General features: G+C 47.5%; 116 protein-coding genes and 3 pseudogenes (2 of these 119 cut by a window edge). 79 read left to right on the top strand and 40 right to left on the bottom strand.

What is annotated here, in order from left to right; translation table 11 throughout:
- The 3 genes from tsf to K6J72_RS05600 all read right to left on the bottom strand — a co-directional run.
- Positions 1-418, bottom strand: the 5' portion of a protein-coding gene (tsf, locus tag K6J72_RS05610; RefSeq protein WP_221279141.1) for a translation elongation factor Ts. The gene continues 644 nt to the left of window position 1, outside the view; only the first 418 of its 1,062 coding nucleotides appear in the window; the start codon lies at positions 416-418; the stop codon falls past the left edge of the window.
- Positions 411-1,193: a 30S ribosomal protein S2 gene (rpsB, locus tag K6J72_RS05605; RefSeq protein WP_221279140.1), complete on the bottom strand. Its 783-nt coding sequence runs from the start codon at positions 1,191-1,193 to the stop codon at positions 411-413. The genes tsf and rpsB overlap by 8 nt, the downstream gene beginning before the upstream one ends.
- Before the next feature lie 173 nt (positions 1,194-1,366).
- Positions 1,367-2,224 (bottom strand): HugZ family heme oxygenase, encoded by an 858-nt coding sequence (locus K6J72_RS05600; protein WP_221279139.1) that lies wholly within the window; start codon positions 2,222-2,224, stop codon positions 1,367-1,369.
- A gap of 272 nt (positions 2,225-2,496) precedes the next feature.
- On the opposite strand from K6J72_RS05600, the gene K6J72_RS05595 reads away from it, so the two are divergent.
- From K6J72_RS05595 to K6J72_RS05585, 3 genes and pseudogenes are all read left to right on the top strand, one after another.
- Positions 2,497-3,375: a tetratricopeptide repeat protein gene (locus K6J72_RS05595; protein ID WP_260320536.1), complete on the top strand. Its 879-nt coding sequence runs from the start codon at positions 2,497-2,499 to the stop codon at positions 3,373-3,375.
- 198 nt (positions 3,376-3,573) lie between these two features.
- Positions 3,574-4,461: a DNA-methyltransferase gene (locus K6J72_RS05590; protein ID WP_221279138.1), complete on the top strand. Its 888-nt coding sequence runs from the start codon at positions 3,574-3,576 to the stop codon at positions 4,459-4,461.
- Positions 4,458-4,690 (top strand): annotated as a pseudogene (locus K6J72_RS05585) (BglII/BstYI family type II restriction endonuclease); the annotation flags it as partial. The gene K6J72_RS05590 and the pseudogene K6J72_RS05585, both read left to right, overlap by 4 nt.
- 3 nt (positions 4,691-4,693) lie before the next feature.
- Here the strand turns inward: K6J72_RS05585 and K6J72_RS05580 are convergent.
- Positions 4,694-5,302, bottom strand: a complete 609-nt coding sequence (locus tag K6J72_RS05580; RefSeq protein ID WP_260320535.1) for an outer membrane protein — start codon at positions 5,300-5,302, stop codon at positions 4,694-4,696.
- A 51-nt stretch (positions 5,303-5,353) separates the two neighbouring features.
- The gene (locus tag K6J72_RS05575; protein ID WP_221279137.1) at positions 5,354-5,755 is read right to left on the bottom strand and encodes a hypothetical protein; all 402 of its coding nucleotides are present in this window, start codon (positions 5,753-5,755) and stop codon (positions 5,354-5,356) included.
- Positions 5,756-5,815: 60 nt separating this feature from the next.
- On the opposite strand from K6J72_RS05575, the gene recG reads away from it, so the two are divergent.
- The 8 genes from recG (at position 5,816) to K6J72_RS05535 (ending at position 12,533) form a co-directional block, all read left to right on the top strand.
- Positions 5,816-7,711 carry an ATP-dependent DNA helicase RecG gene (recG, locus tag K6J72_RS05570; RefSeq protein WP_221279136.1) on the top strand — a complete coding sequence of 632 codons (1,896 nt, stop codon included), beginning with the start codon at positions 5,816-5,818 and terminating at the stop codon, positions 7,709-7,711.
- A 138-nt stretch (positions 7,712-7,849) separates the two neighbouring features.
- A complete protein-coding gene (gene ccoN / locus K6J72_RS05565) occupies positions 7,850-9,316 on the top strand; it encodes a cytochrome-c oxidase, cbb3-type subunit I (RefSeq protein WP_221281149.1) in 1,467 nt (488 codons plus the stop codon).
- 9 nt (positions 9,317-9,325) lie between these two features.
- Positions 9,326-10,033 (top strand): cytochrome-c oxidase, cbb3-type subunit II, encoded by a 708-nt coding sequence (gene ccoO / locus K6J72_RS05560; RefSeq protein WP_221279135.1) that lies wholly within the window; start codon positions 9,326-9,328, stop codon positions 10,031-10,033.
- Positions 10,034-10,237, top strand: a complete 204-nt coding sequence (locus K6J72_RS05555) for a cytochrome c oxidase, cbb3-type, CcoQ subunit (protein WP_221279134.1) — start codon at positions 10,034-10,036, stop codon at positions 10,235-10,237. It abuts the gene before it with no gap.
- A 2-nt stretch (positions 10,238-10,239) separates the two neighbouring features.
- Positions 10,240-11,106, top strand: a complete 867-nt coding sequence (gene ccoP, locus K6J72_RS05550; RefSeq protein ID WP_221279133.1) for a cytochrome-c oxidase, cbb3-type subunit III — start codon at positions 10,240-10,242, stop codon at positions 11,104-11,106.
- Complete coding sequence (locus tag K6J72_RS05545; RefSeq protein WP_260320534.1) at positions 11,106-11,303, top strand: DUF4006 family protein; 198 nt, start codon at positions 11,106-11,108, stop codon at positions 11,301-11,303. Before ccoP ends, K6J72_RS05545 begins: the two co-directional genes overlap by 1 nt.
- Before the next feature lie 158 nt (positions 11,304-11,461).
- On the top strand, positions 11,462-11,998 hold the full coding sequence (locus tag K6J72_RS05540; RefSeq protein ID WP_260320533.1) for a hypothetical protein: 537 nt from the start codon (positions 11,462-11,464) through the stop codon (positions 11,996-11,998).
- Positions 11,988-12,533 (top strand): hypothetical protein, encoded by a 546-nt coding sequence (locus tag K6J72_RS05535; RefSeq protein ID WP_221279130.1) that lies wholly within the window; start codon positions 11,988-11,990, stop codon positions 12,531-12,533. Before K6J72_RS05540 ends, K6J72_RS05535 begins: the two co-directional genes overlap by 11 nt.
- A gap of 60 nt (positions 12,534-12,593) precedes the next feature.
- On the opposite strand, the gene K6J72_RS05530 is transcribed toward K6J72_RS05535, so the two are convergent.
- Positions 12,594-13,421 carry an outer membrane protein gene (locus tag K6J72_RS05530; protein ID WP_221279129.1) on the bottom strand — a complete coding sequence of 276 codons (828 nt, stop codon included), beginning with the start codon at positions 13,419-13,421 and terminating at the stop codon, positions 12,594-12,596.
- Between the two features lie 187 nt (positions 13,422-13,608).
- On the opposite strand from K6J72_RS05530, the gene K6J72_RS05525 reads away from it, so the two are divergent.
- The 12 genes from K6J72_RS05525 to K6J72_RS05470 all read left to right on the top strand — a co-directional run bounded on the left by K6J72_RS05525 (position 13,609) and on the right by K6J72_RS05470 (position 30,573).
- Positions 13,609-15,327 (top strand): BspA family leucine-rich repeat surface protein, encoded by a 1,719-nt coding sequence (locus K6J72_RS05525; protein ID WP_260320532.1) that lies wholly within the window; start codon positions 13,609-13,611, stop codon positions 15,325-15,327.
- A gap of 153 nt (positions 15,328-15,480) precedes the next feature.
- Complete coding sequence (locus K6J72_RS05520) at positions 15,481-16,026, top strand: DUF1104 domain-containing protein (RefSeq protein WP_221279128.1); 546 nt, start codon at positions 15,481-15,483, stop codon at positions 16,024-16,026.
- Positions 16,027-16,082: 56 nt separating this feature from the next.
- Entirely contained in the window at positions 16,083-16,526 is a 444-nt protein-coding gene (locus K6J72_RS05515) for a DUF1104 domain-containing protein (RefSeq protein ID WP_221279127.1), read from the top strand.
- A 92-nt stretch (positions 16,527-16,618) separates the two neighbouring features.
- Positions 16,619-17,062 (top strand): DUF1104 domain-containing protein, encoded by a 444-nt coding sequence (locus tag K6J72_RS05510; protein ID WP_260320531.1) that lies wholly within the window; start codon positions 16,619-16,621, stop codon positions 17,060-17,062.
- 165 nt (positions 17,063-17,227) lie between these two features.
- Positions 17,228-18,688, top strand: coding sequence for a catalase (locus K6J72_RS05505; protein WP_279346966.1), 1,461 nt, complete (start codon positions 17,228-17,230; stop codon positions 18,686-18,688).
- Positions 18,689-18,715: 27 nt separating this feature from the next.
- Positions 18,716-18,967 carry a hypothetical protein gene (locus tag K6J72_RS05500; RefSeq protein WP_221279125.1) on the top strand — a complete coding sequence of 84 codons (252 nt, stop codon included), beginning with the start codon at positions 18,716-18,718 and terminating at the stop codon, positions 18,965-18,967.
- A gap of 78 nt (positions 18,968-19,045) precedes the next feature.
- Entirely contained in the window at positions 19,046-20,845 is a 1,800-nt protein-coding gene (typA, locus tag K6J72_RS05495; RefSeq protein ID WP_221279124.1) for a translational GTPase TypA, read from the top strand.
- A gap of 17 nt (positions 20,846-20,862) precedes the next feature.
- Complete coding sequence (locus K6J72_RS05490; RefSeq protein WP_221279123.1) at positions 20,863-23,223, top strand: ribonucleoside-diphosphate reductase subunit alpha; 2,361 nt, start codon at positions 20,863-20,865, stop codon at positions 23,221-23,223.
- A 261-nt stretch (positions 23,224-23,484) separates the two neighbouring features.
- Positions 23,485-24,879 carry an ATP-binding protein gene (locus K6J72_RS05485; protein WP_221279122.1) on the top strand — a complete coding sequence of 465 codons (1,395 nt, stop codon included), beginning with the start codon at positions 23,485-23,487 and terminating at the stop codon, positions 24,877-24,879.
- A 10-nt stretch (positions 24,880-24,889) separates the two neighbouring features.
- Positions 24,890-27,622 carry a Z1 domain-containing protein gene (locus K6J72_RS05480; protein WP_221279121.1) on the top strand — a complete coding sequence of 911 codons (2,733 nt, stop codon included), beginning with the start codon at positions 24,890-24,892 and terminating at the stop codon, positions 27,620-27,622.
- Positions 27,615-28,526, top strand: a complete 912-nt coding sequence (locus K6J72_RS05475) for a PD-(D/E)XK motif protein (RefSeq protein WP_221279120.1) — start codon at positions 27,615-27,617, stop codon at positions 28,524-28,526. The genes K6J72_RS05480 and K6J72_RS05475 overlap by 8 nt, the downstream gene beginning before the upstream one ends.
- On the top strand, positions 28,519-30,573 hold the full coding sequence (locus K6J72_RS05470; protein WP_221279119.1) for an AIPR family protein: 2,055 nt from the start codon (positions 28,519-28,521) through the stop codon (positions 30,571-30,573). The genes K6J72_RS05475 and K6J72_RS05470 overlap by 8 nt, the downstream gene beginning before the upstream one ends.
- Before the next feature lie 7 nt (positions 30,574-30,580).
- On the opposite strand, the gene K6J72_RS05465 is transcribed toward K6J72_RS05470, so the two are convergent.
- Genes K6J72_RS05465 through K6J72_RS05455 form a run of 3 tightly spaced genes read right to left on the bottom strand, consistent with a single transcriptional unit; the run spans position 30,581 to position 32,313 of the window.
- Complete coding sequence (locus tag K6J72_RS05465) at positions 30,581-31,264, bottom strand: outer membrane protein (RefSeq protein WP_221279118.1); 684 nt, start codon at positions 31,262-31,264, stop codon at positions 30,581-30,583.
- A 15-nt stretch (positions 31,265-31,279) separates the two neighbouring features.
- On the bottom strand, positions 31,280-31,462 hold the full coding sequence (locus K6J72_RS05460) for a hypothetical protein (RefSeq protein WP_221279117.1): 183 nt from the start codon (positions 31,460-31,462) through the stop codon (positions 31,280-31,282).
- Entirely contained in the window at positions 31,438-32,313 is an 876-nt protein-coding gene (locus K6J72_RS05455) for a class 1 fructose-bisphosphatase (protein WP_221279116.1), read from the bottom strand. Before K6J72_RS05455 ends, K6J72_RS05460 begins: the two co-directional genes overlap by 25 nt.
- A 37-nt stretch (positions 32,314-32,350) precedes the next feature.
- Between K6J72_RS05455 and K6J72_RS05450 the strand changes: the two genes are divergently transcribed.
- The 4 genes from K6J72_RS05450 to K6J72_RS05435 are packed head-to-tail and all read left to right on the top strand — an operon-like array spanning position 32,351 to position 35,928.
- Positions 32,351-33,133 carry a LamB/YcsF family protein gene (locus K6J72_RS05450; RefSeq protein ID WP_221281143.1) on the top strand — a complete coding sequence of 261 codons (783 nt, stop codon included), beginning with the start codon at positions 32,351-32,353 and terminating at the stop codon, positions 33,131-33,133.
- A gap of 25 nt (positions 33,134-33,158) precedes the next feature.
- Positions 33,159-34,292 carry an NRAMP family divalent metal transporter gene (locus K6J72_RS05445; protein WP_221279115.1) on the top strand — a complete coding sequence of 378 codons (1,134 nt, stop codon included), beginning with the start codon at positions 33,159-33,161 and terminating at the stop codon, positions 34,290-34,292.
- Positions 34,293-34,997 carry a 5-oxoprolinase subunit PxpB gene (pxpB, locus tag K6J72_RS05440; protein WP_221279114.1) on the top strand — a complete coding sequence of 235 codons (705 nt, stop codon included), beginning with the start codon at positions 34,293-34,295 and terminating at the stop codon, positions 34,995-34,997.
- Positions 34,990-35,928: a 5-oxoprolinase subunit C family protein gene (locus tag K6J72_RS05435; protein ID WP_221279113.1), complete on the top strand. Its 939-nt coding sequence runs from the start codon at positions 34,990-34,992 to the stop codon at positions 35,926-35,928. The genes pxpB and K6J72_RS05435 overlap by 8 nt, the downstream gene beginning before the upstream one ends.
- On the opposite strand, the gene gpmI is transcribed toward K6J72_RS05435, so the two are convergent.
- Positions 35,920-37,389: a 2,3-bisphosphoglycerate-independent phosphoglycerate mutase gene (gene gpmI / locus K6J72_RS05430; protein WP_221279112.1), complete on the bottom strand. Its 1,470-nt coding sequence runs from the start codon at positions 37,387-37,389 to the stop codon at positions 35,920-35,922. The two genes, K6J72_RS05435 and gpmI, sit on opposite strands and share 9 nt — an antisense overlap.
- On the bottom strand, positions 37,390-38,310 hold the full coding sequence (locus K6J72_RS05425; RefSeq protein WP_221279111.1) for a hypothetical protein: 921 nt from the start codon (positions 38,308-38,310) through the stop codon (positions 37,390-37,392). It abuts the gene before it with no gap.
- 99 nt (positions 38,311-38,409) lie between these two features.
- Between K6J72_RS05425 and glyS the strand changes: the two genes are divergently transcribed.
- The 16 genes and pseudogenes from glyS (at position 38,410) to miaA (ending at position 54,467) form a co-directional block, all read left to right on the top strand.
- A complete protein-coding gene (gene glyS / locus K6J72_RS05420) occupies positions 38,410-40,479 on the top strand; it encodes a glycine--tRNA ligase subunit beta (RefSeq protein ID WP_221279110.1) in 2,070 nt (689 codons plus the stop codon).
- Between the two features lie 3 nt (positions 40,480-40,482).
- Entirely contained in the window at positions 40,483-41,742 is a 1,260-nt protein-coding gene (locus K6J72_RS05415; protein WP_221279109.1) for a TolC family protein, read from the top strand.
- Positions 41,739-42,809, top strand: coding sequence for an efflux RND transporter periplasmic adaptor subunit (locus K6J72_RS05410; protein ID WP_221279108.1), 1,071 nt, complete (start codon positions 41,739-41,741; stop codon positions 42,807-42,809). Before K6J72_RS05415 ends, K6J72_RS05410 begins: the two co-directional genes overlap by 4 nt.
- Entirely contained in the window at positions 42,809-45,871 is a 3,063-nt protein-coding gene (locus K6J72_RS05405; RefSeq protein WP_221281141.1) for an efflux RND transporter permease subunit, read from the top strand. Before K6J72_RS05410 ends, K6J72_RS05405 begins: the two co-directional genes overlap by 1 nt.
- Positions 45,871-46,161, top strand: a complete 291-nt coding sequence (locus tag K6J72_RS05400) for a DUF3240 domain-containing protein (RefSeq protein ID WP_221279107.1) — start codon at positions 45,871-45,873, stop codon at positions 46,159-46,161. Before K6J72_RS05405 ends, K6J72_RS05400 begins: the two co-directional genes overlap by 1 nt.
- A 36-nt stretch (positions 46,162-46,197) precedes the next feature.
- A pseudogene (locus tag K6J72_RS05395) lies at positions 46,198-47,129 on the top strand (NAD(P)H-dependent glycerol-3-phosphate dehydrogenase).
- 10 nt (positions 47,130-47,139) lie between these two features.
- On the top strand, positions 47,140-48,021 hold the full coding sequence (gene glyQ / locus K6J72_RS05390) for a glycine--tRNA ligase subunit alpha (protein ID WP_221279105.1): 882 nt from the start codon (positions 47,140-47,142) through the stop codon (positions 48,019-48,021).
- The gene (locus tag K6J72_RS05385) at positions 48,014-48,769 is read left to right on the top strand and encodes a Nif3-like dinuclear metal center hexameric protein (RefSeq protein WP_221279104.1); all 756 of its coding nucleotides are present in this window, start codon (positions 48,014-48,016) and stop codon (positions 48,767-48,769) included. The genes glyQ and K6J72_RS05385 overlap by 8 nt, the downstream gene beginning before the upstream one ends.
- Before the next feature lies 1 nt (position 48,770).
- On the top strand, positions 48,771-49,487 hold the full coding sequence (locus K6J72_RS05380; RefSeq protein WP_221279103.1) for a zinc ribbon domain-containing protein: 717 nt from the start codon (positions 48,771-48,773) through the stop codon (positions 49,485-49,487).
- Positions 49,488-49,490: 3 nt separating this feature from the next.
- Complete coding sequence (waaA, locus tag K6J72_RS05375) at positions 49,491-50,675, top strand: lipid IV(A) 3-deoxy-D-manno-octulosonic acid transferase (protein ID WP_221279102.1); 1,185 nt, start codon at positions 49,491-49,493, stop codon at positions 50,673-50,675.
- Positions 50,659-51,417 carry an RluA family pseudouridine synthase gene (locus K6J72_RS05370; RefSeq protein WP_221279101.1) on the top strand — a complete coding sequence of 253 codons (759 nt, stop codon included), beginning with the start codon at positions 50,659-50,661 and terminating at the stop codon, positions 51,415-51,417. The genes waaA and K6J72_RS05370 overlap by 17 nt, the downstream gene beginning before the upstream one ends.
- Positions 51,392-52,237 carry a prolipoprotein diacylglyceryl transferase gene (gene lgt, locus K6J72_RS05365; RefSeq protein WP_221279100.1) on the top strand — a complete coding sequence of 282 codons (846 nt, stop codon included), beginning with the start codon at positions 51,392-51,394 and terminating at the stop codon, positions 52,235-52,237. The genes K6J72_RS05370 and lgt overlap by 26 nt, the downstream gene beginning before the upstream one ends.
- Before the next feature lie 23 nt (positions 52,238-52,260).
- Entirely contained in the window at positions 52,261-52,707 is a 447-nt protein-coding gene (nikR, locus tag K6J72_RS05360; protein ID WP_221279099.1) for a nickel-responsive transcriptional regulator NikR, read from the top strand.
- Positions 52,691-53,263 carry a nicotinate (nicotinamide) nucleotide adenylyltransferase gene (gene nadD, locus K6J72_RS05355; protein ID WP_260320529.1) on the top strand — a complete coding sequence of 191 codons (573 nt, stop codon included), beginning with the start codon at positions 52,691-52,693 and terminating at the stop codon, positions 53,261-53,263. The genes nikR and nadD overlap by 17 nt, the downstream gene beginning before the upstream one ends.
- 8 nt (positions 53,264-53,271) lie before the next feature.
- Positions 53,272-53,595, top strand: coding sequence for a ribosome silencing factor (gene rsfS, locus K6J72_RS05350; protein WP_221279098.1), 324 nt, complete (start codon positions 53,272-53,274; stop codon positions 53,593-53,595).
- A complete protein-coding gene (miaA, locus tag K6J72_RS05345; RefSeq protein WP_221279097.1) occupies positions 53,592-54,467 on the top strand; it encodes a tRNA (adenosine(37)-N6)-dimethylallyltransferase MiaA in 876 nt (291 codons plus the stop codon). The genes rsfS and miaA overlap by 4 nt, the downstream gene beginning before the upstream one ends.
- Here miaA and K6J72_RS05340 read toward each other — a convergent pair.
- On the bottom strand, positions 54,454-55,203 hold the full coding sequence (locus K6J72_RS05340; RefSeq protein WP_221279096.1) for a carbonic anhydrase family protein: 750 nt from the start codon (positions 55,201-55,203) through the stop codon (positions 54,454-54,456). The genes miaA and K6J72_RS05340 overlap by 14 nt on opposite strands.
- A 670-nt stretch (positions 55,204-55,873) precedes the next feature.
- Here K6J72_RS05340 and K6J72_RS05335 point away from each other — a divergent pair.
- On the top strand, positions 55,874-56,875 hold the full coding sequence (locus tag K6J72_RS05335) for an alginate lyase family protein (protein ID WP_221279095.1): 1,002 nt from the start codon (positions 55,874-55,876) through the stop codon (positions 56,873-56,875).
- Positions 56,876-57,003: 128 nt separating this feature from the next.
- Here K6J72_RS05335 and fumC read toward each other — a convergent pair whose 3' ends face one another.
- Positions 57,004-58,395: a class II fumarate hydratase gene (gene fumC, locus K6J72_RS05330; RefSeq protein ID WP_221279094.1), complete on the bottom strand. Its 1,392-nt coding sequence runs from the start codon at positions 58,393-58,395 to the stop codon at positions 57,004-57,006.
- A 99-nt stretch (positions 58,396-58,494) separates the two neighbouring features.
- Between fumC and K6J72_RS05325 the strand changes: the two genes are divergently transcribed.
- From K6J72_RS05325 to K6J72_RS05310, 4 genes are read left to right on the top strand one after another with little or no spacing between them, the layout of a single operon-like run.
- On the top strand, positions 58,495-58,869 hold the full coding sequence (locus K6J72_RS05325; RefSeq protein ID WP_221279093.1) for a FixH family protein: 375 nt from the start codon (positions 58,495-58,497) through the stop codon (positions 58,867-58,869).
- On the top strand, positions 58,870-60,063 hold the full coding sequence (gene crdB, locus K6J72_RS05320; protein WP_221279092.1) for a copper resistance outer membrane protein CrdB: 1,194 nt from the start codon (positions 58,870-58,872) through the stop codon (positions 60,061-60,063).
- On the top strand, positions 60,060-61,004 hold the full coding sequence (locus K6J72_RS05315; protein ID WP_221279091.1) for an HlyD family efflux transporter periplasmic adaptor subunit: 945 nt from the start codon (positions 60,060-60,062) through the stop codon (positions 61,002-61,004). The genes crdB and K6J72_RS05315 overlap by 4 nt, the downstream gene beginning before the upstream one ends.
- Complete coding sequence (locus K6J72_RS05310) at positions 61,004-64,090, top strand: efflux RND transporter permease subunit (protein ID WP_221279090.1); 3,087 nt, start codon at positions 61,004-61,006, stop codon at positions 64,088-64,090. The genes K6J72_RS05315 and K6J72_RS05310 overlap by 1 nt, the downstream gene beginning before the upstream one ends.
- Here the strand turns inward: K6J72_RS05310 and tmk are convergent.
- From tmk to K6J72_RS08425, 13 genes are read right to left on the bottom strand one after another with little or no spacing between them, the layout of a single operon-like run.
- On the bottom strand, positions 64,068-64,643 hold the full coding sequence (gene tmk, locus K6J72_RS05305) for a dTMP kinase (protein WP_221279089.1): 576 nt from the start codon (positions 64,641-64,643) through the stop codon (positions 64,068-64,070). The genes K6J72_RS05310 and tmk overlap by 23 nt on opposite strands.
- Entirely contained in the window at positions 64,644-65,117 is a 474-nt protein-coding gene (coaD, locus tag K6J72_RS05300; protein WP_221279088.1) for a pantetheine-phosphate adenylyltransferase, read from the bottom strand.
- Positions 65,117-65,677, bottom strand: coding sequence for a UbiX family flavin prenyltransferase (locus K6J72_RS05295; protein ID WP_221279087.1), 561 nt, complete (start codon positions 65,675-65,677; stop codon positions 65,117-65,119). Before K6J72_RS05295 ends, coaD begins: the two co-directional genes overlap by 1 nt.
- On the bottom strand, positions 65,674-66,348 hold the full coding sequence (flgA, locus tag K6J72_RS05290) for a flagellar basal body P-ring formation chaperone FlgA (protein WP_221279086.1): 675 nt from the start codon (positions 66,346-66,348) through the stop codon (positions 65,674-65,676). Before flgA ends, K6J72_RS05295 begins: the two co-directional genes overlap by 4 nt.
- Entirely contained in the window at positions 66,345-68,387 is a 2,043-nt protein-coding gene (locus tag K6J72_RS05285) for an ATP-dependent helicase (RefSeq protein ID WP_221279085.1), read from the bottom strand. Before K6J72_RS05285 ends, flgA begins: the two co-directional genes overlap by 4 nt.
- A complete protein-coding gene (locus K6J72_RS05280) occupies positions 68,384-70,924 on the bottom strand; it encodes a tetratricopeptide repeat protein (RefSeq protein WP_221279084.1) in 2,541 nt (846 codons plus the stop codon). Before K6J72_RS05280 ends, K6J72_RS05285 begins: the two co-directional genes overlap by 4 nt.
- A 9-nt stretch (positions 70,925-70,933) precedes the next feature.
- Positions 70,934-72,190 (bottom strand): serine--tRNA ligase, encoded by a 1,257-nt coding sequence (serS, locus tag K6J72_RS05275; RefSeq protein WP_221279083.1) that lies wholly within the window; start codon positions 72,188-72,190, stop codon positions 70,934-70,936.
- A gap of 9 nt (positions 72,191-72,199) precedes the next feature.
- Positions 72,200-72,973 (bottom strand): carbon-nitrogen hydrolase family protein, encoded by a 774-nt coding sequence (locus K6J72_RS05270; RefSeq protein WP_221279082.1) that lies wholly within the window; start codon positions 72,971-72,973, stop codon positions 72,200-72,202.
- Positions 72,973-73,734 carry a bifunctional demethylmenaquinone methyltransferase/2-methoxy-6-polyprenyl-1,4-benzoquinol methylase UbiE gene (gene ubiE, locus K6J72_RS05265; protein WP_221279081.1) on the bottom strand — a complete coding sequence of 254 codons (762 nt, stop codon included), beginning with the start codon at positions 73,732-73,734 and terminating at the stop codon, positions 72,973-72,975. Before ubiE ends, K6J72_RS05270 begins: the two co-directional genes overlap by 1 nt.
- Entirely contained in the window at positions 73,734-74,174 is a 441-nt protein-coding gene (hemJ, locus tag K6J72_RS05260) for a protoporphyrinogen oxidase HemJ (RefSeq protein ID WP_221279080.1), read from the bottom strand. Before hemJ ends, ubiE begins: the two co-directional genes overlap by 1 nt.
- A gap of 1 nt (position 74,175) precedes the next feature.
- A complete protein-coding gene (locus K6J72_RS05255) occupies positions 74,176-74,721 on the bottom strand; it encodes a YigZ family protein (protein WP_221279079.1) in 546 nt (181 codons plus the stop codon).
- Entirely contained in the window at positions 74,721-75,137 is a 417-nt protein-coding gene (locus tag K6J72_RS08430; RefSeq protein WP_260320527.1) for an META domain-containing protein, read from the bottom strand. Before K6J72_RS08430 ends, K6J72_RS05255 begins: the two co-directional genes overlap by 1 nt.
- 16 nt (positions 75,138-75,153) lie before the next feature.
- A complete protein-coding gene (locus K6J72_RS08425) occupies positions 75,154-75,396 on the bottom strand; it encodes a hypothetical protein (protein WP_260320526.1) in 243 nt (80 codons plus the stop codon).
- A 115-nt stretch (positions 75,397-75,511) separates the two neighbouring features.
- Between K6J72_RS08425 and mraY the strand changes: the two genes are divergently transcribed.
- The 3 genes from mraY to K6J72_RS05235 all read left to right on the top strand — a co-directional run bounded on the left by mraY (position 75,512) and on the right by K6J72_RS05235 (position 79,777).
- On the top strand, positions 75,512-76,573 hold the full coding sequence (mraY, locus tag K6J72_RS05245) for a phospho-N-acetylmuramoyl-pentapeptide-transferase (protein ID WP_221279078.1): 1,062 nt from the start codon (positions 75,512-75,514) through the stop codon (positions 76,571-76,573).
- A gap of 67 nt (positions 76,574-76,640) precedes the next feature.
- A complete protein-coding gene (gene murD / locus K6J72_RS05240; protein ID WP_221279077.1) occupies positions 76,641-77,891 on the top strand; it encodes a UDP-N-acetylmuramoyl-L-alanine--D-glutamate ligase in 1,251 nt (416 codons plus the stop codon).
- A 2-nt stretch (positions 77,892-77,893) separates the two neighbouring features.
- Positions 77,894-79,777 carry a mechanosensitive ion channel family protein gene (locus K6J72_RS05235; protein ID WP_221279076.1) on the top strand — a complete coding sequence of 628 codons (1,884 nt, stop codon included), beginning with the start codon at positions 77,894-77,896 and terminating at the stop codon, positions 79,775-79,777.
- Between the two features lie 830 nt (positions 79,778-80,607).
- Here the strand turns inward: K6J72_RS05235 and rplS are convergent.
- From rplS to rpsP, 5 genes are all read right to left on the bottom strand, one after another.
- A complete protein-coding gene (gene rplS / locus K6J72_RS05230; RefSeq protein ID WP_221279075.1) occupies positions 80,608-80,982 on the bottom strand; it encodes a 50S ribosomal protein L19 in 375 nt (124 codons plus the stop codon).
- On the bottom strand, positions 80,979-81,713 hold the full coding sequence (gene trmD / locus K6J72_RS05225; RefSeq protein WP_221279074.1) for a tRNA (guanosine(37)-N1)-methyltransferase TrmD: 735 nt from the start codon (positions 81,711-81,713) through the stop codon (positions 80,979-80,981). Before trmD ends, rplS begins: the two co-directional genes overlap by 4 nt.
- Positions 81,713-82,231 carry a ribosome maturation factor RimM gene (rimM, locus tag K6J72_RS05220; RefSeq protein ID WP_221279073.1) on the bottom strand — a complete coding sequence of 173 codons (519 nt, stop codon included), beginning with the start codon at positions 82,229-82,231 and terminating at the stop codon, positions 81,713-81,715. Before rimM ends, trmD begins: the two co-directional genes overlap by 1 nt.
- Positions 82,221-82,475 (bottom strand): KH domain-containing protein, encoded by a 255-nt coding sequence (locus tag K6J72_RS05215; protein ID WP_221281139.1) that lies wholly within the window; start codon positions 82,473-82,475, stop codon positions 82,221-82,223. The genes rimM and K6J72_RS05215 overlap by 11 nt, the downstream gene beginning before the upstream one ends.
- Before the next feature lie 190 nt (positions 82,476-82,665).
- Complete coding sequence (rpsP, locus tag K6J72_RS05210; RefSeq protein WP_221279072.1) at positions 82,666-82,899, bottom strand: 30S ribosomal protein S16; 234 nt, start codon at positions 82,897-82,899, stop codon at positions 82,666-82,668.
- Between the two features lie 133 nt (positions 82,900-83,032).
- Here rpsP and K6J72_RS08420 point away from each other — a divergent pair, with 133 nt between their 5' ends.
- The 11 genes from K6J72_RS08420 (at position 83,033) to K6J72_RS05165 (ending at position 89,622) form a co-directional block, all read left to right on the top strand.
- Positions 83,033-83,545, top strand: coding sequence for an alcohol dehydrogenase catalytic domain-containing protein (locus K6J72_RS08420; protein ID WP_260320525.1), 513 nt, complete (start codon positions 83,033-83,035; stop codon positions 83,543-83,545).
- Between the two features lie 29 nt (positions 83,546-83,574).
- Positions 83,575-83,877, top strand: a complete 303-nt coding sequence (locus tag K6J72_RS08415; RefSeq protein WP_260320524.1) for a zinc-binding dehydrogenase — start codon at positions 83,575-83,577, stop codon at positions 83,875-83,877.
- On the top strand, positions 83,837-84,091 hold the full coding sequence (locus K6J72_RS08410) for an MDR/zinc-dependent alcohol dehydrogenase-like family protein (protein ID WP_260320523.1): 255 nt from the start codon (positions 83,837-83,839) through the stop codon (positions 84,089-84,091). Before K6J72_RS08415 ends, K6J72_RS08410 begins: the two co-directional genes overlap by 41 nt.
- A gap of 137 nt (positions 84,092-84,228) precedes the next feature.
- Positions 84,229-84,858 (top strand): alpha/beta hydrolase, encoded by a 630-nt coding sequence (locus K6J72_RS05200; RefSeq protein WP_221279071.1) that lies wholly within the window; start codon positions 84,229-84,231, stop codon positions 84,856-84,858.
- A complete protein-coding gene (locus K6J72_RS05195) occupies positions 84,845-85,273 on the top strand; it encodes a hypothetical protein (protein ID WP_221279070.1) in 429 nt (142 codons plus the stop codon). The genes K6J72_RS05200 and K6J72_RS05195 overlap by 14 nt, the downstream gene beginning before the upstream one ends.
- A 9-nt stretch (positions 85,274-85,282) precedes the next feature.
- Complete coding sequence (locus tag K6J72_RS05190; protein ID WP_221279069.1) at positions 85,283-85,792, top strand: NAD(P)H-dependent oxidoreductase; 510 nt, start codon at positions 85,283-85,285, stop codon at positions 85,790-85,792.
- Complete coding sequence (locus tag K6J72_RS05185; protein ID WP_260320522.1) at positions 85,789-86,343, top strand: DapH/DapD/GlmU-related protein; 555 nt, start codon at positions 85,789-85,791, stop codon at positions 86,341-86,343. The genes K6J72_RS05190 and K6J72_RS05185 overlap by 4 nt, the downstream gene beginning before the upstream one ends.
- A gap of 84 nt (positions 86,344-86,427) precedes the next feature.
- Complete coding sequence (locus K6J72_RS05180) at positions 86,428-87,567, top strand: cupin domain-containing carboxymuconolactone decarboxylase family protein (RefSeq protein WP_221279068.1); 1,140 nt, start codon at positions 86,428-86,430, stop codon at positions 87,565-87,567.
- A 49-nt stretch (positions 87,568-87,616) separates the two neighbouring features.
- Positions 87,617-88,033 (top strand): MerR family transcriptional regulator, encoded by a 417-nt coding sequence (locus tag K6J72_RS05175; protein WP_221279067.1) that lies wholly within the window; start codon positions 87,617-87,619, stop codon positions 88,031-88,033.
- A gap of 61 nt (positions 88,034-88,094) precedes the next feature.
- Positions 88,095-89,078, top strand: coding sequence for an aldo/keto reductase (locus K6J72_RS05170; protein ID WP_221279066.1), 984 nt, complete (start codon positions 88,095-88,097; stop codon positions 89,076-89,078).
- A 340-nt stretch (positions 89,079-89,418) separates the two neighbouring features.
- The gene (locus K6J72_RS05165; RefSeq protein WP_347709304.1) at positions 89,419-89,622 is read left to right on the top strand and encodes a hypothetical protein; all 204 of its coding nucleotides are present in this window, start codon (positions 89,419-89,421) and stop codon (positions 89,620-89,622) included.
- On the opposite strand, the gene K6J72_RS05160 is transcribed toward K6J72_RS05165, so the two are convergent.
- Both K6J72_RS05160 and K6J72_RS05155 read right to left on the bottom strand, forming a co-directional pair.
- Positions 89,581-89,910, bottom strand: coding sequence for a hypothetical protein (locus tag K6J72_RS05160; protein WP_221279065.1), 330 nt, complete (start codon positions 89,908-89,910; stop codon positions 89,581-89,583). The two genes, K6J72_RS05165 and K6J72_RS05160, sit on opposite strands and share 42 nt — an antisense overlap.
- A gap of 5 nt (positions 89,911-89,915) precedes the next feature.
- Positions 89,916-90,230 carry a hypothetical protein gene (locus K6J72_RS05155; RefSeq protein ID WP_221279064.1) on the bottom strand — a complete coding sequence of 105 codons (315 nt, stop codon included), beginning with the start codon at positions 90,228-90,230 and terminating at the stop codon, positions 89,916-89,918.
- A gap of 92 nt (positions 90,231-90,322) precedes the next feature.
- Here K6J72_RS05155 and K6J72_RS05150 point away from each other — a divergent pair, with 92 nt between their 5' ends.
- From K6J72_RS05150 to K6J72_RS05130, 5 genes are all read left to right on the top strand, one after another.
- Positions 90,323-90,544, top strand: coding sequence for a type II toxin-antitoxin system HicB family antitoxin (locus tag K6J72_RS05150; RefSeq protein WP_221279063.1), 222 nt, complete (start codon positions 90,323-90,325; stop codon positions 90,542-90,544).
- Complete coding sequence (locus tag K6J72_RS05145; protein ID WP_221279062.1) at positions 90,537-90,731, top strand: type II toxin-antitoxin system HicA family toxin; 195 nt, start codon at positions 90,537-90,539, stop codon at positions 90,729-90,731. Before K6J72_RS05150 ends, K6J72_RS05145 begins: the two co-directional genes overlap by 8 nt.
- Positions 90,728-91,360, top strand: a complete 633-nt coding sequence (locus K6J72_RS05140) for an IS607 family transposase (protein WP_221279061.1) — start codon at positions 90,728-90,730, stop codon at positions 91,358-91,360. Before K6J72_RS05145 ends, K6J72_RS05140 begins: the two co-directional genes overlap by 4 nt.
- A complete protein-coding gene (locus tag K6J72_RS05135; RefSeq protein ID WP_260320521.1) occupies positions 91,347-91,505 on the top strand; it encodes a hypothetical protein in 159 nt (52 codons plus the stop codon). Before K6J72_RS05140 ends, K6J72_RS05135 begins: the two co-directional genes overlap by 14 nt.
- A 247-nt stretch (positions 91,506-91,752) precedes the next feature.
- The gene (locus K6J72_RS05130; protein ID WP_221279060.1) at positions 91,753-91,908 is read left to right on the top strand and encodes a hypothetical protein; all 156 of its coding nucleotides are present in this window, start codon (positions 91,753-91,755) and stop codon (positions 91,906-91,908) included.
- A 1,491-nt stretch (positions 91,909-93,399) separates the two neighbouring features.
- On the opposite strand, the gene thiE is transcribed toward K6J72_RS05130, so the two are convergent.
- The 4 genes from thiE to htpG are packed head-to-tail and all read right to left on the bottom strand — an operon-like array spanning position 93,400 to position 98,033.
- Entirely contained in the window at positions 93,400-94,011 is a 612-nt protein-coding gene (thiE, locus tag K6J72_RS05125) for a thiamine phosphate synthase (protein ID WP_221279059.1), read from the bottom strand.
- Positions 94,002-95,540, bottom strand: a complete 1,539-nt coding sequence (guaA, locus tag K6J72_RS05120) for a glutamine-hydrolyzing GMP synthase (protein ID WP_221279058.1) — start codon at positions 95,538-95,540, stop codon at positions 94,002-94,004. Before guaA ends, thiE begins: the two co-directional genes overlap by 10 nt.
- A complete protein-coding gene (locus K6J72_RS05115) occupies positions 95,533-96,168 on the bottom strand; it encodes a hypothetical protein (protein WP_221279057.1) in 636 nt (211 codons plus the stop codon). Before K6J72_RS05115 ends, guaA begins: the two co-directional genes overlap by 8 nt.
- A complete protein-coding gene (gene htpG / locus K6J72_RS05110) occupies positions 96,168-98,033 on the bottom strand; it encodes a molecular chaperone HtpG (protein WP_221279056.1) in 1,866 nt (621 codons plus the stop codon). Before htpG ends, K6J72_RS05115 begins: the two co-directional genes overlap by 1 nt.
- 39 nt (positions 98,034-98,072) lie before the next feature.
- Here htpG and K6J72_RS05105 point away from each other — a divergent pair, with 39 nt between their 5' ends.
- Positions 98,073-98,678 (top strand): formyltransferase family protein, encoded by a 606-nt coding sequence (locus tag K6J72_RS05105; RefSeq protein WP_260320520.1) that lies wholly within the window; start codon positions 98,073-98,075, stop codon positions 98,676-98,678.
- Entirely contained in the window at positions 98,671-99,825 is a 1,155-nt protein-coding gene (locus tag K6J72_RS05100; RefSeq protein ID WP_221279055.1) for a cation:proton antiporter, read from the top strand. The genes K6J72_RS05105 and K6J72_RS05100 overlap by 8 nt, the downstream gene beginning before the upstream one ends.
- Here K6J72_RS05100 and K6J72_RS05095 read toward each other — a convergent pair.
- Positions 99,822-100,601 (bottom strand): outer membrane protein, encoded by a 780-nt coding sequence (locus tag K6J72_RS05095; RefSeq protein WP_221279054.1) that lies wholly within the window; start codon positions 100,599-100,601, stop codon positions 99,822-99,824. The genes K6J72_RS05100 and K6J72_RS05095 overlap by 4 nt on opposite strands.
- 152 nt (positions 100,602-100,753) lie before the next feature.
- On the opposite strand from K6J72_RS05095, the pseudogene uvrA reads away from it, so the two are divergent.
- Positions 100,754-103,556, top strand: a pseudogene (gene uvrA, locus K6J72_RS05090) (excinuclease ABC subunit UvrA).
- Between the two features lie 198 nt (positions 103,557-103,754).
- On the top strand, positions 103,755-103,877 hold the full coding sequence (locus tag K6J72_RS08405; protein ID WP_260320519.1) for a hypothetical protein: 123 nt from the start codon (positions 103,755-103,757) through the stop codon (positions 103,875-103,877).
- Between the two features lie 356 nt (positions 103,878-104,233).
- On the opposite strand, the gene K6J72_RS05085 is transcribed toward K6J72_RS08405, so the two are convergent.
- Together K6J72_RS05085 and K6J72_RS05080 are read right to left on the bottom strand one after the other, a co-directional pair.
- The gene (locus K6J72_RS05085; protein WP_221279053.1) at positions 104,234-105,616 is read right to left on the bottom strand and encodes a phosphomannomutase/phosphoglucomutase; all 1,383 of its coding nucleotides are present in this window, start codon (positions 105,614-105,616) and stop codon (positions 104,234-104,236) included.
- A 10-nt stretch (positions 105,617-105,626) separates the two neighbouring features.
- Positions 105,627-106,793 carry a class I SAM-dependent methyltransferase gene (locus K6J72_RS05080; RefSeq protein WP_221281137.1) on the bottom strand — a complete coding sequence of 389 codons (1,167 nt, stop codon included), beginning with the start codon at positions 106,791-106,793 and terminating at the stop codon, positions 105,627-105,629.
- Between the two features lie 189 nt (positions 106,794-106,982).
- Here K6J72_RS05080 and K6J72_RS05075 point away from each other — a divergent pair, with 189 nt between their 5' ends.
- The 8 genes in view from K6J72_RS05075 to hemC are tightly spaced (at most 9 nt apart) and all read left to right on the top strand, a layout consistent with a single transcriptional unit that may run on beyond the window.
- A complete protein-coding gene (locus K6J72_RS05075; RefSeq protein ID WP_221279052.1) occupies positions 106,983-107,423 on the top strand; it encodes a Dps family protein in 441 nt (146 codons plus the stop codon).
- Positions 107,423-107,701 (top strand): DUF2018 family protein, encoded by a 279-nt coding sequence (locus K6J72_RS05070; protein WP_221279051.1) that lies wholly within the window; start codon positions 107,423-107,425, stop codon positions 107,699-107,701. Before K6J72_RS05075 ends, K6J72_RS05070 begins: the two co-directional genes overlap by 1 nt.
- The gene (locus K6J72_RS05065; RefSeq protein WP_260320518.1) at positions 107,694-108,092 is read left to right on the top strand and encodes a hypothetical protein; all 399 of its coding nucleotides are present in this window, start codon (positions 107,694-107,696) and stop codon (positions 108,090-108,092) included. Before K6J72_RS05070 ends, K6J72_RS05065 begins: the two co-directional genes overlap by 8 nt.
- A complete protein-coding gene (locus K6J72_RS05060; RefSeq protein WP_221279050.1) occupies positions 108,092-108,985 on the top strand; it encodes a polyprenyl synthetase family protein in 894 nt (297 codons plus the stop codon). Before K6J72_RS05065 ends, K6J72_RS05060 begins: the two co-directional genes overlap by 1 nt.
- Positions 108,986-108,994: 9 nt before the next feature.
- Complete coding sequence (gene hemA / locus K6J72_RS05055) at positions 108,995-110,299, top strand: glutamyl-tRNA reductase (protein WP_221279049.1); 1,305 nt, start codon at positions 108,995-108,997, stop codon at positions 110,297-110,299.
- On the top strand, positions 110,299-112,023 hold the full coding sequence (proS, locus tag K6J72_RS05050; RefSeq protein ID WP_221279048.1) for a proline--tRNA ligase: 1,725 nt from the start codon (positions 110,299-110,301) through the stop codon (positions 112,021-112,023). The genes hemA and proS overlap by 1 nt, the downstream gene beginning before the upstream one ends.
- A complete protein-coding gene (locus K6J72_RS05045; protein ID WP_221279047.1) occupies positions 112,023-112,400 on the top strand; it encodes an FxsA family protein in 378 nt (125 codons plus the stop codon). Before proS ends, K6J72_RS05045 begins: the two co-directional genes overlap by 1 nt.
- A protein-coding gene (gene hemC / locus K6J72_RS05040; RefSeq protein ID WP_221279046.1) for a hydroxymethylbilane synthase crosses the window boundary here: on the top strand, positions 112,397-113,263 show its 5' portion. 45 nt of this gene lie beyond the right edge of the window; the window shows 867 of its 912 coding nt (coding positions 1-867); it begins with the start codon at positions 112,397-112,399; its stop codon lies off the right edge, out of view. Before K6J72_RS05045 ends, hemC begins: the two co-directional genes overlap by 4 nt.

Genomic DNA, 113,263 nt, shown 5'->3' with positions numbered 1-113,263 from the left:
GGCGCACCACGATGTTTTCCCCAATCTTAGCGACTGCAGCGTGCAGATAAGACTCGTAAGCTTGCCCCTCAATTTGGAGCTGGTACAACTCTCTAGCGTCTTTGGGTTGTTTGTCTTTGGCAAGCTCTAGGGATTTTGCCACAAGGGCTTTAAAGTGGTCGTTTTTAGCCACAAAGTCGGTTTCGCTATTGATCTCTAGCATGGTGGCGTTGTTGCCCTCTATGGCTAAAGCCACCACGCCCTCGCTGGCTACACGATCGGCCTTTTTGATCGCCTTACTCAAGCCCTTTTCACGCAAGTAGGCGACTGCCTTGTCTAAATCCGCTCCACACTCCACAAGGGCTTTTTTGCAATCCATCATGGGCGCATCTGTCATTTCTCTTAGTTGTTTGACTTGTGCAGCACTGACATTACTCATTTTCTACCCCCTCTTCTTGAACGATTTCCTCTAGGATCTCCTCTTTTTCGGCTTCACTAGCCGCCTCCACTTCTTCGAGTGCTTCCTCACTGCGCCCCACAAGCTCACGCCCCTCTGTGATCGCCTCTGCCATTTCTTTACAGAATAGACCAATGGAGCGGATCGCATCGTCATTACCCGGGATCGGGTAATCCACCAAATCGGGGTCGCAATTCGTGTCTAGGGGGGCGATGATGGGGATGCCAAGGCGGCGCGCCTCAGCCACCGCGATTTTTTCCTTCACCACATCCACGATGAACATCATGTCGGGCATTTTTTTCATGTGGCGCACGCCACCTAAATACTTCTCAAGCTTTTCTTTTTTGCGTAAAATCATGAGCTTTTCTTTTTTGGTAAGCAGGTCGATCTGCCCGCTGCTCTCCATTTCCTCCATGATTTCTAGCTTGCGTACGGATTTTCTAATGGTGCTAAAATTTGTCAGCATGCCCCCCAGCCAGCGGTAATTGACATAGGGGACATTGACTTGCATGGCATACTCTTTGAGTGCATCGCTGGCTTGCTTTTTTGTGCCTACAAACATGATCGTTTTGCCCTCTGCGCTCGCATCGCGGACAATGTTATATGTGTAGCGGAAATAGCGCAAGGTTTTTTGCAAATCAATGATGTGGATGTTTTTACGCACACCAAAGATAAAGCGGGCTGTTTTGGGGTTCCAGCGCCTAGTTTGGTGCCCAAAATGCACCCCACACTCTAATAAATCCTTCATTGTGATCATACTTAACTCCTTAAAGTTTGCCACCACGCTCCCTAAAAACACTCTAAGGCGGGGCGTGTGTGATTTTGCATAAAGCAAGTGTCTATTCTAGCGTGAAAAGAATAAAGACAAAATTAAGCCACGCACCCGATGGAGGTGCGCTTCAAGGGCTTGTTTAGCGACAAACGGGGGCTTTAGGCGTGGGGGTGTCCGCCGTGTCCGTGGGGATGCTCGCTATGCACGCTTGCGCCATGCGGATTTGCCCCGTGAGGGTGTCCTTTGGTGTGGGGATTGCCCTTCGCCCCGACATAAGAGATGTGCCCGTGTGCATCAATGTCATAAGCCTGCCCGAAACCTTTGACAAAGCGCCCTTTGACAAACTCTAATTTAATCAAATGGAAGTCCTGCATGTGGCGGATGGTTTCTAAGCCCCGTCCTTTGCCGTGTTTGGCCAAGAAGTTGTCATACACGCGGTCAAACTCCTCGCCCCTTTCAATGAAGTGCAATTTTGTCCTATAACGCAAACGGCGGCGTAAAATGGGCGATTTTGCGCTTGCTTCGTCCTCTAAGAACATGATTTCTACATTGTCTGGGTGTGCCTTAAGGCTTTTGAAATGCTCGGCGACCTCGCTCACATAAATGTAAAAATGTTTATGCCCCTCGTGCTCATCAAAGAGAAGTGCGCTGTAAGAGCAAATGACTTCATTTTCGGAGCTAAGGCTGGCGATGCACACGCTGCTAAAGCTGTCTCTAAATTTTTCTAAATCCTCTTGTACGCCCTTGATGTCTGTGGTTTGTGGGATGGACTTGCAAAGCTCGATGATCGCGTCCTTGATGTCCTTCATCTCAGCCACTTTAGCGGGGTAGTCGATCTTTTGGATTTGCTCTTGTGCCCCCTCTTTGATTTTGTAGGCGATCTCGATAAACTCTGTTGTGGCGTTTTTTAAATGCACATCCACTGCATCCTTGATTTGTCCGAATTTGGCAAGCAAGGCTTCCATGTCTTTCACATGGTTTTCGTTCATGTGTTTTAGGATAAACTGCAAATCCATATAAAACTCCTTGTTTTTATTAAAAGGCGCACCATTATAACACTCTAAAGTTAATGAAATCTTATTTTTAGTTAATAATGAGAATATAAGGGGTGTTTTTAGGTTTTTTGGTAACTTTTTACGCCACACACAAGCGCAAGTACAAAAATGTTACAATGCGTTTTTTTAGTCATGTTTTAATGGCGTTTTTAGGGCTTTGTCTTGAGGGCTTGGCGTTTGCTGTGCTGTGGCTGTGCCCTATCGCATCACATCAACAAAATAAAGGGGTGTCTATGTTGGTCGCATTTTATAAGGGTGTGGGGGGGGCTGTACTTGCCCTCACAATGGCGGTCGGGGTTTGCCATGCCAAGAGCCAAGCGGACGAGTACTATGAACTGGCAAAATCCCACCACAAGCACAACGACTATAACCAATCCCTCATTTACTGGAAAAAGCTCGTTAAAATGGGGGATTCTCGGGGGTATAATGGACTGGGCTACATGTATAATTACGGCTATGGCGTGGCGAAAGACTACGCAAAAGCCCTAGATTATTACAAAAAAGCCGCAGACATGGGGAGTGCTAAGGCGTACAACAATCTAGGGATCATGTACGCCAAGAGCGAGGGGGTCTTAAAAGATTATTCTAAAGCCTTGCAATGTTTCCAAAAGGCCGCCAAGATGGGGGATAATGGGGCTTACAACAATCTAGGCACGATGTATAAAAGGGGCTATGGGGTTAGCAAAGACTACGCCAAAGCCCTAGAATACTTCCAAAGAGCCGCCAAGATGGGGAGTGCTCAGGCTGATTACAATTTAGGCATGATGTATCAAGATGGCGAGGGGGTTGCTAAGGATAGCGTTAAAGCGGTGCAATACCTCCAAAAAGCCGTGAAATTGGGGTATGGTGCGGGTTACCTCGGGCTAGGCATGGCGTATGCTAAGGGGGAGGGCGTTACCAAGGACTATGCAAAAGCTTTGGAATACTTCCAAAAAGCCGCAAACGCGGGCAGTGCTGGGGCTTATTTCAACTTGGGCATCGCCTACACCAACGGCTATGGCGTGGCTAAAGACACAAACAAGGCTTTGGCGTATTACAAAAAAGCTTGTGGCCTAGGCAATGGCAAGGGGTGTAAAGCCCTCAAACAACTCGCCCCCACTAAGGCAGATTGATGATAGGGCTTGTTTAGGCGAGTGACAAATCTTTAAATTTTTGCATGGCCTTTTGTTTGTGATTGACACGCCGTTGTGGTGCCCTAGAATTAACGAACTTTGTTGGAATACGCCCAAGTACTAGCTCGATCAAGTCCACCAAGGTATCCAAGCGTATTGTGTGTAAAATGAAGGGTTAATGGATACAAGGAATTTGGTATGATTCTCAATGGCTCTATTTCGGATATCTTGGCACAAATAGAAGACTCTAGCTTTGATCTCATCATCACTTCACCCCCTTATAATGTGGGCAAGGACTATGAAAAGACCAAGAGTTTAAACGCCTATTTAAGAGAGTTTGAACCTGTGTTAAAAGAGCTAAAAAGGGTACTTAAAGAGAGGGGGAGTGTGGCGTGGCAAGTGGGTAATTTTGTCAAAGATAAAGAAATCTATCCCTTAGACATTTGTTTTTATCCCTTATTTAAAGATTTGGGCTTTAGACTGAGAAACCGCATCATTTGGAAATTTGGGCATGGTTTGCACTCCAAGCTTAGATTTAGTGGCCGCTATGAAAGCATTTTGTGGTTTAGTAAGAGCGATTCTTACACCTTTAATTTAGACAGCGTGCGTGTCCCCGCCAAATATCCGGGCAAGCGCCACTTTAAGGGAGCTAAAAAAGGACAGCTCTCGGGCAACCCAAGGGGCAAGAATCCGGCAGATGTGTGGGAGATTGTGGCTAAAGATTGGGAATGCCAAATTTGGGACATTGTCAATGTCAAAAGCAACCATGTGGAAAAGACCGCCCACCCTTGCCAATTCCCCATAGAATTGGTTGATCGCCTAATTTTAGCTTTAAGCAATCCAGGGGAGCGTGTTTTAGATCCCTTTGGAGGTGTAGGCACAACCCTAATCAGTGCGCTTAAAAATGGTAGGAAAGCCCTCTGTGTAGAAAAAGAAGAGCTGTATTGCCAAATCGCTAGAGAGAGGGTGTTGGATTTTTTTAAAGATACGCTTAAATGGCGTGAAATGGATCAAGAAATTTACACCCCCAAAAACGACAGCGTAGCACGCATACCAGAGGAGTGGCGCGGATTGGGGGTTTATTGAAAATTGCATATTTGCACTCCCATTTAAATGGCTGGGAGTTTTTACAAGTCCATCACCTTAATTTGTGGCAAGAGATACAGAGCGTTATCTTTGGTGTTGATGCCCATGCGTGCCAAACAAAAGTTTCTAAAGAGAAGGGTAGGCAGGGCGATCGCTTATTTTCTCCCGTAGAAATCAACAAGGCTTTTAAGGCTTCTTAAATGCTTCGGGTTGGCTAGAAAATAGGCAAAACCTAAAAATACCAAGTGTGCGACACAAAAAAGCTGTAATTACGCACAAATCGAGAGCCTAGCTCGGTGTCAAAGGGGAATTTAAACCCAAATTCAAAAGACACATCGTGGTAGAGAATCACTGTCTGGAAACGGATGCCCACTTGTCCCAAGAGCCTAAAATAAGTCCCCTTAAATGAAAAACTTGTGAAAGATCGGTAATTTTCCACAAAGAAATTTTGCGAAAATTCAGAAGTCGTCCAAGTGTTGCCAGCCAACATCATTCCATAAAAAAGCCCCCAAACATTGAGTGGGTTTTTGTTGTACTCAATCAGCAAATCTGCCCCAACCCCATAGGTAAACATGTTTGTTTCAACCTTGCCTCTAGGGTCTAAGATCACATATCCATAGTCCAAAAAGCCATAATAGCGGGTGTAAAACCAACGATCTAAGGGGTTGTATTCGTAGCCATAGACAATGCTTGCCCCTTCAATGGTGCGCACATTTTTAACGGGAGTGCCGTTTGCTTGGTAGGTGTAAAATTGCATTTGCCCCACTTGGTATTGGCTAAGCAAGAAAGTACGGCTTTTAGCGGCTTGCAGTGGGGGGCACAAAGCACCGAAAACACCCACCGCAAGGGCGAAGCCACATTTTAAATTGAGAATGGGGGAGTCCTTACACCGTTAGTAATTGTGGTTGAGAGGCGAGGCGAGATTGTCCTCGTGGTTGGTCCAGTTTTGGAGAATGTTGCTGTTTTGGGGGGTGTAGAGTGGACCTGTGCCTTGTGTGGCTTCCTGAACGGCGTTTTCCTCATCCACAATGCGGTCGATTTTATCAGTCGTTTTGGCATCGTCAATCCTGTGATCCAAACCGGATTCTATGCTGTTGTTTTGGTTACCTTTAACGGGAGTCATTTTGTTGAGAGCCTCGGGATCAGCATCTTTGGCTTGATTCACAACTTCAGCGTCCGCGGGTTTGGCTTTTTGGCTAGAAGTTTTGCTTGTGTCCTTGCACGCTTGCAAGCCAAGCGCCCCCATTACAGCTAAAACCGAAAATCCTAAAAAGCGTAAGAGCTTGGAGTTCATCCACTTCCTTTTTGGGCTATAATAACCATGCTTTATTAAATCTAAGTTAAAGATTATGCCATGTTGCAGACAAAAATAGGAGGGATTCACCCTAATTTGGATTTGGGTGTAGGTTTACCTTTAGCCCATTTTTTAGAGATCATTTTAAATCCCCCCAAAGCCTACACCCCCTACAACTTGCTAGATGCTTTAGAGCCGGAGGCCGTGGGCTGTGTAGAAGTGGAGTATATCAGCACACACACGGGTAAAGTCTTAAAAATCCACACTCAAGTTAAGGCAACAAAGCAGGTTTTAGAGATCGTTTGTTTCAACCACACCCCCTACCATCTTAAGATTTTCACCCAAAAAAGCTATTTTGTCTATGGCAAGTTAAGCCTAAGCCCCTACAACAACGCCCTGCAGATGCTAAACCCCAAAATCATAGACAAGCCAAACACCATCGCGCTGCGTTTTGACAAGGATTGTAAAAAACTCCCAGCCTTTCTTAGGCAAGACCAATACAAAACCTACCTTGACTTTTGCCTAGCCACACTCACGCCCCAAAATTTAGAAAAGCTCGTCAGTTTAGGCGTGCCTTTACAAGTGGTGCAACACATCAGCGAAATCTTTCACCCCAGCATAGACTTTGCCCTAGCCCACAACGCCCATAAGGGTTTTTGCCTGCCCCACCTGCAAGCCCTGAAATACATAGAGGCTTTGGCGTATATGTGTGCCCTAAGCTCCAAGACTTTTGACTTCCCCGCCAAGTTTAGCCAGCACGCCAACACACGGGCGTTGGCCGAGTTTGTCAACAACCTGCCCTTTGCGCTCACCAACGACCAACAAAGGGCGATTGAGAGCATTAAGCACGACATGCAAGGCTTAAGAGCCACAAAACGGCTTGTGATGGGTGATGTGGGTTGTGGCAAAACGATGGTGATCTTAGCCAGCGTTGCTCTGTGCGCCCCTTATAAAAGCCTTCTTATGGCACCCACAAGCATTTTGGCTAAACAAATTTACACAGAAGCCCTAAAATACTTACCCCAAAGCATTAAACCCCTATTGCTTTTAGGTGGCGCAAATGGCAAACAAAAAGAGACCTTCAGTGAAGCGGATTTCATTGTCGGCACAACCGCCTTGCTCTACGCTCCCCTAGACACTTCTAAGGTGGCTTTGGTGATCAGCGATGAGCAACACCGTTTTGGCACAAAGCAACGCCATGCCTTACAAACCCTAGCCACACAAGCCGGCGGCAGCAAACCCCATTACTTGCAATTCTCCGCCACGCCCATTCCCCGAACTTTAGCGATGATGGAGGCTAAATTCATCGCCACAAGCTTTTTAAAGGACAAGCCCTACACAAAGGACATCCAAACCCGCATTGTGGATAAACCCCAATTCAACGCCCTTTTAACCCACATTAAAGCTGAAATTGGGGAGGGCAAACAAGTGGCGGTCATTTACCCCCTAGTGGAGGAGAGCGAAAGCATGGACTATCTCTCTTTAAAAGAGGGCACACCCTATTGGCAAAAACGCTTTGAAAATGTCTTTGTGGTGAGCGGTAAGGACAATGACAAAGAGGACATCATGGAGGGCTTTGCCAAAGGGGGGCAGCTTTTGCTCGCCACGACTTTAATTGAAGTGGGAATCAGCCTACCCAAACTCTCCACCATCGTGATTGTGGGGCCCGAACGCTTGGGTCTAGCAACTTTACATCAGCTAAGGGGCAGGGTGGCAAGGCTTGGGGGCAAAGGCTATTGCTATCTTTTCACCCACCAGCCCACAAACCCTAGGCTACACAACTTTAGCCAAACACTTGATGGCTTTGAGATTGCGAATTTAGATTTAAAATACCGCCGTTCAGGGGATTTATTGGAGGGGACACAACAGAGTGGAGATGCCTTTAATTTTTTAGATTTAAGCCAAGATTCGTCCTTAATTGAAGAAGTGAGCGCACTTTTTAGCCCTACAGCTTGAAAACCAAAAAGGATATTAAATTAAACTCTATTCATATAATCTGTGCTATAATTTAGATTTATGTGATATTTTTACGAAGGAGAACACATGGATGTAGGCATCCAACAGGGCTATGCTGGCAGTGCTTCAGTGTCGGCTATGGCCAAAACTTCCGCTGAGTACGACTATTCAATCGCCCGGTTATTCATCATTGCCATGATCACCTTTGGGGTCATTGGGATGTTGATTGGGGTGGTTTTAGCGTTTCAGCTAGCCTTCCCTAAGCTCAACTATATTCTAGGGGAATACAGCATTTTTGGGCGTTTGCGCCCCGTACACACCAATGGCGTGATTTATGGCTTCACTTTGGGCGGGATTTGGGCAAGTTGGTATTATTTTGGACAAAGGGTCTTAAAAATTACCTACCACGACTACCCATTTTTAAAAGTGGTGGGCTATTTGCATTTTTGGATTTGGATTTTAACCTTAATCTTAGGTGTGGTGAGCTTGCTGGGCGGGATCACACAGAGCAAAGAATACGCCGAACTTGCATGGCCTTTAGACATTTTAGTCGTGGTAGTGTGGGTGCTTTGGGGCATTAGCATGTTTGGGAGCATGGGGGTTAGACGCGAAAACACGATCTATGTTTCGCTTTGGTACTACATTGCAACCTATGTGGGCATCGCTGTGCTCTATATCTTCAACAACCTTTCCATCCCCACTTATTTAGTCGCCCACACAGGTAGCCTTTGGCATTCTATTTCTATGTATGCCGGCAGTAACGATGCTTTGGTGCAGTGGTGGTGGGGGCATAATGCGGTGGCGTTTGTGTTCACTAGCGGGGTGATTGGTACGATTTATTACTTCTTGCCTAAAGAAAGCGGACAGCCTATCTTCTCTTACAAGCTCACCTTGTTTTCCTTTTGGAGCTTGATGTTTGTTTATATTTGGGCGGGTGGACACCACTTGATCTACTCTACGGTGCCCGATTGGGTACAAACCCTATCTTCCGTGTTTTCCGTGATTTTAATCATCCCTTCATGGGGTACAGCCATCAACATGCTCTTAACCCTAAGAGGGCAATGGCACCAGCTCAAAGAGTCGCCTTTGATTAAATTCTTAGTCTTGGCGAGCACTTTCTACATGCTCTCTACTTTAGAGGGCTCCATTCAAGCGATCCGCTCGGTCAATGCCCTAGCGCACTTCACCGATTGGATCATCGGGCATGTGCATGACGGCGTGCTCGGTTGGGTGGGCTTTACGCTCATTGCAGCGGTTTATCACATGGTGCCCCGTGTGTTTAAACGCGAAATTTATTCAGCTAAACTCATGGATGTGCAGTTCTGGCTGATGACTCTAGGCATCGTGCTTTACTTCTCCTCTATGTGGATTGCAGGGATCACACAAGGCATGATGTGGCGCGATGTAGATCAATACGGCAACTTGGTGTATCAATTTGTAGACACCGTGCGGGTGTTGATCCCCTATTATGTGATCCGTGGCTTTGGTGGTACTTTGTATCTCGTGGGCTTTTTCATCTTCCTTTACAATGTGTTGATGACCATCCAAAAAGGCAGAGTTTTAGAAAAAGAGCCCGCCTACGCTACACCCATGGGCATGCAATAAGGAGCACATATGTTTAGTTTTTTAGAAAAAAACCCTTTCTTTTTCACGCTCGCCTTTGTGGTCGCCTTTGCAGTGGCAGGCGTTGTGGAAATTTTGCCCAACTTCTTTAAGTCCGCCCGTCCCATTGAGGGGTTAAAGCCCTACAGCATTTTAGAAACCGCCGGGCGGCAGGTGTATATCAGCGAGGGGTGCTACAACTGCCACTCTCAGCTCATCCGCCCCTTTCAGGCGGAAGTACAACGCTATGGGGCTTATAGCCTAAGCGGAGAGTATGCCTACGATCGCCCCTTTTTGTGGGGGTCTCGGCGCATTGGTCCCGACTTGCACCGCGTGGGCGATGTACGCACCACAGCGTGGCATGAAAAACACATGCTAGAGCCCACCAGCGTGGTGCCCGGCAGCATCATGCCCGCCTACAAACACCTCTTTACAAAGGATGCGGACTTTGACACTGCTTTTGCCGAAGCCTACACCCAAAAAGAGGTCTTTAAAGTCCCCTATGACAAACCCGGTGGCGTGCAACTAGGCGATATACAAGAGGCCAAGAAGCTGTTCTTAGAGGAAGCTAAGGGCATTGTAGATCACATGCAAGACCCCGACATCAAAGCCGCCCTAAAAGAGGGCCGTGTGAAAGAAATTGTGGCTTTGATCGCCTATTTAAACAGCTTGGGGCAAGGGCGCATTGAAACTCCAAAAGTTAGTGCAAAGGGGCAATAAATGGACATCGACACCTTAAGAGGCTTTGCCTACGCTTTTTTCACGGTCTTGTTCACGCTCTTTTTATATTTTTACATCATATCTATGTATGTCAAAGACAAAAAGGGGATCACGGATTACGAACGCTACAGCCAGTTGGCCCTGCAAGATGAGCTAACAGATGCGCCCATTGAACCCCGGCACTTATCCCATAAGAAAGGCTAGACATGGATATTTTAAAGGATCACATTAATTTGTTCGCATTGGTGGCCGCCCTTGTGATTTTGGTCGCCACGCTTAGCATGAGCTCCTCTCTATTCAAAGCGATGCGTGAAAGCAAGGCAGATGGCGAACTTTATGGGGGCAAGGACCACAGCTATGATGGCATCGGGGAGTTTCTCAACAACATCCCCATGGGTTGGGTGATCAGCTTTTTGGTTTTTATTGTGTGGGGGCTTTGGTACATCTTTGTAGGTTACCCTATGTCTGGTTACTCACAAATCGGAGAGTATAACAAAGAACTCGCCGCTTATAACAAAAACTTTGAAGCCCGTTGGCAAAATCTCAAAGAAAAAGACCTAGAGCAAATGGGGCAGGGCATTTTCTTGGTACAATGCTCGCAATGCCACGGTTTAGAAGCCACGGGGCTTAACAACACCGCTAGAAACCTTGCCAAATGGGGCAAGGAAGCGGGCATTGAAGAGGTGGTGAATCAAGGCTCTGTGGGCTTGAATTACCAAGCCGGCGAGATGCCCCCTATGGGTTTGAGTGCTGAGGACGCTAAAGCGGTGGCTAGCTATGTGATGGCAGACATCTCGGCCTTGCGCCATACCAAATACCCCGACTTAGTCAAAAAGGGAGAGGCGATTTTCCAAAGCAGCTGTGTGGGTTGCCACGGAGCGGATGGCAAGGGGCAGGGGGGTATGGCAGCGGATTTAACCCACTATGGTACTCCAACCCTTTTACAAGAAGTGCTTGATAAAGGCAAAAAGGGGCATATCGGAGAGATGCCTAGCTTTGCTTACCGCCACTTCAGCCACACGCAAATCAAAGCATTGGCAACTTATATTCAATCCTTACAAGGAGATGAATGATGAACGGGTTATTTGGCTTAAATGGGATTTTAGGCAACCTCATCGTGGTGGTGGTGCTGTTGGTGGCGGTGGCGTTTTTTGGCCTTAAAGCCGTGCACATCCAGCAAGAAGAGTCCACGCATTACTACAAGCTAGACACCAAGAGCTTGCAAATGTTTGGCAACAAACACGAATTTTATCAAGTACACAAGGAGTAACGCATGTTTACAGGGATGGAGAAACTGCTTGGGTTGTTTCTAATCATTTTATTTGTCATCACGGTTGTGCTGTTCTTTGCTCGCCCCTTCCTCTTTGCTGTGTGAAGCTTTTTAAGGTTTGCCTACTCTTTGCTGGTTTTTTGCATGCCCAAAGTTTCGTGTTAGACAACGAGGCAGGGCATTTGGTCACCAAGAGTGCGGATTTGGTGCAAAAGGTGTCTAGCGAATTGTTTGACAAAACCGGGGTTTCCCTTGTACTGTTTTTAAAGGACAGCCCAGACACCCTAGATAAAGCAGGGCGTTTGATTTACCAAAAAGCTAAATTAAGGGAGTTGCACCCCCCTTTCATCGCCCTTTTTGCCCATTTTGGGGCACAGAAAATCGACATTCTGTCTAACCCCAAGGATTTAATCCCCACAGATCAGATTTTTTTTGAGCGCATCGCCCCCTTTTTACCCAAAGAATGGGGCAAGGACATGGCCAAAAACAACGCCCGCTTTTCTTTTGCCCTACTCAATGGCTACACCTATATGGCCGATGCCATCGCGCGCAAGCACCACATTACCCTAGCAAGCAACATCAAAGAAGAGTACTCTAACAGCATAGTGAAGACCACACTCTATATTCTCTTATGCTCACTCTTGGCAATTTTCTTTTATGGTTACTTTTTTGGAGCAAGAAAACATGGAAACTAAAGAAAAAAACTATTGGCCACTAGGCATTTTGTCTATCCTGTTCATCGGTTTGGGTTTGGTCGTGGCCTTGGTGGTCGTGGCGATCAAATACACCCCCCAAAACGACAATTCTTATTTACACCAGCACACCTACACAGACAGCCACATCAATGGCATGCTCTCCACTTACAGTGCCTTTAGGCAGGCCTACAGTCTTGAACTCGTGAATGGCAACCAAAAACTCGAACCGCTTTTTCCTTTTTACATCAACCAAAATACCCCCTTGCTTTGGCTCTCCAACCAGCACAATAACCTAAGCCTACAAGTACAACACAAAGACCCCAAAGCCCCCACTTTAAGCTTTAGTGTGTCGGTGTTAAGGACAAAGCAAAAACCCTTAATTTTAGGCAACATTGCGTGTGAAACCCAAGAGAAAGAACGCATCTGTCAGCTCCCTCCTTTTAATCTCCCCTTTAAAGGGCGTTACCAAGTTATGGTGAAGATCAATTTTAAAGGAAAAGAACTCCCTCTCATCCAACCTGCCTTTGTGCGCTAGAGTAGAGCTAAAAAGCTAGCCACGCCCTAAAGAGCACGACAAACACTTTAGAGCCGTGCACTAAAAAGTGAAGGCGTAGTTGACATACCACGAATAGAGCCGGCGCAAGTAGATCGTGCCGTCATTTTTGGTTTGCAAGAAGGGGTTAGAGCGCAACATGGGGAACTTGATGCCCGCTTCAATGCTGCTGTGCTTTAAGATACGCAACCTACCGCCCACATTGAAGAGGAACTGAAAGCCCGTGGCTTTTTTACTGACATCCATGTATTTCATGGCGACATCGGTGATGTTGGGCGTGGCTAAAATCCAAGAGTTACCGGCAAGTTGTATGCCCCCAATCACACCCAAAGCCATCATTTTATTGCTGATGACATTGACGATCAAATCCGCCCCTCCGCCATAGGTGAGCATGTTGGGTTGCACGGGCTTGTTGCTCCCCACGACTTGCTGCAAAATGCCCATGACATTGATCGAACATTGGGGCATGCCTCCAGCGGGCAAGCCCCCGCCGGGGGCAGCACCAGCATGTCCGGGAACACCCCCGGGAATTGGTACCCCAGCTGGCAAGCCATTGGGCATTTGACAATTGATGGGGTTGCCCCCTGAGGCATCTTTATTGGCAAACTCAATGCCTTGTGTGTGGGCGTAATCAAAGAAACCATAAACTTTAAAGCCGAAGTATTTATTGGCAAACATTTGGTAACCGATTTGCAGGCCAAAGCCTTTTAAATTAGCTGTTGTGGCATCTTTACCATTTTTACTTGTGCTGTATTGTGCCTTGCCTTGTTGGTAACCGCCCTCAAGAAAAATGCCGCTTTCTTCAGCATTGACACCCGAAAAACCGAGCAGAGCGGGCAAGATCACCAAAGAATACTTAGAGGAACGCATGCAAACTCCTTTTGTTTAAGTTTTATATCGGTTATAGACTTTTAAACTATAGCGCAAGCCCCAAAAGCGATCTTAAATCCCTCAAAAAGGCGGAGTTTATATTTTTTTAACATTTTTTGTGTTACCATCATAAGGGTTTTTTTGGTTTCTGCAAGGCATTAATCCTTGTCTATCTGTAGGGGTGCTCGTGTTAAACCGTCTGTCTGTTTTCTTACACTTGATTTCTTTAATGGGGTTTTTGGGGGCACAGGTTTTTACCCCCAAAGACAAAGCCAGTTTACAAAACCTTTTAAAAAACCCCAAAATCTCCCTTAGTCAAATCAACACCCACCATATCAAAGACATGAGCTATCTATTTTGTTTGCAAGGCCCTTTGGTCAAAAAGGGGATTTGCACGCCCTATCGGGAGGACTTTAGTGGGATTGGCAAATGGGATGTGAGCCATGTGGAGAACATGGAGGGCATGTTCATGAACCAAATGCACTTCAACGAGCCCTTGCGCCATTGGAACACCGCGCGGGTGAAAAACTTTAGTTATATGTTTGCCAACGCCGCCCGATTTAACCAACCGATCGATGCTTGGAACACCTCTAGCGGGGTGGATTTTAGCTATATGTTTTACCATGCTAAAGTTTTTAACCAGCCTTTATCCCACTGGAATCGCACCGCCACCAGCACTCCTAGAAACTTTAGTTATATGTTTGCCAACGCCACGCATTTTAAACAAAACATCAGTCAATGGAACTTGGCCAAAGCGAACACACAGGGGATTTTCTTAGGCACGCCCTTAGAGGGCACAACAATACAAACAAACCCCCCACGAACCCTACAAACCCAAAGCACAAGCACAATCCAAGACACACCCCAAAGCAAAAAAACACAAAACGCAACACTAGCCTCCGGCGAAACACGGCTAGTTGCACCCCCAAATATCCTAAAGTACTTACACTACCCACAGACCAAAGCCGAGCTCATCGCCTTAATCAACAACCCTCAAATTTCTCTAGCCAGCATAGACACAAGCCTCATTGAGGACATGAGCTATTTATTTTGCGATAAGGGCAACACCTACACTCGCCTCAAGCAACTCCCCATTAAAAACGGCACACTGTGGGCAAAACAAGACAAAGAGTACAACCAAATCCTAAGCCTGTTTGATAATTGCCAAACCAGCAGTAACCGCACCGACCTAGCCGGCATTGAAACTTGGGATGTGAGCCATGTGAAAAACATGGAGGCGATGTTTATGGGGCGGGTTGTCAATGTCCCCTTGGGCAGTTGGGATACAAGCGGAGCTACAAACATGAAGGGCATGTTTGCCTTTGCGTCCTTCAATCAGCCCCTGGATGATTGGGAGATGCAAAGGGTGCAAGACACCAGCTTTATGTTTTACGCATGTCGGGACTTCAATCAAGACTTAAATAATTGGGATGTGGAATCTGTGCGCAACATGAGCTATATGTTTAGCCTCACTTACGACTTCAACGGCGACATCACTCGCTGGAAGCTTACCAACACCACGAATTTACAGGGCATGTTTAAATACGCCACAGCCTTTAACCGCCCCATTGGGACTTGGGATGTGAGCCATGTAGAAAACATGGCCTATCTTTTTTATGGAGCTTTTAGTTTTAACCAACCCTTAAACACATGGAACACCGACCATGTTACCGACATGCGTAAAATGTTTTTCTATGCCAAGAGTTTTAACTATCCTTTGAATCATTGGGACACCCACCATGTCCGCAACATGTACCAAATGTTTGCCTATGCCAAGAGCTTCAATCAAGATTTGAGTAGTTGGGATCTACACCAGGCCGACACCCGTTGCATGTTTTTCCACGCCACTAAAATGCACTCCCCCTCGCCTAAAGCTTTTTTTAAAGGTGCTGGTAGTTGTGGTTAACTTAAGCTACAATCCCCGCAGAAAATCGCTTTTAAGGCGTATTATTAAGCTAAAATTTAACTAAGAGTAGATAAACTCTAGCTTGTTTTAATTCTAAAAATTCCACAGAGGTAGGTTATGCGTCAGTTTGCAAGAATTTTCGTAATGGGTTTATTGGCTTTAGGTGTTGCACATGCAGCAGAGGACTTTTCTAAGCTCAGCAATAAGCAGCTTGTTCTAAAAGCGGGCACTATGCACGATGCTGAAGATGTGATCCAATACCGCTTGGAAGTGGCTAAACGCGCAAAAGCGATGAAATCCCCCAAAGCTAAGGCAGAGTTCAAACACCAAGTGAAGAAAGCTGAGAAAGCCAACTTCGCCAAAATGAGTGCGGCAGACTTCAACAAATTGCGTGAAGAAGTCGCCGAAGAACTTGATAAAATGAAACAAGAGCACAAACCCCAAGAATTAAAAGCGATGGGCTTGGCCGGTGTTGAAGTTTGTAAGGGTGAAGAGCACAAAATGTGGTGCCACCCCAAACACGCTAAAAAAGGCGAACACCACAAAGGCGAACACCACGCCCATAAAAAAGAACATAAAGGCGAACACGAAGAGCACGAAGAGCACGAAGAGCATGGCGAAAAAGCCAAACACGCTCCCGCTAAAGCCGAGCACACCGAACACCCCTCCAGTGAAAAACCCGCAGCCGCTCACGAATAGTCTTTTTAGGGGCTAGCCCCGCTTAATGTGGGCTAAATTTTATACAAAGGATTTTTATGACGACAGCAAAATTAAGACTTGGCATTGCTGCTTTAGTGGTGTCTGGGCTTTGCAGTGGCTTGTTTGCTGCGCAAGGACCCTTTGAGAGTAAAAGCGATAAAGAACTAATCGACATGGCTGGCAAAGTTGTTCCCGAGCAAGTGCCTGACTACCGCATGGAGCTTTACAAACGCACCAAACACATGAGTCCTGTCCAACGCAAAAAGTTTTTCGAAAAAGTCATGGCTTCGGCGGATAAAAACACTGCCAACATGACCATGGAAGATTTTGGCAAGCGCATGGAGGCAATCCACGCCGCCATCAAGGCTAGGATTGCTAAAATGACAAGGGCGCAGTTTAGAGAAAGTGGCTTATTTTTGGGATTTTGGGGCGGGCACGGATTCCATGATGGCCACGATTGCCCTTGCGAAGACCACAAACCTCCCCGCTCTCACACTTAATCCTGTTTTGAAATTTGTCTAAAAAAAAAGGGGGGGGTTAGTTTTGGAGCCTCAGACACAAACATATAAAATCAGCTAATAAAGGATTAAAGTTGCAAAAACCAAAGATTAAACTAGGAATCGCCTCTTTAGTTATTGCTGGATTGTGCAGTGGATTATTTGCAAGCGGTGGCCCCTTTGAAAGCAAGAGCGACCAAGAACTCATTGACATGGCCGGTAAAGTTGTTCCTAATCAAGTACCCGATTATCAAATGGAGCTTTACAAACGCATGCAGAAAATGAAGCCCGAACAAAAGAAGAAATTCTACGAACAACTCAAAACTTCTGCAGATAAAAACACTGCCAACATGACCATGGAAGATTTTGAAAAACGCAGACAGGCAATCCACGCCGCCATCAAGGCTAGGATTGCTAAGATGACTCGGGCGCAGTTTAAAGCTAGTGGTTTGTCTGCCAAGGGCTGTGGTTGCCATGCTAAATGCAATTGCGATGTTGTGGGACCCTGCACCTGTGGGAAACATAAACACCACCACTAAGTCCCAAAGTTACCTTTAGAGTTACCAAGTGTAACGCTGGAGGGACTTTTTGAGCACCTTTCTTCCCTAAAGTCTATGAGACACCGGTAAACTCACTTTTTTATACTACACTCTCCGCGGAGCTTTGCCCTAGTGGGTCTTAAGCCCTAACTAATGCGTAAAGGGATTTTGATGGAAGACATGGTTTTAACCAACGCCACCGGAACGCCTGTTGGCCATAATCAAGATGTGATCACCGCCGGGCCAAGAGGCCCTGTTTTGCTCCAAAACACATGGTTTTTAGAAAAACTCGCCCATTTTGATCGCGAGCGTATCCCCGAGCGGGTGGTGCACGCTAAGGGCAGTGGGGCTTATGGGACTTTAACGATCACCAGCACCGAGATCACCAAGTACAGCAAAGCCAAACTTTTTAGCCAAGTGGGCAAGCAAACCCCTTGTTTCTTGCGTTTCTCCACCGTGGCGGGGGAAAAGGGCTCTGCCGATGCCGAGCGCGACCCTAGGGGCTTTGCGCTCAAACTCTACACTGAGGAGGGCAACTGGGATATTGTGGGCAATAACACCCCCGTATTTTTCATCCGCGATCCCTTAAAATTCCCAGACTTCATCCACACCCAAAAACGCCACCCCAAAACCAACCTAAAAGATGCGACCATGGTTTGGGATTTTTGGAGTTTAGTGCCTGAGAGCTTGCACCAAATCACTATCCTCATGAGCGATCGGGGCATCCCTAAAACTTACCGCCACATGAACGGCTATGGCAGCCACACCTTTAGCTTGATCAATGAAAAAAACGAACGCTTTTGGGTGAAATTCCACTTCAAAACCATGCAAGGGATCAAAAATCTCACCAGCCAAGAGGCGGCCAAAGTGCGCATGCACGACATGGACTCACACCAACGAGATTTGTTTGAAGCCATTGAGAACAAAGACTTCCCCAAATGGCGTTTCTGCGTCCAAATCATGCCAGAGGACGATGCCAAAAACTACAAATTCCACCCCTTTGATGTAACGAAGGTGTGGAGTCATAAAGATTACCCCTTGATTGAAGTGGGGATTTTGGAGCTGGATAAAAACCCGGAAAACTACTTTGCCGAGGTGGAGCAATCCGCCTTCAACCCCGCCCATGTGATTCCCGGCGTGGGTTATAGCCCCGATCGTTTATTGCAAGGGCGGCTCTTTGCCTATGGCGACACCCACCGCTACCGCCTTGGCGTTAACCACAGCCAACTGCCCGTCAATGCCCCTAGATGTCCCTTTGCGACAACTTCTAGAGATGGCTTTATGACAAACGGGCATTATGGGGCATTTCCTAACTACGAGCCCAGCAACTTGCCCGGCTACAAAGAATCTCCGCATGCCAAAGAGCCTAAGCTCGAGCTGGCTAAACTTGCCGATGAAATGGCGGTTTATGCCTACAACTTCCGCGATTACGACAGCGACTACTACACCCAACCCGGCGATCTTTTTAGACTCATGCCCAAAGACGAGCAAGAACGCACTTGCCAAAATGTTGCCGATGCCATGCAGGGCGTGCCCAATGACATCATCAGCCGCCAGCTAGAGCACTTTAAAAAGGCGGACACACACTACGGGCAACGCATCCAAGAATTGTTGCAAAAACATTAGCTTCTTAAGGGGAGGGGGTAACCAACCATGCACCTAATTTTGCTATCCTTTGATGAGATCATTTTGGGAGAGGCCGTGAAATTTTTTAAAGAGTACAAAACCCGCCTGTTCTTCATTTATTGGGTGCGTTGGATGGTTTCGGCGGTGGTGATGCTGCCCTTCATGCTCTTGTTTGAGTGGATGCACACCCCCCTTTGGCTCAATCTCTTCATCGGACAAACCATCGGGGCGATCATCTTTTTTAAAATCGATAAATTCATTTTTAGCAACAAAGACTAGCCCTTTTGTAGATTTTGCCCTAAGTAAAGTTAGGCTATACTAGCCCACTCAAAAATCTATTACAATCAAGAGGCTTAGATGCAACAGATTAGAAATATCGCTGTCATCGCGCATGTTGACCATGGCAAGACCACCTTAGTCGATGGTTTGCTGACCCAATCGGGGACTTTTGGCGAACATGACAAGGTCGATGAACGCATGATGGACAGCAACGACTTAGAAAGGGAGAGGGGGATCACGATCCTTTCTAAAAACACCGCAATCCACTACAAGGACACAAAGATCAACATCATAGACACCCCCGGACACGCCGACTTTGGGGGCGAAGTGGAGCGGGTTTTAAAAATGGTCGATGGCGTGTTGCTCTTGGTGGATGCCCAAGAAGGTGTGATGCCCCAAACCAAATTCGTGGTGAAAAAGGCGTTAAGCTTTGGCATCTGCCCGATTGTAGTGGTGAATAAAATTGACAAGCCTGCTGCCGAGCCCGATCGTGTGGTGGATGAGGTGTTTGATTTATTCGTAGCAATGGGAGCAAGCGATGCACAATTAGACTTCCCCGTGGTCTATGCCGCCGCTAGAGATGGTTATGCCATCAAAGATTTAAACGATGAAAAGAAAAACTTAGAACCGCTGTTTGAAACGATTGTCTCCCATGTGAGCGCACCCAGCGGGGAGGCAAACAACCCCCTACAAATGCAAATTTTCACCCTAGATTACGACAATTATGTCGGCAAAATCGGCATTGTACGGGTGTTTAACGGACAGGTCAAAAAGGGGGACATGGTTGCCTTGTGTAAGAGCGATGGGAGCAAGGAAACGGGCAGAATCACTAAACTCATCGGCTTTTTGGGTTTAGCCAGAATGGAAATCGAGCAAGCACAGGCGGGCGATATTGTCGCCATTGCTGGCTTTAATGCGATGGATGTGGGCGATAGCGTGGTCGATCCCAACAACCCCCAACCGCTCGACCCCATGCACCTTGAAGAGCCCACCATGAGCGTGGTGTTTGCCATCAACGACTCCCCTCTGGCGGGCACTGAAGGCAAACATGTTACGGCAAACAAACTCAAAGACCGCCTGCTTAAAGAAATGCAAACAAACATCGCCATGAAGTGCGAGGAAATGGGCGAGGGGAAATTTAAGGTGAGCGGACGGGGGGAATTGCAAATCACCATTTTAGCCGAGAATTTGCGCCGTGAGGGCTTTGAGTTTAGCATATCGCGCCCTGAGGTGATCGTTAAGGTGCAAGATGGGGTGAAATTAGAGCCCTTTGAGCATTTGGTGATCGACACCCCTCAAGATTTTAGCGGGGCAATCATTGAGCGACTCGGGCGGCGCAAGGCAGAGATGAAGGCGATGAACCCCATGAATGATGGCTACAGCCGTTTGGAGTTTGAAATCCCGGCTAGGGGGCTCATTGGCTATCGCAGCGAATTTTTAACCGACACGAAAGGCGAGGGCGTGATGAACCATTCATTTTTGGAGTTTCGCCCCTTTAGCGGAGGCGTGGAGTCGCGTAAAAACGGGGCGCTAGTCAGCATGGAAAATGGCGATGCTACGGCGTTTTCTCTCTTTAATATCCAAGAGAGGGGTACGCTTTTTATCAACCCCCAAACGAAAGTCTATATCGGCATGGTGATCGGCGAGCACAGCCGCGACAATGATTTAGAGGTTAATCCCATTAAATCCAAACACCTAACCAACATGCGTGCCAGTGGGAGCGATGACGCGATCAAGCTCACCCCCCCAAGGCTGATGGCGTTAGAGAGGGCTTTAGAGTGGATCGAAGAGGATGAGCTTTTAGAAATCACCCCCTTAAATTTGCGTATCCGCAAAAAAGTTTTAGACCCCACGGCGCGCCGCCGTGTCAAAAAATGACCGATTAAAGGCAATTCATGGAAATGACAGCAATTAAACGCACTGATCGCACCGAATCGATAGACATGGACAAGATACGCCAGAGCATACAACAAGCCACAGAGGGCATAGAGGGCATCAGTGCCAGCGAGCTGGAATTAGAGGCAGAGATTTACTTTAAAGGCAGCCTGAGTACGCAAGACATGGCACAAACCCTAATCCGCATGGCGGTGGATAAAATCGACATTGACGCGCCTAATTGGAGCTTTGTCGCCGCTAGGCTCTTCTTAGAGGACTTATACGAAAATGTGAGCGGGTTTCAAGGCTACTTGCCACTAAAAAAATATTTGGAGCTGGGTGAGAGCAAAGGACGCATTGTCCGGGGTTTTAAAGAAAAGTTTGATTTGGAGCGTTTAGACAAGGCGATCGATCAAAAACGGGATTTGCAATTCAACTATTTAGGTATCAAGACTCTTTACGATCGCTACTTGCTCAAAGATGAGTACAACCGCCCGATCGAATTGCCCCAGCACATGTTCATGGCAATCGCCATGTTCTTGGCACAAAATGAGAGCGATCCCAATGCCAAAGCCCTAGAGTTTTACGGGGTTTTAAGCCGCTTTGAAATGATGTGTGCCACACCCACACTCTCCAATGCACGCACCCCAAACCACCAACTCAGCTCTTGCTATGTGGGCTCGACCCCTGACAACATAGAGGGGATTTTTGACAGCTACAAGGACATGGCTTTACTCTCCAAATATGGCGGGGGGATCGGCTGGGACTTTAGCCAAGTGCGTTGTTTAGGCAGTTACATTGACGGGCATAAAAGTGCCAGTGCAGGGGTGATCCCTTTCTTAAAGATCGTCAATGATGTGGCGATCGCCGTAGATCAACTCGGCACCCGTAAGGGGGCGATCTCTGTGTATTTAGAGATTTGGCACATGGATGTTTTGGAGTTCATTGACTTACGCAAAAACAGCGGCGATGAACGCCGCCGTGCCCACGATCTCTTCCCAGCCCTGTGGATTTGCGATCTATTTATGGAGCGGGTGGAAAAGGACGAAGTTTGGACGCTCTTTGACCCCTATGTGTGCAAAGATTTGACCGAACACTATGGAGAAGAGTTTAAAAAACGTTACCTTGCCTACGAGCAAAACCCCCATATCAGCAAAGAAAAAGTCAGTGCCCGTACGCTGTGGAAAAAGATTTTAACCAACTACTTTGAGAGCGGTTTGCCCTTTTTAGGCTTTAAGGACAACGCCAACCACGCCAACCCCAACGCCCACGCCGGCATGATCCGCTCGTCTAACCTTTGCACCGAGATTTACCAAAACACCCGCTCCAGCCACTACAAAATGCAAGTGGATTTTGTCGATGGCAAGAGGGCGTATTTTGAGGAAGAAGAGCGTATTTGCACCGATGCGGGCATTGAAAAGAGGGCAAACAAACTCACCAGCAACGACTCGATCAACGGGCAAAAAATCTTCATGGCGACCAAAGTCCCCGAAGAGGGCACGCTTGCCGTGTGTAATCTAGCCAGCTTGAATTTAAGCAAAATCCACACCCCAGCAGACATTGAGCGGGTCGTGCCCATTGCCGTGCGTATGCTGGATAATGTGATCGATCTAAACTTCTACCCCACCGCTAAAGCTAAAAAGACAAACCTAAAAAGTCGGGCGATCGGGCTAGGTGTGATGGGCGAGGCGCAAATGCTCGCCCAAGCCCAAATTGTATGGGGGAGCGTGGAGCACGCCATTAAAATAGACGCTTTAATGGAGAAAATCAGTTTTGAAACGATCAAGGCAAGCAGTGATCTAGCTAAAGAGCGGGGCAGCTACGCCCACTTTGCAGGCTCGGCGTGGAGCAAGGGCGTTTTCCCCGTGGATAGAGCCAAAAAAGAAGCCCTAGAGATCGCCCCCCGTCAGCCCACTTGCGATTGGGATGGCCTCAAAGCACAGGTGCAAAAACAGGGTCTTAGAAATGGCTATTTAATGGCGGTTGCGCCCACCAGCTCGATCTCTATTTTAGTCGGCACGACCCAAACCATTGAGCCCATTTACCAAAAGAAATGGTTTGAAGAGAATTTAAGCGGCATGATCCCCGTAGTCGTGCCAAACTTGAGCCTTGAGACTTGGAATTACTACACTTCTGCTTACGACATTGACCCTAAAAACATTGTCCGCCTAGCCGCCGTACGCCAAAAGTGGATCGACCAAGGGCAGAGTTTAAATCTCTTTTTACGCCCCGATAAAGCCAATGGCAAACTCTTGCACGAAATCTACCATCTAGCGTGGAAGCTTGGGCTAAAATCCACCTACTACCTACGCACCCAAAGCCCCCACTTAGAAGAAAAAGGCGTTTTCGACCGCTCCATCGAATGCCACCATTGCCAGTGATTTTTTAAAGGCAAATCCACGGGATTTAATCGATCTATAAGATTTGTTTGATCCGCGGGATTTGCGCTAAGAAATCCCAATAAAACGCTTTGCGTTTCTTGCTTTAGGCTATTTTAGTTTTGAAATCTTATGAAGTTTTACCCTAGTGGTGCTTAATAATATGTAGTAACCTATAAGCCCTCTTTTATTTTTATTTGTTTTCAAGTGAAAGCCAGCTACCATTGGGCGTTTTGATGACAAATATGCTTGGTTAGGGGTTTCATGCAAGAGCCTAAGGCAGAAATTTTAGAACCCAATTTCGTGAATTACATCAAGTCCTTTCGTGAGATCGGCTATTCGTTTGAGGTGGCGGTTGCGGACATTATAGACAATAGCATTTCGGCAGGGGCAGATGTTGTCAAGATTTATGCGATTCAAAACCCCAAACCCTTATTTTGTGTTTTAGACAATGGCTCGGGGATGAGCGAAAACGAGCTTAAAGAAGCTATGCGGATGGGATCAAAAGATCCAAACATGCTAAGAGAACCGACGGCACTTGGTAAATTTGGACTTGGTTTAAAGTCAGCTTCTTTTTCGCAATGCAAAAAGCTCACAGTTCTATCCAAGCAAGATGACAACATTTATGCCAAGCAATGGGATTTGGATTATATGTGTCGGCGCAATGACTGGTATTTACTCACCCCTGATTTAGAGGACTACAAACAACTAGAGATTTTCCACGACTTCAACCAATATGCAACTGCTACTCTTGTCATTTGGGAAGAGATAGACAAAGTCGATCAAATCACTAGCCATTTGCAAACATTAAGAGAACATTTATCCCTTGTATTTCACCAATTCTTAGAGGGGACTTGCCTCCCAAAGAAACTCAAAATATTTATCAACAACACCCCCATAAAACCCTTTAACCCGTTTAACCCCGATCACCCAGCGACCTTTGATAAAGGGCCAGAGATCATTCCCTACAATGGAAAGCGGATCGAGGTTACCCCCTTTATTCTACCCCACCATTCTAAGGTTTCTCAAGTGGAGTGGGAGAAGTATGGGGGCAGAGATGGCTATGTCAAATCCCAAGGGTTTTATTTGTATCGGGCACATAGATTGCTCGTTTATGGGAAATGGTGGGGGCTTTTTAAGGCAAGCGAGGCAACTAAACTTGTGCGCATTAAAATTGAAATCTCGAACGATCAAGACGCGCTTTGGAGGATAGATGTTAAAAAGTCTATGGCAAATCCGCTTGCAGGGATCAAGGAACAACTCAAGCGGATCGCATCAAAAGCTATGGAAGATGGCAAAAAGCCTTTTTCTGTGCGTGGGCGCAAGATTGGGGATAAAAATGTGGTGAGATTTTGGGACCTTATGCGTGCAAATCCTCCAATGCACTTTGCGATCAACAAAGATCATCCTTTTTATAAAAACCTCATAGATGCATTGGACGATTCGCAAAAGAAACTTTTAAATCTCTATCTCAAATCGCTCCAAGCCTATCTCCCCATAGAGGCGATCCAAATCCAAGTACAACAAAACCCCCACGCTTTTTTGCAAGAAGACACTATTTCTGAAACTGAAAGAAAAGAAATGCTAGAATGGGCTGAAAAATTGGGGTTGAGCCCAGAGGAAATCGCCCACATCGAGGGCTTTAAAAAACGAAAATAAAGGAGTTATTATGAAAAGTTTTTACGAAAATGTTTTTGAATTTGCAAGAAGGGGACTTGCTGAAATCTATGAAGAGCATGGTGGAATGCTTGAAAAGACAGACATTCCTAGTGCCGTGCAGAAGGCAAAAGCAATCATTGATTCACCTGTTAAAGAACAAGTATTTGGTTGCAGTGGGGATTTTACAGAAGAGGACTACGACAAGTTGGAAAAAGAACTAGAAAAACATTTTGATGTCAAAATGGATTTAGGCTCAGTCATCCAAGGGAAAGAACAACAAGAACGCGATACAGAGTGGTATCGTAAGAGTTTAAAAGGCAATCCCGATCGATTTTATTGGAATAGATTAAGAAAGTTTTTGGGAGAAAAGAAAGGGTTTCCCCTAGAAGTGATTAGAGCAGTTGGTGAAGATACAGATTCAATTTTAAACCAGCTTGGCAATCCTAAACAAGAGGAGAGGTTTAGCATTTTTGGCATGGTGGTCGGGCATGTGCAATCGGGTAAAACCACAAACTACGGCTCTTTAATCACAAAGGCGGTGGATGCAGGCTATAAGTTCATTGTTGTCATGGCAGGCAATACAAATATATTGAGAAACCAAACACAGGTGCGGATCAATGAGATGTTTGTTGGCAAAAACGATAGGGGGGAAGATGTGGGGGTGGGCTTGATCGCTCCAAGTCGAGAAAAACAACCCATTAGTCTTACAACAGAAAAGGATGATTTTAAACAAAAAGATGCCCAAAAGAATTCCCAAGGACTTAATTTAGACAACACAAACACCTCTTTTCTTTTAGTGATCAAAAAGAATACGACTACAATTTCTAGCGTTATTCAATGGCTCAAAAGCCATTATAAGAATAGCATCGCCAAACATGCCATGTTACTCATTGACGATGAATCGGATTGGGGATCGATCAACACAAAGACCGATGAAGATCCGACCACTATCAATAAAGAAATTAGGGATCTTTTAAAACTCTTTGAAAAAAGTACTTATGTTGCCTACACCGCCACACCTTTTGCCAATATCTTTATTGATCATAGGGTGGAAGGGGATTTATTCCCCAATGATTTTATCTATGCTCTCGATACCCCTAGCAATTATTGCGGAGCGCAAGAAATCTTTATAGACAATCCAGAACAATATCTAGTGGATATCCAAGACCATGACGAGGCGTTTCCCCTAAAACACAATAAAGAACATCAAGTTGAAGCATTGCCAAAAAGTTTATTAGAAGCAATCCATGTTTTCTGTATCAATATTGCCATTAGACATTTGAGTGGATATGAAAATAAGTGCAATAGCATGCTAGTCAATGTGAGTCGTTTTACAGACATGCATAAACGCATAGATGCCCGGATCGCAGATCATATTGATGGGCTTAAGCAGGATATCTTAGCTTATGCTAAGCTCCAAAACCCCGAAAGACAGAGTGTTTTGATCGCCACTATGCAAGAAGTGTTTAGCCAAATCAAAAAACATAATCCTAAGATTAGATACTCTTGGCAAGAAGTTTTAGAAAAGTTGTCTTGCACCATTAGCGAGGGTTCCGCTCTTATTGTTAAAGCCATCCATCAAAAAACTAAACACCCCATCAACTACAAAGAAGATAAGAATATTATTGCTGTGGGGGGTTTAAGCTTAGCGCGTGGATTCACCCTAGAGGGTTTGAGTGTGAGTTATTTTGTCCGCAACTCCACTTGTTACGACACCCTCATGCAAATGGGGCGTTGGTTTGGTTATAGAGAGGGCTATAAAGACTTATGTAAGATTTACATGCCCCAAGAGACTCGGGAGAACTTTGCCTTCATTGTTGAGTGCGTGGATGAACTCATGCAAAAATTTATAGAGATGTCCCAAGATGGATCGACACCCTCAGATTTTGGACTTGCTGTTAGGCAAGATCCAAACAATATCTTGCAAATCACAGCTAGAAACAAGATGAAAAAGGTTAAATCCATCACCCTAGACCTAAACTTAAACGGTGTTTCAAGAGAGCAAGCAGATTTCAGCCACCAACCACAAGAGCATGAAGACAATCTCAAGTGTTTGCTTGATCTCATCCGCTCCATTAGCTCTTTGCGTACTGAACGCCATGGAAAAGATCAGGCAGTTCTTTATAAAGGTGTAGATCGGCAGCGCATTTTAGAATTTGTAAATTGCTTTAAAATGTCCCATAAGTCTGTTTATGGCGAGAGCATGTGGCAACTTATTGAGCCGATCCAAAAATATCTTGAAGAGAAAGATCAAGTTTGGGATGTGATCTTATACGGCGGTAGGGGCACACCCATAGAGAAACTCAAAGAGTTTAATATAAATATCCAAGCGGGAAAACGCAAAGTTATCAAGCAAAATAATCGCCTCCATCTACAAAAATCCGGACGCAGAAAACTGATTTCAAAGGACCCTGAAGAAATTTTATTGGATAAAGAAAAATATGGGGCGATTGTAGAGCAAGCCAAAACTACAAAAACAGGACAGCGGGGCATACACCACCTATCTTTAAGGGCGGAATTAGAAAATCCCGTGTTGATGCTCTCGATCTCTACAATGTATATATTGGAGGGCGATTTAGAAACAAACCCTTTTGGCAATCAAGAAGTCTTGGTTCCTGCCTATGGTGTGTGCTTTCCTTATAGAGGTGTTAAGGATCAATCGCAACTAGTTAAAAAAGTCGCCCTTAACACGGTGGCTCAAGCACTACGAGAAGAAGACATTCGAGGGGATGAGGATGAATAACCCTTGGCAGAACATGGCAAAGAACACTAAAAGACGGGTTGAGAGCGATTGTCCGCACGACCTCTTTTGGATGGTGGATGAGAGTGGACGGTATCTCTTAAGCATTGGTGTGCCTGTCAAAACAAAGTCCAGTAAGAGCGTTGCATTTGAGGGGTTAAGTTTTCAGGTGGTTAATCAAGAACATTCTACACAATTTTATGTGGCTCTTAGCAACCACACGAATTGGCAGCTCTTTAAACTTGTTTGTGAGGACTTGATCGTCCTTTTAGATGACAACGCCATCACTCAAAATATCGCCCCACAGATCACGCAACGGCTCTTAAAGTGGAAAAAATTATTTGCAAGCAAAGAGGACTTTGGATTAGAAAAACAAATGGGTTTATTTGGAGAACTGCACTTCTTAAAAGAAGCGGTAAAATACTTAGGGGTTAAAGAGGCTCTTGATGCTTGGGTATTTGACACACAAGATTTCTTATTCAATCACTTTGCTGTGGAGATCAAAACACACCCCTCTTCAAAACCCCCAAAAGTGACCATCTCTTCTGCAGAACAATTGGAGAACAAGAAAGAAAAATTGTATTTAGCCACCTATGCACTTACACAAAGCACCTATGGAGACAGCGTGGAAGACTTAGCAAAAGACATTGAGGGATGTATAGAGGATAAAACAGATGTTGAATTGTTCTATACGAAACTATTTGAGTGGGGCTATCAACCAAACCCCGATCAAATGCACCGCTTTAAAGTGGAGCAAAAGTCTATCTATGAAGTGGTAGAGACCTTTCCTAAAATCACAAGGGCAAGCATAGACCCAAGGATCATGAATGTCAAATACACCATTGATTTGCTCCAATGCACGGAGTTTTTGGTGGCTGATCTCACATTTAAGGCAAATCATGTTTAGTTTAGAAGAGTTTCATCAAGATTTTATGCAAAGGGTTGCGGTTGAAACCCAAAGCCGTGGGATGAGTAAGCACGAAGCATTTATTGAATCGATTCGCGATGAGCTTGTAAAGGACGGCGAACTCTCTGAATCTTGCGAGCTAGCCGAGTACAACAAAAAAGACATGGAGGTTTGTGGCTATGCGTTTGATGAAGAGAGGGGAGAACTGAGTCTGCTGGTGTCTTGTTTTTTTCAAAGCGACACGCTCCAAACGCTCACAAAAGCCCAAATCGACTCCAAATTTAAAAAACTCAAAACATTTTTCAAAGAAACGGCTAACAAGCTTTATGAATCTATGGAAGAGGGTTTTACGCACCACTCTATGGCATATAATATCTACACCTACCTCTCTAAAAACATGGTTGAAAAAGTGCGCCTCATCCTCATCACCGATGGCAAAGCGACTAAAAACTTGCTTGTGATCCCCAATGAAACCAAGTCTTCTATAGAAATCGAGCATTGCATTAGGGATATGGAGTATTTATACAGGATGTATAAACTGGACGATTCAAGCAATGGCTTTGAAGTTGAGGTGAATTTACCCGTTTTGGTTGTCAAAACCCCCACAGAGGAATATAACGCATATCTCAGTGTGGTGGATGGCACAACCCTTGCAAAAATCTACGGGGATTACGGATCACGGCTTTTGGAGCAGAACATCCGTACATTTTTGCAGTTTAAGGGCAATGTTAATAAGGGGATTAGAAACACCATAGAATACGAGCCTGAAATGTTTTTTGCTTACAATAATGGCATCACGGCAACCGCAAGTGGCGTTGTTGTGGAAAATGGCAAGATTAAAAAGATTTCAAATTTTCAAATCGTCAATGGAGGGCAAACCATAGCCTCCATCTATGCAACCAGCAAGAACAAGAAAAATGATGTTTCTAAAGTTTATGTCCAAATGAAACTCTCTGTGGTTGCCAATGAGTCTAAACAAGATGCGTTTGTTGCTAAGGTCAGTGAATGCGCCAACACGCAAAACAAGGTCAATAAATCCGACTTCTTTTCAAACAGCCCCTTTCATAGAGATTTTAAAGAGTATTCTAAGAACATTTTAGCTCCAGCTCGAGATGGCGTACAAATCAAAACATATTGGTTTTACGAACGCGTACGGGGTGAATATTTAACCGAACAAATGTATTTGACCTCTAAAGAAAAAAATCAATTCTTAAAAAAACGCCCCAAATCTCAGCTCGTGGATAAGTCGCTCTTGGCTAAAAGCGAAGTGGCGTGGCTACAAGCACCCTATGTTGTGTCTAACGGGGCACAAGATAGCTTTAAGAAGTTTGCAAAACACATCACCGAAACACTCGAAAAAGATGAGTTCAGCATCACAGGAAATTACTTTAAAGAAGCGATTGCCCGCATCATCATGTTTAGACAAACAGAAAAAATTGTTTCTCAGGCAAACTGGTATGCGAGTGGGTATAGAACGCCATGTGTGGCTTACACCCTTGCCTACCTCTCGCATTATTTGGAGCAACGATCATCATTTCTAAATTTTATGAAGATTTGGGAAGAGCAGAAGGTGTCCGCTCCCCTTCAAAAAATATTAGCCCATATCGCCCCAAATGTCTATACCCACATCACAAATCCCCCAGTAGGCAACACAAATGCCTTGCAATGGTGTAGAACCAAGCTGTGTTGGGAGCACATTGAAAAAATAGATTTCAATTTAGAGATCGATGAAGGCATTTTAACCAGTGCAGAGGAGCAAAAATATATCAACAAAGAGGCAAAAAAGGATAAAAAGCGCACAACAGACATGGAAAAATGGATATTTGTTACTGGTTTCAAGTATTGGCCTCAAGTTTTGGCATACTACCAAAGAGAGGATTTGGCGGGGCAACTTTCTACGCAACAAATGGATATTTTGTCTAAGATGGCTACAGGGGTTTTAAACCCTCCCTCTGAAAAACAAGCAAAAATCCTTTATGAGCTTTATGAGAATGCCATGAGAGAGGGGCTTGTCATTAAACAACAAGTGGATGTGCCCACATTTTAAGCATCTTTTAAAAATTATAAACATAATTGCCATACAGCACGACACTTCTTTGGAAGGTCAGGCCATAAATGCCCCCGGGGGCTGTGGAGCGGAAGTAGTAATTACGCACTAAAGGGATCTTTAGCCCAAATTCAAAGCCTTGGTGCTTGCTGACATTTGCCCGTACGCCCACATTGACGGGGATTTGAAAATAGCTGAAATTCTCGCTCACCCCGGGGTATTTGGCTAGGCTTTTGACATAAGAAGCCCCCGAGTTGCTCCACGAACTCCCGGCAAAGGCAAATCCCATGAAAAAGCCCACTTGCATTTGGCGTTTGTCTATGAAGTCAAAGAGATAGTCCGCCCCCACGCCATAGACATTGTCGTTCAAGCGGGGGCCATTAAAGCTGGGGTTGTCGTAGCCGTAGTCGTAAAAGGCATAGACACGCACCCCATTGCGCCTCTCCAGCTTGCCAAAGAACATTTTATAGCCGGCATTGAGGCTAAAGCCATACATGTTGCTCATCCCTGGGGTGTAACCGCTTAAGGCAAAAGGTTGTGCCTCATTGGCATACATCCCCCTAGAAATCGTGGTTTTCACTAAGGTGTATTGTAAACCGCCCGACACATACACGCCATTTTTCTCGGCAACAGCCACACTCACCAGCGCACACAAACCCCACACACCAAGCCCAAATCTCTTAAAATACATCAAAAATCCTTTTAGCTAAAAATCAAAATTGCCTTGTTTTCCCTTGTTCATGCTCGCATACACGCTGGCGACATAGGCTTTTCTGTCCACACACTCTAAGGTCAAACTGCAACGCAGGCAAGAGCCCACGCCCTTGCGTTCTTGGCAGGCCTGCACCTTTTGTTTCAATTCATCTAGTTTTTGTTCGTAAGCATCCATTGCTTGAGAGCCTCCATTTCCACTTTTGAGCCTAGAAAACACGGGCTTTTATCGTGTAGGCTGTTTAAAGGGGTGTTTAAAATCTCTTGTGTGCCCTCAAAGCCTAGACCCCCGGCTTTTTCTACAACAAAGGCTAGGGGATAGACCTCAAAGAGTTTACGCAATTTGCCTAAAGGGGCATCTTGTGTGGCAGGGTAGCAAAACAACCCCCCCTCTTTGCTGAGTAAGTGGTGTATGTCGGCCACCATGCTTCCGCTGTAACGCAAGCGGTAACCTTGCTTGAAAAACGACATCAAAAACGCCACATACTCGGAGTTAAAGTGTTGCCAGCTGCCCCCGGGGGCTATGTTCTTGCCCTTGTCTTTAAGCGTTAAATCCTTTTTGCTGTGCCACTCTTGCTTGTCTTCATTAAAGACATAGTGTTTCACCCCTGCCTCATTTGCCACGACTAATTCTAACTTCGCCCCATAGAGAAGATACGCCCCCATTTTAATGTGGCGAGCCATTTGCGGTTCAGCAAAGCCCAAAGGCGGGCGGGCATACACCCCAAAAATGCTCCCCACTAGAAAATTCGCCCCCACCACGCTAGACCCATCCAAGGGGTCAAAGGCGATTAAAAAATCCCCCTTTTCTTTGTAATGCGCCTCCTCCCTCTCTTCGCTCATCACGCCCCCCACGCTGGGCGTTTGCATCAACTCTCCAAAGATCAAATGATCCACCGCCACATCCACGGCTAATTGTAAATCTGCGGTGGGGTTTTTGTGGGCGGTGTAGTGGGTGTCGCCTTGTTTAATGGCATGATAGACTTTAGGGGCTAGGGCTTGCAAGGCTTGCACAATGGGGGCTAGCATTTTCTTGTCCTTTAGAATTTCGTGCTACCATTTTAACATGGATTGTGTGGATTTAAACAGCGACATGGGCGAAGGTTTTGGTGTGTATTCTTTGGGTGATGACACCGCCATCATGGAGTGTGTGAGTAGCGTCAATTTGGCTTGCGGCTGGCATGCAAGCGACCCTTTAATCATGCAAGAGCGGGTGAGTCTGGCCAAAAAATTAAATTTAGGGCTGGGCGCACACCCGGGATACCCCGACTTGCTGGGCTTTGGAAGGCGTGCTTTAAACATCAGCCCCAAAGAAGCCAAAACCTACACCCTTTATCAAGTGGGGGCTCTTTTTGCCTTTGCTAAGGCGGCACAAACCCCCCTAGAGCATGTCAAATTACACGGGAGTTTTTACAACCAAGCCGGCTACGATTTGAAGCTGGCTAGGGCTGTGTTAGAAGGGGTGCAAGAGTTTGACCCAGATTTAATCGTGCTGGCCCCTAGCTTAAGCCCTATGGCAAAGTTAGGACAAGAGCTGGGCTTAAAAATCGCCCACGAAGTGTTTGCCGACAGGCATTATTTAGACGATGGACGACTCGTGCCAAGAAGCCACCCCCAAGCCTTTGTAACCGACTTGCAAGAAGCCTTAATACGGGTGGTGCTCATGGTCAAAGAGCATAAAGTGCAAGCCATCAGCGGCAAAGAGATAGAGATCAAAGCCGACACCATCTGCGTGCATGGCGACAACCCCCAAGCCGTGTGGCTGGCCATGCAAATCAAAGAAGCCTTGCTGCACAATGGGGTGCAAATCAAACCCTTAAGGGCGTTTCTTAAAGGGGGCACACATTAGCCACTTACTCGGGGCGGCGTTTTTAATGGCAACCTCCGCCGTGGGCCCGGGCTTTCTCACCCAAAGCGCACAATTCACACAGGAATTAAGAAGTGCCTTCGCTTGCGCCATTCTCATCGCCACTTTAGCCTCTCTCATCGCTCAGCTCAATGTGTGGCGCGTGCTGGCGGTGGCAAATCAAAGGGGGCAAGAGATCGCCAACACGCTTTTGCCCGGGCTGGGTGCTCTGCTGACTTTTTTAATTTGTCTAGGGGGTTGGTTTTTAACATCGGCAATGTGGGGGCATAGCTTTGGGCTTACAAGTGCTGGGGGACTCGACCTCAACACGGGGGCGGGGCTTGGGGCGTGCTTGGCGATCTTTGTGTTTCTCTTTAAACGGGCTATGGTGTTCATGGATAAATTGACACAAATTTTGGGGGTGTTGATGGTGGTTTTGATGGGCTTTGTGGCTTTGCATGTCAGAGTCCCTCTAGCGCAAGTGGCTAAAGAAGCCTTGTATCCAAGCCATTTCTCTATGGTGGCGGTGCTGACTTTAATCGGGGGCACGGTGGGCGGGTACATCATTTTCTCAGGGGGGCATCGGCTTTTAGATGCCAAAGTTTCAGGACTCAAGCGTTTAAAGGATGTGGATTTGGCAGCGTATTTGGGGATCTTTGTGGCGACTTTGGTCAGGGGGTTGTTGTTCTTGGTGATTTTGGGGGTGGTGGAAGGGGGGGCGGTGCTAAATCCTGCGAACCCCGCCCTTAGCGCCTTTGAATCCTTTGGGGAGTGGGGGCGGCTTGTCTTTGGCGTGGTGTTTGTGGCTGCGAGCTTGACTTCTACCATCGGGGCGGCTTACACGAGCGTGTCTTTTTTAAGAAATTTTAGCGGGGTGCGCCGGCGTGAAAACGCGTGGGTCATCGGTTTTATCGGTGTGTCGGCTCTCATTTTTCTGGGTGTGGGTAAGCCCGCCACGCTCTTGATCGCCGCCGGGGCACTCAATGGACTGATTTTACCCTTAACTTTAGCCCTCATGCTCATCGCCGCCAAAAGCCCTAGAATCGTGGGGGCTTACAAACACCCTCTCATTTTGAGCCTTTCGGGCTGGGTGGTGGTGGGGCTTAGTACTTATTGGGGGTTGCTCTCTTTAAAACCACTTTTAGAACTATCGGGGGTTTAAATGCAGTTTAAACCTTGCGCTGAAAACGCCCTAATGATCACTTTGGGCGACTCTATTGAGCCTAGTTGTAACGCCAAAGTGCGCCTTTTGTGCGAAACCTTAAGGGCACAAAACTTAAAGGGCGTGCTGGAGCTGGTGGTCGCTTACGCCTCTTTGCTGGTGGTCTATGACCCCTTGATCCAAACTTACACCCACTTGGTGGAGTGCATCAAAACCCTAAGCCTAGACACGCCCACAGAACCACAAGAAGTCTATTTGGCGGAAGTGCCGGCGTGCTATGAGCTGGGATTGGATTTAGAGAGTGTCGCTGCACAAACAAGACTAAGCCCGGCGCAAGTGGTGGAGAAACACAGCGGCGTGGATTACTTGGTTTATTGTTTAGGCTTTTTGCCCGGCTTTGTCTATCTGGGCGGATTGGATCCGGCGCTAAGATTACCCCGCCTCGCCACCCCTAGATTAGAAGTCGCCCCCGGCTCCATCGGCATCGCTAACGATCAAACGGGCATTTACCCCATCGCTAGCCCGGCCGGCTGGCATATCCTCGCACAAACCCCCATCAGCCTTTATAACCCCACTAAAGAGCCCCCTGTGTCTATTTTTGCCGGCGACTATATCCGCTACAAGCCCATTAGTCTACAAGAGTTTAAAGACATCCCCCACAGCTTGAAGCGCACCCTTGTACCTAAATGGAGTTTACATGCCTAGCATACGGGTGTTAAAGGCCGGGTTATGCACCACCATCCAAGATTTAGGACGGGTGGGGTATCAAGCCTTTGGAATCCCCGTGAGCGGTGTGATGGACACCTTTAGTGCCTGTGTGGCAAATTTTTTAGTCGGCAACGCCAAAGAACAAGCCCTCTTAGAGATGACCTACACGGGCGACTCGCTAGAGTTTTTAAAGCCCATGCAAATCGCCATCACGGGGGCAAATTTAAGCCCAAAGCTGAGTGGGGTAGCGATTAGTAATTGGGAGTCCTATGGCGTGGAAGCGGGCGACATTTTAGAATTTGGACGGCTTGTTGATGGGGCTCGGGCGTATTTGGCTTTTTCTGGGGGGGTGCAAGTGCCCTTAGTGCAGGGCAGCAGGGCAACTTATGTGCGTGCTAAAATCGGGGGTTTTTTGGGGCGGGCACTGCAAAAGGGCGATGAACTCTTTATCGCCCCAAGCCCTCCACAGAAAAAACGCCTTTTGCCCCAAAAGCACCGCCCCCTTTATGCCAAAGAAACGAGTCTGCCTGCCCTTTTAGGTCCAGAAGTCCATTATTTCAGCCTGCAGAGTGTGCGCCGCTTTTTCCACTCCGCCTACATCATCAGTCCAAGGGCCGATCGCATGGGAATTTGCCTAGAAGGGGCAGTGTTAGAGCGGCGTTTGCAAACCGAGCTGGTGTCTAATCCTTTGGTGCTAGGCAGCGTGCAAGTGCCAAACAACGGGCAACCCATCGTGTTGATGGCAGATAGACAGACTTTGGGGGGCTATCCTAAAATCGCCACACTTCTTAAAGAGAGTGTCATTGCCTTAGCGCAAATGTTGCCCGGGCAAAAAGTGCATTTCATCCCTCTAAAGCTAGAGCAAGCACAAGAGAGATACAAGGGTTTTTATGAAAATCTCGCACACTTGCAAGAGGTTTTAAAATAGGGCCGGGTCCATGCTGCTGGGCACAGCAAGCCCCATGAGTTTTAGCACGCTGGCGGCGACATTATTCAACCCGCCGTTTTTCAGGCGTTTAACCCCATGCCCCATCACAAAACAATAGACCTCATAGGTGGTGTGGTTGGTGAGTACCTGCTCACCCTCTTGCATGTGCTCACAGTTGCCATGGTCGCTGGTGAGCAACAAAGCGTAATCTAACTCTTTGGCAAGTTGCACGATTTGCCCCAGGGCTTTATCCACCGCCTCCACAGCGAGCATGGCTGCCTTGAAATTGCCCGTGTGCCCGACCATGTCCCCATTGGCAAAATTGACAATGATTAAATCCTTGCCCTTTTGCATGTGCGCGCAGACAGCATCCGCCACGCCAAAGGCGCTCATCTCGGGGCACAAGTCGTAGGTCTTGACTTTAGGGCTTTCGATCAAAACCCGCTCTTCGTTTTTAAAGGGTTCTTCCACGCCACCATTGATGAAAAAGCTCACATGGGCGTATTTCTCGGTTTCGGCGATGTGGGTTTGACTCAAGCCCGCCTCAGCCACCACTTGGGCTAGGGTGTGGGTGATGTTGGGTTTTTCAAACAGCACGGGGTAGGCAAACTCGGGGCTGTAATTTGTCATGGTAACGATGTAAAGCTCGGGGGATGGTTTAAAACCCTCAAGGTCCCCACACCTGCCTAAAGCTTGGGCAAGCTGGCGCATGCGATCGCTTCTAAAGTTAATGCAGACCACCCCCTCGCCATCAAACATGCCAGGATAATGGACAAAGCTTGTCGGTTCGATGAACTCATCGCTGATGCCTTGAAAATACATCTCTTTAATGTAGCGCTCTGGGGTGAAGTCTGTTTTGTTTTCAGCATGCACCATGCAATTGTAGGCTTTCAACAACCGCTCGTAGCGTTTGTCCCGATCCATGGCAAAGAAACGCCCCGACACGCTGGCGATCTGGATATTTTCATTGCAAATAGAGTTGATGTGCTCTAAATAGCCTAGGGCACTTTGGGGTAGAGTGTCGCGCCCATCGGTGATGAGGTGCAGCCACACCTTTTTACCCAGCCTCTCTAAGATCAAGGCCATGCTGGTGAAGTGCTGGATGTGTGCGTGCACCCCCCCATCGCTCATCAGCCCGATGACATGCACCACTTTGGCATGCTCGGCGATGCTCTTTAGGGCGGGGTTGTCCTCAATTGCCCCTTCAGCAAACGCTTTAGAAATGCGCACCAAATCTTGATACAGCACCCGCCCTGCCCCCATGCACATGTGCCCCACTTCGGAGTTACCCATTTGTTCTTCGGGTAACCCCACACTCAAACCATGTGTCTTGAGTAAACTGTGGGGGACATGGTTAAAGAGCCAATCGTAGGTGGGTTTTTTGGCCGCCATAAAGGCGTTGCCCTCCGCGTTGGGGTTATGTCCGATCCCGTCCGTGATGATCAAGATGGTCTTTTGCATTTAAAACACCGGTGCTTCTTGCATGAGGATGATTTTATTGGCATCCTTGCTGTTTTGTGGGGTCTTGCCCGTGTGGGTTTTGTTTTTAGATGCATCGTGGTTGGGCGCAGAGTGGTGGGGCTTTGGGGTACTTTTCGTGCTTTTATGGCGGCTTGTGCTGTGGTGGCTAGTGGTTTTGCGGTGCGTGCTGTGGTGGGGCTTTGGGGCAGGCAGGGAGGGTGGAGCAATTTGGGGTTCTAATTCAGGTTGGGCTGAAGCTTGGGCACTCTCCTCGTGTTCATGTGCGTGTTTGACAACGGCTTGTAGGGGCTGTGCTTGGGCTTCATCCACGCTTTTTTCTAGGGCGGGCATCAAGCCTTGCAAAGTTTTGATTTTAGCCACGATGTCTTGGTAATACTCGTTGGCGATTTGGTTTATGTGCTCATTTTTTTGCCAGCGCAAGCCCTTACGGTAGGATTTAATCATGTCCTTTAAATCCCCCTTGTGCGTGCGCTTCCAACTGATCAAGGTGTCTAGGGCGACCTTTGAAGCGAAGTTTTCGTCTTTAATCAACAAGTCGCCATACACGCTTTGCATAAAACGGGTGTCGCGCTCATTGTAGAGCTTCAACACACCGGGGATATAGGCGTGGTAAATGCCTGCACTTGGGTCGTTAAAATCCACGCGGTACATGCCCGCACAAGATTCTTTCCACGCAATGGCGGCCAACTCGTAACCCAAATTTTCTTTGAAGCCGTAGCGGTAGGCATAGACCAAGATGCGCTTTTGATCGGGGTTAAAGTGGCGGGGATCTATGCACTCGGCTAGAGTTGCCTTTTTAATGTGGTTTGCGCTTAAAGGGTTAGATAAACAAAGAAAAGCTAAAAAAGCCGACGAAAAAGACCGCAAAATTCTAAAAACCGCCCGATGCGCACAATGCATAACAAACCCCTTAAGAGTTTTTAATCACTTTTTGTTATAATTGTAGCGAAAGTAACCCTTGAAACACCATAAAACCCGATTAAAGCCACAGGAGCTTACTTGAACCAAGCCTTCCTCGTTGAAATCTTGTTAGAAGAGTTGCCCGCAAAACCCCTTTTGCAAGAGTTCCCGCACATGTCAGAAAAGTGGCAAGCCCTTTTAGGTGCGCAAGGCTTAAGTGCCCCCACAGAGTTTAGCTACACACCCACAAGGCTCGTGTTGCACGCCAAAGACTTCCCCACGCACACATCCATAAGCACACAAGAGCACTTTGGCCCACCCTTGTCTGTGGGCGTTAGCAACAACGCTCTAAATGCCATTGGGCGCAAGTTTTATGAGAAGTTAAATTTAAAAGTACCGAGCGTGTGGCAGAGCGCCACTAAAAACCATAAAGAAGTCCTATACGCCTGCGTACAAACAGAGCCTAAACCCACAGCCCCCCTTTTAGACTCGCTCATCTTTGACTTCTTGCAAAGCTTAAACTTTGGCAAGAGCATGGCATGGGGCAATGTCAAAGCCCGCTTTATCCGCCCCATCCATAATATTTGTGTGCTCTTTGGCGGTGAAAAAATCCCCCTACCCCTGTGCGAGGAAACCTTTTTATGCACCACCAAACAAGCCACAAAATTGCACTTTTCTATGGGCTTTGGCTGGCACGAAACCCCTGACATCGACACCTACTTTAACACCCTAGAAAAGGGCAAAGTCCTTCTAGACCCTAAAGCTAGAGAAGTGAAAATTTTAAAAGAAATCCACACTCTAGAGCAAGAGCATGGGCTAAAGGTGCAGGTGGATGGAGAGCTTTTAGCCGAAGTGGTGGCGATCACAAGCTACCCCACCGCGCTTTATGGCACTTTTGAGTCCAAGTTCTTGCACCTGCCTCCTGAAATCACCACGACCTCCATGCAAGAACACCAACGCTACTTTGCCACTTTCAAAGACGGAAAACTGCACGCCGGCTTTGTCGTGGTGGGCAACACCCCCCTAGACAACCCCACCGACTTTAAGGACATTGTGGCGGGCAATGAAAAGGTACTGAGGGCGCGCCTGAGCGATGCCATGTTTTTTTATGAAAACGATTTAAGGGCCCCCTTTGCCCCCAATCCTAACGCCCTAGCCCAAATCGCTTTCATGCAGGGCTTAGGCACTCTTGCTGACAAGGTCCAAAGAGAGCAGGTCATCGGGCAAGTTTTGGCGCAAAAATACGCCCCACATTTACAAGAGGACTTAGAGCAAGCCATCAGCCTCTCTAAATGCGACCTTTTAAGCGAAGTCGTCTATGAGTTCCCCGAACTGCAAGGGGTGATGGGGGCCTATTACGCCAAAGCCAAGGGCTATGACGAAAGCGTTTGCACCGCCCTTAAAGAGCAATACCTTCCAAATAGCGAAAACGCCCCCCTGCCCTCCACGCTTTTAGGTGCGTTGCTGAGTTTGAGTCATAAATTAGACAGCCTACTCGCCCTCTTTAGCGTGGGGAAAATCCCCACCGGCTCCAAAGACCCCTTTGCTTTGCGCCGTGCGTGCAATGCGTTTTTGCGCATTTGTCTGCATTTTAACTTGCCCTTTGACTTGCAAACAGACTTTGAAAAACTCGTCAAAAATTACCAAAACTTTGATTGCGCCCTTTTAAGAGATTTTGCCCTAGAACGGCTGAGCCACATTTTAGAAGACACGCCAAATTACAGCCCCAACATCTACAAAGCCGTGATCTCAGGCATCGCGCGAAGCAAGGGGGCGTATGAAGTCTGCCAAATCGCCCAAAAAGTGCAGGCATTGGGGGCGTTTTTAGAAGGCACACAGACTAAAGACTTTGTGGCGGTGTTTAAACGAGTCGCCAACATCACGCAAGATCATCAAGATTGTAAATTAGACACCGCCCCAAACCCCAAGCTCTTCACCCATGAAAGCGAACACGCTCTTTACAACGCCTACACGGCTTTACAAGCCACACCCTTTAAAAGCCACCTAGAGCAGTTGCACGCCCTTTTTGCCCTCAAAGAGCCCCTAGAAGTGTTCTTTGATCATGTCTTTGTCAACGATCCAAATGTACAGATACAAAACAACCGCAAAGGCTTACTCATGGCGATTTACCTTGCGTTTTTGGACATGGCAGAAGCCAAAGAATTGTAGGGCATGCGCTTCATTTTATTGTTTTGGGGCTTGTTGCTCACTAGCTTAAGTGGGCGTAGTTTCACTTTAGCCGAGTTTTTTAAACGGGTTGAGCACAATTCTATGGAGCTCATCCAAAAAAAGGCAAACTTCATCAGCCTTTTAGAAGACCAAAAGGCCACAAACTCTTGGGATTTTCCTTACATCTCCAATGAAACTTCCATCGTGCGCAACTACCAGGGCATCGCCGAGCCCCAACCCCGCACGGTTTTAATGATTAAACCCAAGCTTCCTTGGGTGAGCCGTCTTTTAGCCCGCAGCCTTTCCATTAAAAATGTGCAATACCGTAAGAGTTATGAACTGAGTCGCAATTTGGCGTTTATCGGGGCAAAAAGACTTTATCTCAATTACATCTTAAACATTGAAAAACACAATATTTACGCCCGGCGCGAACAAATCTTTTACTCCCAACTCAACGCCGCTAAGGAGAAAGTCGCTGCAGGGAGCATGTCCAAAAAAGACTACATCAACTTTAAAAACTCTTATTTAGAATCCAAACTTGCCAAAATCAATATGGAAACACTCATCATCAACCAAGAACGCACCCTAAACACCATGCTCGCCATTGTCGATCCGATCGGGCAGAACGCGCGCTTTTCGAGCTTTGTGGATAAAGAACACCAAATCAAAATCCCCGAACTGAAGTTTGAATATGTACATTTGGGTGAACAAGCCTTGAATAGGGTTTTAGAACATTCGCTGTATGTAGAAGTGCTGGATTTGACCGCTAGAGATTACCGAGTCAATGCCAATCTAGCTAACCGCAATATCTTCCAAAACTTTGAATTTGGCTTGGGTACAGAGAGCTACAACTCCGCCACAAATTTATCTATGGAGTTTTACATTCCTCTGCCCATAACGCCCAAGAACATCCACCTAAAGCGCAAATACTTAGCCCTAGAAAATGGTACACGCGCCCAAAATGTCGTGATGAAGCGCAACATCCACATCAACGCTCTTGCCTATTTGGACCAACTACAAACCAAAGAGCGCTACATCCAAATCCAAATCGATGCGATCGACAACAAGGCCAAGCTCATGGAGATGGGACGGGTGGCTTACGAAGCGCAAAAGATCGGGCTGTTTGAATACTTGTTTTACCAAAACGCCTACATGGACGCTTTGATTGCTCTAGCTGAAGCACGGATTGAATATGTCAACATCACCGCCCTATTAGAAGAAACGCTCGGGCAAACCTTAACGCACATCGGGAGCGTGTATTGAAAACGCTCATTATTTTTGTGTGTTTGTTCTTAGGGTTGCAAGCCCAAGCCTATGAGGAAATTGCGCTGACCCCTAAACAAATTGAAGGTTTGGGGCTGAAAGTGGTGTCTTTGGACCAAAAATTCGCCACACGGGGTCTGCCCTTTAGCGCCTCCATTGATTTTAACAACTTCAATCTCAAACACACGGTGATCCAAAGCCTGAGTTTTAACGCCACGGTGGTGGCGATTTACAAGAATGAGGGTGAGTTTGTACACAAGGGCGATCTCATCTGCGAGATCAGCTCCATTGATTTAAGCAATCTTTACTTTGAGCTACAAAACAACCAAAATAAATTAAAAGTCGCCCTCGATGTCAGCACCAAAGATCACGAGCTCTACAAACAAGGCGTGATCGCCAAAAGGGAGTACCAAAACAGCTTTTTGATCAGCCAAGAGATGAGCCTTAAAGTGCGTCAACTGGAAACCACTTTTGCGAATTTTGGCATCGACCCTAAAGACCCTTTGGGGTTGTATGGCTTTCGCATCATCGCACGCAATAGCGGAATCCTCTCCATTGCCCCCAAAGTGCTGGGGGAAAAGATTTTGCCCTTCACGACCTATATCCGCATTTCTGAAAACAACGACCTCATCGCCCGCATCAAATTGCCTGTAAGCCTCTCGCGCTACATCAGACGGGGCTCAAAGGTGTTTGACCAAATGGGCAATGCCATCGGGGCGATTCAGAGCATCTCCGTGGTGTTAGACAAAAGCTCCAACACCATTTTAGCCACCGCCCGTATTGAAGCGGGCAATTTCCATGTGGGCGAAATGATCGATGTCTATATTGAAGGCGCAAAACCCAAGCACTCCTTGCTCGTCCCCTCCGATGCCGTGATTAAAAACGACCAAGATTATTTGATCTTTGTACGCACCAAGAAGGGCTTCATGCCCACCCCCGTGAAAGTCATTGAAGAGCGCAACCATGTGTTTGTCATTAGCAGCGAAAATATCAACCCGCATGCCAAAGTCGCCACGGGGGCGTTGGTGAGCTTAAAGGGCATTGTCAATAATTTAGGGGACGAGTGATGCTAGCCTCTCTCATTGAGTTTTCCCTAAGACAGCGCATCATTGTCATCATTTGTGCCTTTTTGCTCTTGCTCTTTGGGTTTTACAGCTTTTTCACCACCCCCATAGACGCCTTCCCCGACATGTCCCCCACGCAGGTAAAAATCGTCTTAAAACTGCCGGGCAGTTCGCCCGAAGAAATGGAGAACAATGTTGTCCGCCCCCTAGAGTTAGAGTTGCTGGGCTTAAAGGGCGAAAAGTCTTTACGGAGCACTTCTAAATACTCGGTGTGCGACATCACCATTGACTTTGCCGATGGCATGGACATTTATTTAGCCCGCAACATTGTGAATGAAAAACTTTCTTTGGTGTTGCCAGACTTGTCTCCTGATTTAGAAGGGGGGATGGAGCCCATTGTTACCCCCTTATCCGACATTTTGATGTTCACCATCGATGGCAATTTGGACGACACGGACAAAAGGCAATTATTAGACTTTCTCATCAAGCCCATGCTGCGCACCATTCCCGGGATCGCCGATGTCAACTCCATCGGGGGTTTTAGCCGCGCCTTCGTGGTGGTGCCCGACTTCAACGACATGGCAAGGCTGGGCATTTCTATCAGCGATTTAGAAAAGACACTGAAAGTAAATTTAAGCAACAGCGGGGCAGGGCGCGTGGATCGCGATGGCGAAACCTATTTAGTCAAAATCCAAACCATCGCCCTGACCCCTGAAGAGATCGGCGACATCACCATCTCCACCAAAAAGGGCTTTTTACACATCAGGGATTTTGCTAAAGTCATCGTGTCTTCACGCACAAGGCTGGGCTTTGTTACGAAAAACGGGATCGATGAAACCACAGAGGGGTTGGTGCTTTCGCTCAAAGGGGCAAACTCAAGCACCATCATTAAGGCCGTGCGTGCCAAACTAGACAATGAAATCAAGCCCTTACTGCCCGCCGGCGTGCACACACACATCTTTTACGACCGCTCGGAATTCACCAAGAAAGCGATCAACACCGTTACAAAAACCTTGATTGAAGCCATCGTGCTCATCATCATCACGCTGTTTTTGTTCTTAGGCAATTTCCGTGCAAGCATTGCGGTGGGTGTGATCTTGCCCTTGAGCCTTAGCGTGGCATTCATCCTCATCAAGCTCAACCACATGACCCTAAATTTAATGAGTTTGGGCGGGCTCATCATCGCTATAGGTATGCTCATCGACTCGGCGGTGGTGGTGGTGGAAAACGGCTTTGAAAAATTAAGCACCCACACAAGCACCACGAAGTTACACGCCATTTACCGCTCGTCTAAAGAGATCGCCGTGTCTGTGGTGAGCGGGGTCATCATCATCATTGTGTTCTTTGTGCCCATCATGTCCTTAGAAGGCATTGAGGGCAAAATGTTCGTACCTTTGGCAACCAGCATCGTCTTTGCGCTCTTAGGGACTTTGATCTTGGCGATCACTGTCGTGCCCGTGATCAGCTCCATGGTGTTAAAAGTACAGACACATAAAGAAACCCCCTTAATGCGGTTGTTCCACCGGCTTTACACCCCCGCCCTGCAATTTGCACTCAAAAATCCCAAAACCACACTCATCGGTGCGCTCATTTTTTTAGGGTCTAGTCTGTCCCTTTTCCCCTTTGTGGGTAAAACTTTTATGCCAAACTTAGATGAGGGCAGCAGTGTTTTAAGTGTGGACACGGTGCCCTCCATCTCACTCGACCAATCTAAGGACTTGATCTTACGCATTGAAAAGACCATCAAAGAGCATGTCAAAGAGGTGAAAATGATCGTGGCGCGCACGGGCTCAGACGAGCTGGGGCTGGATTTAGACGGGCTCAATCACACCGACATGTTCATCTCCTACATCCCCAAAGAACAATGGAGCGTGAAAACCAAGCAAGAGTTGTTGGATAAAATTTTGGCAAGTTTAGCGGATTACAAGGGGATCAACTTCGCCTTCACCCAGCCCATTGAAATGCGTGTGTCGGAAATGTTGACAGGGGTTCGGGGGGATTTGGCGATTAAGGTCTTTGGCAACGACATCGAAAAGCTCAATGACCTTAGTGCCCAAATTGTAGAAGTGATTAAAAGCATCAAGGGCTCGGATGAGGTGTTTACGACCCTAAATAGGGGCGTGAATTATCTGTATGTAACGCCCGATCGGGATGCGATGGCAAATGTCGGCATCACCAGCGATGAGTTTGCCAAGTTCTTAAAATCCGCCCTAGAGGGCATTGTGGTGGAATACATCCCTACAGGCATCTCGCGCACCCCGGTCATTATCCGCCAAAACAAGGACATCGCCGCCAACGCCACCTTGCTCAAAAGCCTGGAGATGACCTCTAATCGGGGCTTTGCCGTGCCCATCACTTCCATTGCCAACATTGCAGAGGTTGATGGCCCCGTGGCGATTGTGAGGGAAAATAGCAAGAGGGTGAGCGTGGTGAGAAGCAATGTCGTGGGGCGGGATTTGGGCGGTTTCGTGCAAGAGGCTAGGGAGAAGATCGCGGCTAAGGTGCAACTGCCCCCCAACTACTACATCACCTACGGCGGGCAGTTTGAAAACCAAGAGCGGGCGAACAAACGCCTAGCCACCGTGATCCCCTTAAGCATTTTGGTGATTTTCTTTATTTTGTTTTTCACATTTAAAAGCGTACCCTTATCGCTGCTCATTTTGTTAAATGTGCCCTTTGCGATCACGGGCGGTCTCATCGCCCTTTTTGCCAGCCACGAGTACATCTCGGTGCCGGCGAGTGTGGGCTTCATCGCGCTCTTTGGGATCGCGGTCTTAAACGGCGTGGTGATGGTGGGGTATTTTAGGGAGCTCTTAAGGCAGGGCAAAAGCGTGGATGAGGTCGTGTTTGTGGGGGCTAAAAGGCGTTTGCGCCCCGTGTTGATGACCGCTTGCATTGCAGGTTTAGGGCTAATCCCCTTACTTCTCTCGCATGGCGTGGGCTCAGAGGTGCAAAAGCCCTTGGCGATTGTGGTGTTGGGTGGACTAGCCACATCCAGCATTTTAACGCTCTTGCTCCTGCCCCCGATGTTTATGCTCTTAGCTAAAAAAATTAAAGTGGTATGATGGTTTTAGTGGAGATTTACGCGGATTTAGCGATTAAGGACATGATCGTGGATCACTTATTTGCCCATGGGCATGAAGATTTTTACTTTGGGGAGTGCTTTGAGTACGCCACTTCCACGCTTTTAAAAAGCGAAAAAGAGCAGGTGAGCGGGCGCAAGGACTACGGGCTGTTTAAACTCTACTTAGAGGAGGAGCGGGCGCAGATTTTAGCCAAGCAAATCCACGACCTAAACAAGGAAGCCACGATCTATTTAATCCCGCTGGGAGCGATCTCTACGCCCCTAGCTTAGAACATGCTAGAATAGAAGTTTTATGAAAGGATGGCTATGCTGGTTGCTATTTTTGGTGGGGGGCTTGGGGGCGGGCGTTGGCCTTTGCTCTGGGGCATAAAAACTCCATTAAGATTGTTTCACGGCAAGATTTAACGCCCCTACTCATGCCCTTAAACAAAGACCTCGTACTCAAGGGGCATGAACCGATCACGCAATGTGCCCTGCAAGAGGCTTTGGGGGCGGATTTATTTGTCATTGCCATCAGTGTACAGCATTTGAGGGCGTGGTTTGAAGAGGCGCACCTACCCGCCCACTCTAAAGTTTTGATCGCGGCTAAGGGGATTGAGATCGGGGGGCATTTTGTGAGTGGGATTGTTAAAGAGTTTTTAGACAGCAACAATGTCTGTTTTTTAGCCGGGCCCAGCTTTGCTAAAGAGATTGTGGCCAGCTTGCCCTGTGCGTTGGCGATTCACTCTCAAAACCCCGAGTTAGCAAGCGTGTATGCGGGCTGTTTACCCGCTTTCATCCGCTCTTATATCCAAGACGACATCAGGGGGGGAGAGATCGCCGGGGCGTATAAAAATGTCATCGCCATCGCCGCTGGGGTGTGCGATGGGCTAGAATTAGGGCAGGGGGCTAAGGCAAGTTTGCTCTCGCGCGGGCTTGTGGAAATGAGCCGTTTTGGGGTGCATTTTGGGGGCAAAATGGAAACCTTTTTGGGCTTGTCTGGGGCAGGGGATTTGTTTTTGACGGCAAACTCTTTGCTCTCGAGAAATTACAGGGTGGGCATCGGGCTTGCGCAGTGCAAACCCCTAGCCACGATCATTGAGGAATTGCAAGAAGTCGCCGAGGGAATCAAAACCACAAAAGCCATCGTGCAAATCGCCACAAGGGAGAACATCCACGCCCCCATTGCCAAAGAATTAGACCTGCTTTTAGAGGGCAAAAACCCCCTAGAGAGCATGACCGCTTTGATCAAACGCTAAGGATAACGCCATGCTGACCTTTTCCAATATCTTATTAAAATTGCAAGAATTTTGGGCAAAGCAAGGTTGTACCTTGTTACAGCCCTATGACATCCCGGCGGGGGCGGGGACCTTCCACCCCGCCACTTTGCTAAGAAGTTTGGACTCCACCCCATGGAGCGTGGCGTATGTCGCTCCCTCACGCCGCCCCACAGACGGGCGGTATGGAGAAAACCCCAACCGCTTAGGCAGTTACTACCAATTTCAGGTTTTAATCAAGCCGAGCCCCTTAAATATCCAAGAATTGTATTTGCAAAGTTTGCAGGCCTTAGGCATTGATTTTGCCAAGCACGACATCCGCTTTGTGGAGGACAATTGGGAGTCGCCCACTTTGGGGGCGTGGGGGCTAGGCTGGGAGGTGTGGCTGGATGGCATGGAGATCACGCAATTCACCTACTTCCAGCAAGTGGGCTCGATCGCGTGCAGCCCCACGCCCATTGAGATCACCTATGGCGTGGAGAGGTTAGCGACTTATATCCAGCAAGTCGATTCGGTGCTCGACATTGTATGGACGCTTAAAGACAACAAGCCCGTGTATTATAAAGAGGTGCATTTGGAGGGCGAGGTTGAGTTTAGCCATTACCATTTCACGCATGCCAATTTGGACTTTTTGCAAACAAGTTTTGAGGCCAACCAAGCCGAAGCCAAGCGGTGCTTAGAGCAGGGTTTGCCCCTCGTGGCTTACGACTTTGTGATGCTCTCTAGCCATTTTTTCAATGTCCTAGATGCCAGAAAAGCCCTATCGGTGGCTAAACGCCAAGAGTGCATTTTAAAAATTAGAGAACTTGCCAAAGCCTGTGCCCTGCTTTACAAAGAGCAAGAGCCCGAGCGGCTCAAACGGCTCAATGCTTAAGCTAAACGAGCTTGTCGCCTTTTTAGAGGGCTTAAGCCCCTTTTCTTTGCAAGAGAGCTGGGATAATTGTGGGCTGAATTTAGGCAGTAACAACGCAGAGTATGAAAACATTGCCGTCGCCCTAGAGATCACTTTAGAGCTGGCTCAAGAGTTGCCCCCTAAAAGCGTGGTGCTCACCCACCACCCCCTATTTTTTAGACCCTTTAAAAACTTCAATCCAAGCCTTTATCCTGCCAACATTGCCGCCTTGCTGCTACAAAAATCTTGCGCCTTAATCGCTTTGCACACGAATTTTGACAAGACCCATTTAAACCCCCACTTTGCTAAAATTTTGGGCTTTAGCCACACCCAAGAAGAGGGCATGGCGTTGGTGGCAGACACCGCGCCTACAAGTTTGGACCACCTAGCCACGCAAGTGCAAGAGCGTTTAAACCTGCCCTATGTGCGTCTAGCAGACGCTAAAACCCCGATTGAGCGTGTGGCTGTGGTGTGTGGGGCGGGCTGTGGATATTTACACGAGCTTAAGCAAGTCCCTAAAAATCTTTGCTTAATCACGGGCGACATCAAGCACCACGATGCCATGCAGGCTTTGAGTGTGGGGGTTTCGCTTGTAGAAGTCCCCCATTATGAGAGTGAAAAGTTTTTTGTGCCCTTGCTGAAAGGCTTGCTAGAGCCCTACATTTTGCAATCTCAAGTAAAGTGTGTTAAACTACTCGATTGTAAAAATCCATTTATGCTTAAGGTTTGACATGAACGCCCACTTAGTGCAGTTGATCCAAATTGCCAAGTTAGATAAAGACATCGAAGCCCTAGAGCCTTTGATTAAGGCAAAGAGAGCCGACTTAAACAAAGCCCTAGCCACAAGACAGAAAAAGCAGGCAGAATACACCCTCCTTGAGGAAGAAAAGGCGAGCTTGCACCTACAAATCCAAAAGAACGAGCAAGCTTTGCACGAAACGAACGCCAAAGTCGATGGCATCCAAAAAAAGATTTCTCAAGTGAAGAGCGAGCGGGAGCTACGCTCTCTAGGCATTGAAGAGGACATCACCAAAGAGCGGGCGAACCAAGCCAACAAAGAGATTGAGCGCCTACAAAATGAAAGCGCGCATAAAAGCAAATTGCAAGAGGAATTGCAAAGTACGCTGGAGAGTTTAACGCAAGAGATCGCCGCTTTAGAGGAAAAGGTGGAGGCAGACACCGCCCAAATCAAGGAAAAACAACAAGCCATTTTTCAAGAAAAACAAGATTTGACCTTGAAAATGGACCATAAGCTCATCGCCTTCTATGAGAAAATCCGCCGCTGGGCGGGCAACACCTGCGTGGTGAGCGTGAAAAAGCAAGCCTGTGGGGGGTGCTTTATCCGCATCAACGACCGCACCTATGCGGAGGTTTTGAGCAGCAGCGACATTTTGACTTGTCCGCATTGTGGGCGGATTTTATACATAGACACCGCACAATCCGCCTAAGGTTTGGCTTTTTTCAAGTTTGTGTATTTAGTGCTTTTGGCCTTAGCGCACCTTTGTGCCACGCCCTTTTTAGCCCTTTTTAGCCTCAAGGCGAAGTACCGCCATTCTTTGAAAGGGCGCTTTTTTGCCAAAAGGCATGCCCTTGAGTTTAAGCCCCGCTTGTGGTTGCACGCTTGCTCTTTAGGCGAAGTGAAATCTTTGGAGTGCTTGCTAAACGCCTTTAAAGACACGCCCACGCTTTTAAGTACAACCACACAGACGGGCTATAACCACGCCAAAAAATTAGCCAAGACCCACCCCAAACTCCAAGTGCGTTTTCTGCTCTTTGAAACCCTTTTGTTCTTGTGGCGTCAAGACTTGAGCGAGTTAAAAGCCCTTGTCGTTACAGAGGCGGAGCTGTGGTTTCATCTCTTTGCGCTGGCTAAGTCTGTGGGGGCAAAGACTTTTTTAATCAACGCCCGCATTTCTCGCCGCTCTTACCCCAAGTATCAACGCCTAAAACCCTTTTACACTGCCCTTTTTAAACAGATTGATTTTATCTATGCCCAAAGTGTGCTCGATAAAGAGAGGTTAGAAAGCTTAGGGGCAAAAACGCTTTGCGTTTTTCCCCACACCAAATTATTCAACCCCCCCCTTTGCACCAAGAACCACCCCAAACTCAAACACTTAAGCATTGTGGGGGCAAGCACCCACCCGAGCGAAGAAGCGTTGATTTTAGAGGCGTTTTTGAGGCTACAAGAGCCGGCACAACTCATCTTAGTCCCCCGCCACCCTGAGCGCTTTAAAGAGGTGCAAAACTACCTAGAAAAACACCCCACACTCCAAGGGGATTTTAGCTGTTTCTCTAAGGGCTTGAAGTGGGATAGTAAAGTGCTTTTGATAGACACGCTGGGGGAGCTGGTTAATTTTTATGCGATCGCCGACATTGTCATTTTAGGGGGGGCGTTTGCCCCCATTGGCGGACACAACCCCCTAGAGCCCGCCTATTTTGGGGTTAAGCTCATTAGTGGGACGCATATTTTTAACCAAGAGGCGTTGTTTGCCTGTGTGCAAAATTTCTATTTGGTGCAAGGAGACGCGCTCGCCCAAACTTTAGCCAAGCACGCCACGCTCAAAACAAGTAAAATCAACACCCAAAACCAAGAATTACAAACTTTAGTGGAGGCAATCCATGTTGCAGGCGTATAAGGTTTTGGCAAAGCAGTGCCAAATTTCGCACAAAGAGGCTAAAAGGCTGATCGATCGGGGGCTGGTGAGCTTAAAGGGGCAAAGGCTCAAGCTGGCTAGAGAGTTGATAGACCCGCACGCCTTTTTAAGTGTGCTGGAGTGCAAGAGTGGGGTTTTAGCTAAAGGGGCTAAGTTTTTAGCCCTAGATAAAGCCCCCAATGTGTCGAGCTTTGAGCTAGAGCGCACCCACAAGCCCTACCAGCTTTGCCACCGCTTGGACCAAAGCACAAGCGGGGTACTCTTGCTAGCTTTAGGCGCGTTTTACCAAGAAGCCCTAGAGGCGTTTAAAGAACGCCAAGTCTATAAAGAGTATCTTGCTTTGGTGCAAGGGGTGCTAGACAAGCCCTTGACTTTAACACAGCCCTTAAGCGTACAAAAAAGCCACACAGAGGATAAAAAGGGTTTTGTCAAAGCGTTTGTGCATAGCAAGGGCAAGAGGGCGATAACGCACATCACCCCCCTTAAGAGCTTTAAGCAGACGACCTTAGCCAAAGTGGTGATTGAAACGGGGGTAACACACCAAATTAGGGCACATTTAAGCCATATCAAGCACCCCATTGTGGGCGACATTTTCTACGGGGCAAAGCCCCATAAGCATTTTTTCTTACACGCTTTTAAATTAGAGTTGCTCGGGCATCAATTCCAAGCCCCCCTACCCCCTTACTTCAAGGATTTTTGTGAGTTACTGGAACACGATTTATAGCCATTTTACCCCCATCGCTTTTACTCTCTTTGGCATTCCCGTGCATTGGTATGGGCTTGCCTATGTGAGTGCCCTTTTAATCGCCTTTTTTCTAGCCAAGAGGGCGTTGAAGACAGACCCTAAACGCTTTCCCATCAGCCAAGCCCATTTTGAGAGTTATTTTTTATACGCTGAGGTGGGGGTGGTTTTGGGCGCAAGGCTGGGCTATATTCTCATTTACGACCCAAACACGCTTTATTATCTCAAAGCCCCGTGGCAAATCTTCAACCCCTTTTACGAGGGGCAGTTTATCGGCATTAGGGGCATGAGCTATCACGGCGGGCTTGTGGGCTTTTTGGTGGCTTCGTGGGTCTTTAGCAAGGTGAAAAAGCAAAATTTCTTGGTGTATTTGGACTTGATCGCCGTGAGTTTGCCTTTAGCCTATGTCTTTGGGCGGATCGGCAACTTCTTAAACCAAGAGCTGTTTGGGCGGGTGGTGCCACAGGGCGATCTTTTCGGGGAGAAAATAGGCATTTTGGTGAATGGGGTGTTACGCTACCCTAGCCAGCTCATAGAGGCGTTTTTGGAAGGTCTTTGCGTGTTTGTCGTGATTTGCGTGGCAAGGCGTTACACCAAGGCGCATGGCATGCTCATGGTGGTGTATGGCTTTTCTTATGCGTGTGCGCGGTTTGTGGCAGAGTATTTTAGAGAGGCGGATGCACAGCTGGGTTACTATGTGGGGCATTTGAGCATGGGGCAGATTTTGAGCTTTTGTATGGTGCTAATTTCCTTGGGGCTGTGGGGATTTATCAAACTTGATAAATCTGCCCAAATGCGCTAAAATGGCACTTTTTAGGGAGTGCAATGGAAAACAAAGAAGATGCCATCATTAGGTTTTCGGTGTCCTTACAACAAAATCTTTTAGATGAGCTAGACAACCGCATCATTAAAAACGGCTATTCGTCCCGCTCTGAACTGGTACGGGACATGATACGAGAGCGTTTAGTGGAGGACAGCTGGAGTCGGGCGGACGCGGAGGATAATTGTGGCTTGATTGTGGCGGTGGTGGTGCTCATTTACGACCACCACCAGAGGGAGCTCAACCAGCGCATGATCGACATACAGCACGAGAGCCACATCAGCATTTTATGTACCACGCATGTCCATCTAAACGCCCACAACTGCCTAGAAACCATCATCTTAAAGGGCAAGCCCGCCGACATCATGCACCTGCACCTAGAAATCGGGGGGCTTAAGGGCGTGAAGTTTTCCAAGCTCACCAAAGCATCGAGTTTTGAGTCTAACACCTAAGCCCACCATTGCGCTTTATGGGGGCAGCTTTGACCCCCCGCACGTCGCCCATTTAGAAGTGATTTACCAAACCCTAGCGAGCTTTGCCCTAGACAAGTTTTTCATCCTAGTCGCCCACCAAAACCCCTTTAAAACCCCCCCTGCTTTCACCCCAGAGCAACGCCTGCTGTGGATGCAAGAACTCTTAAGGGGCATGGACAAGGTCATCGTTAGCGACTACGAGACACAGCAAAAGCGCCCCGTGCCGACCATTGAGAGCGTGCGCCACTTTAACCAAACCTACCACCCCCAAAAACTCTACTTTATCATGGGCACAGACAATGTGGCGGGTTTAAAAGACTGGGAGGGCTATGACGAACTCACACAGCTGGCGCATTTTATTTTGGTACAACGACAGGGCTACCCCCTAGACACGCCTCCGAGTTTCAACCACTCGTTTTTATCTCTTGAGAACATCAAATGCCCCATTTCATCTACACAGATCAGGCCCTGCTCGCAAAACACCAAATCCCCCCACCTGCCCCCTAGTGCAAAGCGGGGTGTTGACAACCTTTAAGGAGAACCATGCCAAGAATTGCTAGAATCGTTGCCCTGCTCGAGGAAAAAAAGGCGGAAAACATCACCACCTTTGACTTAAGAGAGCAAGACTACATCACCGCACATGTGGTGATCGCCACCACCCTAGCCAGCAAACACGCCCTATCTTTGCTCGATCATTTAAAAACCACGCTCAAACCTCTAGGCGAAGAGTTTTACGCCACAGATGAGAGCAATGAAGAGTGGATCATCATAGATTTAGGCGACATCATGATCCACCTTTTCACCCAAAGTTATAGAGACCACTTTGATCTAGACGGGTTTTTAAAAACCTACAACAAACCGCATTGAGTTTAATCGCCATCATCGGTCCTAGTGGGAGCGGGAAAAGCGCATTAGGACTTGAACTTGCGCTAGCCTTGAGTGCTCCCATTGTGTCCTTAGATTCGCTGAGTGTCTATAAAGAGCTAGACATCGCAAGCGCAAAGCCCAGCCCACAAGAGTTAGCGCAAGTACCACACTATGGCGTGGATGTCTTAGACATCCCCCAAAAAAACAACGCCCAGGTTTTTAAAGCTGAGCTTGAGCGGGCTATGTTGGAACACGAAAATGTCTTGATCGTGGGGGGGAGTGGGTTTTATTTAAAATCCGTGATTGAGGGCTTAAGCCCACAGCCCACACTCACAACAGAACAAGAGCTAGAGATTTTAGAAAAAATCAATGCCTTAAAAGACCCCCACGCCTTTTTGGCTAAAATAGACCCCACTTACGCCCACACAGCCACAGACCCCTACCGCACCACACAAGGGCTCAAACTCTATTTTGCCACCAACACTCCCCCAAGCCTTTATTTTCAAAAGCACCCCAAAAAACCCTTTAACCACCCCATCGAAATTTTTGCTCTAACGCTAGACAAGCCCACTTTGCACGCCCAAATTGCCAAGCGCACACAGCACATGCTCAAGCTGGGCATGGTGCAAGAGATTGACACCCTAGCCCAAAAATACGGCACACATTGCCAACCTTTTAAAGCGATAGGCCCTAAAGAGTGCTTGCAACATCTCAATCACGAGATTGACTATAACGAATTAGAAGTCTTGATCACCACCCACACCTGCCAACTTGCCAAACGCCAAACAACCTTCAACAAAACATTTAAAAACGCCCGTTTTTTAAACCCCCTTGAACTTAAAAAGGCGGTTTTAGACCTCAATGCTCTCTGAGCGTGGCGGAACTTTTGACAATCACGCGGTTATAATCCTTTTGCAGGGGGCGTTGGTTAGACTTGTTGTGCATGATTTTTTTAATGTCTTCAAATTGTTGGGGCGAGAGGCTTAGGGTTTCTTCAAGAACAAACCATGTAACGCCCTCTGTGCAGGGTGGGGTGGTGAGCGAGCCGTTGAAGTGGTAGTAGTGGATCGTGTCTGGCAAGAGCTTGTTTAAAACCAAAGGTTTTGGGGATGTCTTGTATTTATAGGCGTTTAAGAGAGGCGTTAAAAAGGGGTTTTTATGTCCAATTGTAAACCCAATCCCCACCACCAATAAACGCCCTTGGGCATCCTTGTGGACCAAGTGCATGCTCAAGGGCTGGCGTTTGCCATGGATGGCAAATTCCATGGGGATATGGAAGTGTAAATTCACCAACTGGTACTCGTGATCCCTATAAGTTACAGAATCGCTAGGGTGGGCAAACTTGGCCACAAAAGTGTAGTGGGAATACTCAATCGAAGTGGGCACCGTACTTTTGTAATCAAAGCTAAAATCTTCTTTGTCGGGGGAGTGGTAGTAATGCTCGATGTTGAAGGGCGATTGGGTTTTACCAGCCTTGCAGACCGCATAATCTCTGTGTAACTTATCCCAGTGTTTAGCTCCTGTGTGGTTTTCATAGCCCCAATTCTCAGCCCCCGAAGCCCCAAGCAGACTTAAAGATAAACCAAAAAGCAACACGCTTTTTTTCATAAAAATCCTTTCAAGCGAACTAGATTCACAGCATAGCGCAGTTTCATCCCCAAAAATTAATAAACTCTAAAACCCTCACTTTAAACCCCTCAAAGGCAGTAAAGTGGTAACACTCTAGACAAAACTTGAGGCTTGAGCACGGTTCAACCCCTATTTTTTGCAACAATGCCCCAATGCGCTGGATTTATTTTTTGTTTAAATAAACAGCTTAGAATCGGCCGTTGTGATCAAGGATCTCCGTGTACGCCTATCCAAATCCAAATTTCTAAGGGGTGTGCAGTGCCTCAAAACCCTTTGGCTAGAGAACACAAAAAGACACACTCCAACCCGATCAAGAGTTTTTAAAAAAGACGCAGTGGGGCAAGGAGAGGGGCAGTTGGAGGGCGTGCTTTGAGCGCACTAAAGAGCTGATAGAACAGGGCATCAAACTCGTTTATGGAGTCATTTTTGCCTTCAATGGGGTTTTTGCGATTGTAGACTTTTAGCGATTGAGGGCGATGGTGTGGTGCTAAACAAAGTCAAAAGTGCCACAAGCACTTATGGGGATAAAAACCAAACCCAAAGCGGTGCGGCATTGTGTCCTGCAAGGTTGGGGTTGCCCCATTAAAAGAGATCGCTTAATATAGAGAAGGGGCGCTGGGGTTAAAGTGGTCATTTTAAAAGGTATGCGATGAAAAAAACCATGCTTTTGGGGCTGTGTGTCTTGAGCACGCTTTCAGCCACACCCTCTATTTTTAAAGGCTTTTACGCCCACGATTTGGAGCATGCAATCCATTTGAAAAGAAAACTAAAAAAGCAAATCCAAACCTGCCCAGAGCTCGACACTTTGCCTCACTACACAGAAACGGGCGAAAGAAAGGCGGATTTTTGCACTAAAGAGTTTAAGCGATCGGCTAACTTGGCCTATGATTTGGCTTTGGGTTTTCATACAAGTGGCAAAACGATATACGCCAAGAGGGCTAGAGAGATTTTGAATCAATGGGCGCAAAACCTTAAGGGTGTGGACTCTAAAGAAGCGACAAACCTCATCAACTTCACCATGCCCTACATGGACATGGCCTATCTTTTTATCCGCACTAAGTTTCCTAGCCCCGCCTTTGAGCACTTTGTGCGCCGCATGCTAGAGTATGCACGCCTCAACAAAGACAATAACATCGGAGCGTGGAGCGTGCTTTTTGTTGTGAGCGGTGCGCTGGTGCTAAACGACCACGCCCTCTTGCTAAAAATGGCACATCAATGGCAGGGCTGGCTTTTAAACGCCATCGATGACAATGGTGTGATGGCTAAAGAGATTGTGCGCAGCAACACGGCCAACTACAATGGCGGTCCGACTAAGGGCATCAAGGGCATTGCCTACACCCATTTTGCCCTCACTCCCATCAGTGTGGCCGGGCAACTGCTCGCCGAAAACGGCTTTGATTTATGGCACACCTCTGCGGCGCAAAAGCTCTTTAAGGCCTATGATAAGGCTGCTCAGTGGGTGCTTGATCCTACAAGTTTTCCCTACTACCAGCCCGGTTTGATGGGAATCCATAAAAACGCTTATTTTCTACTCTTAAACCAATACTTTAAAAGTCCAGAAGGCCAAGAGGCGATTAAACAAGATGACTTTAAGGCGGATCGCTTTAGATTGGAGTTTAATGAGGTTTTAACAGCCACACCATCTCCTTAAAAACGAGACTTGAGCGACTCTTTTAGGTTTTTCAAAGCACGCCGCGCTGTTTTTGAATTGCCAAAACAGAGCTTTTGGTTGTGTTCTTGCCCTTGTCAGCACTTGCAAGGGCTTAAAGGCCAAGTCCTCTACGCCTTTGGGGCAATCATGTGGGCGGGGACGACCCATGCGTCAAAGTCTTTTTCACTCAAAAGCCCGAGTTCTAGGGCAGATTCTTTAAGGCTGATGCCCTTTTTATGGGCGTTTTTGGCGACTTTGGCGGCATTTTCATAGCCGATGTGTGGGTTTAAAGCGGTAACGAGCATTAAAGAGTGGTGCAAATAGTAGTCGATCTTGTCCTTGTTGGGCTCAATGCCGCTGGCGCAATGTTCGTTGAAGCTCAACATCCCATCGGCTAGGAGTTTCACGCTTTGCAAGAAGTTGTAGATGATGACAGGTTTAAAAACATTGAGCTCAAAATTGCCCTGTGAAGCGGCAAAGCCGATCGCCACATCATTGCCCATCACTTGTACGGCAACCATGGTCAAGGCTTCGCATTGGGTGGGGTTGACTTTGCCCGGCATAATAGAACTGCCCGGTTCATTTTCGGGAATGTGTAATTCACCCAAACCACAGCGTGGACCGCTGGCAAGCCATCGAATGTCGTTGGCGATTTTCATTAAGTTTGCCGCCAATCCTTTTAACGCGCCGTGGGCGAAAGTGATGGCATCGTGGCTGGTTAAGGCGTGGAATTTGTTGGGCGCGCTTTTAAACGCTTGCCCTGTAAAGTGGGTGAGCTCTTCGGCGACCTTTTGGGACAACTGCGGGTGGGCGTTAAGGCCTGTGCCTACCGCTGTGCCCCCGATGGCAAGCTCCCTTAAGCCCTCTAAACTCTCTAAAATCTGCACCCTAGAGTGCTCTAGCATGCTCGCATAGCCACTAAACTCTTGGCCCAAAGTTAAAGGGGTGGCGTCTTGTAGATGGGTGCGCCCGATTTTGATGATGTCCTTAAATGCTTCACTTTTGGCATGCAAGGTGGCGTGCAAGGTGTCTAGCGCGGGCAAGAGCGTGCCGGTCAGTTCCAACACCGCCACAATGTGCATGGCCGTGGGGAAGGTGTCGTTCGAGCTTTGGGACATGTTCACATGGTCATTGGGGTGGACTAATTTTTCTTTTCTAAAGTCTGCCCCTAAAATCTCAGTCGCTCTGTTGGCGATGACTTCGTTCATGTTCATGTTGGTTTGTGTCCCGCTGCCGGTTTGCCAAATGGCTAAAGGGAACATGCCCTCTAACTTGCCGGCTAAAATGTCTTCACAAGCCTGCATGATCGCGCCCGCTTTTTTCGTGTCTAGCTTGCCTAAGTCTTGGTTGACCTTGGCTAAAGAGCGTTTGAGTTTGGCAAAGGCATTGATCAGTTCAGGGGGCATTTTCTCCACCCCGATTTTGAAGTTCTCAAAACTCCTTTGGGTTTGCGCGCCCCAGTATTTGTTGTCCTCTACTTTGACCTCGCCCATGGTGTCATGTTCTACTCTATAATGCATGCGCTTCCTTTTAAAAAATTTCCCAAACTTTAACACATTTTTACACAATTTTTACACAATCTTTGCCTAGAATTGGGGCATTTCAATCAAGGAGAAACCATGAAAAAATCCGCTCTCATTTTTCTAGCAGGAGCTTTGGCCTTTAGCCTAAACGCTTATGAACTGAAGTTTAAAGCCAGCGAGACCGACATCTCTTTAAAGTCTTCAAATAAGTTTATCAATGGGAACAACAAGTTCAGCATTGCCCCCACCTTGCACGGCAAGGCGATCAAAGGCGCGCAGGTGAAAGTCAAGTTCTTCATGCCTGAAATGCCGGGCATGCCCGCGATGCACGAAAGCGCAAAGTTGGAGGAAAAAGATGGGGTGTATGAAGGCTCTGTGAACCTACCCATGAACGGGACTTGGCAAATCAAAGTGGAGATCAAGAGCAAAGATGGGCATGTTTACAAAGGCAAAAGCAGCGTGGATATTTAAATGCGTGCGCTTGTGCTTGGTCTGATCTTTGTCACGCTCGCTCTGCAAGCAGGCCCTTTAAACTTGCAGGTGGTGTATACAAAATACTTGGTTAAAAACGCTAAAATCGCAAGTTTACAAGCACAGATAGACAGCCTACAGGCGCAGGCGCAGGCGGTGAGTCGTTGGGATAACCCCATCTTGTATGTGGGCTACAACAACGCCGATGTCAATAACTTTTTCATCTTAGACTCCAGCTTCATGCAAAGCATCAGTGTAGGGCTTAGCCAAAAGTTTGATGTCACCGGCAAAAGACACACGCAAAAGCAAGTGGTGCAGATCGAGCGCCAAAAAAAGATTTTAGAATTAGAACAACTCAAGCAACAAATTGCCATCAATATTTTGACCAACGCCGTCAATGTCTATAAAAACACCCAAAAACTCGCTTTGCTTAAAGACGCTTTAAGCAATTTAGAAAATTTGCTTTATAGAGCCGAGCACTCCAGCAGCCCCGATCAAATCGCCATCGCCAAACTAGAGGTCATCAAAGCGCAATGGGAAATCAAGCAAAACGACTTGCAAGACACCCTAGCCGACAATAAAATCAACATCAGCGAGCTGACCTTTAACCAAAGCGAACTTTTAAGCCTTGCGCCTAGCCCCGTGGCGTTCAAGCCCGAGCATGAAATGAAGGAAATCATGGAGACAAACCGCACGATTAAAATCGCAAGTTTGCAAGACAGCCAAGCTTTAAAAAACATCACCCTAGCCAAGAAAAGCTTTTTAGAAGACATCAATGTAACCGCCAACTACCTCTTCCGTTCTAAAATCTTTGACATGTTCACCATCGGAGTGGCAATCCCTCTGCCTCTCTATGGCAAACAAAGCAACACTTTGCAGCAACGCAAACAAGAGCATTTGGCCGCTCTAAACGCTCTAGAGAATACCAAAAACAGCGTGCAACACAACGCCCGTAAATTGATTAAAAAACTCACACAACTGCAAAAGAACCTCAGCAACATTGACCAAATCCTGCAGGCCAGCGAGCACATTGTGAAAATCTATAAAGACAATCTGCCTTCATCGCAGGGCGATTACAACAGCTATTACAACGCCTTCAACGACACCATCAACACAAAATTACTGCAATTAGAAACCAAAAGCATCTTAGCCACAACCTACCTTGCGCTAGAAAACCTCAAAGGGCTGAAATGAAAAAGTGGATTTTTGGGCTTTTATTGAGTTTAGTGCAGGTGCAGGCGGTGGGGAGTGTGGCGGTACAACTTAAAGAGTTCGCCCCCTTTAGGCAGTATTACGCCACTTTGCAAGCCGATGAGCGCAAGACCTACACCTACAATTTGCGCTTTGATGGCTTTGTGGAAAAACTCTATGTGAATCGCACCTACCAAAGTGTGAAAGCAGGGGATAAACTCTTTAGCATTTACTCCCCTGCGCTGATCTCGGTGCAAAGCGAGTTGCTTTCCTCCCTGCACTTCAACCGCCAAGTCGCCCAAATGCAGGAGAAATTGCGCTTACTAGGCGTGGGATCTGCGCAGATCGCTAAAATCATGCAGACCAAAAAGGTGCAAAATAGCGTGGAAATGCTAAGCCCCTTTAGTGGGGTGGTTTTTGCCAAAAATGTCAATGAGGGGGGGTTTATCAAAAGCGGAGCGGTGGTGTTTCAGATCGTTGACTTGAAGGCGTTGTATGTGCTGGTTAGGGTCAATCAAGAGGATTTGGACTTCGTGCGCCACTTGTCTAAGGCACAGATCAAGATCGAGGGCGTGCCGGGGGTGTTTAGCTTGGAGTTTGCCAACATCAACCCCCTTGTGGGCGCACAAGATAAAATGCTTGAGGCCCGCTTCATTTTGAAAAACCCCAAGCAACTTTTTTTCCCTAATATGTTCGCCAAAGTTACCATTTATCAGCCCGCCCAAAAAATACTCATCTTGCCTAAAGAGGCGGTGTTGATCAAAAACGGGCAAGCGATCGTGTTTAAAAAAGACGACGACTCCTTTGACTTCACCCCCATTAAGGCCAAGCGCTTGAGTGATGGGAGTTACCAAGTCCTAGAGGGACTCAAAGCCGGCGATGAGGTCGCCAAAAACGCGCTCTTTATTTTAGATGCCGATGCGATCAACAATGGAGATGAGTGATGATTAACGCGATCATCTCGCTCTGCCTGAAAAATAAATTGATCGTTTTGATGGGCACTTTCTTGCTTTTTTTGATCTCTTTATGGGCGATCCAAAACACCCGGTTAGACGCTCTGCCTGATCTCTCGCCCACGCAGGTGGTGGTGCAGGTGAGCTACCCCAATCAAAGCCCGCAGGTGGTGCAAGAACAGGCGGTCTATCCCTTAGTGGCAAACTTCATGGGGATTGCCGACATCGACACCGTGCGAGGAATCTCTAGCTATGAAACGGGGCTGGTGTACATCATTTTTAAAGATGGTGTGGATTTGTATTTTGCCCGCGATCGAGTGAGTGAACAGATGGCACGGGTGAAGTTGCCCGCTGGCGTGAAAGTGGAGATGGGCAGCGACTCGACCTCCATTGGCTGGGCTTATCAATACGCTTTGGTGAGCAAAACCAAGAGCCTAGCCGAGTTAAAGACTTTGCAAGATTTTTACTACCGCTATGCGCTTTTGGGTGTGGATGGGGTGAGCGAAGTGGCGAGCGTGGGCGGCTTTGAGAAAAACTATGAAGTTACCCTAGACAACGATGCACTCGTCAAATACGATCTAAGCGTACAAGATGTGGTGAATGCCATTAAAAAATCCAACGAGGACACGGGCGGAGGGATTATCCTAGAAAATGGGTTTGAGAAAATCATCCATGCGCAAGGCTACACCAAGAGCTTAAAAGATTTGGGCGAAATCGTACTCAAAACCCCCAATCTCACCCCCATTAAGCTTAAAGATGTCGCCACGCTGAATTTAACCCCCAAACCCCGCCGCTCAGTGGCAAACTTGAATGGCAAGCAAGAGGTCGTGGGCGGGATTGTGATGGTGCGCTACCACGCCGACACCTACCGCATTTTAGAACGCATTAAAGCCAAGATTGCCCGCTTGCAAGAGGGCAACCCCGATGTGAAAATCGTGCCCGTTTATGACAGAAGCGAGCTGATTGAAAAGGGCGTGGACAATCTCATACACACCTTGATAGAAGAGAGTGTGATTGTGCTAGTGGTGATCGCGCTCTTTCTCCTGCACTTTAGAAGTGCCTTAGTGGTTATCATCACTTTACCCCTTTGCGTGTGCCTAAGCTTCTTGCTGATGCACTTTTTCAACATTGAGGCGAGCATCATGAGTTTAGGGGGGATTGCCATTGCCATCGGGGCGATGGTGGACGCGGCGATTGTGATGGTGGAAAACGCCCACAAACACCTAAGCCACGCCAACATAGAGAACGACCAAGAACGCCAAGAGGCGATCATCGCTGGGGTGAAGCAAGTGGGCCCGGCGATTTTCTTTGCTCTCATGATCATTGTGGTGTCTTTCTTGCCTATTTTTGACTTGAGTGGGCAAGAAAAACGCCTCTTCTCGCCCCTAGCTTACACCAAGACTTTTGCCATGCTTGTGGGGGCTCTGCTTTCCATCAGTGTCGTGCCGATTTTGATGCTCTTTTTCATCAAGGGCAAAATCATCGAGGAATCCAAAAACCCCATCAACGCCTTTTTCATCAAGGTTTATGGGGTGTGTTTGACCTTTGTTTTGCGCTTTAGGTGGGTGTTCTTGGCCCTTAGCGTGGTGGGATTGGGAGGGCTTTACTTCGTGTATAAAAGACTCAACTGGGAGTTTATCCCCGCCATCAATGAGGGCGTGGTGATGTATATGCCCGTAACGACCAACGCTGTGGGCATAGACACGGCTAAGAAGTATTTAGAAGAAACCAACAAGCACATCAAGGCGATCCCTGAAGTCAAACAAGTCTTTGGCAAGGCCGGGCGCGCCAACAGCAGTACAGACAGCGCTGCCTTGTCCATGCTAGAAACCTACATTGAGCTCAAGCCCAAATCTCAGTGGCGGCCGGGCATGACTTATAAAAAACTCAGGGATCAATTAGAAAAAACCTTACAACTCAAGGGCTTGGTGAACTCTTGGACCTACCCCATTAGAGGGCGTATTGACATGCTCTTAACGGGGATTCGCACCCCCCTTGGCATTAAACTTTATGGCAAAGACCCCTATTTGCTCCAAGAGTTGGCGATCAAAATGGAACAGAAATTAAAGACTTTACCCCAAAGTCTGTCCGTCTTTGCTGAAAAGTCCAACAATGGCTATTACTTAAATGTGGATCTACGCCCCGAAAAACTAGCGCAATACAACCTCACCAAAGAGGCGGTTTTAAACATGGTGAGTTTTGGCATGGGGGGGGCGAACATCACAACCTTGATTGATGGTGTGGAGAGTTACCCGATCTCTGTGCGGCTCAAAGACACACAGCGCAACAATATAGAAGCCCTGCAAAACCTCTATATCAAAACCCCCTCTAGCTATGTGCCTTTAAGGGAGTTTGCTAATGTCTATTATGAAAACGCCCCAGCGGTGCTTAAGAGCGAAAAGGGCCTGAATGTGCACTTCATTTACATTGTACCCAAAAATGGGGTCAGCTCTGAAAGTTACCGCGAGGCGGCGATCAAAGCCCTGGAGAGTTTGCGCCTGCCTAGCGGGTATTACTACGAGTTTTCAGGCGAGAGCCAATACCTAGATGAAGCCTTTGCGACCTTAAAATACATTGTGCCGATGAGTATTTTCATCATCTTTCTCTTAATCGTGTTTGCGCTCAAAAGCCCCATAAACTCGCTTTTATGTTTCTTCAGCTTGCCCTTTGCCTTTTTAGGCGGGCTTGTCTTCATGAAACTTTGGGGTTTGAACTTAAGCATCGCTGCCCTTGTGGGCTTTTTGGCTCTTTTAGGTGTGGCGAGCGAAACAGCGATTGTGATGATCATCTACCTAGAGGACGCTTACCAAAACTTCCTCAAAGAAGCCGAGCAGACCAGCGTTAAACTCAAAGAGGCGATCATGCACGGAGCGGTGCAAAGGGTGCGCCCAAAACTGATGACTTTCTTTAGCATCTTGGTTTCTTTAGTGCCCATCATGTATTCGCATGGCGTGGGCTCAGAGATCATGCACTCCATCGCCGCACCCATGCTCGGCGGGATGATCACCAGCGTGATCTTGACCCTCTTTATCATCCCCACGGCGTATTTTGTGATTAAAAACCGGGCGTTGCCCTAAGCCTGTCTAGAATTTCTTGCTGGAGATTTTTGGGGGGTTGACTTGCATCTAGGATGTAAGTGTAAACCCCCAAGAGTTGGCAGGCTTGTTCACAGCGCTCTTGGGTGCGCTCTAAAAACTCTAGCCCCCGAGATTCGATAAAGTCGTGGGTTTTGGCGTGCAACCGCTCTTTCAAGGCTTTAGGCTGTAGTTTTAACAAAAAGACGCAACCGGGCAACATGTCTAACAAGCCATGCGCCCTGTGTAATTCTAGGGCTTGCTCTAGGGGGTAGGGGGCATAGGCGAGCCCCGAGATCAACGAGCGGTCGCTAAAAATGAGCTTGTGGGCGTTGGGCTTTAACACCTCTTCTAAGTGCAAAGCTCTGTCGGCTAAAAACAATAAAAATTGCGTGGCAGGGCTTAAGTGCTCGTGCAAGACCTTTTGGCGCAAGGCTTGTCCTAGACTTGTGCCCCCCGGTTCTTTGGTGAAAAGCGCATTGGGGTAGGCTTCTTTTAATAGGGCAATCTGCGTACTTTTACCGCTGGTATCCACCCCTTCTAAGGCGACAAACATTCAAAACCTTTGGTTGATGAATTCGAGCACAAGGGGGGGGACTAGGTGGGCGATTTGCCCCTTGTGGCTTAAAATGGAGCGCACCACAGACGCGCTGATGAAAGCGTTTTGCAAGGCGGGCATGAAGTAGAGCGTTTCTAGCTCGGGGTGCAAGGATTTATTGGCATAGCCCATTTGGAACTCAAATTCAAAATCGCTCACCGCCCTAAGCCCCCGAATGATCCATTTACAATCATAGGATTTTGCCAAATCGCATAAAAGCCCCTCAAAGGCGAGGCATTTCACATTGTCTAAAGACTTTGTGGCAAGTTGCAACATTTCTAGGCGTTCATTTAGGCTAAACATGGGGTTTTTGGCGTGCGACTTAGCCACTGCCACAATGAGGGGGTTAAACAAACCCGCCCCCTTTTTAATGATGTCTAAATGCCCGTTAGTGATGGGATCAAAAGTCCCGGGATAAATGGCTGTATGCATTAAACCCCCCACCTTGAGTACAAGTCGTTGGCAATCCCTAGAGAGTCAAACCACTTACCCACTAAAAACAATTCCATGCTCTCTAGGTCCTTGGGTTTGGTGTAGTAGGTGAGTAAAGGGGGGGAGATGATCGCCCCGGCTTGTGCTAGTTTTAAAAGGTTTTCAAGGGCGATGGAATGCAGGGGCAACTCTCTTGGGGCGATTAAAAGCTTTTTTTGCTCTTTTAAAGCCACACAAGCCGCGCGTGTGAGTAAATCATCGCAAATGCCATGGGCGATTTTGCTAAAGGTGTTGAGGCTAGCTGGGATCACCGCCATGGCATCTATGTTGAAACTGCCCGAAGAGATGGGCGCGTCTATTTCGTGTGGCTTGTAAAGGGTGTAGGGGCGTTTGAGCTCTTTTAATTTTTTGCTAAAGTTTAGCCCCATTTCGGATAGGGCGACTTTTTTAGCGTGTGCGCTCAACACAACAAATAGCTCCACTTCAAGCGGTAAGTTTTCTACAAAGCGCCACGCCAAATTGACCCCACTCGCCCCACTCACGCCTAAGACTAACTTCACAGCACCTCTCCCTTTAAAAACCCCGTGATTTTCACTTGCACGACTTTTTTACTCTCCACATTCAAGGCTTGGATCACTTGACCTAATCCGCCATTTTCTAAGGCTTGCAGGGAAGTTTCTAAAGAAATGGGGCCCTCTTTGAGCGTGGCGTGGAAAATCTCGTGCTTATAAACCAAAATCTGCGCCCCGACCTTGTCGATGCTTAAAAGCGTGTTGGCGGCTAAGAAACTTCGTGCGCTCGAGTTATTGATGTAGGATGTGTCAATAGGCATGGCGAAAAAACGGGTGAAAGGCACGCTCACTTGGTAGGTGTTGCTGGCATCTAGGTTTTGATCCTTTCTTAGCATGCTCTTGCTCTTATAGACTTGGATCGTGCCTTTGATTTTATAGTGTACCCACACGCTGTTGTTTTCTAGGCTCAAGTGCAACAACCCCTCTTGATTTAAGAATTGCTGGGGGCCTAGCTGCAGGTTTAAATCCTGTGGGGTTTTGGCGTGCTTTAAAATTTGCTCTAAAGTGGCGGGGTTGCCGCTGGCTAGGTTCACCTGCACGGCTTGGACTTTAAGCGGATATTTGGCGTAAAACTCTGTGTAGGCCTGTTTGATCGCTTGCTCTAAAAGACTCTCAGCGATTAGAGGCAAACTAAGCAGGATGAAGAGTAAAAGCCTCAAAGCCCCATCTTTTTAACAGAGTTTGGCAACAGACACACAAGCCCGTGTGTGAAGAAGACTTCCAAATGCTTTTCTTGGATGTGTTTGATCAAGCCAAAGCCATAGTGGGGGTGGTGCACACAATCGCCTACACACAAGGTTTGGACGAGTCCCTTAGCTTCTTGTATAAAACAAGAGGGAGACAGCTTGGTGTGTATTTGCCCGTAATAAAGCCGTTCGCTGGCACTGCAAAGGTAGAGCTCTTCTTTGGCTCTTGTGATGGCGACATAGCCCAAACGCCGCTCTTCCTCTACATTTTCGGCATTGATGTAGGGGAAGAACCCCTCCTCAAAGCCCACGACAAACACCACGCTAAACTCTAGCCCCTTAGAGGCGTGCACGGTCATGCACCTAACCCCCTTAGAATTTTTGGAATCGAGGGGGATGGATTCTAGAGCAATTTGGTCTAAAAAATCTTGTAAACAGGCATGGGCTTTGAATTCTAGGGATTCGCTTATGGAGTCTACCAGCATGGTTGCAAAAGTGCCCAAGCACTCTAACCCCTCTGCGTCTATCTTTGTGTTGTTGTCGATTTGGGCATAATTGGCAAGCAACTCTAGGGCTTGCTCGGGGGTTTTAAACTGCATGGCTTGAATGGATAAACTGTCTAAAAGGGCGAAAAACTCTTGCAAGCTTTGGCGGGCTTTGCTTGGGAGGTCTTTAAGCAGGCCGGCTTGGTGGGCCTGAGCGATGCTGTAGCCATGCCTGGCGGCTATGATTTGGATTTTCTCTACACTGGTCTTGCCAAGCCCCTCAAGCTTGCCAAACAAGCGCAAAAGGGCCTCATCATCATGGCGGTTAGCCAGCGCACGCAAATAAGCCAAGCGGTCCTTGATCTCGGCGCGTTCAAAAAAGCCTATTTGCCCCACAATGGTGTAGGGGATGTTGGCTTGGCGCAAGGTTTTTTCCAGCTCTTTGGCAAGGTCATTAAGGCGGTAAAGGATCGCGATTTCCTCATAGGGGATGTCTTTAGCCCTACACTCAGCGATTTTTTTAAGGATAAAGCCGTGTTCCTCTAGAGTGTTGCAAAAGTGTTTGTCTTCTAGGGTTTTGGCGACCCCATGGTTTTTTTGACTGATGAGTGTTTTTTCGTGGCGGTGTTGGTTGTGGGCGATGAGTCGGTTCGCATAACCAAGGATTTCTGGGGTGGAGCGGTAATTTTGCTCTAATTTGATGATCTTGCTTTTGGGGAAGCGGTCTTGAAACTCTAAAATATTGTTGATGTCCGCTCCCCTAAAGCCGTAAATGCTTTGGTCGTCATCGCCCACCACACAGAGGTTTTCATGGGTGCTGCAAAGCTGTTTTAAAAGTTTGAATTGCAAAGGGTTGGTGTCTTGGTATTCGTCCACAGAAATGTATTGGTAAAATGCGCTCATTTGCCTAGCTAGTGCGGGAGTTTCCTCTAAGATGAGGTGGGGCAAAAAGATGAGATCGTCAAAGTCCACCCAATTTTCCTGTTCTAGGCGCTGTGTATACACTCTAAACGCTCTTTGCACATCAGAGCGGCAATTTTTAAGGTCAATGAGGTGGTTTTTAATCTGACCAAACTGTTTAAACAGGTAGTTGAGAAAGACGGCATCCTCTAGGGGGTTGTTTTTATTCTTGCAAGAGAGCAAGAGGGGTTTGAGCTCTTTTTTAAGCTCTTTAGGTTTTTTTAAACTGAAGTCTGTTCCTCGCCCCAAAAGACCCATGCGCTCTTTAAGAAAGAAATACCCAAAGCCATGGAAAGTGGTTAGACTAGGTCTAGCAAAGGTAGGCCGTTTGCCGAGTAAAGCCATTGCCCTTTGGCGCATTTCTTGCGCGGCTTTGTTGGTGAAGGTCAAAGTCAAGGTTTGCTCGGCGGGCACACCTTGATAGCCGATCAAGTAGGCTAGGCGGGTGGTTAAGGTCTTGGTCTTGCCACTGCCCGCCCCGGCTAAAATCAATAAAGGTCCTTTGGTGTGGCGCACGGCTTCTTGCTGGGCGGGGTTTAAACCGATCAAAAGGTTTGCAAGATTCATCGCAAGTCCTGTTTATTTGTGGGTTCTTTGAGTCTAAAATCAAAGTAGGAAGATTGGAAATTACGGGTTTTGATCGCGCCGAAATTATTGAGACTCGCCTCCAAATTGCCTGTCTGCTGGTAGAGCAACCCCAAACCATAGCGCACATCGTAATTGCCCGGATCCATCGTTTTGCCAATTTCTAAGAGCAGTGCAGCGTTGTCGTAGCGCCCTAAACCAATATAAGCCACACTCGCCAACTCGTAAACCTCCATTTCGTGGTCCCCTATTTTGTCAATGAGGAAGTTATAAATCCCAACAGACTTTTCATATTGTTTTTGGAAAATATGGATCAAGCCAAGCATGCGCAGTAAATCTGTGCTCATCTCTTGGTTGTTTGAAGCACTTAAGCGGGCGTTGAGCTCCTCCTCCTCGTGGTTTAAAAGCCCTGTGATGAAACCCATGTAAATGTACATTTTGCGCGCCAAGAGGGGCCCGTGGATCAGTTCCTCTAAGTTGGTCTTTTTGTTTGTGAGCAAAGCGTAAGCACCCAGCATTTGGCGGATGTCGGCGTGGTATCTTAACATCATCTCGTAAAACACAGCGGTGAGCATGTTGTAGGGGTGCATTTTCTTGAGGGTGGCAAAATTTTCCACGAGTCTCGTTTTGTCTTGGGCGCGGTTGGCATAAGCCACGCCCAAAGCGTAGTAAATGCTTAAGGGTTGTTTGACTTTTTGCATCCAGCTCAAATCATCGTTGCTTGCGCCGTTTAAATAGGCGATGAAGGAGTTCAAAAAAGCGCGTTTAACGGGGTTGTTAAACTGCAAGGTTTGGAAGTCTGAAGTGAGTTGTTTGAGCAAGTGGCTAGGGTCGCGATAGTCTAAGCGTGTGGTGATGACCCCAAAAATACCAGCCAGCACATTGTAGGTGTTGAGGTGGTAGGCTTTTTTGAAGTGGAAGCTGGCTTCGTGGAAGTTCTCTAGTTGGGCGTAGATCAAACCCGTGTCGTAGTGCGCTATAGAGCTGTTAGGATTGGCTTTTAAAGAGAGTTTAAACTCTTTTAAGGCGAGGCGCAAGTGGGCTTGGCTCAAGTGTTTTAGTCCTGCAAGCATGTGTTGGTCGGCAAGGCTGCCCTTTTTGCCCCTTTCTAAAGAATCGAGCGCCCCCATCAAATCCTGACTCCCGCTGCTATCCACAAAGAACACCCCCTCTTGAATCGAGCCTAGCGCATCCTTGATGTCCACCAATTTATAAGGGGCGTAGTAAAAGAGCACCCGGTCTATAGGCAAGCCTATCCCATCTCTAAAATTTGTACTCCAAAAGCCCTTGCGGATGGTGTTGATGTCAAAGAAATGCCCATTTGGTAGTGTCTCAATTGGGTAAGTGTCCGTGAGAATCTTTTCCCTGTGTTTATTCTTATGGATGTCGTGCAACAAGACACTTAAGATGTCGTGTACACCATCAAAATCTCCTATTTTAAGTGCGATGAGCTCTAAAGCCACTAAGGTGTCTTTATCTTCAGGATAGAGCTCGTTGTAACTTTGCAAGTGGTCAATGGCTTGTTTGTAATCGCCTCTGCGCGCGTAGAGCAAGCCTAGGGCTTTGTCGTCCTTGGGGGTGGCGGCCACACTTAAATGCTCAATGGCGTTGTTTTCATCTCCAAAGAGCAAATACATTTTAGCCGCCAAGTGTTGCCTATCCGCGTCAAATAGCTTGGAGTTGGGGTTTGTGAGAGTACTTAAGGTTTCAAAGTAATGCCCTCCATAGTAGAGAGTGAGGGCGTAAACATAGGAGTAAATGGGCTGTTTTTCTAGCTCTTGAATGTTTTCTTCGGCGATTTTCAAATAACGGGTGTAGAGGTCAAAATTGTTAAGATAAAAGGCAGCGACCATGGCATCAATGGCGTTCACGCTCATGTCATTTTTTGCGGCTAGGGCATTGTCAAAGGCCCGCAGCGCACCGGTGTAGTCGTATTTGCGTAGTTTAATCACACCTAAGTTGTGGTTTGCGATGCTGCTAGAGGTGTGGGAGATGTCGCCAAAAATTTGCAGAGCCTCATCGGTTTGCCCTTGGGCGTAGAGAATGTCTGCCTTTTGGATCAGGGCGTTGATTTGTTCTTCATTGCTTAGGGGGATGCTGCTGTTTTTATCCCTTAGAGTGGGCAAGTTTTCCAAAATAGAGCCTTCGCTTTTCTCCATTTGGGCAAGTTTACCGAGTTGTTGCTGGGTACTTTGGCTCATTTTCTCCTGATAGTGTTCCTCATGGGCGATGAAACTTGCGATAAGCGCACCTATGGCGATCAAGACCACAATCCCTGTTCCCCCTAAAACAGAGAAATACAATCTAGGGCGGTTGCGTAAATTGCTTAAAAACTCTTTAGGGTTTGCACTGCCAAATAGGGGGTTGTCCTTGCTGAAGAAGTTTTTCGCCTTGTTGGTAAAAACTAAAGCCCTCTCCCTTAGCGTGGGTTTGTCAGCTTGCTTTTGCTCTGCGGGCTCTGATTGCCCTGTTGGTTGGTTGGTTGCTTTGCTTTCTTGCTCTTGATTCTCATCGACCATGCCAAACCTTTAGAGCTTGCGGGGCAAGTAGGGCAAGAGCACTTCGGGGATTTTAATGCTCCCGTCTTTCTCTTGGTGGTTCTCCATGAGAGCCACGAGCGTGCGCCCCACTGCCAAAGAGGAGCCATTTAAAGTGTGCACGAAGGCGTTCTTTTTGTTCTCTTTGTAGCGGATTTTGGCGCGTCTGGCTTGAAAGTCCCGCGTGTTGCTGACCGAGCTGATCTCTCTATAACAATTTTGCCCGGGCAACCACACCTCAATGTCCACTGTGTTGCTTGCGCTAAAACCGATGTCCCCACCACAAAGTTGCACGAATCTATGGGGCAAGCCCAGGGCACTTAAAATCCCACTAGCGGTTTCTAACATTTTAGCTTGGATGGCATCGCTCTCTTTGGGGTGCGTGATCGCCACCAACTCCACTTTGTCAAACTGGTGTTGGCGGATAATGCCCCTTGTGTCCTTGCCTGCACTGCCCGCCTCTTTGCGAAAACACGGGGTGCAAGCGGTCATCAAAATGGGCAACTCCTCCACGCTCAAAATCTCATCGGCGTATAAATTTGTAAGGCTCACCTCAGAAGTGGGGATCAAAAACAAATCCTCCTCTTGCACCTTAAATAAATCCTCTTGAAACTTGGGTAATTGCCCCGTGCCAAAGAGAGTTTTGCTGTTCACTAAAATAGGGGGGCTCACAATCTCAAAGCCCGCCTTGTAGTTATAGTCCAGCATAAAATTCAGGAGCGCACGGCTTAAAAGTGCCCCCTCTTTTCTTAGCACACTAAAACGGCTTTGGGCGATTTTCACCCCCCTTTCAAACTCAATCCAGCCATTTTCTTGGGCGAGTTCGTGGTGTTCCCTAGGCTTGAAGTCAAAGGTTTTAGGCGTGAGCACCCTTTTAATCTCCACATTTTGGGTTTCGTCTTTGCCAAAGGGTGTGATGGGGTCCAGCAGATTGGGGATGGTGTGTAGAAGTGCGTCCAAATCTTCTTCTAGCGTGTTTGTGTGGGTGGTGAGCGTGGCGATTTTGGCTTTATTCGCCTCTAGGGCGTTTTTCAATTCTTGTGCCTTCGTGGGGTCGTTTTTGTAGCTAAAAAAGAGTTTAGAGCTTTTGTTTTGAAACTCTTGGGCTTGTTCCAACTCTTGCTTTTTAGCCTTATAGGCGATGAGTTTGGTTTTTAAGATTTCTAACAGGGCGGGGTCTAAAAAGCGTTTGGCTAAATTTTCTTGCACGCCTTCAAAGTCGCTGAGTAGCCGTTTTTTGTCGATCATCATCTCTCCTTAATTTGGGGGGCGAAAGTCCCATTCTTTGGCCCATGCCTGCAAATACGCCTTGTGCACCTCTAAATGCAACGCCCCCATGTCCCCCTCTAAACTGCTGGCGATGTTGCCATTTGGCAGAGCGATCAAACTATCGCCATAGAAACGCCACGGAATGTTTTGGTCTTTACGCACCATACCGATGCGATTAGCCCTTGCCACGAGCATAGAATTACAAAACGCCCTTGAGCGCAAGACACACCGCCACCGCTCAAACGACTCAAAGGTGCTGGCGGTGCTGATGAGCACCACCTCAACCCCCACCTCTTGCAACGCCATCCAAAGTCCATCAAAGTGCAGTTCATACCCAAAGAGGGGAGCGATTTTGATCCCCTCAATCTCTAAAGTCGGGGGGGTTTTCAAGCACGCAGGCTGGGCGTTTGCAAAAAAGCTAGCCTCCCCCCAGTGCTCAAAGTTCACTAGCCTTTGCTGGCTGTAAAATTGCGTGTCCTGTGGACTGATGAAAGCGATTTGTTTCACCAGCCCTTGCTCTTTTAAAAACACAAGGGGGACGCTGAAAATGATTTGGTGTTTGGCACTTAAGACTTGTAACTGCTCTAGGCGGGCTTGGCTCTGGCTGTCTATTTTCTCGGGCTCGAGGCTTAAAAGCTCTAAGAAAAAGGGAGTTGCGGCATACTCGGGTAAGACCACCACCGCGTTAGCGGGCATTTGCTTGGCGCTCTTTTGGATGAACTCCCACTCAAAACGCGCCATTTGTAGCAAGAACAAATGCATTAGAGTTTCACCGCAAAAATGCCCGACACACTTTTATACATGTAGTGGCTTTTCTCCACAACCTCTAAGCCCACCGCGCTTAACTCTTCTTCTAACTCATCCACGCTGATGAACTTCTCAATGGATTTTGGCAAATAGGCGTAGGCTTTGTAGTTACAACTAATAAGCATCCCCACAAAGGGCAAAATCTTGGAAGTGTAGATGTGTGCTAAATAGCCTAAAATCCCCTTTTTATCTTGACGCATGAACTCTAACACCAACAACACGCCTCCTTTTTTCAGCACCCTTGCAAACTCTTTTAACGCCTCTTTGCGCTCAATGACATTGCGCAGTCCATAGGCGATGGAGAGCAAATCCACGCTGTTGTCTTCTAGGGTGCGTAAATTCTTCGCCTCCAAGCAGTCTAGGCGGATGCGGGTGTTTTGGCTAAAGGGGCTTGCGGCGATTTTTTGCTCGGCTAAGCGCAGCATTTCTGCCGAGGGGTCCACCCCACATACACGCGCCACATTCCCTTTAAACTGCGTAATGTTTTCTAGCATGCACAAGAGCATGTCCGCCGTCCCACACGCAATGTCTGCGATGCTTAAGTCCTTTAAATCCCCTCTAAAGGCGTAAACATGGCGCAGGGCTTCTTGTACGCTCTCTTTGCGCCATTTGTGGTCTTGCTTGAAACTGACGACCTTATTCGCCGTGTCGTAGGTCTTGGCGATGGAGTCGAACATGCCGATGATTTGCTGTTGCTTGTCTGTGGGTTTTGCCATTAAAAGAATTTCCCCACCACCGCAAACACAATCACCGCCATGCACGCTGTAGGCACTTCATTCATCACCCTAAAAAAACGCGAGCTTTTATAAGTCCCCTCATTTTTGAGCGCACGCATCCACTTACGGCACATAAAGTGAAAATGCAGGAGCAACAACACAAAGAGCAGCTTTAAATGCACCCAACCATAATGAAACAAATCCAAACCGCCCAAAATATAAAACAACCCTAAACCACTAAGAACACTCAGCACCATCGCGGGCATGGCAATGGCGTTGAACAAGCGCCCCTCTTGCACCCGCACCACCGCCACAAACTCGGGCTTGTCGTGGTTTTCTCTGTGATAGACAAATAAACGGGGCAGGTATAAAAGGGCGGCCATCCACGAGATGACAGCTAAAATATGCACAATTTTAAGCCATAAATACAGAGTTTGCATGTCAATGTCCTAACGCTTTTTCTAAAAGATGGGGCGCGCCGATCAAATCCACCCACGCCCCTGTGCTTTGGGTTTCTTTCACCACCACTTGCACACCATACTTGAGCCCCCTTGCCTTGAGAGCCTCCAAAGCGCCTAGCCCCACCCACTCGCAAATTTGCATCGGCACAACAAAGGGTTCTAGCTGGGCTTGCTCTAAACAAAGTTGCAAGGCCAATCCATAGGCTTTCATCAAACCGCCCACGCCCAAAAGCACCCCCCCAAAGTAGCGCACCACGAAAATAGCCACATTGATTAAATCCTCACGGCGCAATATATCTATTAAAGGCTTGGTGCTGTTTCTTGGTTCTCTATCCTCGTGCAGGGCTTCTTCAATCGTGTTGTCTTTTAAGTGGCGGTAGGCGTAGACAATGTGGCGGGCTTTGGAGTGCTCTTTTTGCAAGCGCTTTAAAGTGGCGCTAAACTCCAACATGGGCACAAGAAAACCTAAGAAAACCGAACCTTTGACTTGGTGCCTAGAAGTGGGGGTGTTCAATAAGGTTTGCATCAGTGCTGCATATAGATTTTCAATTTGGGGTTTTCTAACACAAGCGTGTTCTTGCCCCTGGTGATGTTGAAAACGCCTTTCAAATGGTTGTAAAACGCCAGCTCAAACGCCATTAACTTCTCATTCCCACAAACCTTTCTAGCGATGCCTTTATCGTCTAGAACAAGATGATCATCGTCTCTAAAGTTATAGCTAAAAAAGTACTTATTGCAGTAAACCATGCCATAGGCTCTTAGCTGTCTTTGGTCAAATTCTATATACCCCATCGGGCTTTTGATTAAAATGGGGGGCTTTTGGGTTTGGTTATTTTTAATGTCGCTCTCTAAGTGTTTCATGTCGCTTTTGATCATAGACGCATCGGGAGGGACATCTTTTGTGTCTAGGTTGTTGATGCGCTGCTCTAGCTCGGCTTGCAAGAGTTCTAACTTGTCTTTAGGGGGGTTTGGGGGTTTTGGGGGTTTGTGTGGGAGTCTCTTGGGTTTGGGGACGCTGTGCCTCCTCTATCAGATCCTTAAAGTCAAAAGTTTGCCCATCTAAGATCACCCGCACGATTTGGTACTGGCTGTGGCTAAAGTCCTTATTGAAAAAGCGCACCAGTACGCACCCACTCAGAAAAACCCCCAGCCCCGCCATGGATGCTAAAAAATGTGTTTTAAAGCCCCTCACAAACCGCACACCAAAACTCCTTAAAAGGGTTGTAAAACCCCTATTCTAACTTGATTTCCTTTAACTTTGGCGTAAAAGTGCCTTTATGCTATAATTACGCCCTAATCCACCCTAAAGTTTGGCAATGCTCTACTACCTCTACCCCCTCCTGCACATCAACTTGTTTCAATATATCACTTTCCGCTCGGGGCTAGCGTTTTTCTTGAGTTTCTTTGGCTGTGTTTTGGTGATGCCCAAATTCATTGCATGGGCTAAGGCAAAGAAGGCAAACCAACCCATCTCGGTTTATATTCCCCACCAAAACAAGAAAGACACCCCCACCATGGGCGGGGTGGTCTTCATCGCCACGACCTTAGCCGCCTCCCTCTTAAGCGCTAGACTAGACAATCTCTTTGTACTCTTAGGGCTAGTTACCCTCGTGGGCTTTGGGCTCATCGGGATGCAAGACGATTACACCAAAATCAGCCGCAAGAGTAACGCCGGCGTTACTTCGCGCTATAAATTTGGCATGCTCGCCCTGCTCTCTTTTTTGATCGTCCTAGCCTTAGCAGGGCTTATGCAAGTTAAAAACCTTTACTTCCCTTTTTTAAAACACCCCATTTTCTCTTTCGAAGGACACGCCTTTTTATTGATTGGTTTTTGGATGCTTGTGTTCCTCTCCACTTCTAACGCCGTGAATTTGACAGACGGGTTAGATGGGCTGGCAACCGTGCCTAGCATTTGTGTGCTTGTAAGCCTGAGTGTGTTCATTTATGTCGTGGGCAATGCTGAGTTTAGCAAATACTTACTTTATCCAAAGGTGAGCCACAGCGGGGAGGTCATGGTCGTGGCAATGGCGTTGGTGGGTGCGCTTTTGGGGTTTTTGTGGTTCAATTCTTTTCCGGCTGAGGTGTTTATGGGGGATAGTGGGAGTCTTAGCATCGGGGGCTTCATCGCCTACATGGCGATCATCACAAATAATGAGATTCTACTCGTTTTGATGGGCTCTGTGTTTGTGCTTGAGGCCGGGTCGGTGATCTTGCAAGTAACAAGCTACAAAACCCGCAAAAAGCGCATTTTTCGCATGGCACCCCTGCACCACCATTTTGAATCTAAAGGTTGGCCAGAGAATAAAATCATCTTGCGTTTTTGGATCATTGCGCTTTTGAGTAATATTGTGGCTTTACTCAGTCTAAAAGTACGCTAGGTTAGCGTGTGGGTTATCTAAGTGTGCTATCCTGGCCTTTATCGACTTTGTTTAAAGAAGGCTTTTTATGATCTCTTTACTTGGATATGGACAAACCAACAAGGCTTTTGCCACCTATTTGCACCGCAAGAACATCCCTTATTGCGTCTACGATGACCATGTGCTCACCCCCTCTTTAGACACAAACCAGCAAAAATGGTTGCCCTCTAAGATGTTTAACCCCTACGCCTCTAAGCTGGAATTGGTGAGCCCAGGCATCCCCTTTAACCACCCCCTAGTGGTCGCTAGCAAACACCTTTGCAGCGAATACGACTACATCAAGCGGCTGTGGGAGAGCAACCGCAAAGAACCCCTGCCGACCACGATTTTTATCAGTGGTACCAATGGCAAAACCACCACCACAGAAATGTTAGGTCTGTTGTTTAAGGGGGCACAAGTGGGGGGCAATATCGGCACGCCCTTAATCCAACTCTACACCCAAAGTTTAGAAAAAAACCCCCCCTACACTTGGGTTCTGGAAACAAGTTCGTTCACCTTGCACTATACCAACCACTTGAGCCCCCAAGTTTACATCTTGTTGCCCCTAGCCGAGGACCATTTAAGTTGGCATGGCAGTTATGACAACTATGTCGTGGCGAAGTTAAAGCCCCTAAGTTTAATGGGTGCACACACCCACGCTTTCATCCACACCGCCCTCAAAGACCACCCCCTCGTGCAGGCCACAAAGGCACAAGTCATCTTTTACGAAAACTCCCAAAACCTAGCCTCAAAAATGGGGCTCGACATCTCTAAGTTGCGCTTTAAAGAACCCTTCTTGCTGGACGCGCTCTTGGCCTTGAGTGCGGCGAAGTTACACACCGGTGTGGTTGACTACGACCTGCTCAACAGCTATGTGATCCAGCCCCACCGCATTGAAGTTTTTACAGACAAAAAAGGCTATACATGGGTGGATGACAGCAAGGCGACGAATGTGGACGCAACCTTGAAAGCCCTAGAGCGTTTTCAAGACAACTACATACATTTGATCTTAGGTGGAGACACAAAGGGTGTGGACTTGAAGCCCTTGTTTGAAACCCTCACACACCTACAAGCCGAAGTGTATGCGATCGGGGTGAGTGCGCATGCAATCGTGCAAATGGCGCAGGAGCATAAAATCCCCGCCCACTTGTGCCGCAAAATTGAAGTGGCCGTGCAAGAGATCAAGAAAAATTTAAAACAGGGTGATGTGGGCATGCTTTCGCCCAGCGCGGCAAGTTTGGACCAATTTGCCTCTTACAAACACCGAGGGGTGGCTTTTAAAGAATGTGTTTTGGAGTAAACATGCGTTTGATCATTTTACTTTTTTTGGTTATTTTCGTGGGTTTGGGGCGGGCTGAGACGCATGAAAGTGGGGATTTAGACTTAATTGACTTGCATTTATTGCTCAAGCAGATCAACCAATTAAACCAGGTCATCACCCGCTATCAAAAAGACCCCACTAAGCGTACCGAAGTTTCTTTATACAGCGATCAAAGAAATGAGTTGATGCACACTTTCGCCTTGCAACTTTTAAACACCCGGGAGCGGATTGGCATCAATATTGAGGAAAACGAAAAACAGCAGCAGGCTTTGCAAAAGGCACTTTTAAAAAGCAGCAGGAATAACGACATTTACACTTACTTTACAGACACGCTCCAGCTTAAAAACCTAGAAGTCGAGGCGGACATGTACGGCTTTTTAAAAAAAATCCGCACCTCCACTGACTTTTTTAGTCAAGAAAAAGACATTAAATCCATCAGCGCCTCTTATTTAATTAAGTTGGAAACTTACACAACTAAAACCTACACCATCCCAGAGCACTTAGAAGATGTCAAAAAACACGAGTTGCAAGCTGCCCTAGATCAATACCAAATCAAATTACAAACCTACACCGATGTATTGCGCTATATCCAAAAGAATCCCAAGGAAGTTTTGGCCAAAAATATTGTTTTCAGCATCAACATGCAATGGGTTTTAGAGCGTATCGCCGGGGCCATCAACCATATTTTTCCTAACCTGAATGGCTTGCAAAACGCCAAAATCTTGCTCTCTTTGGGGCTTTTGGTGTTTCTGCTGGCTTTGCGCCAAGTTGTCACCGCCCTCTTTGTCAAAGCTCTCGATTATTGTGTGCGTTTTACCCGCAAAAGTGCCGACATCAATATCCAAGCAAAAATCCGCAACAGCATTTTGTCCCCCATCTCCACTTTTTTACTCATTTACAGCTTTGACATTTCTATAGACATCCTCTACTACCCCCACCCCGCCCCTGCTAAATTTGACATGTATTTGGGCGTGATTTACATTTTGCTCGTGGCGTGGTTGGTGATGGCGCTGTTTAAAGCCTATGGAGCAGTAATCTTAGCCACTTTGGCTTCCAAGAAAAGTGGCTTCCGCAAAGAAGTCATCAACTTAGTTTTAAAGATCGCCTACTTCTTTATTTTTGTTCTCACCATTTTAGGGGTGCTCAAACAATTAGGTTTTAACATTTCAACCATCATTGCCTCTCTAGGCATTGGAGGCTTGGCGGTGGCTTTGGCGGTTAAAGACATGTTGGCTAATTTCTTTGCCTCTGTGATCTTGCTCTTAGACAATTCTTTTAATCAGGGCGACTGGATTGTATGCGGCGATGTAGAGGGTCTTGTGGTGGAGATGGGGCTTAGACGCACCACCATCCGTGGGTGGGACAACGCCCTTTTCTTTGTGCCCAACTCCGAATTGGCCGGCAAATTTGTGCGCAATTGGAGTCGCCGTAAAATGGGACGGCGCATTAAAATGATTGTGGGGCTCACTTATAGTTCTTCACGAGAAGCCTTACAAAAATGTGTTTTGGGGATTAGAAACATGCTTTTAGAACACCCCCGCATTGCTAAGGGCGATGATTTAGACAACATCGCCAAACAACAACTTAGCGAACACCACGAATACCTCATGGACCGCCAAAACATCGTCTCTGTCAATGATCTCATGGGCTATAAGGCGGATCTGTTTGTACATGTGGATAGTTTTGGGGACAGCTCCATTAATATTTTCATTTATTGCTTTTCTAAAAGCATTGCCTGGGAGGAGTGGCTCGCAACTAAGGAAGATGTCATCCTTAAAATCATGCAAGTCGTGGAAGAGTGTGGGCTGAGCTTTGCCTTCCCTTCTCAAAGTGTTTATATCGAGAGCATGCCACACCAATCTTAAGCGTGAGACACCATCGCTTGCAAATCGTAGCGCGTATCCATGAGGTGGTGGCCACGCTCGAACGCAGAGTGGCAAAGTTGAAACAAAACCTTAAGGGGCAAAAGTCCACAGCCACAAGGGCAATGCCTTAAAATCATTGCGCCCAAAGGTTGACCTTGCCACACCTAAAAAAGGCAATCAAACACTCTTTTGAAAAACCATGTGGCAAAAGCATCAGTGGATGGGCCACACACTTTAATTTTTAGTGTAATTGCCCCAAAAAACACTTCCCTCTTACAGACCGATCAAAGCCCATCAAACCTTATGAAATTCTACAAGGCTGGGATTTTTACTTCTTGCTTTAACCATGCCCACTCTCATCAAAAGCCCCGCTTTTGCTCCTTGGTTTTGGGGAGACAAGCAAAGCTTACAGCTTTAAGCGTTAATGTGGCAGGCCCACTAAGAGCAACATCTATTTTTGCAAAATTTAAAGCTTTTGTGGCAAAAACAACCCTATAAAAACCCATATGTATAGTTTTTATAGATTTTGTCTTGTTGTCGCTAGCCCCCTAAAAATACAACCAAAGGTTTTTTACGGGGTTTTAACCCACAGAGTTGAGGCATAAGATTCTTAATCGTTTAAGGCGAAAAATCCACAAATAGGAGGTTAGGCTCTAAGCCACGCCTAAAAACACTCATCCAAAAGCATAAGGGGGATCAAGCCCACACAAAGACCAAAAGGAGCTAATTCCAAAAGGGCTGTGCGAGAAAGCTGTGTCAGATGCAACCCAAAAAGAGCCCCTTAGGGCTAGAAAAGAGGTTTAAGGGGAGCAGATGTGCCCCTGGAAGCCTCAAGCCTCTTTGCTCTTTTCAAACTTACGCACTTCTTTGATACGGGTGGCTTTGCCTTTTCTGTGGCGCAAGTAGTAGAGCTTGGCACGGCGTACCCGCCCCACTCTTAAAACCTCAATGCTCGCTAAACTTGCCGAATAAAGGGGGAAAATCCGCTCCACACCCACACCATTTGCACCGATTTTACGGACGCAAAAAGTTTTGCCGACCCCATGGCCCCTTAAAGCGATGCAAACGCCCTCAAAGTTTTGGGTACGCATTTTGTCGCCCTCTTGAATGCGGATGCCTAGGCGCAAAGTGTCGCCAGCTTTAAAGCGAGGGGGTTGTGCCTTGATTTGGGCATCCTCAAAGGATTGCAAATAGCGGTTTTTCATTTGGATGAACCTTTCTTGTTGTTTTGGCAGAACTTCTGCAAAGACCTATCTAAGCAATAAAGGGGGGGACGAAAATATTTAGTCCTCTGGATAGATAAATCGTGCATAATCCCCTCTATTCTAGCATGGTTACCCTTTGAATACGCTGAAGTGGGCGCAAGTTGCGTACAGCTGGGCTTTTTGGCTAGGTTGTAGGTGTTGGCAAAGTTGGGGGCTTCTAAGAGATGGTGGCTAAAACTTTCATTGTCTAGCGAGCCAGCGTTGCCCAAAGTCCCCTTTAAGAGCCGCGCCACGCTGTCGCACACACATAAAGCGGGCAACTCCCCGCCTGTCAGCACGAAGTCGCCCACGCTAAAGACTTCATCGGCGTGCGTTTCGATCAATCGTTCATCAAAGCCATCGTAACGCCCACAGACGAGGATCAAATGCTCGTAGGTGGATAATCTCTTAGCGTCTTGTTGGGTGTAGGGCTTACCCACGGGACTTAAGAAAAGGACATGCCCTTTCTCTAGGCTCTCTAGGGCGTTTTCTACCATGTAGGGGTCTAAGATTTGCCCAGCTCCCCCGCCCACTAAGGGGAAGTCCGCTCTTTTGAACTTATGGGGCGAAAAGGGGCGCATGTCTATTAAATCAAGGCTAAAAATGCCCTGCGCTAAGGCCCTTTTTAAAATGGAGTCCTCAAAGTAAAAAGACAGGAGATTAGGAAACAAGCTAAGGACGCTAAAGCGCATTAACTTTCCTCCAACAGCCCCAAAGCGTCCTTAGTGGCGATGCGCTTGTTTTTTAAGTCTGTATGGACAATGTAGCGGGGGATATAGGGGATGAGAAACTTTTTGGCGGGGGCTTGCACCTGCAAATAATCCACCCCGGCTAAACTTTCTATCCCTAGCACCACCCCTAGCACCTCGCCCCCCTCTATGACCTCTAGCCCCATTAACTGAAATGCCAAAAACTCCCCCTCTTGTAGGTTACAAAGCCTCAGCGTTTCCTCTGTGCTCATGCTTAAGGTGCTGCCCACTAGCCCTTGGGCTTGCTCTCTTGTGCTGACCCCTTCTAAGAAAAGCAGGGAACTTTTAGGTTCGTAAGCGTGGATCGTGTAGGTTTGGGCGGGTTTTAGGGGGCTAGAAACCTGCACGCACGCACCTGAAGTTAAACATTCCAAACAATTGCTCTGTAGGTTTAGTTTTAGACCCCCCCTCAAGCCCACAGCTCTCCCAAGCAGCCCCACGACCAAGAGATTAGAGCACATAGGGGTTTTTAGCAGCCACGACCACGATTTTATAACTAAAGCCGTCCTTTGCCTTGACCCCAGAGATGAAGGCTTTAAGCGCGCTCACCATTTTGCCATCCTTGCCAATCACCCGCCCCATGTCTAGCGGGTTGGCGTAAATGCAAACCTCCTTAACCCCCGGCTCTAATAAGCGCACATGCACCTGTAAGACCTGCGGATAAGCCACAATCTTTTTGCAGTACTCGGCGACAAAAATTTCAATGGGGTAGCCTTGATTTTCTTCTTACAGGGGGCTCTGGGGTTTCTTGTGTGGGGGTTTGCGTGGGGAGGGTTGCTTTTACAGAAGCTTGCTTAAAATCCGCTTGAGAGGCTTGGCTTTGGGTGTAACCCCCATGAGTTTTCTTGTTCTTGCAGGTTTGGCTCTCGCATACTAAACTCCCCTCCCTCCAGGCTTAGGCTTGTTGTTTAGAGAGTTTTTCCACCCTCTCGCTCATTTTCGCCCCCACGCTTTTCCAATAGTCCAGCCTTGCGTGGTCGATCTGCACCACTTTGGGGGTGGTCAAGGGGTTGTAATACCCGATAGATTCGATCCAGCCCCCATCGCGGCGTTTGCGCGAATCTGTAACCACAATGCGGTAAAAGGGCTTTTTCTTGCGCCCACTGCGGGTAAGTCGTACGATTGTCATGGTGTTCCTTATCATTTTATTGCAAATTTTTCATTATAGTGAACTTTTCTAAAAACAAGCTTTGTTTAAGCAAATGCCCCACATTGTCTTTTATTTGCTACAATGGGCACTTATTCCAGCACAAAGGTTTTTCATGTCTGCACGCATCGAAGCTAAAGGTTTTGCGATTCATTCTAAAGACGGCAAATTTGCCGAGCACCACTTCACCCGCCACGCTTTAGGCGAAAAAGATGTTTTGATTGACATCCACTATTGCGGGATTTGCCACAGCGACATCCACTCTGCCTACAGCGAGTGGCATGATGGCATTTATCCCATGATCCCCGGACACGAAATTGCAGGGGTCGTTCAAGAAGTGGGCGCACAGGCGCGCAAATTCAAAGTCGGGGATAAAGTGGGCGTGGGTTGTTTTGTCAACTCTTGCAAAGAGTGCACCCCTTGCCACGATCACCACGAACAATTTTGCAAAAAAGCGGTGTTCACCTACGATTGCAAGGATCACTTCCACAACGATGAACCCCACATGGGGGGTTATTCAAATTGCATTGTGGTGGACGAAGACTACATCATCCGTGTCCCCCACGATGCCCCTCTAGAGAAAATCGCCCCCTGCTTTGTGCCGGCATCACCACTTACTCGCCCCTAAAATTCTCTAACATCAAAGCAGGCTCAAAAGTGGGCATCGCGGGCTTTGGCGGGTTGGGGCACATGGGCTTAAAATACGCTCTAGCGATGGGTGCAGAGGTGAGCGTGATCGGGCGCAGCAACGCCAAAAGGGAAATGGCACTTAGCATGGGCGCAAAACACTATTACAGCGATGTCAAAGACGCAAAAGGGGCAAATTTAGATCTCATCATCTCCACCATCCCCACCCCTACAACATGGCAGACTACTTGGATGTGCTTGCCTATGGGGGTGAGTTTTTGCCATTGTGGGCTTGCCCCCAAGGGACAACCCCATCACCCTCAGTGCCGCTAACTTTGTGTGGCACGCCAATAAAAAGGTCTACGGCTCTTTAATCGGGGGGATTAAGGAAACCCAAGAAATGCTAGATTTTTCGATTCTACACAACATTTACCCCGAAATTGAGCTGGTTACGGGCAAAGACATCGACAGAGTGTATCATGACCTCACCCATTCCAACGCTAAGTTCCGCCATGTCATTGACATGAAAAGGTCGTTTTCTAGTTAGACATCTGGCCCCAAAAGTCCACAACGAGGGGCGTTGGTCTAAGCCCACACCCACGGACATATAACCCCCTTGACAAACACTAGGTGTTAGGTTTTATAATACTAAATACCTAAAAATTTTGAGGAGTTTTGATTTTTTTGCGATCCTTGATCCTAGCATCAGCCCTAACTTTAGGCGTGCAAGCCCAGCCCTTCCAAAGCACAAGCCGCACCCCAAGCCACACACAGGGGGATATTTATGTAAGCCCCAAGGTCAATATCCAAGAAGTGTGCTTTAAAAACCAGTATGGTTTGGATACGGGAGCGCAATTATGCACCCCAAAATCCATGCAAAAGGGTAAAAAATACCCTGCGTGGATTGTGGGACACCCCATGGGAGTGCTGAAAAAACAGGTGAGCCAAATTTACGCCACGAAGTTGATCAAAAGGGGCTTTGTTGCTCCAAGCTTTGATTTGAATTTTTGGGGGCAGTGTGCGGGCACTCCACGCCACGCTGTTTTGCCCGACACGCATGTGGAGGGCTTTGGCGCGACCATAGATGGTCGAGACACGAGAAATTTTATTAATCGAGAAAAAATCGTGGTTGTGGGGGTGTGCACGAGTGGAGACTTTGCTTTGGCAGCCGCTAAGATCAACCCATGCATGAAAGCCATCACTATGGTGGGCATGTATGCCATGGACGATACCACAAGACATGGGGTGCGTGATTCTATCAACAAGGTACAACGGGAAGCGTTCTTAAAAGAGACAGCCAATGAACGCTATTAAAGAGTTTGGCACGCATCAAATCACCCGTTACGCAGTCGGCACGCCCACAAAGATTGACGCAAATTCAAGCCCCATTGCCAAAGAGTTTTACGATTTTTACCACACCAAGGGGGGCACATACACCCCACAGAGCCAAGACCCCAAGCTAGATGCCATGTCCATGTTCTCTAGCGGTGTCAAGTTCATCAACTTCTACCCCTTTGAGGACTTAGACAGCATTTCGCCCCGCCTTATTTTTCCATCACGGGCGATGAGGCGCACTCTAGGGGGTTTAGCCAAAAAGCCTACGCCAAGGCCGCTCAAGCCCAAAGAGCTTTACTATGTCAAGGGAGCAGGGCTGTGGATTTACACGACCACGCCAAGCACATCCCCCTTGACAAAATCACGCAATTTTTCCAAAAAAATCTCCATGTAAAGGATTAACATGTCCCTTTTAGTCATCTTAGCCCATCCCAACTTAGCCCAATCACGGGTGAATAAAGCCCTTAAAATTGCCCTAAGCTCTACAAGTGTGGTGGTGAGCGATTTATACGCCTTATACCCAAACTTTAGCATTGACATTGCAAGCGAGCAGGATAAACTCATCAAGGCAAAAAGCCTTGTCTTTCAGTTCCCCATGTTTTGGTATTCTTGCCCTGCCTTGCTCAAGCAATACTTTGACGATGTGCTGACTTATGGCTTTGCCTACGGCTCTAAGGGCAAAGCCTTAGCAAACAAAACATTTGCCCTTGCCATTAGTTTAGGGGCGCGTGAGGGGGACTTTCAAGGCAGATTCAGTTTGGAAAGTGTCCTCACCCCCTTTCAAGCCATCAGCCACTTCATCGGCACTAAGTACGCCAAGCCCTTTTTGACCTATGACACCGGCAACTTGAGCGACACCGCCTTAAAAGCCCAAGCCCAAGCTTACCAAGAGTGGATCAAGGGGCTTGCATGAAAGACATTTTTGAGCGGGATTTAAGTGGGGAGATGGTGAGTATGGACGAGCCCGAGTTTGACAATCTTTATGGCGTAATTCAAAATGCCCAAAAACTCATCCACAAACTCAACACGCAAGAGTTAAGCCCTGAAGAGATACGGGCTTTAATGGCAGAGCTTACCGGCAAGCCCTTTGATGCCACCAACACGATTTTACCGCCCTTTTATGTGGATTTTGGGCGCAATATCAACTTTGGCAAGCACTTTTTTATGAATACGGCTTGTACCTTTATGGATCGGGGAGGGATTGAGATCGGCGATCATGTCTTCATTGGCCCTAGGGTGTGCCTAACCACGACTAACCACGACTTCAACCCCTACAACAGACGCACGACCTTTAGCAAGCCCATTGTGATCAAAGATCGGGTGTGGATTTGCATCAACGCCACGATTTGTCCCGGGGTTACTATCGGGCAAAACTCCATCATCGCAGCGGGGGCGGTCGTTACTAAAAATGTTCCCCTAATGTCATTGTGGGGAGCAATCCGGCCAAAATCATTAAGTATATAGAGGTGCAACATGCGTAAGGCTTTGGCTTTTTTGGCGTTTTCTCTTGCCCTACTTGGAGCACACACACAGCACAAAGGAGGGCACATGCAAGAAGTGCATAGACAAGCGGAGTTTCAAGAGTTTCAAGGCACAAGCGACAAATTCAGCGGCAAGGTGCGTGTCCAAATCCTATTTGGACCGAACAAATGGCGCAACTTTAGTGGAGGGATCGTGCATTTTAGCCCCAAAGCTAGGAGTTCTTGGCACACGCACCCTGCAGGGCAAACTCTCTTAGTAACAGAGGGGGAGATCTACACAGGTACAGCCGATGGCAAGGTGAGCGTAGCGCATAAGGGTGATGTCATCTCTTGTCCGCCCGGCGTAAAACATTGGCACGGGGCAGGACCTAGCATGGGCGGAGCGCATTTAGCCCTAACAGGAGATAAAAATGGCGAAAATGTCAAATGGCTAGAAAAAGTCAGCGACACAGAGTACAACAAGGCGGTTAGCTCCATTAAGCCTGCCAAAAGTGCCTTTAACCCCTTTGCAAACAGCCCCCTAAAGAGCGATCCACAAATGTTTCACACCTTCAACCATTTCGCCATGCAGGAGGCTTTTAAGACTTCGGGCTTAAGCGTGCCTGAGTACAGCCAAATTTTATTAGCATCTCTAGTGGCTCTAGGCTCTGTGCCGCCTTACACCAATGCGCTAGAGAGCACCTTGCCGCACATAAAGCCCCAAGCCCTTAGAGAGATTTTATACCAAGCCATCCCCTATGTGGGTTTTGCACAAGTGCAGGGCTTTTTAGAGGCGACGAATCGAGTCTTTCAAGACAAGGGGATTAGCTTAAGCCCCCAAAAGAATATACCCCAAGAGTTGAGGGCGCAAAGGGGTTTGGCGATCCAAAAAGAGATTTTTGGGCAAGTGATCGAGGACATGAACGCTAACGCCCCCAAAGATGAGGCGCATTTTTACCAATTCTTGTCAGCAAATTGCTTTGGGGATTACTATGCTAGAGAGGGGCTGGATTTGCGCTTTAGAGAGTTGCTGACCTTTGTTTATTTACTCTCTTTAGGTGGGCTTGAGAGTCAGCTAAAAGCCCATGTTCGTGGCAATTTTAGCATAGGCAATGGGCGTGCTAAACTCATCGGCGTGGTTACAGCTTTGACCCCTGTGATCGGCTACCCCAAAGCCCTAAACGCCCTAAAAGCCATAGACACAGCCACAGCAGGGCACAAAGAATAATGCCCCAAAGGAAAGCACCTTTAAGCGACCATGCTAAAAAAGGCAACACATGGCATTCACCATCATAGAAGTAGAAAGACAAACGGGCATCCCTTCACGCAAGATTCGCTTCTGGTGCGATAAGGGGCTCTTCCCCTTCGTGCAATGCGATTCAAATGGTGTGCGCTACTTTTCCAAGAGCGACATCGCGTGGGTGGAGTGGGTGCAGTGTTTGCGTGCATGCAACATGCCCCTAGCAGAGATTAAAAATTACATCAACCTATCCAAACAAGGGCTAAAAAGCGCACCACAGCGTAAAGGCATTTTACAAAAGCAATTACAAACCCTGCGCGCCCAATTAGACACCCTACAAAAGGCCGAGCAAAAAATCGCCCATAAAATTACGCTTTACACGCAAATGATCGCGGAGCAAAAAGACTTTTTAAACCCCCTAAGCCCTGCCTACAAAGGCACGCCTAAAAAATAGCCTTGACAAACATTAGGTGTCAGGCTTTATAATCCAAGCGCCTGCAAAATCAAGGAGTAAAATGACATACAAACAACTAGGACAATTCAGGGTCAGTCCCCTAGCTTTGGGGTGCATGGGGATGAGTTTTGGTTACGGCGAGATGCATGAGAAGAAAGAAATGATTAAGTTCATCCACAAAGCCTTTGAGCTGGGCATTAACTTTTTTGACACAGCTGAAGGGTATGGGGCGTATAACGAGGAACTCTTAGGCGAGGCGGTGAAACCCTTTAAAGATAAGGTCGTGGTCGCTAGCAAATTTGGGATTTATCAGGGTAAGGGGGGGAGTTGGGATTTAAACTTAGATTCAAGCCCTAAGCGCATCAGACAAGCCCTAGAGGGGAGCTTAAAACGCCTAAAAGTGGAGTGTTTGGACTTGTATTACCAGCATAGAGTTGACCCACAAGTGCCGATTGAAGAGGTTGCCAACACGATGCAAGAACTCATTAAGGAGGGCAAAATCAAGGCATGGGGCATGAGCGAGGCGGGCTTGCCTAGCCTAGAAAAAGCACAGGCCATTTGTCCGCTTACAGCCCTGCAAAGCGAATATTCGCTGTGGTGTCGCGCGCCCGAGAAAGAGATTTTAGGTTTTTGTGAGACAAACAACATCACCTTTGTAGGATTCTCGCCTTTAGGTAAGGGCTTCTTTGGGGGCAAGATTGCTAAAAACGCCACCTTTGACAAAGAGGATTTTAGGAGTGTCGTGCCCAAATTTAGCCCTGAAAACTTGACTAAAAACTACGCTTTAGTGGAAGTTTTGCAAGACACCGCTAAAGCTAAAAACGCCACGCCTGCCCAAATCGCGCTGTCTTGGATTTTACACATGCAAAGGGCGGTGATCCCCCTATTTGACACGACCAAAGAAGAACGATTGCTAGAAAACATCGGGGCGTTGGGTGTGTCTTGGCAGACAGGCGAGCTAGAAACCTTTAAGCAAGAGCTAGAAAAAATCGCCATAGTTGGGGAGAGATATCCCACAAATCTCAACGACAAGGTGGGTAAATGAAACAAGCCCAACAACCCTAAACGGCGTGCCTTATTAGCTAATGCGCTCATCGGAGGGTCTTACTCTCTTGGCATGCTAGAGGCTAGGGGGCATAAGGGCACGCCTAAAAGTGTGCCAAAAAAGCGTTTTTGGGCAAGTTAGAAGTTTCTTGTGTGGGGCTTGGCGTGCAAAATATAGGGCGCAAATACGACACTTCCGTTCCCTACCGCCCTGAAATGATCGCTGTGATCCGCCCTGCTTAGAGGAGGGCGTAACTTTCTTTGATACGGCTGAGGCTTACGGACCTTTTGAATCGGAGAGGATTTTAGGCGAGGCCGTTGCGCCTTTTAGAAAAAAGGTGGTGATCGCGACCAACTTTACTAAGGGGGATTTTAGGGCATTAGAAACCCGTTTTGCGCCCGAAAATCTCCCTAATAATTTAAAATTAGTCCATTTTTTGCAAGAGTGGGCATTAAAGAAAAACGCCACGCCCGCTCTAAATTGCCCTAGCGTGGCTTTTGGCTCAAAAGCCCACTATTTTGCCCATCCCCGGCACCACCAATAAAGACCACATGCTGGCTAACACCGCTTCTAGCACCAAAATTAAGCCCTGTGCCAAATGCGCGCTAACACGGCCATTAATGGCCTGCAACTTTTCATTCAAAAGCGCGTCAAATTCTTGCTGTTGCATATTGTAAAAAATGGCGCCCAGCTGCTCGGGGCTCAACTCTGTTTCGCTCTCAATCCAGCGCCGCCCGGATCCATCCAAGTAGCCACAGATCGCAAATTGTGGCAGGGCTGCTTTGGTGGGCATGGCTTTGGCTAATAATTCTTGGGTGATGGAAACTCGCATACAGCCTACTTGTACAGCACGCTGGCCGTCATTGTTGCGGCGTTAGATACGCCGCTCCAAAAATCAGAGTTATTTTGCATGCTGTCTCCAAAATGCGACAAGTCGATGGTTTGGTTAGCCACACAAGCCCAAACTTGCAAAAAAACTCTCTCTTCCTCTATTTCAGTTTTTGCCCTGTACATGCTAAAGGTATGTAGTCCTCTTATCGTGTGTTTTAAAAACATGATGGCGATGCCGGCATGGGTGTTGTGCAAGTGGAAACGCATTCCGTTGCCCATCGACTCATAAGTAACGCCGCACGCCTCCACCTTTAGCCCCATTTGCCCGGCCATGCTATTGTTAAATTTTCAATTTAAGTTATATAAAAATATATATTGTACATAATTATAAGAAATTCAATTAAAGGTGTGGTGTGCTTTTTAATGCTGTCATAGAAAAAGATAAGGACGGGTATTTTGCTTTTGTCCCCTCTTTACAGGGTTGCGTATCGCAAGGGGAAAGCTACGAGGAAGCTTTAAAAAATATTAAAGAAGCGATAGAGCTTTATTTGGAGACTTTAGAGGCAGATGAGCTAGTCTTTCTATCTAAGAAAAATTCCGTCATAGCACCTATTGAAGTCGCTTTAAATGCCTGAATTACCCTGCCTCACAGCCAAAGAAGCAGAAAAGCTATTGCTAGCAAATGGATTTATCTTTTCTAGGCAAAAAGGTAGCCATAGGATTTATACAAAAGGCAAGATTAGACAGGTTTTACCCTTCCATTCTGGGCAAATCTTGCACCCTAAAATCGTAAAAGAAGTTATGGGGAATCTGTTTAAGTGAAATCAAAAGAAGTTTTAAAAATTCTAAAAATATCCCGTGTTACTCTTTGGAAGTATGTTAAAAGCGGAAAAATACGGGTTGAACAAGAGCCTAATGGCTACTATAAATGTAATTCTGAGGATGTCTATAAGATTGCTGGGATGGAGGATGGCAGGCTGAATGTGATCTATGCTAGGGTGAGCACTAAAAAGCAGAAACAAGACTTACAAAACCAAATAGAAAATTGTATCTCTTTTTTAAATGCTAAAGGAATACCTGTGGGTAACATCTATTCTGACATTAAAAGCGGGATGTCTTTAGACCGCAAGGGATTTATGGAGCTTCTTAATGCTGTAATGAACTTTAAAATTAAGGCTGTCTATGTTTCTTATAAAGACCGATTGGCTAGACTGAGCTATGATTTAGTAGAAAAATTGTTTACAGACTATGGGACTAAAATCATTGTCATTAACCAATACGAATCCAAGAGTTTAGAGCAGGAACTATTTGAGGACATTATGCAGGTCATTCATTCTTTTTCTATGAAAATGGTTTCTAAACGGAGGATTGCTAAGAAACTTTTAATTGAAAGCAGGGCAAAACAAGAACTCATAGACGCGATTAATGGGGATTTAGATGACTCTAACTGAACGCCACATCATCAAACCCTCACACCCCCTATTCAAGCGCATTAAAGACTTTTGCCACTTGTCTAAAAATCTTTACAATTACGCGAACTTCATCCTAAGAGAGCATTACTTTGCAGGATTTAAAGGGGGTTTGAGGGGGGTTTAATAGCGTTTAAATGGGGTTTAAAAATTAAGGAACAAATGCTAAAGCATTTGCCCTTAAGCCTAAGAGGAGATACTATGTCTAAAAAACATGGAAAAAACTCCACGAGGGGCATTTTACCACAAAAGCGAGGGTTTTGGGTGCATAAACTAAAGGGGTTAGAAAATTCTTAGAGTTTGGGGGTTTTTGATATAATTTAAGTGCCCCGTCTTGCTCAAGGGCGGGGCGAAAAACCTTAAAAGGAGTTGCTATGGATAGCAAACATGGCAAAAACTCCGTGTGGGCATTTTATCTAAAAATTAGCGTTTTTGGAGGAAACGCATCGCGTTTCTGGGCTTTAAACGCGAAGTGGCGGGGGATTGCCCCCGTTGCAAGGGTAAAACTAAGCCTAAAGCTTAAACCCTAACGGAGTTTGCCCCCTAGCTTGAGACGCTAGGGGGTTTCCTTTACTTGGGCAGCTTGGACAGCAAACGCGATACGGGCAAACGCAAGGCGTTTGTTTCTTCACTTAGGCGACACACGAAACTTGACCCACTCTTAAAAACAAGAATTGAAATTTTATAAGTTTTGTAAGGCAACTATTAAGGCAACTATGGCACAATAATCCTAGCGGAGGGAGGCGAACAACCTCCCCCGGGGTTATCCCCGGATTTCACTGCTTAGTGAAGTGGTTGGACCAAAACCATCAACACCGCTAGAATTAGCAATAATCGCATGGTGTGCCTCCTTTCTAGGAGTGCGCCCACTTTCTCCTGTCCCCAAAGGTTTTAAAACCTTTTCCCAACAAGCCAAAAGCAAATTAAACCACTTTCAGCCATTTTCCAATGGTCCAAAAGAGGCAACCACCCATGCCATAGAAGTGGTGATTATAACGCAAGTTGTCTGGAATAATGCGGGAGGATTTAAAAACTCTAAAAATCTAAGTCAAACATTAAGCTAACTATGGCACAATAATCCTAGCGTGAGAGGACCTCCTTATCGGGGGTCCACCCTTACGCCTTAGCGTAGATACTGGGTCAAGAGCATCATTAACGCTAAGATGATCGGCATTTGTTGCATGGCTACTTCCTCTCTGGAGGTCGCCCGCTATCTCCCATCCCCAAGTGCAAACAAAATTTACGCTTTTCCCATCAGTCCAAATTGCTTTAGACTTACACCAAATGACCCAAGAGGCAACCATGTGTGCCATAGAAGTGGCGATTATAACGCAAGTTGTTTTAAACCGCCCAAACTAAACCCTACCCAAACCAAACCCAGCATCAGCCAAGCTATGCCAAAATCAAATTTGGGGTCATCCCCCAGAAAGTGGTTGGACCAAAACCATCAACGCCGTTAGGATTATCAGCAATCAATACGCCTTTAGGTGTACATCCCCTATCTCACAAACAAAACCCCAAAAGCCAAAACCCAAACACTCCTAATCTCCTAAACAAGTTTGTTGCCCTTATGTGCCAACAGCCCATGATTTAAATACATTTTAGTAGTTGTAGTAGGGCATGTGAATTTGTGCCCAAAGCCTTGCTAACCCCGCTGTGTAGGGCGTTTGTGGCTCGGGGAAAAAATCACTTTCAGGCACATGTTGGCACAAAAAAATGAAAAAATGGGGCAAAAACACACTTAAAAAACGGGTTTTTGGGGCGTTTTAGGCACATGGGCACACTGCTTTAAGCACATGGGCACAAAACATGTGCCTAAACTTTTCACACACATGTGCCCAAAGCCCTTAAAAACCCCCACAAACCCCCTATACAAGGGCATTAGCGCATGTGCCCAACATGTGAATAAAGCGTGAATGACATGTGAATAAAGCGTGAATAAGGGGGAAAATTAGCAAGATTTGGGCACATTAAAAAAAGTTGTGATTTAAGCATTCCCCCCTTTTTTACAACCCCCTAGACTAAGCCCCCATCGCTTTCTTGAGGGCTTTGACGTTTTGGGTGATGTCGCCTAGCCATAGGCTAGAAATCACAGCGCACATATCAAGGGGGGGCAGAGTGGAGATGTTGCTAGGGGTCAGTCCGCCGATGGCACAAAGGGGCAGGTTTAAACACGCCCTCGCTTGGGTGAAAACTTCTTTAGCAATCGTGGGGGCTTTGGGCTTGGTGGGGGAGGCAAAGCACGCCCCAAAGGCGACATAATCCGCCCCCAAACTTTGTGCTTCTTTGGCTCTGTCTAAATCCCCATAGCAAGACACCCCGATCACCCCCTTAAAATGCTTGCGGGCTTCTTTTAAAGGGGTGTCTTCACGCCCTAAGTGCAGGCCGTAAGCCTGACACTCTAGGGCAAGCTCTAGGCGGTCATTGATGATAAAGCCCACGCCCTCCTTAGCGCATATTTTGGCTAAATCTTTGGCTAGGGGGAGCAAGTCGCCATCGCTGCGGGTTTTATCTCTTAGCTGAAAGAGCCTAACCCCCCCTTGTATGGCGTGTTCTAGCAGATTAGGCAATTTGTCATAGGGGGACAACACCTCATCGCTGATCGCATAGACCCCCCTTAAGGCTACTCCCACTCAATCGTCCCCGGGGGCTTAGAAGTGATGTCATACACGACCCGGTTGATCCCTTTGACCTCATTGATGATTTGATTTGCCACGCTCTCTAAAAACTCAAAGGGCAGGGGCGCAAAATGCGCGCTCATGCCATCGCTGGCACACACAGCCCTTAAGGCTAGCGTGTTGTCATAGGTGCGGTTATCGCCCATCACCCCCACTGAGCGCACATTTAAAAGCACGCAAAAGGCTTGCCACACCGAGTCGTAAAGCTTGGCCTCGTGCAAGGCTTGGATAAAGATACGATCGGCTTGGCGGACTAACTCTAGGCTGTCGTAACCCACAGCCCCTAAAATGCGGATGGCAAGACCCGGACCGGGGAAGGGGTGGCGTTTTAGCATCTTCTCAGGCAGGCCTAGCTGTGCGCCTAAAGCCCTCACCTCGTCTTTAAACAACTCTCTTAAAGGCTCTAAGAGCACAAAGTCCATTCTTTCCGGCAGTCCGCCTACATTGTGGTGGGATTTAATCACCTTAGAAGGGCCTTTCACGCTCACCGACTCGATCACATCGGGGTAAAGCGTGCCTTGCGCCAAATACTTGATTTTGCCCCCTTGCTCTAACTCTTTTGCCTTTTTTTCAAAGACCTCGATAAAAGTCCAGCCGATGATTTTGCGTTTTTCTTCAGGAGCACTCACCCCCCTTAGCCTCTCTAAGAACAAATCAGACGCATCGACCACATGCAGGGGGATTTTTAAATCCGCAAACATTTGGACCACTTGCTCTTTTTCGCCTAGGCGTAAAAGCCCGTGATCCACGAACACCACCTCCGTTTGTGCCCCCACTGCCTTGTAGCACAAGCTGGCGACCACGCTCGAATCCACGCCCCCGCTCACGGCACATAAAATTCTATCCTTGCCGACCTGCTCTTGGATTTTGGCGATCTCTTGAGCAACAAAGGCCTGCATGTCCCAATTCGGGCGACACCCGCAAATCTTCAATGCAAAGTTCTTTAAGATTTGTGCCCCTTGTGTGCTATGCACCACTTCGGGGTGGAATTGCAAGCCAAAAAGGGGCTTAGTGGCGTGGGCGATGGCGCAAAAGGGGGCATTCGCGCTCTTGGCTAGGGTTTTAAAATCAGGGGGCAAGCTCTCCACCTTATCGGCGTGGCTCATCCACACCACGCTTGCATTTTCCACGCCCTCTAATAGGGGGTGTGGCTCTAGTAACTCTAAGTGCGCCTTGCCAAATTCTTGGGCTTTGGCAGGTTTGACCGCTCCGCCAAAGGTATCCACCAAAAGTTGCATGCCATAGCAAATGCCAAGCACGGGTAAGTTGGCCTCAAACAACTCGGAGGCACAGCGGTAAGCGTCTTTGGCATACACGCTTGCGGGCCCACCGCTTAAAATAAGGCCCTTGGGTTTCTTGGCTAGGATGTCCTTAGCGGGGGTGAAGTAGGGATAAATCTCGGTATAAACACCCGCTTCACGCAACCGCCGTGCGACAAGCTGGGTGTATTGACTCCCAAAATCTAAAACAATCAATTCAATCATGCGCTCCGTCCTCTAGGGGGGTGAAAATGTTTTGGTAGTTGATTCTAAAATCTGTAAAAATCTCTTTATGGGTTTGCAGCCATTTTAAAACAGGTTGTGCGTCCTTTTTGTGGCAAGGGCTCAGCCAAAAATAGCGCATGTTCAAGGGCTGATAAAGCACACTTAAGGTTGGGGGCTGTTGCAAATATAGCCTTTGGCTCATCAGCACGAGGTCTGTAGGTTTGTAGGGGGTGGGGCGTGCGCGGACAATTTTGAGGCTTTTAGCTAGGGCAGGGCGCGTGAGCTCTAAGAGCACCGCTTTGGGGCTTTTGCCCGTGAAAAGCGGGGCTAGCTCTTGATCGCCCAAGAGCACAAAGCTTTCTTGAAAAAGAGCTGTGCCTTTTGCGGGCATACCCCCCTTGCTTAAAAGATGCCAAGTGCTCAGCGCGTTTTTAGAAACCAAATAGGCAGACACCCCACAAAGGCGTTTGGTTTCCTCTAAAGGTTGCCAAAGGATTTTAAGTCCCGTGTCTTGCTGAATGGCAAAGCCTAAAAAGTCCAAAAACCCCTCTTTGTTGCCTATGTCGCTGGCAATGCTCAAAGGCTTGGCGCACAGGGGCAAGCACAAGAGCAGGGGGGCAAGGCGCATTAAAAGGCGCGTAAAATCGTGGCGCTGAGCCGGTCGTTGAAGGCTTTGGCGTTTTTCAACGCCCCATTTTCTAAAAGTTTTGCGCTGTCAAACAACAAATGCGCTACATCGGCTAAAAGGGCGTGATCCTCCACGCCTTTAAGCTTTTGGATGATGGCATGCCCGATGTTGAGCTCTAGGGTCTTGGGTTGCTCTTGCACGCTTTGGCCCATTTGGCGCATTAAATTTGCCATCATGGCGTTTTGCTCATCGCCCACAAGAGCCACTGCAGAATTTAAATCTTTAGACAGGGCGACCTCTTTGACCTCACCTTTTAACGCCTCTTTAAACGCCTCTAAAACGCCCTTAAACTCCTCTTTCTCCGCCTCGCTGATCTCGGCTAGCCCTAGTTCTTTTAAGGTTTCGCTGCTGCTTGCATCTTTAAAAGGGGTTTTGTCGTACTCACTCACCCCGGGCATCACAAAGGCATCGACCTCATCGCCCATTAAAAGCACGGCAAAGCCCTTTTGGGCATATTTCTCTAAGATGGGGGAGGCTTTGAGTAAGTCTAAACTTTCGCCGACCATGTAGTAAATGCTCTTTTGCTCGGTGGGCATGCTGGCTTTATATTCTTTGAGCGATAGAGGTTTTTCGCTTTTGCTGCTCGTAAAACGCAACAAGTCTAAAATTTTATCTTTGTTTTCAAAGTCGCTGTGTAAGCCCTCTTTGAGCACTCGCCCAAATTGGCCATAAAACTTCTCGTAAGTGGCGCTATCTTGGCTCAGTTTCTCAATCTCGGCTAGGATTTTCTTCGTGGAGGCGCTTTTGATGTTGGCAAGGATTTTGTTTTGTTGCAAAATCTCACGGCTCACATTCAAGGGCAAATCCTCGCTGTCTATAATGCCCCGCACAAAGCGCAAATATTGGGGCAATAATTCCTTATCGTTGTCGGTGATGAACACCCGTTTGACATAGAGTTTCACCCCCGATTGGTAATCCACCCTAAACATGTCAAAAGGGGCGACACTGGGGATATAAAAAAGCGTGTTGTATTCTAAAACCCCCTCGGCGCGGTTGTGTATCCACGCCAAAGGGGGGTTGTTGTCATGCGCCAAACTTTTATAAAATTCTTTGTAGTCCTCGTCTTTGAGTTCATTTTTAGGCACACGCCAAAGGGCTTTGGCGCTGTTGATTTGGGTGCATTTGTCCTCAACAACTTCTTTTTTAGCCTCGCCCTCGCCCTCGCTTTTAGTTTCGGTGTAGCTTAAGAAAATGGGGAAGGGGATGTGCTCGGAGTATTTTTTTACGATGTGCTCGATCTCCCAGCGGTTGGCAAATTGCGCCTCTTCGTCTTTGAGAAACAGGGTGATCTCTGTGCCAAAGCTTTCTTTCACGCAGGGGCTGATCTCATAAGAACCCTTGCCATCGCTCACCCACGCAAAAGCCTCTTCACTCAAGGCCTTTTTGCTCTGCACCACGACTTTGCTTGCGACCATAAAGCTGGAGTAAAAGCCCACGCCAAACTGCCCGATGAGTGCGCTGTCTTTCTTTTGATCGCCGCTTAGATTGGCCAAAAAGCTCTTCGTGCCAGACTTGGCGATCGTGCCTAGATGTGAGATGAGCTCTTCCTCGCTCATGCCAATACCATTGTCGGCGATCGTCAAGCTCTTGGCTTTTTCATTAAAGCTCAAGTTGATTTGGGGGTGAAACTCTAGGGATTTATAGACCTCATCGCTGATGACCATGTAATTGAGCTTGTCTAGGGCATCGGAGGCGTTAGAGATGAGCTCTCTTAAAAAAATCTCTTTATTGGAATAAAGGGAGTGGATCATCAAATCCAAAAGTTGGTTGATCTCGGTTTGGAAAGTGTGTTTTGTGGATGGCATTAAAACTCCAATGTGAAAATAAACCCCTAGTATAGCAAAATGGGGGTTTTTGCCCCCTTAAGAAAACATGCTAACATGCCCGGCATGCACTCTTTAAAATTAGGCATTTTATTTAGCGCTGAAGGTACAAATATGCAAAATCTCGTGGAGAAGTTGCACCGACAAGTCTATAACCATCAAGGCACGCTAACAAGGCTAGAGTTTGCCCTCTGCGCCACCAACAACCCAAGGGCTGGGGGGATCAAGCGTTGCGAGAAGCTCAACATGCCATTTATCGTGGGTACAGAAGACGATTTTATCCCCGCCTTTAGGGGCTGTGCCTTGATTTTGTGTGCGGGTTACAATAAAATCTTAAGCCCCAAGTTTCTAGCCCACTTTAAAGCCCTAAACATCCACCCCTCTTTTTTGCCAAAGCACAAGGGAGCAAATGCCCTTGAAAGGAGTTTTAAAAGCCAAAGTGCTCTTGGGGTGAGCGTGCATTGGGTGAATGAAAAGCTAGATGGCGGCAAGATCATTTTACAAGAGAATCTAAGCCTAAAACCACAGGAGAGCCTAGCAAGTTACACCCAAAGGGTGCATGCCCTAGAGTATGCGCTTTACCCACAAGCCGTTTTAAAAGCCCTAAAGTTGTGTGCCCATGCATGATTTATTCATTTTAGTGGCGATCACGCCCCTGATTGTGCTCGCCCCCTATGCGAGCCGTGTGTTGAAAATGCCCGTGGCAGTGTTAGAGATCATTTTAGGCACTTTGGGGATTTACTGCGGGCTCTTAAAACCCAACGAGGGCTTTAGCGCATTGGCTGAGGCGGGGTTTTTGTTCTTGATGTTTTTGTGTGGCATGGAGGTGGATTTGTATGTGTTTAAGCAAATGGAGCGCCCCCTGTTGCAAAAAATCCTAAGTTACTTTGGCATTCTCTACACAATGGCTTGCACCATCACTCTAAGCTGCCACCTGCCCGCCCTCTACATCATCGCCCTGCCCATTGTGAGTTTGGGGATGATCATGACACTCGTGCGCGACTATGGCAAGGACAAGGCGTGGCTAAGTCTTGCACTCAAAGTAGGGGTGTTAGGGGAGCTCACAAGCATTATTTTATTGGTGATTGTGGATGGGATTTACTTGCACGGGCTGGGGGCGGATTTGGCGAAGGTTTTGGGGATTTTGCTCGCCTTTTTGCTCGTCATGGCGCGCTTGGTGCGCACTTTTAAGGTGCTGTTTTGGTGGTTTCCTAGACTAAAGGCCTTCATCATGCCAAGCAACGAGGCGAACCAAGACATGCGCTTTGCGCTCATGCTCTTTTTCCTCTTGGTGGGGATTGTGGCGTGGCTGAAGTTAGAATTGGTCCTAGGAGCATTTTTAGCCGGCACGCTCATTTCGACCTTTTTCCCCCACAAGCACGAGCTGTTTGACAAGCTGAATGACATCGGGTTTGGCTTTTTTGTGCCTTTATTCTTTATCCATGTCGGCTCGACTTTAGATCTGCGCTTGATCTTAGCACACCCGAGGTTTCTCACCCACGCCGCCCTAGTCGTGGCGTGCATGGCAAGTTTGCACCTTTTGAGCAGTTTTATCGTCTTTAAGGGGGAATTAAAAAGCATGAAAAACACCGCCATGTTTGCCATGAGCGCGTCCATGCCCCTAACTTTCTTGGTCACCACGGCCAGCGTAGGGCTAAGGGTGGGGGCAATCAATGAGGAAACTTATTACGCATTCTTGTTAGCGGCGGTCTTTGAGGGGGTGCTTTTCACCACCCTCATTAAAGTCTTGCAAAGACTCCCTAAACTAGCCTAGAAAGTGTAGAGGTAGCGCACATACACGGAGTAGTCGCGCTTCAAGCTGTAATAGTACCCACTTGTGCTTGCGGTTTGGGGGAAGAAGCGGTTAACCAGCATGGGCAATTTCACGCCCAGCTCTAGGCCATTGTGTTTGTAAATGTTGGTCCTAAAGCCAAAGTTCAACCACACATTGAAATTGCCGTGGTGGGGAAAGCCTGAGAGGTTAGCGCTGGGATCTGCAGCCAAGAGGGCAGCTTTCCAAGCGTGTAAGGTGGCGTCATTGACTTGCCACGCATTGCCCCCGATGGCAAAGCCCGCAAACACGCCCACATTGGCGTTTTTGCGGTCAATGAAGTTGCCCATGATGTCCGCACCGATGCCATAGGCGACCATGCTCAGGCGGACATTTTGGTCATAGCCCACGAGGCTATATTGCGGCCCCAGGTCGCTGAAACCATAGTCCAAGAAGCCGTAGTAGCGCACGCCCAGCCACTTGGTTTTGGCGTGAGGGATTTTAAAGAAAAACTTTTGCCCGACAAGCACGCCAAAGCCGTTCATCGCCCCATTGCCGTATTTGCCATGCCAACTAATGTTTGTCCCTTGCCAGTTCCTATAATCGGGACCCGTGCCGGGGGGGTAGCTGATCCCATCTACGGTCGTGTTGTATAGGTTCGTGTTCATCCTGCCTTGCCCGATTTGGTAATCTGCCCCGATAAAAACTCCGTTTTCTTCAGCCGCTAAACTCCCCACAACCCCAAGGGCTAAGGGCACACCCAATAGAAACTTTTTCATCACAATCCTTTAAAGTTCATCATAAATAGTGAAAATAGAGCGCAATCATAGCATGTTTAATCTCATAAAACAAGAAATTTGTATTTTTTTATTGCACGCCCTCCATAGAATTTAAGTATAATACCCCGCCATCTTACCAAAAAGAGTTGCATTTGCCAAACAGCATTAAAATCCATGGTGCTAAAGAAAATAATTTAAAGAACATTGACCTGGAAATCCCCAAAAACCAATTCATTGTTTTCACGGGGCTTAGTGGTTCGGGCAAGTCTACGCTTGCCTTTGACACGCTCTATGCTGAGGGGCAGCGCCGCTATTTAGAATCGCTCTCCAGCTACGCTAGACAATTTTTAGACAAGGTGGGCAAACCCGCCGTAGATAAGATCGAGGGGCTGATCCCCGCCATTGCGATCGATCAAAAGACCACTTCTAAAAACCCCCGCTCCACCGTGGGTACGACCACCGAGATTTACGATTATTTGCGTTTGCTTTACGCCCGCGTGGGGCGGCAACACTGCCACTTGTGTGGCGCGTCCATAGCGTCCATGCAGCCTAGCGACATCATTGTCCAAGTCTTGCAAGAGTGCGCGGGGCGTAAAGTCCTCATTTTAGCCCCCCTAGTAGACAATAAAAAAGGGCATTTTAACGATATTTTGCAAAACCTGCGCCAAAAGGGCTTTGTGCGCGCGCAAATCGATGGGGTTTTAACCCGCCTAGATGAGCCCCTAGAGCTTGCCAAAAATAAAAAACACAGCATTAAGGCGGTCGCCGATCGGCTGGAAGTGAGCACAGACAACCAAGCAAGGCTTTCAAGTGCGCTAGAGCGAGCCCTGAAAGAGGGTTATGGGCGGGTGGAGGTGCTGGACTTAGACACGAACAAAACCCGTCATTACAGCGAGCATTTGGCGTGTTTTGCTTGCAAAGTGAGCTTTGAGCCGCTAGAGCCCGTGAGTTTTTCTTTTAACTCACCTAGGGGGGCTTGCCCTGAGTGTGCGGGGCTTGGGGCAAAGGTGAGTTTAGATCTGCAAAAACTCTTGGATTTTAATTTGCCCATCGCCACCATGAAAAAGATTTTCTACAACAACGCCTACTACAGTGCTTTATTTGAGGGCTTTTGCGCCACAAATGGGCTAGACTTAAACAGCCCTTTTGAAAGCCTAGACAAGCACAAACAAGAGGCTTTGCTCTATGGCAATGGCAAAGAAATCCACTTCACCTACAAACAGCAAAAGCTTAGCCGCCCGTGGATGGGGCTCATCCAAATCATCTACGACTTGTTCAAAGATAAAAAGGACTTGTGTCAGTATATGGGCGAAAAGCTTTGCCCTAGTTGCAAGGGGCAGCGCTTAAAACCCCAATCTTTGGCGGTGCAAGTGGCTGGCCTTGGCATTTCCAACTTGATAAACATGCCCATAAACGCCGTGCACGCCTTCTTTAAAGACCCTAAGCACTTTGCTTATTTAAGTCCGCAAGAGCAGCGCATCGCTGCCCCGATTTTAAAAGAGATTGGCGAAAGGGTGTTTTTCTTAGTGGATGTGGGCTTGGGTTATCTCACTTTGGGGCGGGATGCAAGGACTCTTAGCGGGGGCGAATCCCAGCGCATCAGGATTGCCAGCCAAATCGGCAGCGGGCTTACGGGGGTGTTGTATGTGCTTGATGAGCCCAGCATCGGACTACACGAGCGCGACACCGCCAAACTTGTGCGCACTTTAAAAAATTTACAGCAAAAGGGCAACACTTTAATCGTGGTGGAACACGACAAAGAGACGATCAAACAAGCGGATTTTATTGTGGACATCGGGCCAAAGGCGGGCAAGCACGGGGGGCAGGTGGTCTTTAGTGGGAGTGTCCAAAAGCTCTTGCAAAGCAAGCACCCCACGGCTTTATACCTGCAAGGGCTCAAGAACATCACAAGGGCTAAATCAAATCTGCCTAAAAACCCACCTTGCTTGCAATTAAAGGGCGTTTCTATCCACAACATCCAAAACTTGCAGGTGAAAATCCCACTTAGGCAGTTTGTGTGTGTTACAGGGGTGAGCGGGAGCGGTAAAAGCTCGCTCATTTTGCAAACACTCTTGCCCATCGCCCAAGAGAAGTTAAACCATGCCAAAAAGAGCGGGGGGGGTGGGAGTCGTGCAGGGTTTAGAGCATTTAGACAAGGTGATTTACCTAGATCAAGCCCCCATAGGCAAGACCCCAAGAAGTAACCCCGCCACCTACACGGGGGTGATGGACGACATTCGCGAGCTGTTTGCCCAAAGCAAGGAGGCAAAAGTGCTAGGATACAGCGCAAGCCGCTTTAGCTTCAATGTGCGGGGGGGGCGGTGCGAAAAGTGCCACGGAGAGGGGGAGATTAAAATTGAAATGCACTTTTTACCTGATGTGCTGGTGCAGTGTGGCAGTTGCAAGGGGAGCAAGTACAACGAGCAGACCTTAGCCGTGAAAATCAAGGGCAAGTCCATCGCCGATGTGTTGCACATGAGCGTGGAGGAGGCGTTGGAGTTTTTTTCTAAAGTCCCCAAAATCGCCGCTAAATTGCAGACTTTAAACGCGGTGGGGCTGGGCTACATCACGCTAGGCCAAAACGCCACGACCCTCAGCGGGGGGGAGGCGCAGCGCATCAAACTCGCCAAGGAGCTTAGCCGCAAGGATACGGGCAAGACTTTATATATTTTAGACGAGCCGACCACGGGGCTACACTTCGAGGACATACAACTGCTTTTAAATGTCTTGCACTCGTTGGTGGCGTTGGGCAATTCTATGATTGTGATCGAACACAATTTAGACATCATCAAAAATGCAGATCACATCATTGACATGGGGCCTGAGGGGGGTGCTGGCGGGGGGCAGGTTGTCGCCACAGGCAGCCCAGCCACTTTAGCCAAAAACCACACCAAGACGGGCAGTTTCACGGGAAAATACCTAGCTCTAGAGTTGGGGCAGTCTGTGGATGATTAGCTTGTCAATGGTTTTCAATAGATTTTATAATGGACTTAAAACGCCTACTGGAGGGACTTCACGCCTATTTGGTGGGTGGATAAAATTTTTCGTTTACCAAAGTAAACAAGAGTTTTGCTATAGTCTGTGGCATGAAAACTAAAGGTTAGGTGAAAGCCTAACCCTAAGAGTTTTCAAATTTTATGGAAGGAGAATGTTATGAGCAACAGCAGCAACAGCAGCAACAGCAGGAACAGCAACAACAGCAATAACAGCAACAGCAGCAACCGCAACAATAGCAATAACAGCAACAACAGCAATAACAGCAACAACCAAGACTAAGTTGTGCTTGCCCTTCTCCCCCTTGTGGGGAGGGGAAACTCCCCGAATCTCCTAGAGCCTTATCTTGAGAGCCCAGAAAGCCAAAAACCCCAGCTCCCCAAAGCTAGAAGCTAGGGAATCTAAACAGGTTTTAGCACTCTACACCTTTGGCCAAAGACCAAAGTGCTTAAAAATTTCAAAGTTCTAAAGCCCGAAACAACAACCCAAGACAACTCAAAAGCCCGCACCTTTAGCCAAAGCTTGAGTCACCCAAGACTTTTATCAGCTCCAACCCTTAAAATTAAAAGGTGGGTTTCCATGCCCGCACCTTTGATGCGCGCCTGCGAGCGCAAAAACCACAGCCCGCAAAGTTTAGGTTAAAACTCAAGCAGGCCGAGCACCGCCTGTTTGTAGGCCTGTGCGCTCTTTTCATCCTTGCCTTCAAAGCGGGTTACTAAGGTGGGGGTGGTGTTGCTTGCCCGAATAAGCGCAAAACCATCTTTAAAAACCACCCTAACCCCATCAATGTCGATCAGATCTACGATGGGGGGGAAGTGTGGCGGTAATTGCCCCTTTAAACCCTCTTTAAGTTTGTCAATGATGGTAAACTTCTCTTCTTCTTTGACAGAAATTTTTTCTTCAGGGGTTTTATAAGAGTAGGGCAAAGCTTTTAAACTCTCTTCTAGGGCGTGGGGGCTTTGTTCTAAAAACAACTCCAATAGGCGCAAACAGGCATAAAGCGCATCGTCATAGCCAAAATAGCGGTCGTTGAAGAACAAATGCCCGCTCATCTCGGCAGCAAAATGGGCGTTTGTTTCTTTGAGCTTGACTTTTAAATTGCTATGCCCGGTTTTATACATGAGAGCTCGCCCGATTTCATTGATGGCGTTGTACATGACTTGCGAGCATTTGACTTCGCCGATGACTAGAGGCTTAATGCCTTTTTTGGCTAGGCTCTTGGCAAATAAAATCGCCAATTCGTCGCCGGCGTAAATGTGCCCGGGTGTCAGCAGAGCAACTCTATCTGCGTCCCCATCAAAGGCGATGCCTATGGGGATTTGGTGGGCTTGCATGTGGGCTTGCAAGTCTTTTAAATTCTTGGACTCGCTAGGGTCGGGGTGGTGGTTAGGGAAAGTCCCATCGGGCTTAGGATAAAGGCTGTCAAACTTGACATTTAACGCCATTAGCACAGGTTCTAAGCCGATCGCCCCCACTCCATTGCCAAAATCTAGTGCAATTTGATAGGGGAAATCTTTTAAATGCCTAAAGGCATTGATCAAGTAAGAGTGGTAGGCTTCTTTGGCTTGGAGGGGATGGGCTGGGGTGGGCTTTGGGCTAAAAGGCGTGGGGGCTTTTAGCATGTGCTCTTTTAGTTCTTGAATGGCTCGCCCATAAAAGGGTTTTTGGTCTAGAGTGATTTTAAAGCCATTGTATTCGGGCGGGTTGTGCGAACCGGTGATCATGATGGAATGGGGGATTTTGGTGTTCTCAATGGTGTTAAAGGTGGCAAAGTAGGCTACAGGGGTGGGGATCAGCCCCATATCATAGACCTCTACAAAGTTTTCAAGCCCGCTTTTAAGCCACGCAAATAAAGTCGGGGAGTGTGTGCGGGCATCGTAACCAAGTGCTACCTTATTGCAGGTTTGTGCCATGATCTTGCCTAATTCTAGCCCGATTTGGCGCACACAAGGCTCGTTTAAATTCTCATTAAAAATCCCCCGAATGTCATACTCTCTAAAAATGCTCGGGTCTAATTGCATAAAAATCCTTTTATTGATAAATGTAAGCGTTTGTCAGCGGAATCGTGTTGTCTACGCTGTTGGTTAAGAGCAGTTGGTAGAGGTCCACACTCCCCACTCTAAAGGCGGAGGCGCAACTATTCAAATAGAGCGACCACATACGGATAAAGCGGGTATCATACATTTGAGAAATTTGCTCTTGTTTGTCGCAAAAGTTTTTATGCCAAAGGTCTAGGGTTTTGGCATAGTGTAGGCGCAAACTCTCGCCTAGCACCAAGTGAAAATCGCTTTCGCTGGCTATGGAGATCACTTCACGCAAAGAGGGCAAATACCCGCCGGGAAAAATGTATTTATCGATCCACGCGTTGGTGGTACCTTCAAAGCAACACAAAATGGAGTGCAACAAGAACATGCCCCCCACCTTCAAGACTTCTTTGACCTTTTTAAAGTAAAAGGGCAGATTCGCCTTGCCGACATGCTCAAACATCCCCACGCTCACGACTTTATCAAAGCGGTAATGCATGCCATCTAAGTCTTGATAATTCAAAAGCTTGATGCTAACCCGATCGCTTAGCCCCAAATCCTTCACCTTTTGGCTCGCCTGTTTAAACTGCTCTTCAGAGATGGTGATGCCCAGCACTTCTACATCGTACTCTTGCGCCGCCCGAATGGAGAGATAGCCCCACCCACAACCGATGTCTAAGAGTTTTTCGCCCTGCTTTAAGTCGAGCTTTTTTAAGGTGTGATCTAACTTTTGCAGTTGCGCTTGGTACAGAGTGTCGCTCTCTTTCTTGAAGTAGGCACAGGAGTAGCTTAAAGTTTCATCCAGCCACAAAGCGTAAAAGTCATTGCCGAGGTCGTAGTGGCTTTTGATGTTGGACTTTTCTCTGTCGGCGGGCTGGACGGGCGTGGCATTGTCGTGCTTGTGTAAGTGCTCATAATTAGTTTGCAAATACAACACCCGCATCACGGCATCCATCGAGCCTTCAATGTCGATCAAGCCGTCCATGTAGGCTTCGGCAATGGTCAAAGACATGTCTTTTTTAATGTCGCTCATTTTTAAGGGGCGGTTGATTTTTAAAGTGAATTGTGGGGTTTTTGTGCCGTTTTGGTAGACATCTTTATCCCAAAACACCACGCGGTAATCTCCATTTTGCCACTTTTTAAACATGGATTTTAGAAAAAATTTAGAGAGCATTTTCCAACCTTCGTTTGTGCTCCACCTGTTTGGGGGTGTGCTAAGGCGCGTGAAACCGCCATTGTAAACTAATTTCATTTAAAAATCCTTAGCGCGGCGTGGCTAAAAGTTTGCGTTAACCATTTTTAGGCTAAAATTAGCGCCTAGTTTTTAAGACTAGTCAGCAAAAAACTATCACAAGGGGAGTTTATGAAAACAAAAACGCTTGACCTGCTAAGACAACTCCAAGCCGACAGCCTTGTTTTGTTCATGAAGTTACACAATTTCCATTGGAATTTAAAAGGGCATGATTTCTACCCCATGCATAAGTTCACGCAGGCCCTTTATGAGGAGTTTGCCGACATGTTTGATGACCTAGCCGAGAGAGTGGTGCAGCTAGGGCATGTCCCTGTGGTTACGCTTGCTGAGGCGTTAAAAGTCGCCCACATTAAAGAGGAGAGCAAGCACAGCTTCCACAGCAAAGAGGTCGTGGAGGCGATTTTGCACGACCACGAGCATTTGGAAAAGCACTTCGTGCAACTCTCCGAGTTTGCCGATGAGGCGGGCGATAAGGTCACCGTCGCCTACGCCGATGAACAGCTCGCCAAATTGCAAAAATCTGTGTGGATGCTCAAGGCTAGCCTAGCCTAATGCTACAGAATTTAGAGGTCTTGGAGGGCGACCCCCTTGAAAAATGGGGGGAGATCCTACTGCACGCTAGTCCCAAGCGTTCTTTGGAGGAATTAGAGCGGTTTTTGGAGTGGCGGGCTTTGGGCATGCTGTTTTTGGAGCAAGAGGGCTTGGAGGACAAGTTTGAGGCGTTGTTAAAACAGCTCAAATTTGACCCCGCCTTGCAAGAAAAAGTACACGCCAAGAAAATAGATTTAGCCATACAGTCCATGGCGACCGTCCTTAGTGGACATGAATAGGCTTTGGCTCGTGCTGCTCTTAGCCCCTATGGTGTTTGCTAAACCTTTGGATCGCACGCTCACGCTTAAAAAAGACGAAGTTTTTAGCGGGGAGTTGCGCCTGGGCAAAATCAAAAAGCCTCTCTCCTTGCGTTGGACTTTGTTTAAAGATCACGGGTTGGTGGTGCATTTGAAGCTAAACCACTTCCCCTACCAGTTCATTTTGTATCAAGATTTTCAACGCAGCACCTTTAGGGCGGACATTTTTAAAGAAAACAGCGCAGCGCAAGAGAGCAGCGGCAAATACGAACACCCCTATTTTTTAGTAACCTTTAAAAACTTCAACGACAAAGAGGGGGTTGCGGCCTTAAAAGTGAAAGCGTCCCCCAACCTAGTGTGGGTTGAGCCCTAATGTTAGAGCGCATACAAGCCAAAATCAAGACCTTTTTAGAGGAAGTGCATAGCCCACAAGCCCTGCGCATGGCACAGAATTTGGGCATGGGTAAAATGCTAAGAAGCCGCCTCATCCTCACCATTTGCACCAAGCACCCCCAGCTCGTGGATTTTTGCGCCATTATAGAAATGATCCAAACCGCGTCCTTGCTCCACGATGATGTCATTGACAACGCCACCACAAGGCGCGGACACGAGTCGCTAAACCATGTCTTTGGCAATACAAATGCGATCATGCTCGGCGACATTTTCTACTCAAAAGCCTTTTGTGCCTTAGCCGACTTTGCCAAACCCGTGATAGAGGTGGTCGCCCAAAGCGTGGTGGCCCTCTCAAGGGGCGAGATCAAAGACACCCAAATGGCTGAGGCCTTCAACCCCAATCAAGATTTTTACATAGACATGGTCGCCGACAAAAGTGCAGCCTTGATCGTGGCGAGCAGCGGGGGGGCAGCTCTGTTGGCCGGCCTAGATTTTGAAAAATACGCCGCCTTTGGGCGCAACTTTGGTATTGCCTTCCAAATCATTGACGACTTGCTAGACATCACCCAACCTGAAGAAGTGCTAGGCAAGCCCGCTTTCAGCGACTTTAAGGAGGGCAAAAGCACCCTGCCCTATATTCTCTTGCACCAGTGTTTAAACCCCGCAGAGCAGGGCATTTTAAAAGGGCATTTCAAAAGCCCTAAAGAGGAAGCCAAGTTGTGGTGCAATGAAAAATTTAAAGAACACAACATCATCCAAGCCACTTTGCAAGAGGCCAAAGCCTACACCCACAAAGCCCTAGAAGCGATCAAGGGTGAGGGCAACCAAGCCCTAGAGGCGATGGCTTTGCGGGTGTTAGAAAGACAGTTTTAGGGGGCTAGAGTGGACGATCCAACTTATAGCGTCTTGAGTTTCACGCACAAACGCCTGCCCATTGAGTTGCGCGAGCGTTTGGCTTTTAAGGACGATGCCGCTTTGTTGCACTTCTTGCAAGACTTGAAGCACCAACAGCCAAGCTTAAGGGAAATCATCGGGCTTTGTACCTGCAATCGGGTGGAATTTTACTGCTATGGGGCGGTGGACTTTGGCGCAATATTAGAGGCGCTCGCCCGCGCCAAGAGCCTACCTTTGACTCTTTTGCAAGAAAAAAGCACCCGTTACACCCATACAGAGGCGGTGTACCACAGCTTTAGCGTGGCAAGCAGCCTTGATAGTCTGGTGGTGGGAGAAACGCAAATCACGGGGCAGCTCAAAGAGGCGTATAAAGCGTGTTTTGAGGCAAAGCTTTGCGGTAAACACCTAAGCCGCTTGGCGCATTTTGCCTTTAAATGTGCGGGGCGGGTCCGAAGTGTAACCGCCATTTCTTCACAAGTCGTGTCTATTGCGTCCATGGCGGTCAAGCAAGCCCTAGAGGTACTAGAAAGCGAGGATCTGCCTAAAAAAGCGGTGGTGGTAGGCGTGGGACAAATGGGACAACTTGTGTGTAAGCACCTGCTTTCTAAGGGCTTTGAAGTGCTTTTGTGTAACCGCCATTTAGAAAACGCCCAAACCTTTAAAGACACCCTAAGCGAGCCAAACATCCGCATTGACAGCCTAGAGAACCTAAAAACCCACATCAACACCCACCCCTTTTGTTTCAGCGCGACCCACTCCCCAAACCCCCTCATCACGCCCGACATGCTAGAGCAAACCCCCTTTAGGCGCTTTTGGTTTGATTTGGCCGTGCCGCGCGATATTCAAGACCCCAAAGACCCCAGCATTTGGCTTTACAGCGTGGACGACTTAAAAGGGGTGGTTGCCGACAATTTAGAAAAACGCCAGAAGGACACCGCCAAAGCGCACGCCATCATCGCTGAAGACACAGCGCAATTCTTTGCGTGGTTGCAGACCCTAGAGCTAGACCCACTCATCAAAGGGCTTAGAGATTTGGCCAAACAAGCCTCCCTAAAGGAACTCAGCAGAGCGGTAAAAAAGGGCTACATCCCCCCAGAGTTGCAAGACAATGTCGCCAAAATCCTACACAACGCCTTCAACACCTTTTTGCACCAGCCCACCGCCACCCTAAAGAAAAACGCCCACAAGGAAGAGGGCGACATGCTCGGCGAATCTTTAAAATCCCTTTTCAACTTAGGAGGCGATCCGCTGTTTTTAAACGCTTACCGTTGCGAACACACTAAAGGACTTTAATGCGTTATTCCAAACTCTTTGCCCCCACTTTAAAAGAGCCCCCCAAAGATGCAGTGCTCAAAAGCCATCAATTCCTCGTGCAAGCCGGCTACATCCAACAAATAGGCAGCGGGGTGTATAGCTTCCTGCCCCTAGCCCAAAGGGTACTTAAAAAGATTGTCAATGTCATAGACGAGGTCATGCAAGCGCATGGAGCGCAGAGTTGTTTGTTTAACTTTGTTACCCCAGCTTTGCTGTGGCAAGAGAGTGGCCGTTTTGACAAGTATGGCAAGGAACTTTTAGCGTTTAAAGACCGCAAGGACAACGATTTTGTGTTAGGGCCCACGCACGAAGAAGTGGCGACAGTGATCGCCAAAGCCCACATCAAAAGCTACAAACAACTCCCCATCAATCTCTACCAAATCCACACCAAATTTAGAGATGAAATCCGCCCCCGCTTTGGGCTCATGCGCGCTAGAGAGTTTATCATGAAAGACGCTTACAGCTTCCACGCCAACACCACCGACCTAGATAGAGAATTTGAGAACATGCACCAAGCCTACCATGAAATCTTTACACGGCTAGGGCTTAAAGTGCGTGCGATTGAGGCCGACAGCGGGGCGATCGGAGGGAACAAGAGCAAAGAGTTTGTGCTCTTAGCCCCCTGTGGGGAGGACACCTTAGTGGCGTGTGAAAATTGCGCCTATGTGGCTAATGTGGAGGTTGCCAAAAGGGCTAAAAGGGAAGAACCGCTCAATGTCCCCAAAGCCGCCTTTGCCAAGTTCCCCACGCCAAACACCCCCAACATTGAGGCGGTGAGCGCCTACCTAAAAGTAGAGCCCTTTTTTATCTTAAAAGCGGTGGTGAAGAAGGCCATTTTAGAAAATGGCGCAAGCCAACTTGCGGTGTTTTTTGTTCGGGGCGATGACAGCCTAGAGGAAACCAAGGCTCTAAACGCCTGCAAGAGCCAAGCACCCATCTTGAGTCTAGAGGACATTGAAAGCGCAGAGCTGCAAAAATATGGGCTTTTTGCCGGCTACATCGGGCCCTATGGACTAAAGCACCTTGCACCAAATGCTTTGGTGTTCTTTGACACCGACTTAAGCGAGGCAGATAGCCTTGTGTGCGGGGCAAATGAAGAGGGGGCGCACTTTGTGGGCGTGGATTTGTCTAGTTTTAGTGGATTAGATTACAAAGACATTGCCACAGCCAAAGAAGGGCAAGCTTGTGCTGAGTGCGGGGGAACCCTCAAGCACCACAAGAGCATAGAAGTGGGGCATATCTTTAAACTTGGGGATCGGTACTCTAAAAGTTTAGGGGCGCAGTTTTTGGACAAAGAGGGGCGGGCGGGGTGCTTTGAAATGGGTTGTTATGGGATCGGGGTGAGTCGCCTGCTTGCCGCCATTTTGGAGCAAAATGCCGATGAAAAGGGCTGTGTGTGGAGTGAAACCACCGCCCCTTTTAAGGTGGTGTTGATTGTGGCAAACACGAAAGACAATGAGCTAAACACCCTAGGCGAAGAATTATACACCACCCTTTTAAATGCCCATGTAGAAGTGTTGTTAGACGATCGAGTCGAGCGCTTTGGGGCGAAAATGGCGGATTTTGAGCTGATCGGTTGCACTTATGCGCTCATTGTGGGCAACAAGGCCAAAGGGGGGGTGTTTGAGCTTGTGAAAAGACAAGGTTTAAGTAAGCTTGAGATGACAAAACAAGAGGTCTTAGACTTCTTTAAAGGCGTGTAGTGCCCTTTGTATTCCTGCTTGGGCTTGGTTACTTGGCTTTTGAAATTTATTTAGTGGTGCAAGTTGTGGATCGCTTTGGGGTCTTTGCCTTTTTGCTTGAGGTGGCGGCGAGCGCCTTTTTAGGGGGCATGGTGCTGTTAAAAAGCCCGTTTTACAATCTCACCGAACTTGTCAATGAGCGGCTAAACCCTTTATCGTGGGCTGAGGGACTGTTTTTGCGCTCGGTGGGTGGGGTGTTGTTGCTCTTGCCCGGGGTGTTGTGCGACATCTTCGGCCTGCTCTTGCTCTTTGTGGCGAGCGTGCGCAAGAAAGAGCCTCCACTAGACCCAGACCAGTCCGAAATCATTGATGTGGAAGTGAGCGACAAGAAAAAATGAAGGAATTGGTGATCGGGAGTCGGGGCAGTCAGCTAGCCCTGTGGCAAGCCCGCTATATACAAACACAATTGGACAATTTGGGCTTGAAAAGCCGCATTGAGGTCGTCAAGACCAAGGGGGATAAAATCCTAGATGTCCCCCTAGCCAAAATCGGGGGCAAGGGGCTTTTCACCAAAGAGTTAGAAGAGCTCTTGCTTGTAGGGGCACTGGATTTGGCCGTGCACTCGCTCAAAGACGTCCCGGTAGAATTAACCCCGCCCTTAAGCCTAGCCTGTATCAGTAAAAGGGCGGATTCAAGGGATTGCTTTTTGAGCGTGCATTACCCCTCTTTGGAGGATTTGCCCTTGGGGGCAAGAGTCGGCACAACATCGCTGCGCCGCTGCATGCAGCTTAAAAGACTCCGCCCCGATTTAGACACCTTGAGTTTAAGGGGCAATATCCAAACCCGCTTGCAACGCCTAAAAGAGGGGGCGTTTGACGCAATTATTCTAGCCTATGCGGGGGTGGAGCGGTTGCAAATTTGCATGCCTTATTGCACACCCTTAAGCTTTAAGCAAATGCTCCCGTGCATGGGGCAGGGGGCTTTGGGCGTGGAAATGGCAAGCGATCACCCCCTTTTTGCCACCATCACACAGCTAAACGACCCAAGAAGCGCGTTTTTATGCGGGCTAGAGCGGACATTCATCGCTAAACTCAATGGGGGCTGTCAAGTACCCTTAGGCGTGCATGCGTCCTTAAAGGGGGAGGTGCTCGAAATGCGCGCCATTGTGGGGCTTTTGGACGCAAGCCAAATTGTGAAGGAAAAGGTGAGCGGGCATGTGCAAGAGGCGGATGAACTCTTGCAGCTGCTCTTAGAACGCTTC

The sequence above is a fragment of the Helicobacter sp. NHP19-003 genome, assembly GCF_019703305.1.
In the GTDB taxonomy this organism is placed as follows: domain Bacteria; phylum Campylobacterota; class Campylobacteria; order Campylobacterales; family Helicobacteraceae; genus Helicobacter; species Helicobacter gastrocanis.
Note: the sequence above shows the minus strand (reverse complement) of the source record. Positions and strands in the feature narration are given on the sequence as shown.

What these genes read in the sequence shown, in the direction of transcription:
- rpsB (WP_221279140.1), bottom strand. Translation starts at nt 1,193, where the DNA reads ATGATCACAATGAAGGATTTATTAGAGTGTGGGGTGCATTTTGGGCAC.
- K6J72_RS05600 (WP_221279139.1), bottom strand. Translation starts at nt 2,224, where the DNA reads ATGGATTTGCAGTTTATCCTAAAACACATGAACGAAAACCATGTGAAA.
- K6J72_RS05595 (WP_260320536.1), top strand. Translation starts at nt 2,497, where the DNA reads ATGTTGGTCGCATTTTATAAGGGTGTGGGGGGGGCTGTACTTGCCCTC.
- K6J72_RS05590 (WP_221279138.1), top strand. Translation starts at nt 3,574, where the DNA reads ATGATTCTCAATGGCTCTATTTCGGATATCTTGGCACAAATAGAAGAC.
- K6J72_RS05575 (WP_221279137.1), bottom strand. Translation starts at nt 5,755, where the DNA reads ATGAACTCCAAGCTCTTACGCTTTTTAGGATTTTCGGTTTTAGCTGTA.
- recG (WP_221279136.1), top strand. Translation starts at nt 5,816, where the DNA reads ATGTTGCAGACAAAAATAGGAGGGATTCACCCTAATTTGGATTTGGGT.
- ccoN (WP_221281149.1), top strand. Translation starts at nt 7,850, where the DNA reads ATGGCCAAAACTTCCGCTGAGTACGACTATTCAATCGCCCGGTTATTC.
- ccoO (WP_221279135.1), top strand. Translation starts at nt 9,326, where the DNA reads ATGTTTAGTTTTTTAGAAAAAAACCCTTTCTTTTTCACGCTCGCCTTT.
- K6J72_RS05555 (WP_221279134.1), top strand. Translation starts at nt 10,034, where the DNA reads ATGGACATCGACACCTTAAGAGGCTTTGCCTACGCTTTTTTCACGGTC.
- ccoP (WP_221279133.1), top strand. Translation starts at nt 10,240, where the DNA reads ATGGATATTTTAAAGGATCACATTAATTTGTTCGCATTGGTGGCCGCC.
- K6J72_RS05545 (WP_260320534.1), top strand. Translation starts at nt 11,106, where the DNA reads ATGAACGGGTTATTTGGCTTAAATGGGATTTTAGGCAACCTCATCGTG.
- K6J72_RS05535 (WP_221279130.1), top strand. Translation starts at nt 11,988, where the DNA reads ATGGAAACTAAAGAAAAAAACTATTGGCCACTAGGCATTTTGTCTATC.
- K6J72_RS05530 (WP_221279129.1), bottom strand. Translation starts at nt 13,421, where the DNA reads ATGCGTTCCTCTAAGTATTCTTTGGTGATCTTGCCCGCTCTGCTCGGT.
- K6J72_RS05515 (WP_221279127.1), top strand. Translation starts at nt 16,083, where the DNA reads ATGACGACAGCAAAATTAAGACTTGGCATTGCTGCTTTAGTGGTGTCT.
- K6J72_RS05500 (WP_221279125.1), top strand. Translation starts at nt 18,716, where the DNA reads ATGCACCTAATTTTGCTATCCTTTGATGAGATCATTTTGGGAGAGGCC.
- typA (WP_221279124.1), top strand. Translation starts at nt 19,046, where the DNA reads ATGCAACAGATTAGAAATATCGCTGTCATCGCGCATGTTGACCATGGC.
- K6J72_RS05490 (WP_221279123.1), top strand. Translation starts at nt 20,863, where the DNA reads ATGGAAATGACAGCAATTAAACGCACTGATCGCACCGAATCGATAGAC.
- K6J72_RS05485 (WP_221279122.1), top strand. Translation starts at nt 23,485, where the DNA reads ATGCAAGAGCCTAAGGCAGAAATTTTAGAACCCAATTTCGTGAATTAC.
- K6J72_RS05480 (WP_221279121.1), top strand. Translation starts at nt 24,890, where the DNA reads ATGAAAAGTTTTTACGAAAATGTTTTTGAATTTGCAAGAAGGGGACTT.
- K6J72_RS05475 (WP_221279120.1), top strand. Translation starts at nt 27,615, where the DNA reads ATGAATAACCCTTGGCAGAACATGGCAAAGAACACTAAAAGACGGGTT.
- K6J72_RS05470 (WP_221279119.1), top strand. Translation starts at nt 28,519, where the DNA reads ATGTTTAGTTTAGAAGAGTTTCATCAAGATTTTATGCAAAGGGTTGCG.
- K6J72_RS05465 (WP_221279118.1), bottom strand. Translation starts at nt 31,264, where the DNA reads ATGTATTTTAAGAGATTTGGGCTTGGTGTGTGGGGTTTGTGTGCGCTG.
- K6J72_RS05460 (WP_221279117.1), bottom strand. Translation starts at nt 31,462, where the DNA reads ATGGATGCTTACGAACAAAAACTAGATGAATTGAAACAAAAGGTGCAG.
- K6J72_RS05455 (WP_221279116.1), bottom strand. Translation starts at nt 32,313, where the DNA reads ATGCTAGCCCCCATTGTGCAAGCCTTGCAAGCCCTAGCCCCTAAAGTC.
- K6J72_RS05450 (WP_221281143.1), top strand. Translation starts at nt 32,351, where the DNA reads ATGGATTGTGTGGATTTAAACAGCGACATGGGCGAAGGTTTTGGTGTG.
- K6J72_RS05445 (WP_221279115.1), top strand. Translation starts at nt 33,159, where the DNA reads ATGGCAACCTCCGCCGTGGGCCCGGGCTTTCTCACCCAAAGCGCACAA.
- pxpB (WP_221279114.1), top strand. Translation starts at nt 34,293, where the DNA reads ATGCAGTTTAAACCTTGCGCTGAAAACGCCCTAATGATCACTTTGGGC.
- K6J72_RS05435 (WP_221279113.1), top strand. Translation starts at nt 34,990, where the DNA reads ATGCCTAGCATACGGGTGTTAAAGGCCGGGTTATGCACCACCATCCAA.
- gpmI (WP_221279112.1), bottom strand. Translation starts at nt 37,389, where the DNA reads ATGCAAAAGACCATCTTGATCATCACGGACGGGATCGGACATAACCCC.
- K6J72_RS05425 (WP_221279111.1), bottom strand. Translation starts at nt 38,310, where the DNA reads ATGCATTGTGCGCATCGGGCGGTTTTTAGAATTTTGCGGTCTTTTTCG.
- K6J72_RS05415 (WP_221279109.1), top strand. Translation starts at nt 40,483, where the DNA reads ATGCGCTTCATTTTATTGTTTTGGGGCTTGTTGCTCACTAGCTTAAGT.
- K6J72_RS05405 (WP_221281141.1), top strand. Translation starts at nt 42,809, where the DNA reads ATGCTAGCCTCTCTCATTGAGTTTTCCCTAAGACAGCGCATCATTGTC.
- K6J72_RS05400 (WP_221279107.1), top strand. Translation starts at nt 45,871, where the DNA reads ATGGTTTTAGTGGAGATTTACGCGGATTTAGCGATTAAGGACATGATC.
- glyQ (WP_221279105.1), top strand. Translation starts at nt 47,140, where the DNA reads ATGCTGACCTTTTCCAATATCTTATTAAAATTGCAAGAATTTTGGGCA.
- K6J72_RS05385 (WP_221279104.1), top strand. Translation starts at nt 48,014, where the DNA reads ATGCTTAAGCTAAACGAGCTTGTCGCCTTTTTAGAGGGCTTAAGCCCC.
- K6J72_RS05380 (WP_221279103.1), top strand. Translation starts at nt 48,771, where the DNA reads ATGAACGCCCACTTAGTGCAGTTGATCCAAATTGCCAAGTTAGATAAA.
- K6J72_RS05370 (WP_221279101.1), top strand. Translation starts at nt 50,659, where the DNA reads ATGTTGCAGGCGTATAAGGTTTTGGCAAAGCAGTGCCAAATTTCGCAC.
- nikR (WP_221279099.1), top strand. Translation starts at nt 52,261, where the DNA reads ATGGAAAACAAAGAAGATGCCATCATTAGGTTTTCGGTGTCCTTACAA.
- rsfS (WP_221279098.1), top strand. Translation starts at nt 53,272, where the DNA reads ATGCCAAGAATTGCTAGAATCGTTGCCCTGCTCGAGGAAAAAAAGGCG.
- K6J72_RS05340 (WP_221279096.1), bottom strand. Translation starts at nt 55,203, where the DNA reads ATGAAAAAAAGCGTGTTGCTTTTTGGTTTATCTTTAAGTCTGCTTGGG.
- K6J72_RS05335 (WP_221279095.1), top strand. Translation starts at nt 55,874, where the DNA reads ATGAAAAAAACCATGCTTTTGGGGCTGTGTGTCTTGAGCACGCTTTCA.
- fumC (WP_221279094.1), bottom strand. Translation starts at nt 58,395, where the DNA reads ATGCATTATAGAGTAGAACATGACACCATGGGCGAGGTCAAAGTAGAG.
- K6J72_RS05325 (WP_221279093.1), top strand. Translation starts at nt 58,495, where the DNA reads ATGAAAAAATCCGCTCTCATTTTTCTAGCAGGAGCTTTGGCCTTTAGC.
- crdB (WP_221279092.1), top strand. Translation starts at nt 58,870, where the DNA reads ATGCGTGCGCTTGTGCTTGGTCTGATCTTTGTCACGCTCGCTCTGCAA.
- K6J72_RS05315 (WP_221279091.1), top strand. Translation starts at nt 60,060, where the DNA reads ATGAAAAAGTGGATTTTTGGGCTTTTATTGAGTTTAGTGCAGGTGCAG.
- K6J72_RS05310 (WP_221279090.1), top strand. Translation starts at nt 61,004, where the DNA reads ATGATTAACGCGATCATCTCGCTCTGCCTGAAAAATAAATTGATCGTT.
- tmk (WP_221279089.1), bottom strand. Translation starts at nt 64,643, where the DNA reads ATGTTTGTCGCCTTAGAAGGGGTGGATACCAGCGGTAAAAGTACGCAG.
- coaD (WP_221279088.1), bottom strand. Translation starts at nt 65,117, where the DNA reads ATGCATACAGCCATTTATCCCGGGACTTTTGATCCCATCACTAACGGG.
- K6J72_RS05285 (WP_221279085.1), bottom strand. Translation starts at nt 68,387, where the DNA reads ATGAATCTTGCAAACCTTTTGATCGGTTTAAACCCCGCCCAGCAAGAA.
- K6J72_RS05280 (WP_221279084.1), bottom strand. Translation starts at nt 70,924, where the DNA reads ATGGTCGATGAGAATCAAGAGCAAGAAAGCAAAGCAACCAACCAACCA.
- serS (WP_221279083.1), bottom strand. Translation starts at nt 72,190, where the DNA reads ATGATCGACAAAAAACGGCTACTCAGCGACTTTGAAGGCGTGCAAGAA.
- K6J72_RS05270 (WP_221279082.1), bottom strand. Translation starts at nt 72,973, where the DNA reads ATGCATTTGTTCTTGCTACAAATGGCGCGTTTTGAGTGGGAGTTCATC.
- ubiE (WP_221279081.1), bottom strand. Translation starts at nt 73,734, where the DNA reads ATGGCAAAACCCACAGACAAGCAACAGCAAATCATCGGCATGTTCGAC.
- hemJ (WP_221279080.1), bottom strand. Translation starts at nt 74,174, where the DNA reads ATGCAAACTCTGTATTTATGGCTTAAAATTGTGCATATTTTAGCTGTC.
- K6J72_RS05255 (WP_221279079.1), bottom strand. Translation starts at nt 74,721, where the DNA reads ATGCAAACCTTATTGAACACCCCCACTTCTAGGCACCAAGTCAAAGGT.
- mraY (WP_221279078.1), top strand. Translation starts at nt 75,512, where the DNA reads ATGCTCTACTACCTCTACCCCCTCCTGCACATCAACTTGTTTCAATAT.
- murD (WP_221279077.1), top strand. Translation starts at nt 76,641, where the DNA reads ATGATCTCTTTACTTGGATATGGACAAACCAACAAGGCTTTTGCCACC.
- K6J72_RS05235 (WP_221279076.1), top strand. Translation starts at nt 77,894, where the DNA reads ATGCGTTTGATCATTTTACTTTTTTTGGTTATTTTCGTGGGTTTGGGG.
- rplS (WP_221279075.1), bottom strand. Translation starts at nt 80,982, where the DNA reads ATGAAAAACCGCTATTTGCAATCCTTTGAGGATGCCCAAATCAAGGCA.
- trmD (WP_221279074.1), bottom strand. Translation starts at nt 81,713, where the DNA reads ATGCGCTTTAGCGTCCTTAGCTTGTTTCCTAATCTCCTGTCTTTTTAC.
- rimM (WP_221279073.1), bottom strand. Translation starts at nt 82,231, where the DNA reads ATGTGCTCTAATCTCTTGGTCGTGGGGCTGCTTGGGAGAGCTGTGGGC.
- rpsP (WP_221279072.1), bottom strand. Translation starts at nt 82,899, where the DNA reads ATGACAATCGTACGACTTACCCGCAGTGGGCGCAAGAAAAAGCCCTTT.
- K6J72_RS08420 (WP_260320525.1), top strand. Translation starts at nt 83,033, where the DNA reads ATGTCTGCACGCATCGAAGCTAAAGGTTTTGCGATTCATTCTAAAGAC.
- K6J72_RS05195 (WP_221279070.1), top strand. Translation starts at nt 84,845, where the DNA reads ATGAACGCTATTAAAGAGTTTGGCACGCATCAAATCACCCGTTACGCA.
- K6J72_RS05190 (WP_221279069.1), top strand. Translation starts at nt 85,283, where the DNA reads ATGTCCCTTTTAGTCATCTTAGCCCATCCCAACTTAGCCCAATCACGG.
- K6J72_RS05185 (WP_260320522.1), top strand. Translation starts at nt 85,789, where the DNA reads ATGAAAGACATTTTTGAGCGGGATTTAAGTGGGGAGATGGTGAGTATG.
- K6J72_RS05180 (WP_221279068.1), top strand. Translation starts at nt 86,428, where the DNA reads ATGCAAGAAGTGCATAGACAAGCGGAGTTTCAAGAGTTTCAAGGCACA.
- K6J72_RS05175 (WP_221279067.1), top strand. Translation starts at nt 87,617, where the DNA reads ATGGCATTCACCATCATAGAAGTAGAAAGACAAACGGGCATCCCTTCA.
- K6J72_RS05170 (WP_221279066.1), top strand. Translation starts at nt 88,095, where the DNA reads ATGACATACAAACAACTAGGACAATTCAGGGTCAGTCCCCTAGCTTTG.
- K6J72_RS05160 (WP_221279065.1), bottom strand. Translation starts at nt 89,910, where the DNA reads ATGCGAGTTTCCATCACCCAAGAATTATTAGCCAAAGCCATGCCCACC.
- K6J72_RS05155 (WP_221279064.1), bottom strand. Translation starts at nt 90,230, where the DNA reads ATGGGGCTAAAGGTGGAGGCGTGCGGCGTTACTTATGAGTCGATGGGC.
- K6J72_RS05145 (WP_221279062.1), top strand. Translation starts at nt 90,537, where the DNA reads ATGCCTGAATTACCCTGCCTCACAGCCAAAGAAGCAGAAAAGCTATTG.
- K6J72_RS05135 (WP_260320521.1), top strand. Translation starts at nt 91,347, where the DNA reads ATGACTCTAACTGAACGCCACATCATCAAACCCTCACACCCCCTATTC.
- K6J72_RS05130 (WP_221279060.1), top strand. Translation starts at nt 91,753, where the DNA reads ATGGATAGCAAACATGGCAAAAACTCCGTGTGGGCATTTTATCTAAAA.
- guaA (WP_221279058.1), bottom strand. Translation starts at nt 95,540, where the DNA reads ATGATTGAATTGATTGTTTTAGATTTTGGGAGTCAATACACCCAGCTT.
- K6J72_RS05115 (WP_221279057.1), bottom strand. Translation starts at nt 96,168, where the DNA reads ATGCGCCTTGCCCCCCTGCTCTTGTGCTTGCCCCTGTGCGCCAAGCCT.
- htpG (WP_221279056.1), bottom strand. Translation starts at nt 98,033, where the DNA reads ATGCCATCCACAAAACACACTTTCCAAACCGAGATCAACCAACTTTTG.
- K6J72_RS05105 (WP_260320520.1), top strand. Translation starts at nt 98,073, where the DNA reads ATGGGGGTTTTTGCCCCCTTAAGAAAACATGCTAACATGCCCGGCATG.
- K6J72_RS05100 (WP_221279055.1), top strand. Translation starts at nt 98,671, where the DNA reads ATGCATGATTTATTCATTTTAGTGGCGATCACGCCCCTGATTGTGCTC.
- K6J72_RS05095 (WP_221279054.1), bottom strand. Translation starts at nt 100,601, where the DNA reads ATGAAAAAGTTTCTATTGGGTGTGCCCTTAGCCCTTGGGGTTGTGGGG.
- K6J72_RS08405 (WP_260320519.1), top strand. Translation starts at nt 103,755, where the DNA reads ATGAGCAACAGCAGCAACAGCAGCAACAGCAGGAACAGCAACAACAGC.
- K6J72_RS05085 (WP_221279053.1), bottom strand. Translation starts at nt 105,616, where the DNA reads ATGCAATTAGACCCGAGCATTTTTAGAGAGTATGACATTCGGGGGATT.
- K6J72_RS05080 (WP_221281137.1), bottom strand. Translation starts at nt 106,793, where the DNA reads ATGCTCTCTAAATTTTTTCTAAAATCCATGTTTAAAAAGTGGCAAAAT.
- K6J72_RS05075 (WP_221279052.1), top strand. Translation starts at nt 106,983, where the DNA reads ATGAAAACAAAAACGCTTGACCTGCTAAGACAACTCCAAGCCGACAGC.
- K6J72_RS05070 (WP_221279051.1), top strand. Translation starts at nt 107,423, where the DNA reads ATGCTACAGAATTTAGAGGTCTTGGAGGGCGACCCCCTTGAAAAATGG.
- K6J72_RS05065 (WP_260320518.1), top strand. Translation starts at nt 107,694, where the DNA reads ATGAATAGGCTTTGGCTCGTGCTGCTCTTAGCCCCTATGGTGTTTGCT.
- K6J72_RS05060 (WP_221279050.1), top strand. Translation starts at nt 108,092, where the DNA reads ATGTTAGAGCGCATACAAGCCAAAATCAAGACCTTTTTAGAGGAAGTG.
- proS (WP_221279048.1), top strand. Translation starts at nt 110,299, where the DNA reads ATGCGTTATTCCAAACTCTTTGCCCCCACTTTAAAAGAGCCCCCCAAA.